This window comes from Vitiosangium sp. GDMCC 1.1324 (assembly GCF_003044305.1).
Taxonomy (GTDB): domain Bacteria; phylum Myxococcota; class Myxococcia; order Myxococcales; family Myxococcaceae; genus Archangium.
Genome location: NZ_PZOX01000008.1, coordinates 57672 through 173014, shown reverse-complemented (window position 1 = coordinate 173014; position 115343 = coordinate 57672). Strand labels below are relative to the sequence as shown.

Here is a 115343-nt window from a genome sequence, read left to right as displayed (position 1 = left end):
GACGCCCCTCCGCCGTGGCAAATCCGTTTCCAGACGGATGACACCATCCCGATGGATTTGCAGCCGCTGCCGGCGCTGGAGAAGATCGACGCCCGGCACTACACGTCCGCGATGGTGCAGTTCCAGAAGGGCTGCCCGTACCTTTGCGAATTCTGCGACATCATCGAGATATTTGGCCGGGTGCCGCAGTCGAAGTCGCCCGAGCGTTTCCTCCGTGAGCTCGACCTGCTCTACGACACCGGCTGGCGCGGGCGGGTGACGTGCGTGGCAGACAACTTCCACGCCAATCCCAAGACCGCCCGCGAGATGCTGCGAGCCATCGCTGGTTGGCAACAGCGCCGCGGCTACCCGTTCCAATTCGACACCGCAGCGACCCTGGACGTGGCCGACCGGGAGGAGCTCCTCTGCCTGTACCGCGACGCGGGCTTCAAGGTCCTCGGCATTGGTATCGAAAGCTCGGAAGTGGATACGCTGCTGCATATCTCCAAGAAGCAGAACACCCGTCATCCGGTGGCCGAGTCGATCCGCAAGATCAACTCCCACGGCATCGAGGTCGCGGGCTCCCTGATTCTCGGGTTCGACACCGACACCCGCACGTCTGGCGCTGCCCAGGTCGCGTTCGTGGAGCGAGCGAACATCGTCCTGATCGGCATTACCATGTTGACCGCACTGAAAGGCACGCAGCTCTATCGCCGCATGGAGAAGGAAGGGCGGCTGCGGCCGGAGTGGCCATACATGCATTACAAGCTCGGCCAGGACGCGGTGCAGCAGATGTTCCACGAGACGGTCGAGGGGCTCTACGAACCCAGGAGCATGCTGCGACGTTTGACCTACCAGGTCGAGCACGTGCGCCCCAAGCAGCGAGCCACGAACCGCACCGGGCTGGCATCCGCAAGGCAGTCCCTGGGGGCCGCGGTCTCACGTCGACTGGGCCGGCCCGCAAGGATGACGCTCGATAGCCGTGGGCGGCCCACACCGGTGCAGCAGCCCGCGCTCCGGCTCCCGGAGCACCTTACGGGCGGACTGCTCGCCATGTGGAAGCTGGGCGTCGTCTGGAAGGATCGCGCGCACTACTGGAAATACATACGTGCGTGCGCACGGCAACGCGACCTCCAGAGCGCCTTGCTGAGCCCCATGGCGGTCGCTCGATTGATCGACGCGGTGCGGGCGAACCGGAACGAGGCGTCCGAGCCACGGCACCGGGCCGCACGGGCCGCTGAGAATTCCCCCGGGGAGGCAAACCTGCCCGCGAGCCTGGAGCAGAGCTCGCTGGCGAGAACACCCTGACCCTGGGCCCTGGCTGTTCCTGCCGTTCATCACCACCACCCACGCAGTACCCCACGAGAGGAGCAACAGAATGGATTACTGGCAAAGTCTGGGCAAGGCATGGGCTGAGATCGTCGCCAAGACGTGGTCCGATGAAGCGTTCAAGAAGCGGGTCGAAGCCGATCCCGTCGCGGTGCTCAAGCAGTATGGCGTCGATCCCACCGGCAAGGTCGACATCAAGCTGTTGAAGAATACGTCCACCGGAATGATTGGCCTGCCGCTGCCCTCGAAGCCCGAGGGCCTGGGTGATCAGAGCTCGCGCCTGTGGGCGGAAGGGGGCACGCAGTTCTGCAGCACCTGTAGCACCTGCTCCAGCTGACCTCACCCGCCTTCCCGCGTGTCACGCGAGCCTGGGCAATGTGCTCCAGGCCTCGTGTGCACGCGCGGCGTCATCAGCGCACGAACTACACACCCGCGGAGCCATGGTCGATACCATTCTCATCTCCCCGCCGTTCTCGGTGCTCGATCGACCATCGCTCGCTCTCCACCTGCTCCAGGCGTGTGCGCGCAAGGCTGGCTTCGACGTCCGCATCCTGTACGCGAACATGCAGTTCGCCGCGAAGATCGGCGTCAAGCGCTACGACACCATCGGCTTCGCGGCGGCGACGTCGCTCGTGGGTGAGCGCATCTTCGCGGCCGCCGCCTACGGCCTGGAGCCGCTTGGACAGTGCCCGGCCGACATGTTTGATCCCAACCTCCTGGTCGGACAGAGCCGCTCGATCGCGTTCGAGCGCCACTCAGGCTTCCCCATCGGCCTCGAGGAGCTGTATTCCATCGAAGCGCTGGCTGCGCCATTCGCGGACGCCATCGCCCAGAAGGTGGTGGAGGCCCGTCCGCGGATCGTGGGATGCACGACCTGCTATGACGAGACCGCGGCCAGCGTCGCGATCCTCAAGCGCGTCAAGGCCCTGGCGCCCGAGATCATCACCATCATCGGAGGCTCGAACTGCGAAGGAGAGATGGCCGAGGGCATCGCCAGGCTGTCGCCGGCCATCGATTACGTGTTCTCAGGCGAGAGCGAAGAGTCCTTCGTGCGCTTCTTGCGTGCGGTCGCGGCGGGGCAGGCCCCCAGCGGCCGAGTGGTGCGCGGCTCGCCGGTGCGGCGCCTGGATGACCTGCCGACGCCGCGCTTCGACGACTACTACGAGCAGATGGCCGCTCACCTCGCGGACAGCGTGCACAGCCGTACCATGGTGCTGCCCTACGAGAGCAGCCGCGGGTGTTGGTGGGGGGCGGTTCATCACTGCACCTTCTGCGGCATCAGCGAGGAGGCCATGGGGTTTCGCGAGAAGTCCCCCGAGCGCGTTCTCGAGGAGCTCGACGAGTTGCTCCAGCACCACCCGGAGCCGAACGTGTTCATGGTCGACAACATCATGCCGCGCCGGTACTTCCAGACGCTGATTCCGAGGCTGGCGGCCACGTTCCCGGGCTTGCGGCTGTTTTACGAGCAGAAAGCCAACCTCCGCCTCGAGAACGTCGTCGCCCTCGAGCAGGCGGGTGTCCGAGAGATCCAGCCCGGTATCGAGAGTTTCTCCAGCCAGCTGTTGCGGCGCATGGACAAAGGGGTCACGGGGCGGCAGAACGTCGCGCTCCTCCGCTACGCGCGGGCCGTGGACATCTCGGTGCTGTGGAATCTCCTGTGGGGAATTCCTGGCGAGACCGCCGATGAGCACGCGGAGGTCGCGGCGCTCCTGCCGCTGATACGCCACCTGCCGCCGCCCAACGGCCTGGTGCACGTATCCATCGACCGGTTCAGCCCGTATTTCGAACAGCCTGACAAATACGGCATCCGCCGCCTCGAGCCACTTCCTTCGTACTCCTGGACCTTGCCATCGCATGCCGACGCGCGTCAGGTCGCGTTCCACTTCTGGGGCGACTATGACAGCGAGCTGTACACCCAGCTCACGCTGCTGCGTACCCTCTATGACGAGGTCGAGCAGTGGATCGAAGCCTGGCGCGGAGCGGCCAGACGGCCGGCCCTGACCATTCAGCCGGTGTTTGGTGACTGGTTCCTGCTGACCGATACACGGGGTCTCCCCGGTCTCGCGGAGACCGAGGTCATCGATCGCTCGAAGGCCCTGGCCGCGCTCGTGACCCAACCTCTGGACAGCGCGATCGAGGCCGAGTGGGCCATGGCCCGGAAGGTGGCTGTCCCGCTGGACGGCCACCTGGTCGCCCTTGCCGTCGCGCCCGCTGCGCTGTTGCAACAGCTCGAGTCTCAGAGCCGCCATGCTCACTCGCGACCCGAACAGGTGAACCTGCCTGCCGTGTCCGCCGAAGGATGAGGGAATGTCGAACCGACCAACACTCAAGAGTTGCTACGACGCACATGTCGTGGACGAGCACAATGTCCTCCTGCTCGCCAAGGATGGCGCGGATCTGCTCACGGGCCGGGCGTACGCCAATGTGATTCCGCTTCTCGATGGCACGCGGACCGTGGATGAGCTCCTGGGCTCGCTCGCGCATCGGCTGCCGGCTGCCGAGATTTTCTACGTGCTGGCTCGGCTCGAGGACATGGGCTTCATCCGAACGGCCCCACCAGCAACCCCGCCCGCGGTTGCCGCTTTCTGGGAGACGCTTGGCGTAGATGCCGACGTGGGCGCACGGCGCTTGCGTGGCGCGCGCGTGGCCATTCACTCGCTCGACCCGTCGGCACCACAAGAAATATTGATGTCGGCGTTGTCCGGCCTCGACATCCACGCCGAGCAAACCGCTGGCGAAGTCGCGATCGCCCCGGAGCGAGGGCTGTCGGTGCTCCTCGTCGACGATTATCTGAACCCCAAGCTGGAAGCCTACAATCGCAGTTTCCTCGCCAGTCAGGCACCGTTCGTGTTGGCCAAGCTGCACGGCCCGAGCGCGTGGCTCGGTCCGGTGTTCCGCCCCGGGCACACGGGCTGCTGGCAGTGCCTGGCCGCGCGTCTGCGGCAGAATCGCGTCATTGAGACCTACCTCGAGCGCCTCCATCAGCGGCCCATTCCCCGTCCGTATCCGCATGCCACCGTGCCCCCGGCCGCGGCCGCCGCTGCCCATCTGCTCTCCACCGAGATCGTCAAGTGGATCGCGCTCGACGGCAACTGCTCGCTCGATGGCAGCCTGATCTCGCTCGATTTCACCACCCTCGCCACCGAGCGCCACGCCCTCGTGCGTCGGCCCCAGTGCATCGCCTGTGGTGCTGGCGAATCCTGGCGCGCCCGTGCCCCCGAGCCCGTGCGGCTACGCAGCCAGCCCAAGACCTTCACCCAGGACGGCGGATACCGGGCCTGCGCTCCGGAGGTCACCCTGGCCAGGCACGCTCACCAGGTAAGCCCGATCACCGGTGTCATCGCCAAACTGCATGCCGCCTCCTTCGCCGAGCCATCGATCGCTCCGGTCTACATCTCGGGTCAGAACACGGCCATGATGAGCGACTCGCTGTCGCTCCTGCGCACCAACTTTCGCGGACAGTGCAGTGGCAAGGGCAAGACCGATGCACAGGCCAAGGCGAGCGCGCTGTGTGAGGCTATCGAGCGGCACTCGGGCGTATTCCAGGGAGACGAGATCCGCGTCCGCCACAGCTACCGCGAGCTAGGCGAGCGTGCCATCCACCCCAATACATGCATGTGTTTCAGCGACTCGCAATACGCCGCACGCGAGACCTGGAACGCGCAGCAGATCAAGATGAATCACGTCGTCCCGGTGCCGTTCGATGAGCACGCCGTCATGGAGTGGTGCCCGCTGTGGTCACTGACCGAGGAAACATTCAAATATCTACCAGCATCCTACTGCTACTACGGCTACCCCGAGCCCTCCCGCTCGTTGCCGTGCCTGGCGGACTCCAACGGCTGCGCGGCCGGCAACTGCGTCGAGGAAGCCATTCTCCAGGGGTTCATGGAGCTGATCGAGCGGGATAGCGTCTCTCTGTGGTGGTACAACCGTGTCCGGCGTCCGCGAGTGGATCTCGACTCCTTCGATGAGCCGTACTTCGCCGAGCTGAGGTCCTACTACCGCTCGCTCGGACGCGATCTGTGGGTTCTGGATCTCACCACGGATCTCGGCATCCCGGCGTTCGCCGCCATCTCCGCCAGCACTCGTGCACGTCCGCAAGCGATCACTCTCGGGTTCGGTGCGCACCTGTCGCCCAGGCTGGGCATCCTCCGAGCCATCACCGAGGCCAACCAGTTCCTGCCCCTGGTTCTCGAGCGTGACCGCGAGCCGTCCAGGGCCCGCCCGGCCGAGGACGTGGTCGACGCGTGGCTCCGTGACGCCACCCTCGAGGACCACGACTACCTCGTACCGGCCACGGAGCTCCCTCCTACCCGTGCAGCCGACTATTCGACTTGGCACCGCGGTGATCTGCGCGACGACGTCGATGCCTGTGTGCGCGTGGCAGCCGAACACGGGCTGGAGACGCTGGTCCTCGACCAGACGCGACCGGACATCGGCATGCACGTCGTCAAGGTCGTGGTGCCCGGGCTCCGGCATTTCTGGCGGCGGCTCGGCCCGGGCAGGCTGTACGATGTCCCCGTCAAGCTCGGCTGGTTGCAGCGCCCGCGTCGCGAGCATGAGTTCAACCCTGTCTCGATCTTCTTTTGATCGCTCTCATGACGTCATGACACCTGTCACCAGGAGACCGGAGGCATTGCTCAGGCTCTTCTTTGGCACTGGCGTGTCGGTCGTCGAGTTGGCCGAGCAGCAACTCGCGATTCGTGGAGCAGGCTGGCAGTTCGTGCTGCGCCAAGCGTCCCGCGGGCTGGGCCATGCAGTGCGCGCGTTGGCGGGCGCGGGCGCGACCAGAGCAGAGCTGGCTGACCAGCTCCTCGAGCATGACGGACCCGCGGCGCTCGCGCGGCTGTATTACCACCTCGATGAGTGGCGGTCCTCCGGCGTGCTCGGAGCCGTGGCTGTCGGCGCCTCGGGCGCGCTCGCCACCCTCGCTCCGCTCCCTGTTCCTGACGCATCGGGCCCACTCCAGACTGGAGAGCCCGCCCCGGACATCGCCTATGTCCTGTCTCCATTCGCATGCCTCAGGCGCGTGGATGACGAGCTGATGGTCGAAAGCTCGACGACCGGCGCACGCATCCTCGTCCACGATCCGCGCGCGCGACTCCTGTGCATGACGCTGATCTCTGCGCACACACGCGACGCACTGCCGCATGCGGCGTGTGGCCTGTCGAGCGAAGAGGCCGACGCTCTGTGCGCTCTCCTGCACCATGCGCGGATTCTGGTCCAGGCCCATCCAACAGCCCACTCCCAGGACGCGCATGACGAGCCGCTCGCGCGGTGGCAGTTCCACGATCTCTTGTTTCATACGCGGAGTCGCATGGGCCGGCACGTGGGCGGATATGGCGGCACATTCAGGGGCGCGGCTCCCGTTCAGCCGGCGCCTGCTCTCAAGGCGCCCATGTCCGCGACCGCGGTGGACCTTTACCGGCCGGCGATCGATCGCCTATGTGCTGACGACACCCCCTTCACGCGGGTACTCGAGGCCCGTCGCTCCCGCCGCGAGTATGGCGCGACTCCGATCACCGAGCAGGAACTCGGCGCATTTCTCTATCGTGTCGCGCGCGTGCGAACCACCGCCGCTGATCGCCCATATCCCAGCGGTGGCGCCAGCTACGAGCTCGAGCTCTATCTCAGCGTTGCCTCGTGCGGACGGCTCGCGGCCGGGCTGTATCATTATCATGCGGGCGAGCATCGACTGCATTTCCTCTCGCCCATGACTCCCGACGTGCGCGCGTTGCTCGAGGACGCCGCTCGCGCGCTAGGCCGCCAGGATCCGCCACACGTCCTGATAACCATTGCAGCGCGGTTCCCGCGCGTATTCTGGAAGTATGAGTCCATGGGTTACGCCCTCATCCTCCAGAATGTGGGCGCCCTGTACCAGACCATGTACCTGGTCGCGACCGCCATGGGCCTCGCGCCCTGCGCGCTCGGCGGTGGCAATCCCGACGTGTTTGCCCGGGCCTCGGGGTTGGGTCGTTTGACCGAGGCCTCGGTCGGAGAGTTCGCGCTGGGTTCGTCTCCTCGTCATGGGCCGGCGGGTGAGTGACGGCGGCCCGCGCGAGCGGGACTGCCTCGCGCGGGTGCCGCCACCGGAGCCGTCGCCGGTCAGCGCTTCTCGTCAGGAGTGCTGAGCGGACGCCGTTGGTGCTGGTCCTGGTGTCCGGGGAACATGGCCACGAAGAACTCCGACCAGCCGCCCATCCGCACGCGCAGCACGTCGTACTTCTCCGGGTTTCGCGAGCCCTCCGCGAAGGTCTCCGGGTTGGCGCAGGTTATCGTCAGGATGTTGGAGCCCTTGCCCTCGGCGAACGCGGTGAGTACCCGCTGGAGCGCGCTGACGGAGAATTCCTCGCGGATGTTGAAGTCCGTGGGAGCGCCGCTCGTGAAGGAGTCCGCGCCCGCCCCCGTGTAGCCGGAGAGCGCCTGGATGAAGCTCGCCTCCTGGTGTTTCACGGGTTGGTCCGCGAAGCTTGGCGACGGGCTCAGGTCCGAGGCGAGCGTCTCCCCGAGGCGCCGGCCATCCGCCGAGGCGCCGAACATGGCGCCGAACTCGAAGTAGTTCTCGAACGTCCCCACTCCCGGTTGGAGCTGGAAACCGCCGAAGGGCTTGTCCGGCGTTCCGAGCCGCCGCGCGAGCTCCACCATCTTCTGGGCGGTGGGTGCCGCCGGCTCGGTGAAGACGCGCATCGTCGTCTCCGCGACGCGCCGGAGCAGCTCGTTGCCCAGGCGGTCGAGCTCCGGGTCGCCTCGGCCGTACTTGGGCAGCGCCATGGCCACCTCCCGCAGCTTCTTGTACCGCTCGGCCTTGGACTCGATGCGAGCCGGGCCGGCGAGCGTGCTGATGAACGGCTCATCCATCTTGTAGCCCCAGTCGCAGATGAGCGCCTCCACGAGCTCCGGCAGCGAGGTCACCGCGGTGTTCGGGTCGAACACCATCTTCTGGATGGCGTACAGCGAGTTGATCACCGTGGAGGAGCCGGTGAAGCAGGGGGCCACCATGTTGTAGCGCGCCCCGCCCTCGTAGAAGTCCAGCCCCTTGTCCAGGCAGTCGTCGATGAACACGGACAGCAGCGGCGACGGGCAGACGGCGTTCATCGTGCCGAAGACGCCGAGCAGCCCGTCCGCCTGCTTGGCGTACATCCAGCTCAGGTGCTGGATGAAGAGCTCCAGGAGCTGCTCGAACGAGCGAATCTCCGTGGGGGGCGGTGAGGTGAACGACACGCGCTGGCCGCGGAAGTACATGGGTCCGGCGGAGGCCCAGTTCTTGCCCTGGTTGAGCGCGGCCTCGAGCGGCTGCAGGAGGCTCATCCCGCCCAGGGTGAACCAGTTCTTGCCGACGAGCTGCGGCTCGTAGCAGCCATCGCAGGCGTAGTTGCGTGCGTCCTGGAGCTCCACCTCGCTGCGCCACGTCCCTCCGGCCTTGTCCGCCACGGGCGTGAAGGCCGTCTCCCCGGTGCCCTTGCCCACGCCGTCTCCACTGTGCTTGAGGCCTGGGATGATCTTCTCATCGCTGAGCAGGATGGGGTGCGCGCCGCCGCTCAGCACCGCGAGCGAGGCCTCGTGCAGGTACTCCTGAGGGATGTCCTTGCGCACGCGCAGGGACAGGCAGGGGGCGTTGAGCGGCAGACGCCGGGCGGCGCGCAGGCATAGCATCGTCACCCGGTTGTACGCGGGCTTGCCCTCTCCTGGCGTTGCATCCGCCACGGTGCCGCCCACGGTCACCTGTTGGATCCACTGGTTGTTGGCGGCGCCCTGCGGGTAGTTACCGCTCATGCCGCCCATCGCGAGGTTACCGAAGGGCTGATGATCCTCGACGAACTGGCGGTTGAGCTGCACCTTCTCGCCGACCTTGATCCAGAAGCAGTCGATGATCTCCTGCGCCTGCTCGTCGTCGAGCTTCCCGTTCGCCACGTCCCGCTCGTAGAAGGGGAAGAGCATCTGATCGAGCCGGCCGATGGCCGTGGGCTCGCCGATGAGGTGCAGGCACGCGTGCACCGTGAAGATGAGCTGGGCGGCCTCGAGGAACGTCTTGGGAGGTGCGCTGGAGAGCCGCTTCATCCGCTCCTGGATGGCCAGCAGGTTGTCCCGTTCGGCTCTCTGGCTGCTCTCCAGGGAGGACGCCAGCTCGCCCGCCAGCCGCGCGTAGGCCAGACAATGCTCCTGGACGCCCTCGAGCGCCCGCAGGACGCCCCGGTAGAACTGGCGCTTCTTCTCGTCGGTCGTCGAGTCGTGCCGGGCATTCACCTCGGCCACGATGCCTCCGAGGCCCTTGTCCAATACCCGCTGGAAGCCGGGCACGACGTGGCCGACGCCGGACGCAAAGCTCAACCCCGCGAAGAAGTTGCCGATGCGCTCCTCCTCACGGGCGTAGTCGATGACGTGGCGGCCCTGTCCGAGTCCGATGTTGGGCAGGGCTCCCACGATGAGCTCCGCCGGGTGGATGCGGTAGGTGTCGGCACCGTTGTACCAGTTGCCGTTCTTGTCCTGCCGCCGTCCCCGGAATCCGTAGGCGGGATCCACGAAGACATCCCCGAGGCTCACCTTGATGGTCCAGCCCATGCGCTCGGCGACGGAGAGCCCCATCACCTCCCGGGCCTTGTCCGCGCCGTACTTGCGCGCGACATAGGCACACAGGTGTTGGAGCTCCTGCTGGGACCGATCGAAATACCAGTTGTCCTGCCAGCGGGAGAAGGCGTTGGCGAGGAGCTGCAGCACCCGGTTGGAGGGCGGCAGGTACTTCTTGCGATCCTCCGCGGACATCGTGGACATCTCGAACAGGTAGTTCTTGTGGTTGTACTGCATGTACCCGTTCGGCGAGGACATGTCGAAGTGCCGGTCCAGCCGGCTCCAGTCCACTCCGGGGAAGCGCGTCCAGTCCATCTCATCCGCTCCCTTGAGCGGCACCGGTTCCAGGCCGAGGTCCGCCTGGCTGGGGACGTAGTAGAAGCCTCCCAGGTTGGCGTTCAGCTCGGAGAGGAGCCGGTCCCGCATGAATCCGCTCACGTCACCGATCTGCTGGTTCATGATGGATTCGAGCACCTGGACACTCCGGGAGTAGCCCGCGAAGTAGAGCCCCTCCTCGTCCCGAAGGCTCGCCCCCCTGGCTAGCAGCTCGTCGTTCTCCAGGGCATGCGACCTCCCGAAGGGGAGGCTCAGCCGGAGCACCTGCATGGTGTTGCCCTGGGCGTCCTGAACGCGGGCGCTCTTGATATGGCTCCGGGTGTCGTGAGTGGGGATGAGGATGTCCTCGGTCGTGCGCCCCACGAGGTCCTCTATCTGCTGGGGGCTCATGGTGAGGAGGTGCTCCCAGTTGATGATGAAGCGCTGCGCGACCACGAAGGAGGCGCCAATGTGCGCCGGATCCTCGAATCCGACCAGGGTCTGGGCCTGGATGGAGACGGGGTCGGCGGGATTGTTCAGGTTCTCGGAGAACCGGCAGCCGAGCACCTTGCCGCCGCGTTTATCCGGGCGCGTGGACTTCGTGGCGGCCTTCTGGTTGGCGCCGGGCGGGGAGACCATACTGCGCTCCTCCTCCTCCAACCGCTTGCGGATGAACTCGAAGACCCCATCGCAGTGTTTCTCGTCATCGGACTTGATGTGGAACCAGAGATCGCCTTGCGAATCGACGAAGGTTCCCGCCGAGCGGGAGAACACGGACGAGCGGTAGGCGGGCGCATCCTTCTCCGGGAAGAGGAACTTCATCCCCTTGGGGAGCTCGGTGCCCGCCGCCGCACACCACTCCTGCCAGAGCCGGAAGCCGACGCCGACGATGGCGGTGGTATTGGCGCTTCCGTACTTCTCATGGATCTCCTCGCGGACGTCCTTCATCAGACGCCGGAGAACCTCCAGGGTCACCGGATTGCCGGTTCCATCGGGCTTGCGCCAGAAGGTCGCGAACAGCGCGAACGGCGCGGGATAGACCAGGCCACGCTGCACGAGCCCCCAGATGTCATGGCTGATCTGACGTCCGCGCCTCGTGGACAGGCGCTCCGCGGATTGCTGCTCTAATGCAACTGGAGACCGCGCGGTCACATCGTTCATGTAGAGATTCCCCCGAAATCAGTGCTGGAGCGCCCTTTCCTGGAAGCCCCGTTCAGACAGTAGCAGGGACGCGGCTTTCCTGTCGCTCCGGCACACCAGGGGGAATGAATTGACCAGACCGTGGCGCTTCAGCTCCTAAGGACGTGAGAGTGATACGAGTAGGAAATTCCGCTACGGATATTCATTGTGTGGCAGTCAACAATCCAGACAGGAACAGGGGAGTGTTCCAGGTGCGGACTCGGCCTGCGGCACCGGCGGTCATGCGGCGCCGCCTTCGCTCTCCTGGATCAACCGGGCAAAGAGCTGCAGGTCGACGTTGCCGCCAGACACGATGATGCCGACGCGCTTGCCTTTGACGTCCAGCTTTCCCTGCAATACGGCAGCCGCGGCCAGGCACCCGGTGGGCTCGGCGACCATCTTCATGCGGCTGGCGAAGAACTTCATGGTCTCGACCAGCTCGGCATCGCTGACGGTGACGATGTCGTCCACCCGTTCGCGAATCACCGCGAAGGTGTGCTGGCCCAGGTGTTGCGTTTGCGCGCCGTCGGCAATGGTGCGCGGCGTGTCGATGTGGACGATCTCTTCGGCGCGCAGGCTGCGCTGGCCGTCATTGCCGGCCTCCGGCTCCACGCCGATGACGCGGCATCCCGGTGACATGGCATGCGCCGTCACCGCGCAGCCCGACAACAGTCCGCCTCCGCCCAGGCACGCCACCAACAGGTCCAGCGGCCCCGTTTCCTCGAACAGCTCCTTGGCCGCCGTGCCCTGCCCGGCCATCACGTCGGGATGGTCAAAGGGAGGGATCAGCGTCATGCCGCGTTCCTGGGCGATGCGCTTGCTCAGCGCCTCGCGGTCGTCCCGGTAGCGGTCGAACAGCACCACCTCGGCGCCGTAGCCGCGCGTGGCCCGGAGCTTGATCGCAGAAGCATCCTGGGGCATCAGGATGACGGCCTGTACGCCGAGCAACCGCGCCGCCAGTGCGATGGCCTGCGCGTGGTTGCCCGACGAAAACGCGATCACTCCGCCGGCCTTCTGTTCAGGCGTGAATCGCGAGATGGCGTTGTAAGCGCCGCGGATCTTGAAAGCGCCGGCGCGCTGCAGGTTCTCGGCCTTGAAGAACAGTTCCGCACCCGTGGCGGCGTTGGCCGTGGCGGAAGTCAGCACGGGCGTGCGGTGCGCCACGGCGCGGATACGCTCATGGGCGGCGGCCACGTCTTCGAACGAAATGGGAAGCTTGGGGGAGGGGTTGGCGGGCCTGGCGTTTGTCATGGGGGTCCTGGCTTGGGTCAGACACCTTGGGTCGGTGCGTGCACGTAGAGCGGTGCCGCTCCGGTGGCCAGTACCACAAAGTCCTCGAGCTGCGGCTCATTGCTCATCGTCGTAGAAGCGGAACTGATCGCTGGGGAGGTCCCAATCCGTAGCGGTCACCTCGACGGCGGCGGCGCCCATTCAGGCGTTGGTCGCATGGTTCAAGGAGCCTTGGATTTCAAGCCGCTCTTTGGCATGGAGTCGATTCAGCCAACCCGGCACCGTCACTTCGAAGGAATCATCATGTCTCAAGCCTTGCTCGAAGCCATCGCTCGCGGAGATGCCGCGGCCGTTCGTACCCTGGCCCCCACCGCTGACACGAACACTCGAGACCCATTCGGCCGCGCCCCCCTGAGCGCCGCGGCCTCGCGCGCTGGCTCCATCCCCTCGGACATTCTCCTGGCGCTCATCGAGTCCGGCGCTCCCGTGAACGCGACCCAGGGCAAGGACAGCGACGAGGAGGCTGGCTGGACGGCGCTCCACCACGCCTGTCTGCGAGGCTCCTTCCAGGACGCCCTCGGCGCGGTGGAGGTGCTGCTGGCCCACGGTGCCCAGCCCAATGGCAGCGGCGAGGACAACGGCATCACCCCGCTCTACCTCGCGCTGACCGCCCACCATCTTGGCATCGTCGAGGCGCTGCTGAAGGCCGGCGCCAACGTCAACACGCCCATGGCATCCGGCAACACGCCGCTGCACCACCTCGTCGCCCTGTTCCGCCAGCGCAAGGACGGTGGCTACAAGAACGGTGAGCGCGAGGCCATGGCCACCGCCGCCGTCAAGCTGCTGCTCGCGCACGGCGCGGATGCGGGGGCTCGTGACAAGGACGGCGAGACGGCCCTGGCCAAGGCGCTCATCCTCCACATGCCGGCCGACTTCGTCCTCGCGCTGGTTGCCGCGGGTTCGCCGCTCGACGAGCGCGTCAAGCTGGGCAATCCCCCGGAGACGCTCTACTTCACGCCCGTCGCCATGGCGATTGGTCTGAACCAGCCGAACGAGGTGCTCACGGCCATGCTGGCGCGTGGCATCGACGCCTCGAAGCCCACCGAGCACGAGGGGCAGACGTTGCTGCACTACGCGGCCATGAAGCGCTACGCGTCGATGCAGATCATCCTCAAGCACCAGCCCGGCCTGGATCTCAACGCGCGGGACGAATCCGGCGCCACCCCGCTGTTCCTCGCCGCCTGGATGGGAAGTGACTCGGGCGTGAACCTGCTCCTCGAGATGGGCGCCGACCCGAACATCCCGGACGAGGGGGGCAATACCCCCCTGCACACCGCGGCTCGCAATGAGCACGGGGGCGTCATCGACAAGCTCCTGGCCAGGGGCGCGGACCGCACCCTGCGCAACCGGAACGGCGAGTCGGCCTCCGACCGCGCCCGTAAGGCGGGCCACGCGAGCCTCGCTGCGAAACTGGCCTGAAATGGCAGGTGCCGTGGGCATCCCCGGGTGCTCCACAATTGCTCGACTTCCATGCATGTGTGCCGGACACTGGCTGAGGCCCTGTTCCACGGAGGTACAGGCGCCTCGCTCGGAGAAACACATGGCGGGAAAGCGTGTCGCACGAGGGCTGTTGCTGGTCGCGGGAATGCTGTTGGCGGGTTGTGGTGGTGCTGAGGTCGAGGCAGAGCAATCGCCTTCTCTGGAGACCCGAGAGGATCAGATCATCTGCGACGACTACACGACCTACAACAAGTGGATCTACTACAGCGACGCGACCTTTACCGTGAGGGTGGGTGAGCGCTCGTGCGAATGCTACGGCCCCGTCACCTGGGGACGGTCCACTGAGTTCTACCGGAATCTTTCCGGTTCTTGCGAGTGACAGAGTAGGCCGCTGGCCTCGCGCGCGCCCACGACTCCTGGCGGGCGCGCGTACCCACGTGGCGTTCCGGCGACACGCCTCGGGTTCAGCCCGCCATGTGAAAGAGCAACAGCCAGAGAAACACTGGGCCCGTCACACAGCCGCTCATGAATCCCAGGAGCGCCATGGGCCACCCGTCACGATGCGCTTTCCCCTGGCGGATGCGGATGAGCTCCCACGCGCCGAGCACCGCGCCGACGGCTCCGAACGGTACGAACATGCAGCCCACCACCGACACCAGCAGTGAGATGAAGGAGAGCGGCGAGATCCACGTCACGGCAGCAGCGGCAGGCTGGTGGCGGTAGAGCGTGCTCGCGCACTCCGTGCAGTACACGCCGCTCTCTCTCTGTTGGGCGCATGCGGCACAGATGAAGCGGCCACACTTCCTGCAGCTGCCGACCGTGGGCGCTTCCGGATGCAGCTCACAGTGTTCCTCGACCCGATGATGTTGAGGTGTCATGGGCATGTGCGCGCCTCCCGAGGCGCACACATTGCAAACCCACGACCAGGGGCTTCACGAGACGGGACCTGGTCCGCGCGTGTACACGCTTCTGCGCGCCGATGTGCGCCGGGCTGCACGGCCGCATTCATGAGGTGGGGGCGCGTGCTCCCGAAGGAGCCGGGGAACTGATAGTTTGTGTGCCATGAACCGTCCGGCCCGTCTCTTCCTGCCCCTCTGCCTCGTGCTGCTCGCAGCGACCTCCCGATGCGCGTGTCTCACCGCCACGAGCTCCACCGGGACGTGCGAGGGACAGGTCGGAGGCGTGGATATTTCCGGAGAGGTCGATCCCGAAAGTGAGCACCACACGCTGTACCGCGCGCCGAACGGAGCCTCGGTGGACCACACCGTGCTCAACCTGAGCTGTGGGAAGGGCAAGCTCAAGGTGCGCGGCACGCTCCACCACATCTCTGTTTTTGGCGAAAGCTATTCGTTGCCCACGAATGGGGGGCCCTGTCCTCCCGTGCAGAGCGATGGTGGCGTCGAGGACGCGGGGACGGGGGACGCGGGGACGGGGGACGCGGGCACCGGGACGTGTGGTTCTTCTCAGAACCCCGAATACCCGCTGGCGCTCGAGTGGGAGGTGCTCACGCCGGATGTGACGCCGCTGCTCGTCGCGGGAGTGGTCAAGGCGGTCCTGAAGCTCGACGAGAGCATCGACGGCACGGTGACCATGGAGTTCGCCGACGGCACCAAGGTGGTCATCCGCTACGACGTGTACCACGAGGACAGCCTGGACGTGGGGGAACCTCCGTCGTCGAGCGGCAGTGGGGACTCGGACTCCGACTGAGCGCACATGGAGTCCTGGAGCCGACGCCTGGACGCGCCGGTGGATGCTGCGTTCCTGATCGCCCTGCGCGTCTTCCTGGGGGCGGTGCTCGTGGCGGCCATCGCTCGCTACTTCCTCCACGGGTGGATTGACGCCTATTACATCTCGCCGCGCGTGTACTTCCCGTACTACGGCTTCGGGTGGTTGAAGCCGCTGCCGCCCATGGGCATGTACGCGCTCTTTGGTGTGCTGGGCGTGCTCGCTTTCGGACTGATGGTGGGGGCCTGGCCCCGCCTGTGCGCGGCGCTCTTCGGGGGGCTCTTCGCCTACGTGCAGCTCCTGGATGTCACGCACTACCTCAACCACTACTACCTGGTGTGCCTGCTGTGCGGCCTGCTGGCGCTCATGCCGCTGTCCGTAGGGGCCTCGCTCGATGCTCGCAGGCGGCCGGAGCTCGCGCGCGGCACCGTTCCCGCCTGGACGCTGTACACGCTCCGGGCCCAGTTCCTCGGGGTGTATCTGTTCTCGGGGCTCGCCAAGCTCCAGCCGGACTGGCTCGTTCATCACCAGCCGATGCGGCTGTGGCTCGCGACGAGCGCGGGGGCCAGGGTGCTCGCACCGCTCGTCTCCGTGGAGGCGCAGGCGGCGCTGAGCAGTTGGGGAGGCGCGCTCGTGGTGCTGTGTGCTCCGCCGCTGCTGTTGTGGCGCCCGGTGCGACCCTATGCCTACGCGGCGCTCGTGGCCTTCCATGTGCTGTCCGGAGCCCTGCTGCCCCTGGGCATCTTTCCCTGGCTCATGGTGCTGGCGCTGCTCGTCTTCTTCGAGCCCTCCTGGCCCCGGCGCCTCGTGGGGAGGCGGGCTCCGGCCGTTCCCGTCTCGCCGCCGGGAGCCACCCCCCGCTGGGTGCTGCCCGTGCTTGCGGTGTACTTCCTCGTGCAGGGGTTTCTGCCGCTGAGACACTGGCTGTATCCGGGCAACGTCCTGTGGACGGGCGAGGGCTTCCGGTTCAGTTGGCACCTGCGGATCCGCGAGCGGCTCGGCCAGGGCCGCTTCTACGCCACGGACTCTCGCACGGGCGCGCGCTGGGAGCTCAATCCCGAGGGGCTGCTCACCGACAAGCAGGCGGGGCGGATGATAACCGAGCCGGAGCTCATCCTTGCCTTCGCGCACATGCTCGCCGAGCGCACGGGCATTCCCGGGGTCGAGGTCCGCGCGGACGTCCAGGTCTCTCTCAACGGGAGGCCCTTTTGCCCGCTCATTGATCCGCGGGTGGACCTCGCCGCCGAGGAGGAGGGTCTGGGGCCCAAGCCGTGGGTCCTCCCACTCGAGACCCGGTGCGAAGGAGACCCGCGCTAGCGCCGCGCGTCGAACGGCGCGTATTCCCTGCATGCCTGCACGCTGGGGGCCGGGTGTGCGACTGCCTCTCTCCCTCTACCCTTCCTCGTTCTCCCTTCCTCTCGCTCGTGGAGGTGCTCACCGTTGAGCCAGGAGGATGAATCTCATGCACAACGCGAAGGAAACTCAGGAAGTAAAGGGCAAGCTGGCGGGAGGGCGGGAGCTGTCGGGCAACGAGCGGCCGCTGGAAGCCTGGGACGAGCAACAAAGTACGAGCAATGAGCGGTTCCACGTCATCTTTGACGGGAAGGTCTACACCAACTCCGAGTGGGTGGACGCGGGGCAGTGTCCGGGGGACACCGTCAACCGCTCGATCAACCCGTGGCGGTTCGAGCGCAACGCCACAGATGAGGAGATGAAGACGCTGGGCAACCCGACGAGCTGCACGCACATTCACCACCCGCCGAGAAGCTGACGGCTGGCCCAGGAGCCCAGGCCTCAATCCTGGGCTCCCAACTCACTTTCGCGAGATGGTGCGCGACGGCTCAGGGGCTGGCCCTTACCGAGGGCTGAGCTTCCAAGGCAGAGACGCCGAGACCCTCTTGATGAAAATAGAATTGAAATGCCCGTCCGTCATCTCAGGCTCTTCAAGAAAATAACGTTCGAAAGGCACCGCAGTTCGGTAGACCGTATTGACCGGGCCGAAGGTCTTGCCTCCGCACACGATCTTTTCATTGCTGTCAGGCCAGCATTGCCACGCTGCGCCTTCGTCATAGCGGAACTGGAGGTTGCGCGAATTCTTGAGGGAGAGAGCTCCTTTTGAGAGTCTCAACACTTCGGAACCCATGTTTTTGGAGTCCGGATCCCACGGAGTGCCAACGGTCAAGCGAGAGTGGAGGTTGCCAGAGAAGGTGATGACCGTGCGGCTTGGATTCTTCTTGATGAAATCAAGAATGGTCATCGCCATCTTTGTGTCGCGGTCGTTGCTGACAGCCTGGCCTTTTTGAGGCTTTGGAATATCAAAGCAAAAGACCTTTGCCCTGGGCAAGGTGCGGATGTTCTTGAGAAGGCGCACCATGGCCTCGCTTCCCCGCCCTGAGTGGTAATTGGCGTCCTGGAAGAAGTCGAGCGCCGCCAGAACCTTCTCATCACCCGTTTTTAGAAATGAATCAATTTGGCCTTGGATATCCGTGGGGAATTCCAGGCCAATGGCGACATCGTGTTTCTGCGCCATCGCTTCAATGATCTTGAAGGCATAATCGGGCATCTCGTTGGTGCCATGAGATTCACCCAGGAGGATGAGCTTGTGGTTCTCGATAGAGCCTAGCAAGGCAGGGGAAACATCGAGATTTTTGAATTCGCGAGCATTGGATTTTATGTGTTCGGCGGGGGTCTCGGCCCGAGCAAACGTGGGGAAGATGAGCATCGCTAGAAGGGAAAACAGTATCTTCATTGATGATTCCGCTGTGCCTTTCAGGGCAGTCAGGCAACGTATGAGGGTTTCCATGTCCGGACCATGAGGGTCATCCGCCGCGACCTGAGCTCAGGACCCGTGGTATTCCGGAGGGTAGTGACACGACCGCCTCCGCGGTTTCACGCGAAAGTGGTGTTCCCGAGCACGGGCCTCACTGGCCCCACAGCACGTCGAGGATGACGGCGTAGTGCACGGCGGCCGCGGCGATGACCATGAGGTGGAACAGCTCGTGGTAGCCAAAGACGGTGGGGCGTGGGTCCGGCCATCTGCGCGCATAGACCCCGGCGCCCAGGGCATAGAGGACGGCCCCGAAGAGGAGCCACCCGACACGCGCCGGGCCAATGACGTCTGGCAGCCGCAGCAACACCGGGAGTGACACCGCCCCCAGCACGACATAGAGCACGGAGCGGAGCCCCCGCGGCCCGGAGAGGCCCAGCAGTGCGAGCCCGGCACCCAGGAGCGCCGCGGCCCACATCACCCAGAGCAGCCGCGGGCCCCAGCCTCCCGCCGCGTCCAGAGTGGCCATGGGCGTGAAGGTCCCCGCGATGAGGACATAGATGGCCGCATGGTCGAACCGCTGGATGCGCTGGGCGGTGGCGGAGCTCCAGTTGGGACAGTGGTACGTCGCGCTGATGCCGAACATCAGCACGAGGCTGACGCCGAACACCATGCCGGCCAGGTGCCGCACGCCCTCCGCTGGCGCCAGGGCCAGGAAGAAGAACCCGGCGAGTGCTGCAACGAAGGCGAACGCGTGCGACACGCCGCGCAGCCTGGGCTTCACTTCCATTTCAACCCGGAGGGTCTCGACGCGCTCTTGGGACGCCATGACCTGCTCGTACCTCCGGCATGTCACCGTCGCGTCAGCGAGCCGTGCCCTCCTGTCCAGGTGCGGACTTCGAGCGCCCGGGCCTGCCGCCCCGTTCACACTTGCGGGCGGGGCAGCCTGGAGTCAGGCCACCTGCTGGCGGACCCACGCGGAGATGTCCTCGTCGTGGACGCTGCGCAGCATCTCCCAGAAGGGGCGGTAGTAGCCTCCCCGAGGATCGTAAGGTCCGCTCATTTTCCCCAGGGTGAAATGACTGGCGTCTCCCCTGATGTTGGGGTGTCCTCTATTTGCATGCGTGGTGTTGGGTTTGAGCGGGCTGATGACAGGGCGTGTATGAAATGAAGAACCTTCCGCAGAGGCGTGAAGTCACGATAGAGGGCCGGAGGTTGACGTACTCGGTTGCCGGGCAAGGCAAGCCACCGATTGTTCTCATCAACGGGGCGGGCGGACCGCTTGAAGGTTGGTACAAGCTCTATCCGGCGATCGAGAAACTTGGCACTGTTGTCGCCTATGATCGGCCGGGGGTCGGCGGGAGCTCACGCCCTACTGAGCCACAGACTGGCGAGGTGGTCGTTCGAACGCTGCGGCGTCTTCTGCACGAGCTCGGCATCGAAGGGCCCTACGTGATGGTGGGCCACTCGTTCGGTGGTTTGTTCGCGAACCTCTTCGCGCGTTTGTATCCGAAAGATGTCATGGGCGTCGTGTTTCTCGAAGCGACCGCGCCCGACGACATCGGCATGATGAAGGCCCATCAGTCCAGGGCCCAGCGAGTGATGAACGGCGCGCTCAACTTCTTTTCGCGTCCGGAGCCGAACGACGAAATCAGCAATGAGGCGCGAACCGTTGCCCAGATCGCGGAAGCGCCGGCTTTTCCCGATGTGCCGCTGCGAGTGGTGTCCGGCGGGAAGACGCCGCCAGGCTGGCTGACGTCCGCGGAGGCCCTGCGCCTTCGTGCCCGGCATCAGGAAGCTCTTGCCAGCCTCTCCTCGCAAGGCGAACGCATCGTTGCGGATCGCAGCGGCCACTTCCCCCAGATGTCGCAACCTGAGCTCGTCCTTGATGCGATCGCGCAGGTTGTGGGTAAGCACGCTGCGAACCCGTGAGGAGCTCGAGGGCACCCGCCCTGCCGCGACGCTGGCTGGCGGCCCTTCAACGCGAGCAGGCGCCGAGCAACTGGCAGGTCTCGTCCGTTGACAGGTCCCTGGCAAACTCCGCGGGAGCGCGGCCCCTGCCCACTTCGTACTGGGCGACGTACCGGCGCACCTGCGACACACTGGAGCCCGTCAGCCTTGCCACCTCGTCCTCGGAGTGCCCCTGCGCGTGGAGCGCAACAGCGACATGCAGCCGTCCCTTCTTGATGCGTGCCGGCTCCGTCAGGAACCGGTAGGGCCGGGAGAGGTAACGGACCCGCTCCTCGGAGGTGCCTCGCTTGAGGGTGAGTCCTACTCGCGCCGAGGCGTAGACCCTCCTTGCGGGGGCCTGTGCGGCGTCCAGCACCACGTAGAGGGGCGAAGCGCCCGAAGGCTCCGGGTCCACACTGAGGCTGAAGGTCGAGACCAGTGAAGCGATGGAGGCATGGCCCGTGAGCGCGAGGATGTGGTCGACGCACAGGCATGGGCCATCGAGCAGCCTGCCGGCGTCTCCGAGCAGCTCCATTCCGCGAATCAGGATACCCCCGGGAGCCCCCGGTCCTCCGATAGCGATGTCCAGCCCCTTGTAGCTGCCTCCGCGGTACTGACTGCCCGCGCGGTGGAAGTACCAGCGTCCCCGCTCGCACTGCATCGGGTCGCCATGGGTGAACGGGTCTGGATGGTCTGGACTGGTGAAGTAGAACTCGAGCTCGGTGAAGCGGTGGGGCTGTCCGCCGACGTAGCAGATGGCGGTGTTGAGCAGCAGTTCGGCCATGCGCTGGAAGCTGGCTGCATACGTCGTCTCCGCACTTCCGGCGGGAGGCATCCACGCTTGAAGGGTCTCACTGAGTCGTGCCTGCATGTGCGTAGATTGCACGCGGGGGGCAGGGGCGTCCCACAAAAGCCGTCCGGTAGTCTCTGGCCCTGCTCGAATATCGGATATTCCCAAGAAAGCGAAAATTTGTTAGGGTTTGGGGAATAACCCGTAACGGAGGACGCATGCGCGCGAGTCTTGTCGGTGGTCTGTTGGCGACGGCGCTGATGGTGGTGGGCTGTGGCGGTCCCGTGGAGCAGGAAGAGAACGCGAATCTGTCCACGCAGGAGGCCCCGCTGCCCGATTGCGCCAACAGCCCGGACACCCTGTACACCTACTACAGCGACGCGACCTATACGACCGTGATTGGTGCCCGGGGTTGTTCGTGTGGCTGGTGGAGCAGTTGGGGCAAGATCTCGACCTACCGCCAGTTCACCCCGGAGTGCATCTAGGCCATTGGCGTCACGCAGCTGAAGCTCGCCGCCGAGGCGGGCTCTCCCGTGCCTCTGCGGTGAGGGGGCGCGGGTGCTTGTACAGGGGGGGTGACAGCACGCTGTCACCCTCTGTGTCGTGGCGGGCCGCCTCCTGGTGGGCCTCGGAGAGCGGCGCCGCCGCAGCTCGGCCTCTCGGTGGGCCAGCGCCCTGGGCGGAGGACCCTGTTCGAGGTTAGACTTCGCCAATGAATTCCAGCCCCTCCAGCCGGTCTTCCGTCGTCGTGGCGGAGCTGGGGCCTACGAATACGGGGAAGACGCACCGCGCCATCGAGCGCATGCTCGAGCACGACACGGGGATGATCGGTCTGCCGCTTCGCCTGCTCGCTCGCGAAGTCTACGACCGGGTGACCGCTCGAGTGGGCGAGGGACGGGTCGCATTGATGACGGGGGAGGAGAAGCGCCTGCCGCCCCGCCCCGATTATTGGATTTGTACGGTCGAGGCGATGCCGACCGATCGGCCGGTCGACTTCCTTGCCGTGGATGAAATCCAGCTCGCTGCCCACCGGGAACGCGGGCACGTCTTCACGGATCGACTGCTCCATGCCCGTGGGCTCAAGGAGACCTGGTTCCTCGGCGCGGACACGATGCGGCCGATGGTCCAGGCGCTCATCCCTCATGCTTCGGTGAAGCGCGCCACCCGCCTGTCCCAGCTCCGCTATTCTGGGCGCCGCTCCCTGAAGAGCCTTCCTCCGCGCTCGGCCGTGGTCGCGTTCTCCGCGGACCGCGTGTACGAGCTCGCCGAAGCGCTGCGCCGCCTTCGTGGCGGGGTTGCCGTGGTGCTGGGCGCGCTCTCCCCGAGGACGCGCAATGCACAGGTGGCGATGTACCAGGCAGGGGAGGTTCAGTACCTCGTGGCCACCGATGCCATTGGGATGGGTCTGAACCTCGACCTCAACCACGTTGCCTTCGCGGCGCTCTCCAAGTTCGACGGCGCCGAGCAGCGAGACCTCTTCCCGGACGAGCTGGCCCAGATCGCAGGCCGCGCAGGGCGTCACTTGAACGACGGGAGTTTCGGAACCCTGAACACCCTGCCCGAGCTGTCTCCGCGGGCGGCCGCGGCCATCGAGTCACACCGGTTCCCGTCGGTACGTAGTCTCATCTGGCGCAATGCGGCGCTCGATTTCTCGAGCCCGGAGTCCCTGCTTGATTCGTTGTCGCGGGCTCCGAGCCACAATGCCTTCATCCGGGTGGAGCGCGCGGACGACTTCGATGTGCTCAAGGAGCTCTCGAACGCCCCTGCCATTCGGGAGATCGCCACGGACCGGGCCATGGTCGAGCTGCTGTGGCAGGTCTGCCAGATTCCGGATTTTCGCAAGGGCCTGTTCGGTCAGCACGTCGCGCTGTTGCGTGAGACCTTCCTTCAGCTCTCCGCGGGTGACGGGAAGCTGGAACATGACTGGCTGGCCAGACAGGTGTCGCCGCTCGATGATGTATCCGGAGACATCCACACGCTGATGGACCGGCTGGCCGCCATCCGCATCTGGACGTACATCAGTCATCGTTCGAGCTGGCTGCACGACGCCGAGCAGTGGCAGGAGCGCACCCGCCGCATCGAGGACGCGTTGGGCGACGCCCTTCATGAGCGGCTCGTGGAGCGCTTCGTGCAACGGGCCGCACGGAGGAGTGCACGCCGATTCGTGAGGGCCGCCACACGCCTTCCGTCCGCGTCGGACAGCCCCTTCGCCAAATTGGGGCTCCTGCTGGGGGAGGTGCCGGGCGCTGACGGCGCCGCGATGACCGAGGAGCAGTTCGTCCAGCGGGTGGTCGACGCGACGCATGACGCCTTCCAGGTGGACGCATCCGGAAGCATCTCGTTCGAAGGGCAGCCGCTGGCCCGCCTGGTTCGCGGGAAGGACCGGCGCTCACCGCAGATCGCGCTCGCGGAGCCGGAGGTCTGGACCGGAGGTGCGCGGCGGCAGCTCGAGCGCCGGTTGGTGGCGTTGGCGAGGGACCTCGTCACTGAAGCCATGGGGGGCTTTCCCGCCGAGGCCCTCACCGGAGCGGGCCGCTCCGCGGCGACGCGTGGCCTCGCCTACCGCCTGGCCGAGGGGCTGGGCGTGATTTCTCTCGGTGAGGCGCACGAGCAGTGGCGGCTCCTGGATGACGAGTCACGAGAGCGCTTGAAGACGCTGGGCGTCCACGAGGGGCAGCGCTTCCTCTACGTCGCCGAGGCGCTCGCACCGCATGCGCTCGAACGGCGTTGCATGCTGACGGCGCTGTTCCATCAGAGTCCGTCACCCAAGGGCGTTCCACGAGAACCGGCTCTCGCCGTCGCGGACCTTGGCGGTTGGAGTGCGCGGGCCTTGGGTTATGAGGTGTTCGGTCCCGTGGCGTTGCGGCTCGATGTCGTCGAGCGGCTCAGCGAGGCGCTGCGCCACCCGCACGGTGCTCAGCAGGTGCACACGTTCCTTCAGGAGCTACGTCTGGAGGGCGGTGTTCGCTCGCGGGTGCTGCGAGAGCTCAGAGGACAGTCCGGGGGCGCTCCGTTGAAAAGGCGGCGGCGACGGCGGGGAGGGAAAGCTTCAGCGAGGGCTCCTGACAAGAGCGGAGCCAACGGGCAACCGGCTCATGATGGCGCCCACCCGAAACCCCGGAGGAGTTGGGCCGGGGAGGGGGGGCGATCAGGAGGCGGGCCGGCGCCCGATTGAAGGCGGGAGGAGAGCCCGCCCCCATTCCAAGAGGTAGAGCACTCCTCCCTGGCGACCTGCGACCGCGAGCACCGGGATTCTGCCAGCGCGCCTCAGGGGCAGACGCAGCTGCCGGTACATGCGTAGTCACGCTCGCAGGGCGTGCTGCCACATGCGGCTGTGCACTGCTCCTGTGTGCCGTAGTACCTCTGATAATTGCACGTCCACTTCATCGGGCAGATGGCCAGCGGAGTCATGCTCTGCTGAGAGGCCTGAGCCTCGACAGGAGCGGGCTCGGACGCCGGGACCTGCTCGGCCTCGGTGCCGCAACCCATCACAGCGAGAATGAGACCCGTGCTGAAAACAGCCAGAAGTGACTTGATGCGCATGGGGTGAATCTCCTCGTTTGGACGACGACAGTGAGTGCTGGCTCGGGCAACGCTACTTCCACACCTCGAACCCTCACAAGCTTGTACTTGGACGTGACGAATGACTCCGAGTTGGCTTGAGGCCCCGCCCCGCTCCCGCCGGACCTCACTTGCAGCTTTGCTTGGGCATGGAGTCGATCCAATCCGCGATGAGCTTCGAGCCCTCGACGTGGCGGAGGCTCCGGCCAATCTGCGGCATCATCTTCCCCGACTCCACGGTGTTCATCCGGTACCAGAGGATGGAGGTGGTGTGGTCCCCCGGGACGATGTCGAACTCGCCGCCGACGTCGTTGCCCGCCGAGCCCGGCCGCTTGCAGACGCCCAGGTGGAACGGGTCCGCGTTGTCGATGTCCAGGAAGAGGCGGCTGGTATCTCCGGCCGTGCCCTTCGGGTTGTGGCAGTGGGCGCAGTTGATGTCGAGGTACGTGCGCGCCCGCGTCTCCAGCGACGCCGCCTCCTCATCGAAGGCATCCGGAGCGTGGGGCCGTTCCTCGGTGGGGGGCAGCCCGTCCAGCTTGCCGAGCGTCGCCAGATGGTCGAGCTGGTTGTGCTCCACGCCCCCGTAGACGTTCGTCCGGTTGAGGTAGCGCGCCTTGACGCCGATGGGCACGAGGATCTGATCACCGGCCTCGTTCTTCAGGTGGTGGCAGGTGAGGCACTGGTTGCGGCTGGGGACCAGATAGGAGAGCGTTCGCGCCTCCCCGTCCAGGTCGATGTACTCGAGGGAGAGCACGCGGCCACCCGGGACCTGCGTGGCCTCCGTCTGGTCGGCGTTCCAGAGGTACGGATACGCTGCCCAGCCCGACGGTTGATGCACCAGCACCCGCGTCTCCACGGCTCGGAGGTTCTGGTCCGGCGCGCGCAGGTCCGCCGGCAGGGAGAACGTCTTGGTGATGAGCGTCCCCACCGGCAGGTCCAGCACGTCCTTCGCGTCGTAGTGGGCCACCTTGTCCGGAGGCACATAGAGCGTGCGCGACTTCACCATGTAGTCGGAGAAGAGCGGCGTCGTCAGCGTGTAGGGCACGTTGCCCTCCACTGGCAGCAGCCCGCCGTCACCCGGGCTTCCCGTGAAGAGGCCGAAGCCCGACAGCGTCTTGGGAATGACCAGTGGGTCTTCCGGCTCCCCGGCATCCGGCTCGCCCGCGTCCGGAGCTCCGGCGTCGGGTGTCCCGGAGTCAGGTATCCCAGCGTCGGGTGCACCCGCGTCCGGAGTCCCGGAATCGGGTGTGCCCGCGTCCGGCTCACCCGCATCCGGAGCTCCGGCGTCGGGCTCCGGGAGAGTCGTTCCTGAATCCGGAACACCCTGGGAATGCTTTTCGGGGCCACCGCAGGCCGCCAGCACGAGGGCCAGCAGCACCGCGGCGAGATGAGGGGTCGGACGGGAAGGTGTGCGCATGCTCATCGGGCTCCAGGAGGGCTGGCTACGGCAGCGGGTTGCCCACCGCCACCGGCGGGCTGAAGCCACTGCAGTTGTACGGTGCCGCGCCCTGCGCGTAGCGCTTCGTCTCGGCCCAGGCCGCTGCCACGTTGGGCGAGGCGCCCTTGAGGTTCGCCGCGACCGCCTGGAGGTCGAAGTCCACGAGCACGTTCGTGGTGCCAGCCGGGAACTCGTTGCCGGCGACGCAGATGTTGATGGCGTTGGGCTTCGTCTCGTCGCGAGGGGCCGGGTCGATGCCGTCCCACAGGATGTGCTCGACGTGCGTCACGCCCTTCTCGGCCGCGCCGTACTGGTAGACGGTGTAGACGAGCGCGCCCAGCGGACGCTTGGCCTGGTCCGGGGCTCCATTGTCCACCGAGTCCCCGCTGTCGCCCTGGAACTGGTTGTCGTGGATGTAGACGTCGGAGGTGCCGAAGTTGAAACCACCCGCGGCCCACTGGTCCGTGTTCGGCTCGATGGACAGACCGCTCAGGATGGTGAGGTCGACGGTGTTGTTGTTCGCCCACACGTTCCCGGTGAACTCCACGCGCCGGGAGGCGAGGATGAACGTGCCCGTGCCGGCGGGCACCTGCGACACGGTGCTGCTGCTGGCGCTCACCGAGGCGAAGTTCGGACGGTTGTTGCCGGTGACGATGTTGTTCTTGAAGCGGATGTCCGTGCCCTTGAGCGTGTTGCCGGGCAGGTCGAACACCACCAGGCCCGTGGTGTTGTCCTGGGCGGTGTTGCCGTAGACGTACGCGAAGGTCGTGTTCTCGATTTCGATGCCGGCCACGTTCTGGAGGGCCTTGCTGTTGCGCACGATGGCGTACTGGGTCTGCCCCACGTAGATGCCCGCATCCGCGGCGTTGTAGGCCTCGCAGTCATCGATGGTCACGTACTTCGACTTCACCGGGTAGATGCCGTACTTGCCATTGCTCTCCTTGTTCTGCTCGGCCCACTCGGTGCGTACGCGGCGGATCACCACGTCGGTGGAGGATTCGATGCGGAGCGCGTCCTTCTTCGCGTTCCAGATGGCCAGGTCCCGCACCTCGAACAGCTTGCCGACGACGTCCAGGCCGTTGGTGTTGGCCGCGGCGCCGGTGAAGACGAGCACCGTGCTGGAGCCCGTGCCCGTTCCCTCGCCCTTCGCGCCCTTGCCGGCGCCCGCGAAGATGATGCCGTTCTGGCGGATGGTGATGGCGTTGTCGAAGGTGTAGGTGCCCGCGGCGAGTTGCACGGTGGTGCACTCGGCCAGCCCGTTCACCGCGTCCTGGATGTCCTGCTCCTGGCCCGGCGCGAACGTCAGCGTCTCTCGCGTCTTTCCCTGACAGGAGAAGTCCCCCGCGACGCCGCCATCCCAGGGCACCCCAGCGTCCACCGTCGTGCCCGCATCGGTCCCCGCATCCCCCTGTGTGCCCGCGTCGGTTCCCGCATCCCCCTGTGTGCCCGCATCTGTACCCGCGTCCGCCCTCGTTCCCGCATCGCCAGGCGGCGTCGGGGTGTTGTCATCATCATCCGTGCACGCGGGCAGGGCGAGCAGCCCCAGGACCGCGAGCAGGGCAACACAAGAAGCGCGAGACAACGGCAGACAGTGCATGTCGTTCCTCCGGCACACCACCCCGCTCGAACCTCGGAAGGTCGAAGCGCGACACGGAGCGGTCAGAAAAGGGAGCCGGATAGTGGAAGCGAATACACGTGATTCACAAGCAGAAGGATGACATCTGCAATTTGACGCACTGCAACTTGTGACGAGAGGAGAAAACGACGTGCTCGCGGTAAGGCTCAGCCGAAGCCGCGGCGAGTCATTCCTCGACGTTGCCCTGTTCCAGGATGTTTCGTTCCCTCTGGTCTGGATTCGTCCCGATGCTGGCGAAGCAGTCCGCCTGGAGCTCCATGCGCAACGACAGCGCTTTCAAGCGGCCGTGGCCCAGGTACTCGCGCTGGGCGTATTGGGTATGAGAAGGAGCGGCCCAGCGGCGAGTCGCCCTTCAATAGCTGGCACGGCTCATGAATCGGCCGCGCCAGGCGCCTGGGACCGGCGCGTGGCGGACGACACGCGCCCGAGGGCGTTGGTGAGTGCGCGGAGCGGATCCGCTGGCAGGTCGATGGAGCGCCAGGCCACGTAACCATCGGGGCGGACCAGCGAGGCTCCTCCCATTCCCAGGCCGAATGCCCTCCGGAACGCTTCCGGATCAGAGGGCCGCACGTCGATGCCGATGCGCAGGCTCTCCACTTCGAGGCCCAGTTGCTCGGCGGCCTGCGTCACGGCGGGGAACCACCGCTCGTCTTCGGCGAGCAGCACCCATGCTCGCTGGAACAAATCGAGTGTGGACAGCCGCTCGTTGCCTTTGGACACCCACGCATGCGGCGCGCGTGTGCCGGGCTGACCTGCCCACTGCTCGGGCCGCAACGCGGGCGGGAGCCCATCCCCGGCGTCGAGCACCGCGGTCGATCGGTACAGCTGACCCAACTCCATGGCGGCGTCGTCGATGATCCGCACGCCCTCGGAGGTCCCGGCCGCGTCCGCCTTGTAATCCGCCCGGGCGAATATCTGCTGGTGTCGGAGCCACGCGATCGGGCGTCGTTCGGCGTCGTAGGTGTCGAGCAGTTGTGGCGTCGACGCACCGGAGAGGACTGCGGACAGCTTCCACGCGAGGTTGTGGGCATCCTCGATGCCGGTGTTCGCACCATAGCCACCGCGGCTGGGCGGCAGGGTGTGCGCGGCATCCCCGGCAAGGAACACCCTGCCGGACGCGAAACGGTCCGCGATCAGCGCGCTCAGCTCCCAACGGCCCGTGGTGATGAGTTCGACCTCCAGGTCCGATCTGCCGATCGCCTTGGACACCATCGCCCGCAGCGTGTCTTCGTCGCGCTCCTCGTCATCCGAGAAGATCAGCACCCAGCGGCCGTCGCCATAGGTGGTGAGGAACGCGCTGAGCCCCGGCTGCTCGATCTGGAACTGCGTGATTCCCTCTCGAAGGTACTCCTCGAGCGGAGCCCGGAACAGGACGCTGCGCACCGTCCGCATGTGGCCACGTCCAGTGCGGCCGATCCCCAATGACTCCCGGATCGGGCTGCGGTGGCCATCCGCCGCGACCAGATAGGCCGCGCGCATCACGTACTCTCTTCCGTTGCGCTCGCGCAGCCAGGCGGTCACGCCATCGACATCCTGTTCGAACCTGATCAGCTCGGTTTCGAGCCTGATGTCGGCACCCAGAGCGACAGCCTTCTCGCGAAGGATGGGTTCGAGACGATCCTGCGCGACCGCGGCACCTGTGCACGGCGAGTAGTCGATCGTGGGCGCGTGCTGATCCTCAGGTGTCCACGGGTACTCCTCGAACCATTTTCCGGCGAGGCTCTCGACCCGGGCCCGGCGCAGCCGGAAGCCGGGCGGACTCTGCGGGATGCGGGGACCCAGCCCGACCGCACGGTAGAGCTCCATCGTCCTCGGCGTGTAGCCGATCGCACGTGGATGCGGCGAGCTGCCGGGGTGCCTCTCGACGAGCACCGTCGGCACACCTCGCCAGGCCAGGAACACCGAGGCAGACAGGCCGACCAGGCCGCCCCCGATCACGAGCACCGAAGTTGATTCCACTTGGAAAACCGTCCCTTTCGATACGATGTATCGTTCGATACAGTGTATCGCGGACGGCTGGTTGTCAACCGCACCCCAATGAGGCAAGACGAATCGCGATGACCCAGAAGCCGCGCGAGCCGGACCCCACTCTCATCTGGGAGCGTCCGGAGCCCGCCAGCCGTCCCGCCCCCGGACCGCTGAGCAGGGACCGGATCGTGCGCGCCGCCATCGAGCTCGCCGACACGGAAGGCCTCGCCGCGGTGTCCTTGCGCAAGGTCGCGGCCGCGCTCGATGCCGGGCCGATGCGGCTGTACGGCTATATGTCCACCAAGGAGGAACTGCTCGAGCTCATGGTGGACGCGGTGTACGGGGAGATGGTGTCCGAGGGGCCGATCCGCGGCGAGTGGCGCGAGGCCCTCCGGTCGATCGCCCATCGCACCCGGCGGGCCGCTCGAGAGCACAAGTGGTTGATCGACCTGGTGGCCGGCCGGCTCCATCTGGGCCCCAATGCCCTGGCGCATCTCGAGGCTTCGCTCGCCGCGTTGAGTGACACCCCGGGCTTCGAGGACATCGACGCCGTCATGCAGGCCGTCGGAACCGTCAACGCCTACGTGATCGGTGCCATCCGGACTGAAGCCAGCGAGCTGCGCGCCGAGCTCGAGAGCGGCATGAACAAGACGGAATGGCAGAACGCCTCGTGGCCCTACATCCAGCGGATGGTCGCCACCGGCCGCTTCCCGATGCTCGCCAGGGTGGTTCGGGACGCCACCCACCCATCGTTCGACGTCGTGTTCGACAAGGGCCTGGAGTGCGTGCTCGACGGCATCGCGGCTCGGCTTTCACGCTGAACGAAGGCGCCAATCAGGGGTTGATGCTGGCGTCGGCAGGACCCATTCCCTCGCGCGCTTCCTCCACCCGCTCGCGTGCGCGGTGTCCGGAGGCCGTGTATACGAATGTCCTCGGCTTTCCCAACCTCAGAAGAGACCTGAAATGGTTTGGTATCACGGCGTGTCGTATTTTTTTGGCGGAGCATTCCTCGCGAACGCGATCCCACACCTGGTCAGCGGGATGATGGGTCGACCCTTTCAAACCCCATTCGCCAGGCCTCCGGGTGAGGGACTGTCGTCTTCGACGGTGAACGTCCTCTGGGGATCGTTCAATGTCGCAGTCGGCTACCTCCTCTTGTGCCACGTTGGAGTCTTCGAGCTGCGCAACATGGAACACGTCGCCGTAGCGGGACTCTCGGCGGTGGTCAGTGCAGTGTTTCTGGCCCGTAGGTTTGGGCGATTCCACGGAGGCAACGAGCCTCGATGACGAGGCAGACCGCCTACTTCCGGCCATCCGCCCACGGATATTCGAGCTGGAGTGCCACGAACGCGGCGGTCCGGCGGCCGTAGCGCTCGGTGATGCCGTCCAGGGCCGCGTCCAGTGCGCCGGCGGGCGCCTCCTGCGGGAGCGGCGGGAGCCTGTGCAGTCCGGCGGCCGATCCCTCCACCAGATCCGGGACGAGCTGGAGCCCCTGCGCCGTGGTCAGTTCGCCCTCCACCGCCGCCACCGTCTTCGCCTGGGAGCGGTACGTGCGCGAGTAGGCGTCCGCGGTGAAGGCGAGGGCGAGCTCATCCATGCCGGGCTCGACCGGCAGCGCCACGTCCTCGTGGTTCCAGATCGCCACCGTGTTTCCGATCGCCGTCCAGATGTGCCCCCAGCCCAGCTGGAAGGCGTCGCTGTCGTGCTCAGCGCTCCAGCTCGTCACGCCCAGCTCGCGGGCCAGTTCCTCGGCGCGGGCGCGCCCGGCGATCGCCTCCACTACGGCGAGTGACACCGGCAGGGAGGCGGTCACGCCAGTGGTGGTCACCACGCCGCGGTCGACGACGTAGCGCCGGTTGCGGACCCAGCGCATCGTGGGGTGCTCGCTGCGCAGCGCCTCCACCGAGTGCCAGTGGGTGGTGGCGGCGCGGCCGTCGAGCAGCCCGGCCTTTCCCAGCACCTTGGCCCCTTCGCAGATGCCGACCAGGGTCGCGCCCTTCTCCGCCTGCGTCTTCAACCAGGCCAGCACGGCCGGCTCGTCGTCCCGGTGCATGGCGGGGACAAACACGTAGTCCACGCCGTCCGGATACCGCGCGTCCAGCTCCGCCACGGTCGCCTGCGGCTGGAGGGTCAGCGCTGGCATCAGGGTGATGGGCCCGGCCTCGATGCCGACCGCGACGACGTCCGCCACCCCGGAGCGCCGGAGCACGCCGTACGGGACCAGGAAGTCGGTGGTTTCGCTTCCATCGTTCAGGCCCAGGACGGCGATGACCGGCCGCGCCCGCTTGGGCGGCCTCAGCCCGGCCAGGGTTTCCGCCTGCTCCTCCGACGTGAGCGTGAGCGGGCGGTTGTCGGGAGCAACGGGCGCTCCAGTGCAGGCGATCAGGCCGGCGACCAGGGTGACGAGGGCAGCGTTTGAGCGGGTCATGCCGCTCAAGGTACGGTCCGGGCCCCATGGCCGCAAAGACAGCCACACCGCGGATTCTGCCATCGGCCCGAGGGCGGCGGAACGCGCGCGCCGCGAGGACCGTTGCGCTGGTGGCCTTCGACGGCGTCCATCCCCTGGACATCACTGGTCCGGCGAGTGTCTTCGGCGCGGCGTCCTTCTTCCAGCCGGGCGCGTACCAGGTGCTGATCGCCTCGCCTCGCGGGGGCTCGCTGGCCACGGCCTCGGCGGTGGCGCTCGCGGACACGGTCGCGCTGGCCAGGCTCCCCCGGCGCCTGGACACGGTGCTGGTCGCGGGCGGTAGCGAGGACGCGCTCTACCAGGCGATCCTCGGAGATGGCGTGGGCGCCTGGCTCGCGAAGGTGGCGCCTTCGGTGCGGCGGATCGGCAGTGTCTGCACCGGCGCGTTCGCGCTCGCCGCGGCCGGGCTCCTGGACGGCCGGCGCGCCACCACCCATTGGAGGGCGTGCGGCCTGCTCCAGGAATTGGTCCCCTCCGCGCGGGTGGAGCCGGATGCGATCCACACGCTCGATGGACCCATCTGCACTTCCGCGGGAGTAACGGCGGGGATCGACCTCGCGCTCGCGCTGGTCGAACAGGACCTGGGTCGCGCGGTGGCGGCGGAGGTGGCGCGCGAGTTGGTGGTGTTCCTGCGCCGCCCCGGGGGCCAGTCGCAGTTCAGCGAGGGGCTGGCCGCGCAGGCGGGCACCTCCGACCGGATGGGCGAGCTGATCACCTGGATGGTAGAGCACCCCGACGCGGACCTGAGCGTCCCGGCGCTGGCCGCGCGCGCCGCGATGAGTGAGCGGAACTTCGCCCGGGTGTTCGCCCGCGAGACCGGGCAGACGCCGGCGCGTTTCGCCGAGCAGGCCCGCCTGGAGCGCGCGCGGTTCTTCCTGGAGACCTCCGACGGGTCACTCGAACAGATCGCGGCCCAGAGCGGGTTCGGATCGCTCGACGCCTTGCAGCGCGCCTTTCGCCGCCACCTCCGGGTGACGCCAGCCGCCTACCGTGCCCGGTTCTCCGCGCCGCGCAGGCGGAGTTAGCACGCGCCACACCCGCCGCGGGGGCTGGCGTCCTCCCGGCTCCTCGCTGGGAGGGCGGCCTGGGTTGTGTGGGTCCAAAGGGAGCATCGTTTCCCCTCTGTCACGGGAAGCTGGCCAAGACTTCCCATCGACAACGGCGGGACGACACCACCATACTCTCCAGCCTCAACATTACACTCGAGGTCCGAATGAGCGATGGAACTGACGTAGAGCAACTTGATGCTCCCCCGCCGGTCTCTGCGGAACTGCGCGCGAAGATCCTCGCAGACCCGAACGTGATGAAGATCGCCGCGGAGCTCGAGATGAGCCTCGACGAGTTCGTCAACACCGTCGGGTATTACATGAACAACCCGGGCGTGGAGCCCGCGTTCCTCGTCGTCAGCGACGAGAACCTGAGGAAGATGGGGGTCGAGCCGCCCACCGCCGAGGCCATCGAGGCCAACGTGCGCGCCAGCGTCGAGGCCTTCAAGGCCGGCCAGGCCCCGAGCGGTTTCGACCAGCCTCGCAAGAAGACCGTGGAGTTGGGTGCCCAGGGTGGCGAGGCCGTAAAATCCTCTGCAAATCCCGGCCTCGACGACGCGGTGAAGAAGGGGCGAACCTCGCTAAAGCCTTGATTTCACGAGGCTTTTCGAAAAAAATTCACCCGCTGACAACTTCCAACCTCACCCTGCGATAATCCCTTCAAAGCTACTTCTTTTCCACCAACGCAACTTCCTTTCCACACAAGAGAGCACGCCATGGGATTTATCAAGGGCATCGGTAAGGCGTTCAAGAAGATCGGTGACTTCGCGAAGAAGGCGGTCGGCTTCGCGAGCAAGATTCTCAACGGGCCCCTGGGGCAGATTGCCTCGTTCATCCCGGGCGTGGGTCCCTTCATCGCGGGCGCCTCGAAGATCGTCGGCATGGCGAACAGCGTCCTCAACGGTGGTGGCCTCAAGGGCATCATCGGTGGCCTCGTCGGCAACCTCGGCGGCGGCCTGCTGGGCAAGGCCGGCTCGCTCCTGAGCAAGACGGGTCTCGGCTCCGTCATCGGCCTGGGCTCGCAGCTCAACAGCACGGGCGGGGTCATGGACATGGTCAAGGGTCTGATGAGCTCGCGCAAGGGCGACCAGTCGACTGCCGCTCAGGGCGACAAGTACAACCTGACCCAGTTTGCGGCGTTCAAGGTCGCGGACCTGCTCCGCGCCGCCTGATCGGTCCGCTTTCGCTTCACTCCACGGGGTGCACGCTCATGGCGTGCACCCCGTTTTTTCTTCATCAGGTGCCTCATCGCCCCTTTGCGGCCGGTCGGCGTGAGGCATCGGTCATTCGGCCGACGGTCAACTGCCGGAGTGACGCCGCTTCACGGCGGGTCATAGTGCGCTCCATGAGAACGATGATCCTCATGGCGGTGCTGATCTCGGGCTGCGTAGACAAGGAGCCTGTTCCTTCTTCGGCACTCCCTGGCGGTGAGCGCCGCGCCCGAGCCGATTCGCTTCGGGCCGCGGGGGTTCCCCCCGGAGGGCTCACGGTGCACTTCACCGTCGTGGACGACACTGGTGCGCGTGTGCCAGGTGCACAGGTGAACCTGGTCGACCCGACCCGGACGGATCCCCGTTGTGGCTCCTCGGTGCTCGCGTACGGGCCCAAATACCAGACGAAGCAACTGATGGCCGATGACAAGGGTGAGCTGACCGCCACGCTCGACTTCACTCCGCTCGAAGTCTCCGCGAGCGCCGAGGACTTCTCGGGCGGGTCCGTGATCGCCTATTCCGGCGAGCCCATGACGCTGCAGCTCAATCGCATGCCGTTGGTCCACTGGCGCGGAAGGATCACCGCGCGCGACGGCACGCCGCTCGAGCACGTTCACGTTTACGAAGGTGACACGCCGTGGCCGGAAGCCGGCGTCGCTGGAACCTTTGACATCAAGCTGCGAACCGATCGGCCGATGCCCAGGCTGCGCTTCCGCAAGATGGGATTCTCACCGAGGGAAGTGGTGGCGCAGGAGACCGACACCCTCGTGCTGGACCCGCGGCCGACCATCACGATCTCGCTCGTGAACAAGGCGGGGGCACTGGTGAAACGAGAGGTGTACATCGAGGCGCAGCGAGATGGGCAGACCGTGTCGTACTGCACGACCAACCAGGACACCCCGGCCAGTTGTACGCTGGATGGAGAGCCAGGCCCCCTCACCCTGCTCTTCGGTCATGACGCCTCGCTGGGCAGCCAGAAGATCGAGCTCCGGGAGTCCACTCAGCTCCGCTGGACCGTCGAGCAGTGAGGTACGGAGGATGGGGCGTCTATTCCTTCCCCTGCGGTGTGGGAGCGGCCGCCTCATCCTTCAGTCCCATGGCCTTGCGCAGCAGCGCGGCGGCCGGGCGGGTGTCCCACTCTGACTGCGTCTCTGGCAGTTGCTTGCGATCCGCCCGGTAGACGATCTGCAGGTTGTCCTCCAGCCTGGCCTCGAGCTTCTTGCGCTGGAGCGTCACGCCCTCCGCGTCGCGAGTGGCATAGGAGGGCAGCATGGCGGCGGCCGTCTCTCCGTTGGACTTCGCGATCGCTCCCGTCATGTGCCCGTCGCGGATGCGGATGCTCTGGGGTTTCACTCCGCCTCGCGCCTTGACGCGGATGACGGCTTCTCCGATGGGCCCGGCCCAGCGCCCGCCGGTGGCGAGGATGTACCAGGCCTCCCGATCATCGAGCTTCTCGTCGGAGCTCCAGCTCCCCCCGGTGTACGGCTTCGTCACCACCCCGTAGCGCACGCGCAGCTTCGTGTCGCCCTGGGCGAAGGGGACGGTGAAGACGTGCCAGGACTCCCGTCGCGAGCGCTTGTAGCCGCTCCCCGGCGGTCCCCAGTCATAGGTGTAGACAAGTTCCTTGTCCTCGCTGGACACGGACTTGTCTCCCACCCAGGCGGAGAAACCCACCAGCGGCTCATGGACGGCGAATCCCCGCTCCAGCGGCACGCCCCTCCCAGGGAAGCCCACCTGCAGCTCCTTGGCCTTTCCCGGATTGGCCATGGTGAAGGTGGCGTCGATGATGGCATAGGCATCGTGGAGCTCGATGATGACCTCCTCGTACTTCATGGAGATGCCTCGAGCGGCCTTGGCATCCATGGGGTGAGGCTCGGAGATGCCGGCGAGCGGGTCTGGCGCGACGTCGGCGAAGGACGGGGCGGCGAGGACGAGCAGCAGGGGGAGGAGGGCCTGGGCAGGCGAGGAGCGCATCGGGCAGACTCCGGGAGCACCGTCCGGGACGTGCGGAGCGGCCCGTGCAGCGTACATCGGGGAGACGTGACATGGACTCCAGCTTCAGCCGACGCGCGCTCCTGCTCGTCTCGTCCGGACTGTCCACGCTGGCCGCGGCCGCCGCACGCGGGCGTCCTCGGGCACCGCGGAGCGCGCCGGTGGACCTGGCGGGCAACAAGCTGACCTGGCTCGGCTTCTCCACCTGGCGCGTGGAGACGGCGGGGGGCGAGGTCTTCCTCATCGACCCATGGCTGTCCTTCGAGGGCTGCCCGCTGAAGGCGGACGCGGTGGAGCGGCTGGATGGAATCCTCATCACGCACGGCCACTGGCAGCACATCGGCGAGGCGGTGGAGCTCTCCCTGCGTACGGGCGCGCCGGTGCTGGCGGTGGAAGAGGTGGCGCACTGGTTGAGGGATGCCGGGGTGGCGCGCACGCCGCAGGCCAACGTGGGGGGCACCGTGCGGTTGGGCGGGCTTGGGGTGAGCCTGACGCCCGCAGTGCACACCTCGGGAGTGCTGCACAAGGAGAGTGGCTTCATCAACTACGGGGGAGACCCGGTGGGCTTCGTGCTCCACTTGCCCGGCGGCCTGCGCGTGTACCACGCGGGGGACACGGATGTGTTCGGAGACATGGCGCTCATCCGCGAGCGCTGGTCTCCCCAGGTGGCGCTGCTGCCCATCGGCGACGTCACCACCATGGGCCCGGATGGCGCGGCACTGGCCTGCCAGTTCCTCGGGGTGCGAGCGGTCGTCCCCATGCACTACGACATGCCCCTCTTCACCGGGACTCCGGAGGCGCTGGAAGCGGAGCTGACCCGGCGCAACCTGCCCACTGTCGTCTGGCGGGCCAGGCCCGGAGTGCCGCTCGGGAGCGGCTAGCGCCCGGCGTTGAGTCACGGGGTGGCGCGTGCCACACTTCACGCATGGCTGACACGCTGAGACCGGAAACGGCCGTCCCGGTGGTTGTAGATCGTCGGCAATTCCTGACATGGGTGGTGGCCTCGCCGACGTTGATGGTCGCGGCGCGATTGGGCCTCGGTCTTCCGCCGGCCAGCCCGGTGGAAGCCGGCGTGCTGGGGGCGAATGAGGCGGTAACGCCGGACGCGACCGCGTTCGACATCTACATCACCCTCCGCTCCGACGGGCGAGTCGTCGCGACCTTGCCGCGTACCGAGACGGGGCAGGGCATCACCACGGGGGTGGCGATGCTCGTCGCCGAGGAGCTCGACGTCAGCCTGGGTTCGGTGGACGTGCGCACCGCCAACGCGGACCCCCGCTGGCTCATCCAGCTCACCGGGTTGTCCACGACGATGCGCTACCTCGCGGGCCCCCTGCGCGCCGCGGCCGCGAGTGCCCGGGCGCGGCTGGTCACCGCCGCCGCGCACCGCTGGTGGCTGCCGGCCTTCAGCCTCACCACCGCCAACGGCGAGGTGCTCGCTCCCGACGGTCGCCGGGCCGGGTACGGCGAGCTGGCCCAGGACGCGGCGAGCGTGTTGCTGCCCGAAGTCTCTCCGCAGCCCAAGAAAGCGAGCGCGTACACGGTGGTCGGGCAACCCACCGGTCGCATCGATGCCCGCGACATCGTCACGGGAGCGGCTCGCTACGCTCTCGACCTCGACATCCCCGGGGCACTGCCCACCGTGGTGGCGCGGCCACCCACCCTCCGGGGCTCGGTCCAGAGCTACGACGCTTCGGCGGCGTTGGCCATGCCGGGCGTGGTGGGCGTGGTGGCCCTGCCCACGGGGGTGGCGGTCACCGCCCAGAGCTTCGCTCATGCGCTCGCGGCTCGCGACGCCTTGCGGATCTCCTGGGCGCCGGGTCCGGCCAGCCAGCTCTCCGACGCGGACATCCGGGCACGCCTTCGCGATGAAGTGGGCACGCGGCCTCTTCCGCCCCTGTTCACGACGCAGACCCTCGAGGCCCGCTTCGACTTTCCCTATCTCGCCCACGCGCCCATGGAGACGCAGAGCTGCGTGGCCCACGTGAGCGGTGACCACGCCGAGGTCTGGCTGGGCGCCCAGGATCCGAAGTTCGCTCAACGCGAGGTCGCGACGGCGCTCGGCTGGGCGCTCACTCCGCAGCGGGTCACCGTGCACACCACGCGGGCAGGTGGCGGGTTCGGCCGACGGTTCTTCAACGAGCCCGCGGTGGAGGCCGCCCTCGTCTCACGTGCGCTCGGGCGGCCCGTGAAGTTGATGTGGACCCGCAACGACGACATGCGCCAGGGCCGTTACCGGCCAGCCAGCCACCACCGGATCCTCGCCTACCTCGGCGCTGGCGGTTCGATTCGCGGCTGGCACCACCGGGCCGTCATCCCCACCGTGGAGTTTCCTCATGGGTTCGGGGATCTCGTCACCTCCGTGTTCGGAACGCTCCTGCCCGACGTGACCAGCGCGGTGTTCTTCGAGCTGACGCAGCATCTGCCGTACAGCTTCGGCCTGGTGACGCAGCAGCTGCGCGAGGTCTCGATTCCCATCCCGACCGCCTCGTTCCGCTCCGTGTTCAGCAGTCAGGTGGTGGTGGCCAACGAGCTCTTCGTCGACCAGCTGGCCCGTGAGCTCGGGCGCGATCCGGTCGAGTTGAGGCAATCCCATCTCACGTCGAACCGGCTCAAGGCCGTCCTGAGCAAGGTCGCGCTGGAAGGGCAGTGGGGCAGAGCACTGCCGCCCGGTGTTGCTCAAGGTGTCGCGGTTCACGAGGAGTGGGATAGTTCCATTGCCCACCTCGTCGAGGTTGATGTCCGCGGAGCCGAGCCCAAGGTGATGCGTGTCGTCATCGCCGCGGATGTCGGTCTGCCCATCAACCCCAGGAGCATCGAGGCGCAGCTCCAGGGCGCCGCGATCGATGCCCTGTCGACGACGCTGAGCGCGGGAATCCACATCGACGCGGGAGCCGTGCGTGAGGGCAGCTTCGCCGACTACCGGTGGTTGCGGATGAAGCACACGCCCGCGGAGATCAAGGTCCACCTCGTCCGATCCGATGACCGTGTCGGCGGGGTGGGGGAACTTGGCTATCCCACCGCGGCCGCCGCCCTTTCCAATGCCATCGCCCGGGCGACAGGCACCATGCCCACCCGCTTTCCGATCCTCGACGCAGGAGCCTGAACATGCCGGTTCATCACTTCATCCTCAACGATGAGACGGTCTCGGTGGATGCACCGGCGGACCTGCCCCTGTTGTGGGTCTTGCGCGATCTGCTGGGGGTGACCGGTCCGAAATATGGCTGCGGGGTGGGCGTGTGCGGAGCGTGCACGAGCCATCTCGATGGCGGCGCCTTCCGCCCCTGCATCCAACCCGTCGGCGGCGTGGAGGGCTGTCAGGTGACCACCATCGAGGGACTGGGTGGCGAGGGGCTTCATCCCGTGCAGCAGGCGTGGATCGACGAGGACGTCGCGCAGTGCGGGTTCTGCCAACCCGGTCAGATCATGGCCGCGGTGGCGCTCCTGCGGCGCAACCCCCATCCGTCCGACGCGGACATCGACGCGGCCATGAGTGACAACGTGTGCCGGTGCGGCACCTACGTCCGTATTCGAGCGGCCATCAAGCGCGCCGCCCTGCTGCTCGGCGAGAAGTGAGAGGAGAGCCCCATCGAGCAGATGGGGCTCTCTCTCGAGTCACCTGGGGAGTGTGGCTCAGGGCTTCAGATAGGGACCGTCAACGCCCACCTTGCCCGGTGCCGGATTGCCCGGCAGGTCGAGCACGTAGACACGCAGGTTGCCCTTGCCGGAGACGCTGGCGGTCAGCGAGCCGCTGGTCACGACCTTCACGTCTCCCGTGACGGCGTCCTTGTAGGTGCCATTCGGGATGCCGCTGAAGGTGGCACCACTGGAGACCGTTACCAGCGCGAAGCTGTCCACGCCCTTGGCCGTATCCGTGAAGCGGCGCTTGTAGGCGATGGTTCCCGTGACTCCCTCGGTGGAGTACTGCCCCTTCTGGAGCGCGGGGATGCGGCGGCGGATCTGGTTCAGGCGCTGCAGGTGCTTCGCCAGTGGCTTGTTGAGCGTCTCGGAGACCTTGCCGGAAGCGCTGCCCACCACGCCGTAGTCGGAGGCCGTCACGTTCCCCTCGAGGTTGTCACCGTAGTAGGCGCGGCCGGTGGTGGCGAGCGCACAGGTCGGGCCGCAGTCGATCTGCTTGCCGGCCTGGAACTCGATCTCCGAGCCGTAATACAGCGTCGGGATGCCCCGGAAGGTCCACATCAGGCTCATGTTCTCGGCCCAGGCGTCGGTGCCTCCGGCATAACGGGTCGAGGACTTGTTCGGGCCGTAGTCATGGGAGTCGACGTACACGACATTGTAGGTGGCGTCGTTGTAGCTGTCGTCCGAGTCCTTGCCATTCCAGAAGGCGTTGCTGGCCTCGCCGAAGTTCATGTGCATGCGCATGTCGATCACGCTCATGCCGGAGAACTGGCTGTGGTCCGGCGTGTGGTAGTTGTTGCCCTGGAGGAAGGCATTGGTGGAGGTCGGCTGCTGGGCCGTGCCCATCCCCTGCTCGTAGTTGTACTGCTCGAGGGCGGCCGCGGCGTCGTCGGCGCTGTACTCGCGGCGCTCCTTCCAGGTGAAGAATTGCGCGGAGTGGTTGACCGAGCCCCGGTTCCACTTGTCATTCACGAACGAGCCGACCTCGCCGAACATGAAGAAGTCCTTGCCCTTGGTGCCAAACTTCTGCTCGGAGTGCTGGAGGGCCGCCGGCAGGAAGCGCCGGTTCCAGGTGTTGCGAGGAATATGGACCGCGGTGTCGATGCGGAAGCCATCCACTCCCATGTCGATGTACTTGTTGTAGACGCCGGTGAGGAAGTTCTGGACCGGAGTGCTCTCGGTGTTGAAGTCGGCCAGGTCCTCGTGAATCCAGCAGCTGCGCGAGTCCTCGCCCTCCCAGTTTCCAATCCAGCACTGGTGGAAGTACTGCGCCGGGAACATGCCGGAGGTCGGGTTCGGCCACTGGCAGTTGTAGATGCGATAGCCCTCCTGGCTGGTGTACTGCGTCGGCGTGCCCCAGCTGCGGCAGGTGTTGCCGGTGGGCTCGGGCGTCGACCACAGATCTCCGTTGTAATAGGACTTGCCGGTGGCCGGGTCGATGGTCAGTCCGTCGTACTCGAAGCCCGCGACAGGCTGGTCGTAGTACCAGCTCCACTGGCTGTCTCGCACACCGAAGACCTTGGCGGTCCATAGCCCCTTGGCGCCCCAGCGGCTCGAGTGGTTGTAGACCACGTCCTGGATGATCTTGATGCCCTTGGCGTGGGCCGCGTTGATCAGCTCCTGGTAGGTGGCGCCCGAGGACTCCAGGCGTGGATCGACCTTGTTGAAATCCCAGGCGTGATAGCCGTGGTAGTCGTAGTCCGACCGGTTCAGCACCACCGGGGTAATCCAGATGGCCGAGAAGCCCAGGGCCTTGATGTAGTCGAGCTTCTGGATGAGGCCCTTGAAGTCGCCGCGGAACATGGGGTCGTTGTTGGCCGCATTGCCAGACTTGACGTGCATGCTGCCGCCCCGGTTGTTTGACGGATCGCCGTCGTAGAAGCGCGCGGTCAGCACGAAGTAGATGGAGTCCTCGCGGATGTCTCCACCCAGGGGCTCGCCTGGAGGAGGCGGCGGGGGCGCATCACCGGTGGTGGCCGAGACCGACGCACTGGCGGCGGACTTGTTGCCAGCCGCGTCGAAGGCCTTCACGGTGTAGCTGTAGGTCGTCAGCGCCTCCAGGCCGGAGTCGCTGTAGCTGGTGACGGAGGAAGTGAAGGTCTTCGTGCCCTGAGAGCCGCCGGTGCGGGTGAGCTCGTAGCCCGTCACGCCGCGATCATCGGTCGAGGCATTCCAGGAGAGGGAGAGCCGCGTACCGGATGCTGCCGCGGAAACTCCCGAGGGGATGGCCGGTGGGCTGGTGTCGGGAGGCAGCACCACACACGGCGTGGTGGCATTGGCGGTGACGACACCATCCTTCACCGTGATCAGCCCCGTTCCGAGGGAGTAGTCCGAGCCGTTGTTGTTGTCCCAGGTCCCGCTGTTGTTGTTGAACGCCGCCTTCATTCCGGCCGCCGAGCCCAGATCGACGGTTTTCTTCACCCAGTCGGTACAGGCGGACTCGGACATGGCCACACCCGGCACAGCGGTCCAGGAGCCGCCGGTCGGCGCGTAGTGGATGTTGACGGTGCTCCAGCTGCGAGTCCGCGTGTAGTAGTACACCTCGGCCTTGTTGCCCGCGGCGGTGGTCACGGATAGCGCCGGGCTGGCGGCGGACGCATTGCCGGCCGCGTCCACGGCCTTCACGGTGTAGCTATAGGTCGTGGAGGAGGTGAGTCCGGAGTCGGCGTAGCTCGTGCCGGTCGCCGTTCCGATCTGGGTGCCATTGCGGAAGACCGTGTAGCCCGTCACGCCGACATCGTCCGTAGACGCGGTCCACGAGAGCGTGAGCGAGGTGGTCGTCACCGAGCCCGCCGTGAGGCCGCCAGGCGTGGTCGGCGCCTGGGTATCCGTCACGCAGGGGGCCCCCGCGTTGGCCAGGACCTGACCGTTCTTGATCTGGTGGGTGCCGCCCGTGGGCAGGTCGTAGTTGGCGCCGGACTGGTTGTTGAGGTTGTCCCAGTGGTTCTGACCATCGGTGAAGACAGCCTGGAAGGTGCTGGCAGACCCCGTGGTGATGACCTTCACGACCCAGTTCGTGCACGCGGAACCCATCTGGGTGCCCGGCACGGTGGTCCAACTCCCACTGGCATTGTGGTGGATGTAGACCGTGCTCCAGGCCTTGTAGGGCGTGTAGTAGTAGACCGTCGCCGTGCCGGCGAACGCGGGCTGGCTCACCACCGCCAGCATGAGCGCCAGCGGGACGCTCCATCTCCAGGGGCTTCTCATCTGCTTCCTCGTTTCACCAAAAGTGAAGTGAACGAGTGTGATGTAGCTCAGTCGAGAACAGGTTGAAAGTCGTCCAATTCAAGAAAAGTGTCTTTGCAAGGACTGGTGGGGTGAGAAGATGTATCAACTCGTCGCGCCCATCTGGACGGGGCGGGAATGAGCGCCGCGGTGCGTCGAAACAGCAGGCGGCAGCCGGAACTGGTTGGAAGGCCGCCCCCACCCGCCGTGGAACTGCCCGGACGCTTCATCTCCTTGATGCTCTCCGAGCGAACCCTCATGCAGCCGGTCCTCCGAAGGGCCTGAGCACCTGCACGACGTCACAGAGCTCGGCCTGAGCTGACCAGGCCACGATGAAGGGCTTGCTGCGCTGCTTGTCGTGGAAGCTCAGGCCATCTGTTCCGAGCCCTCGCACCTTGCCATCCAACGTCCGGGTCAAAGCTTCAAGGGGGAGGCAGATCATGTATGGACGACATTCGGTGGTGACCGTGCAGGACTACGAGCCCTTCATCGGTCGGCGCGCAGTCGACCGTATCCTGAACAAGGGACGGCGCCTTTCGGATCGCAGCGTCGCGCACATCAACTCGACCTACTACGGTGGTGGTGTTGCCGAGATGTTGTCTTCGCTGACGCTGCTCATGCGCTCGTTGGGCCTTGCCGCGGAGTGGAGAGCGATTCAGGGACCGCCAGACTTCTTCAACATCACGAAGAAGATGCACAACGCGCTTCAAGGGGAGTCCATCCAGCTCACCGACATCAAGAAGGAGATCTACGAGGAGGTCGCATTCCAGAACGCCCTTCGAAACCGCTTCGACCACGACTACGTCGTCGTTCATGATCCTCAGCCGCTCCCGCTGGTTCAGTATTCGCACAAACGCGGGCCGTGGGTGTGGCGGTGCCACATCGAGTTGGCGCAGCCCAGCCCGGACATCTGGGAGTACCTGACCGGGTACATCGAGCAGTACGACGCGGTGATTGAGAGCACCGAAGAGTTCCGCCAGCGGTGGCGCGTTCCGCAGCTCATCTTCCAGCCGGCGATCGATCCCTTCAGCATCACCAACCGCGAGCTTTCTGAAGCGGAGGTCGAGCAGCGCCTGCGCCACTACGGGATTCCTCTGGACCTTCCGCTGGTCGTGCAGATCTCGCGTTTCGATCGCTGGAAGGATCCGCAGGGAGTCATCCGTGCCTTCCAGATTGCCCGGCGCATTCGTGATTGTACGCTCGTCCTGCTGGGCAACATCGCCACCGATGACCCGGAAGGCCCCCAGGTCTACGAGTCGCTCTTGAGCGCTCGAGAGGATCGGGTCCTCGTCTTGAGCGTCGAGGACACATCCCTGGTCAATGCGCTCCAGCGGCGTGCCGCGGTGGTGCTCCAGAAATCCTTGCGCGAGGGGTTCGGGCTGACGGTCTCGGAGGCGATGTGGAAGGGAACGCCTGTGATTGGCGGCAATGTCGGGGGCATTCGCTACCAGATCGACGACGGGGTGAACGGCTTCCTGGTGTCCTCGGTCGAGGAAGCTGCCGAGAGGATGGTCCTTCTGCTCACGGATGAGAACCTGAGGCGTCGCATGGGGGAGGCCGCGCGTGAAAAGGTCCGGGAACGGTTTCTGATGACCCGGTACCTCGAGCAGTACCTGGACCTGTTCGACGCCTTCCAGACGTCCTACACGCTGCGGCCTGGCATGCCTCGCGCGGAGACAGGTGAAGCGGCCACTGATTCCCACACCGCAGCCGACTGACCCGGTTGCTGACCGCAGGAGTGCGCTCGGCCGATGGGGAGGCCGTGCAGCCCCCTTTGGGTACATGCCTGCTCAGGCCGCCCACCCCACCTCGAGCAGGCGAAACGGTATCCGATTGCGGCTTACACGGTAGGAGCAGGGCCGACGTGTCCGGCGCGCCGTGGGAATCGCTGTCACACGCAACTTTATGGCGACTGTGAACAGATTGCATTGACGGTCTTCCGGGGCTTAGGTACGTGGCGCCTGTGCTCGCGCCCCGGGCTCCACGGAGGGGCCGTGCGCGAGCCGAGAGGGGGCTGTTCATGTCAAGGCTTGTTGTTGCCCTGCTGTCGCTGGGGCTCGCCATCAGTTGCGGCGTGGTGGGAGAAGAGCGCGCCGCCGAGACCTCGGCCGAATCCCAACGCTCCGCCATCGTTACCATCCCGGGCCTGCCCGCGCCCGTGGCGGTGTGGAGCTTCGACGACTGCTCGTACACGTCCGACCTCATCGCCGATTCGATGGGCAAGACCGGAGTCTGGAGCGGGAAGGTGGGCTGTGCCTTTCGCTCGCCCTCGGGCGCCGCGGGGCGCTTCACGGGGCAGGGGCGGGTGGAGACGGCGGATCGGTCGGACCTGCACTTCACGACCGCGATGACCCTCTCCGCGCTGGTGAAGCCCGCGCGCGTGGATGGCTCTCAGTCCATCGTGAACAAGTGGTACTTCTACGACTCGTACGCGCTGGCCATCCGCAACGGGCGCTACCAGTTCGACATCGCGCTGCCCGGGGGCACGTGGGGCGTGACGTACAACCTGTCCGCGCCCGCCACGGCTGGTCAGTGGGCGCACCTGGCCGGCACCTTCGATGGCCAGACGATGAGGCTCTATGTCAACGGCCAGCGGGTGGCCCAGGCCAGCGTCACCGGCTCGCTGCAGGATTCCAACCGGCCCATCGTCATCGGTGACCACCCGAGCGGCAACGCCTACTCCGGCCTCATCGACGACGTGCGCCTCTTCAACGTCGCGCTGGATGGCACGCAGGTGAAGCGGCTGGCCTCGGCGCTCTATGGCATCCCCCAGGCCACCGCGCTGTGGGACTTCGACGACTGCTCGGACACGAGCACGCTGCTGCGGGACACCTCCGGCAACGCCAGCCCGGCGGATGGCCAGAAGAGCGGCGCGGCCACCTGCGCCACGGGCCTGTCCGGCTCGGCCGTCTCCTTCGCGGGCGGCGTGGTGGATGTGGCGGACAAGCCACAGCTCCACTTCACCACCAGCCTCACGCTGGCCGCCGTGGTGAAGCCCTCGCGCGTGGACGTGAGCCAGACCGTCGTCAACAAGTGGTACGGCTATGACTCGTATTCGCTGTCCGTCTCTGGCGGGCAGTACCACTTCACCATCGTCCTGCCCGGTGGCACCTGGGGCCAGCCCTATGACATCACGGCGCCCGCCACGGCCGGTCAGTGGGCCCATGTGGCCGGGACGTATGACGGCCAGACGATGCGGCTCTACGTCAACGGCCAGCGCGTGGCCCAGGCCAGCGTCAGTGGCACCCTGCAGAACTCCAACAAGGCCGTGGAGATTGGCAATTACCCCTCGGGCAATGCCTTCCAGGGGCTCATTGATGACGTGCGCCTCTTCAACATCGCACTCAGCGAGGCCCATGTCGTCAACCTCGCGTACTTCACCACCGGACTGCAGCCGTCATGTGTCACCCCGGTGGCGGGCCAGCAGCTCGTCGTGGGCGCATCCACCCGCGTGTGCGCCGGCACGTATGACCTGCCGTCCTCGTCCGGGACGCCCGCCGTGCGCATCACCGCGAGCGGTGTGACGCTGGAGTGCGCGCCCGGCACCGTGTTCCGGAGCAGCTCCGGGACGGGCACCACGGCGGCGCCCACCGTGGGCCTCTCCGTGAGCGGCGTCAACGATGTCACCGTGCGCGGCTGTGGCGCGAAGGGGTTCCGCTACGGCCTCACGGCCTCCTCGGCGGCGCGGCTGCTGGTGGAGGACGCGGCGTTCGATGACAACTTCACCGACCCCGCGGCGGGTTGGGTGCAGGACTCGGTGCAGGGCGGCGGCGTGCGCTTCGACGGCGTCACGGACAGCACCGTGAATGCCAGCGCCCTGTCACGCAACTGGAACGGCTTCGAGCTGCGCTCTAACAGCCGCAACAACCAGGTGGTGGGCAATGTGGCCAGCCACTGCTCCAACACCGGCGCCACGCTGGTGGACTCGCACAACAACGTGCTGGCGCGGAATGACTTCAGCTGGGGCATCCGCGGCGACAACCTCGTGTATCCGTCCAACTGGTACGGCGTGGACACCCGGGACTCGGCGGGCATCATCGTGGACGCAGGCAGCAGCCGGAATCTGCTCTACGGCAACGACACGCGCTACGGTGGCGATGGCATCTTCCTGCGCGCCGTCATCGGCGCCTGCGCCCCGAACAACACCCTCCAGAACAACGACACCTCGTTCAGCCCGCACAACGCCATCGAGTCCTGGTGCGACGGAAACAAGTTCATTGGCAACATCGCGTCGGACAGCAACTACGGCCTGTGGCTCGGCGGGAATGACAACGCGGTGGTGTCCGGCAACACGGTGGAGCGCAACCTCGTGGATGGCATCTCCATCCAGATTGGCGAGGACCGCCACACCGTCATCGAGGGCAACCGCATCGCCAACAGCGGGCGGGTGGGCATCCTCCTGACGGGCCGCGAAATCCAGGAGTGGGATGTGCTGGACGTCTGCAAGCCGCGCAGCAGCCTGGCCAACTCCAGCCATCTGCTCATCCAGCGCAACACCTTCGCCAGCAACGGCACGAACACCAGCCGCTGCACGGGCAACTGCGACGTGTACCTGGAGGCCACCCGCGGGGTGATGCTGGCCTCCAACTGCACGGGCGGCAACGTCATGCCCACGCCGCGCCTGGGCTGCCAGGTGGAGGGGGTCTTCACCGTGGGCGGCTGCGGCCTGAACCCCAACAACGGGGGCCCCGACGCGCAGCTCGCGCCGGTGAGCGCCGTGGCCGGGCAGCCCGTGACACTGGACGCCTCCGCTTCCTCCGACAAGAACGATCCGCTCGGCTTCCACTGGCTGGTGCAGCGCGCGGGCGCCAGCTTCGTGCCGGATGCGCTCCCTCCCTACCAGCTGCTGGGAGCTGGCACCGCCACGCCGTCCGTCACCTTCCCATCCGCGGGCCTGTATGACGCGGACGTGTTCGTCAACGACGACACGACCGGCGGCCTCGCCTCGCGGCTTGTCGCGGTGGCGCCGAACGGCACGGCGCTCGGGGACACGGCCTCGCAGTGGGGCTTCCGGTGCAACTCGACGTGCACCACCACGCTCACGGATGACACGGTGAACAAGCTGTTCGGGAGCGGCTCGGTGAAGGTGGCGAGCAACGAGGGCTTTGGGCTGGCCGTCTTCGCGCCCGTGGGCCGCAACCTCGCGCTCAACGCCTCCAGCCGGACGCGCCTGGGCGTCTTCCTCCGCGCGCGCAACCCGAACCAGTACGGCTGGCAGGGCACCTTTCCGGTCGTCGTGCTGGGCACCACCGGCGGCGGCGAGTACGTCTACACGCCGAGCGCCAATCTGCTGCCCACCTCGCCGGACGAGTGGGTCTACGTGGATATTCCGCTTGCTGGGGGCAGCGGCTGGACACGCACCGCCAGCGGCTCGCCCACGTTCTCGAAGGTGGACTACGTGGAGATCCGCACGGACACCTGGGGCGCGGACCCGTACGACATCTGGGTGGACGGGCTGACGCTGTTCTGAGGTCCTGAGTGGCTCCCGGCCGGAGACAGGGTGCTCTGGCCCGGAGCCGCGCGGCTCACAGGCCCTTGTGCACCGTGCCGATAGCGTGCGCGGCCCCCGTGCGCCCCAGCCGGTGGGCATCGTCGACGATGGCCTTCGCCTCCGCGTCCCACGGAAGGTGTCAAAGGAATCGTTCCAACAACTCCCGCCCTACGAGTTGTTTGACACCTTCGCCAGGGCCCCTACGAGTTGTTTGACACCTTCGCCGGGACTCAATCCTGGCGCTGTACCGGGTGGAACATGAGGCGCTCAAGGCCGGAGTGGTGCGCACGCTCGCCCATCGCGCCTTGCGCCAGCAGAAGAGCCGTCCCGTGCTGGAGGCGCTGCACGCCTACCTCACGGCGCAGAAACCGCTGCACCTGCCCAAGGGGCCCATGGGACAGGCCATTACCTACGCACTCAACCAGTGGGACGCTCGACGTGTTGCTGCTCGTGCAGACGCACCCCTACTCGCGCCTCGACGAGCTGCTGCCGCACGAGTGGAAGCGGCTGTTCGCCGCGGACTCCTCTTGAGCGCTCCCGCGCTCGTAGCCCGCCCTGCTCATCGCCTCCAGCCAGCGCGCGACCGCCGTCGAGCACGACCCTCGTCCGCCCTCAAGCACCCTCTGCACGTCCTCTGCCGGACGGGTACGGAGGCCCAGCTCGAGCGCCGAGCCACCGCCCTGCGTCAGCAATTCCAGCGTGTGAAGACTCGGCTGCGTGCCCTGGCTGCAGAGGAAGGCCTGCTCGAGGAGCATTACTGATCCGGTTTGTTGCAGCGTGTCGAATAAATTCGTGGCGGCTCGCCCATTGCGCACGAGGCCCAGTCACGAGTCTGAAAATACTCACCTGTTCATTTGTTGGGTAAACGACAAAGAAGAATAATCACCTGGCGATACAGATGTTTACTCGTCGATTGTTTCGGACATGACGGTCCGAAATAGCAGCCGTGGCTTTCTTCATGTGCCCCTCCGGATCCAGGCCATGTGCCTGGATCAACCCAAGGACATTGTCCGGGCCATGGCGGATTTTCGGCGGCTCCCCGCGGAAACGAGGAGCGCGGTTCGAAACGCGCGCACGCCCAATCTCGCGGAGAATGTCCTCACGCCGCCATTCTCCAAGGATCTCCAGATCCCAGCCGGTATTCATCTGCATTGGTTGCTCCCGGACGCCCTGACCCAGGGTGAGCAAATGGAGGCTCATACACGCTTTCCTCATGTCCCCAATCGGTGGCTCGTGCTCCGAAGTGGAGGCGGCAAGCCCGAGCGACAATGGGTGGTGGAGAGCGATTATCTATACCCGGAGGGATACGGCGAGGAAATCCCCAATGACGGCGACGCTCCGGTCAATATCCAGGTCCTCCCGGATCCTTCACCGAATAAGGGTTACCGCTATCGCTTCCTGGGACGAGCCCTCACGCTGGCGGATTGGCGGAGCGCTCAGGGAGCGCCAGGTGATGAATACCTCCCCGCATTGACGGCCGTGGGAGCCGAAACCGAAGTCCCCATTCTGGATACGGTGCGCGCCGCCTTCGCATCCTTTTATCCCAATTGCCGTGGCGTATTTGGCTTTCATGACGCGGAGCTGAAGACCGCCTCGCCGCCTTCCGGTCTTCGCTACGACGTGATGGGCTGGTACAGCCAGGTGGGCCACGATTGTCTCACCCCATTGCTGACCGAGGCGACCTCTCCGGAGGAGCTGAAGAGACTGCTCGAAGAACGGCTCGAATGGAGCTTGGACTCATCCGCCACGTCGCCGCATGCGTCTCTATTCCATGCTCGGCTAACTTTTACTCCGGGAGCTCGGGCCGCTCGGGATGTCGTGGGCGAATTGTCCACCCCCACGCTCGCCATGGGTCGGACTGAAACGGAGGCGCTGGCCGCACATTTGGCGCATCGCCACGCACCGCAAACCAATGACGAGGACAGGGCCAAGCGTGAGCTGATGGAGCAGCAATTGGAAGCCCTCCAGCTCACGGATCGTCTGGAGGGGCATACGCTGGATCTGGAGGCCATTCTCCAGGAGGCTCGCCACGAGAGGGGGTTCGCCGCTCATTCCGGAGGAATTCGGTGGACCATTCAACCCGAAACCGACACGTCCACGGAGCTCTTCTCCACGTTTCGCATGGGGCGAAAGCCACGGGCGACACGAACCCCTCCCACTTCATGGATGGGAATGCTGGATGCGCTCAACGTGCTCCAGGCTGAATATCAGCGCGCCACGGACGAGCTGAAGGATCTGCGCGAGCGCATGTTCATGCGCTGGTATTCGCTGCTGCCCAGCAAGGGCACCAATCTCAATTTCTTCAAGGATTATGTCGCCCCGGTGAGACGGCGCCTGACCTCCATGGGGCGCATGGTGTTGGAAGAGACGGCCCAGCGAAGCGCATTTCGCGCACGCCTGGAGCCTTCCGCTTTCGAGGTCGTCTCCAGCCTCAGCACTCACCATGCGACTTATGTCCGCGTCATCAACGAGGGAAAACCGTTCAATACCAACTCGGGATCGTCCTATGAGACGTGGGCCGTGGAGTTCGAGCACTGCTGTGGTTTCAAGCTCGACGCTACTCACACCGTCAAGGTCGTCGAGAGGGACAAGTCCTGGGAGGTGCATAATCTGGGCGTCGTCTATCCGGTGAGCGCCCGGGAGAGCGGTCTTTTTCTGGAGATTCCTCCCGCCGAGTCCTCCATAGCGGTGCGTTTTTCCAAGGCACTGGAGACCGTGCGGGACGCCATTCACGCCTACAATGCCACCGAGGAAGGACGGGATGCGCGCTATGTCCTGCGCGCCGCCCCGGAAACGCCTTACTGGGAGCCCGCGGATCCGGTCGTCCTTTTCACCGGCGAGGCCGCGGCCGCGGACCTCTGGAATGCTCAGTCCACGGAGGCTGAATTGCTCCCGTGCGCCTTCGCGGACCTTTCCCTGGATTTACAATCCTTGCCCCAGGCCACCCTCACCGCGATGCAAGGATATTTGAATGGATTGCTGGCGGACACGGGGCAAATGTGGAAAGAGGGTCCATGGACTCCCTTCTTGATGCACTGGAGCCTCCATGTCGCCCCGTGCGGCCGAGATGAAAATGGAGATTTCGATCCCGGGCTATTGCTTGAGCATTATGACCTGGGCATCCAGGGGATCGACCTGACGCTCAAGCCCGGTCACGAACAATATTTCTCCGAAACGGATGACGTCTATCAAGGCACGAGCCTGCTCTCCGCCTCCGCTTCGCTGGAGGTCAAGGACCGGATCCTGTATTGGCTCGAGGACGCGATATTAGAGCGATTTTACGAGGAGAACGACGTCCCGTCCGAAGATCGGGTGAAAGGTTATCTGGAAGAGCATTTTACTGAGATTCACGACTGGTATCTGAAGCAGAATCCCGGAGCGGGCGTGGAGGATCCCGTCTTCACCGCGCTGTGGTCCTACGACGAGCTTCTCAAGACCCCGTGTCTCGCGCAGTCCATCGGCAATTTTCATCAAGTGTTGCTGCTGCGCGAGCCCACCCTGCAGCTCAAGATCAGTGACCCCACGGCCCTTCGCAACAGCCTGCATTTCTTCATCACGGAGACCACCCGTGATGCCATGGGCGAGGAAATGCAGCGCAGGCCGCTCGCACTGGACCGGTTCAATCCATTTCGCGCGGGTGCCATGTCCCTCACCGGATTGTGGCTGGTGGACACCTTTGGACAGGTCCTGGAGGTCATGAAGCCCGGGGCGCCCCGGGAAGTGAAGGTCATTGCGCCCACGGACCAAACGCCCACGAATCCATTGCATCAGCTATTGCTCCCGCCTCGGTTCTCGCAGCCGGCGCGCGTTCGCTTTGATTGGATTCCGGCCGAGTCATCCGGAGGCCGCCGCTCCAACGAGCACCCAGGAACGAGCCCCGTGTGCGGATTCCTCCTGGTGAATAATCTGGATGGTGCCCTGGCGGTCTATGATGCGAAGGGACGGGCGCTGGGCACGGTGGACAGGGGTGGTACATGGCGCACGGCTCCAGAGACCGGGACGCGCACGAGAATGGATTCCCGAGGCCTGCCCCAATTCCATGACGCCGCGCTCCAGCAGGTGGTGCACCACGTCCTGGAACAAGGGCCGGATTTTCTGCGTGCATTCCTGTCCACGCAGAGAACGGCGCTGGATACCATTGATCCAGAGGCTTACGCGGAGAACCCCAGTCGAGCGCTGCTCGTCGATAGGCCCGTCGCGGTGGTGCGGGCCTCGCTGACATTGGAATTCAGGGGACCACCGGCCTTTGATCCCAGCGTATTGACCATGGGCGCGGCGGGCACCGTTACCAGCAGGGACGTGGAGAAGATCAAAGTCCCCGTTCGCTTGGGGGAATACAAACAATTGAACGACGGCTTGGTGGGGTTCTGGTGGGAGAATCCGGATGGGAGCTGGATGGACGGTGTTTTCCATTCGCCGCAAGAGCGCGCCGTCAGTCATCCCAAGATCCGCACCTATCACCATGGGCTGGAAGTCATGCTCCCGCTGCGCACACTGGCGGACCCAGCACAACATTTCACCTTCTTGTTGGATCCTCGAGCGCAGGTCCATGCCACCACCGGCGTCCTCCCCAGTCCACAGTTGAGAATTCATCCGGACCATTACAGCCGCGCATTGACGGACATGGAGGTGAGCTTCCTCACCGCGCCTTTCTTGTCGGATAAAGGCGCCCTGCGGCTGCCCGTGCCCGTCGAGCCCGGCCACGTCTGGTCATGGGTGACGCAAGAGCCCGGAGGCGCCTGGGCGCAAACGCATGAGCTGGAGCCGCCGAACCCTCGCGCCGCATTCTCCGCGCCACAGGAATTGCGCGAAGGCTGGTTGATACTTCGCCGCTCTGACCATTCGGAGTCCTGAGCGCAGGTCCATTCTCGTGGAGCAAAGGACTTCCCCATGACGACGCCACCCAAGCAACCTTATGCCTTTGAAGTCGTCTATGAATCCTCCGGCGAGGAGCCTCTTCGCGACGTGCTCCTTACGCAGAATTTGCCGCTGGAGCTCCGGATCACGAACCTGCTGCTCAAGGATGGCACAGCCATTCTTTTGAATACGCTGAGCGACGTCTCTCCAGAGAGCTTCCATTTCATGCTGGAGGCCAAGAAGGGCCTGATCGCCACCGCGACCACGACAACGGACGGGAATTGGAAGCTGCTTCGCGTGCAAGAATCCGCGCGAGGCACGACGCAGATATTTCTGGCCTGGAATCAGCCCACGAAGCGATTGGAGGCGGGCGAAACCATGAGCATTCCTTTCCGGGGTCTCTTCGCGAACCCCCAGGGCGATCGGCCCACCGTCCCCATGATGTTGTCTTGGCCTTCGCTCACCCCCGCGCGGTCCTCCGCTGGAGCCGTGAGCACGGAGCCTCGGCCGCTAGAGGATGAGGAATATGCGCTGGAGACATACCTGCTCCTGGAGCGAAAAACATGGGAGGGAAGGGCCCGCGTACCTTTGCGATTGGATGTGGTGGGGCCGCGCCACGTCCTGAACGTGGGGGACAAGCCCAATACCCTGGTGCTGCGCATCACCAACAGTGCTCCACCCGGTAGCCAGGGCGAGGATGTGACCTTCTCTTTTAATTCCAGCGAGATCACGAAGAGCTCCCATCTCTCCGTGGAACTGTTGGCGGGGACCGTGGAGGGGAGGCCCTTCGCCCTGGGGACCTCGGACCAGCTCAAGGTCATCAATCGCACAATGGGAGGTTTTGTCGAAGCCAGTTCGACCGTCTCCTCCTCATTGGTGCGCTTCAAGCTTCGCCCCACGGCCAGCAAGGTGCTCAAGCCTGGGGATTATTTGGAGCTCACCCTGGAGAATCTGGTCACCCATCACCCCAATGGTCTTACGAATATTGACGTCCACTTCGAGCGGATAGACGGCTTCCAGGATGGAAGTCTCTCGTGCCTTGTCGAAAAGGCTCCGCTCGTCTTCGGACGTGACTCGCTGTCAGGCAACGTGGGAATGGGGGACCAAGCGCAGGACGCCAGGCTCTCGGTTCGCGGCGGGCCGCTGCATCTGGAAGGAGCGGAGATTCAGAGCAAGGAATCGTTGACCTTCCGCGCGAATGTGGACAAGCAAGGTGAAGATTCCGCCGCGCGATTCTTCGTGAAGGACGAGCAACAACCCGTGATGGAATTGAATGCGAGCGGTCTGCTCAAGCTACGCACGAGCAGCACCAAGCATGGCTTTCGGCATACGGATGGAACCGTGGCCTTGACGACCTACGTCAAGAGCTCCACGCCCGTGGGGGGCTGGATAGGGACCCATTCGACCCATTCGCTCCATTTCTTCACCAAGGACTCCGCGCCACAGGTGACGCTGGACACGAATGGGCGGTTGGGAATTGGCACCCAGACGCCAGGCGCGCCGCTGGATGTTCGAGGGAATTTCCTCATCCAGAATAGTGGGAAGCTCGCCATTGGAAAGGCATCTCCGGGTGCTTTCTTGGATGTCAATGGGAACTTCTTCATCAAAGGCAAGAAGCCCATTGAGTTCATCAAACTGACCGCGAGCAATCCCAATAGCAGGACCGCGACGATCAATACCACCATCAAAGTATCGGAATGGTACCTGGCCGTGGCCGGATTCGAGGCCTCCTTTTACCCAGCCAATTTCAACGAAGTGAATTGCATCTCGGAGTTCTACGCCACGGGTAGTCCTGGTGGGAACTGGAGCGTGGTTTTCAGCGCCTTCAACAAGTTCATGTTGCTCACCTGCTATGCGGTGTGCTTCCGAAGAGAAATTTGTAAGGGAATTCACGGCTGAAAACTCGCGTCGCCTGAACGATCCATGAGCTTCGCGGAGCCATTCATGACGGCATCATCCCAGAATCCGTTCCATTTCAAGGTCGTTCACGAGCTGCCTGGCGGGGAAGCGACCCTGCGTGACTGCCTGCTCACCGAGAATTTGCCTTGGGAGCTGCGCGTCACCAATGTGCTCCTCCGGGATGACCAGGCCCTCCTCTTGACCCGGTTGACGGAGGCCAGTCCGGAGAAGTTCCATTTTCGACTGGAATTCAAGACGGGGCTGCTCGCCACCGCGCCCACCACGAGCCCGGACACCGGGTGGAAGGTGCATCGCGTGGAGGAATCCGAGCGAGGAACCACGCAGGTTTTCCTGTCGTGGACTCAAACCGCGAAGAGGGTGGAGGCGGGGGAAACATTGACCATTCCCATTCAAGGTCTCTTCGCCAGTTCGGGGGGGAATCAACCCACCATTCCCATGTTGGTCTCATGGTCCTACGTCACGCCCGCGACCGCTTCCGACGGCGCCAATCAATCGGATCTGGAGGCCCTGGAAGAGGAGACCGAGCAGACGACCTTCCTTGTTCTTGAAAAGAAGTCGTGGCCGGGGAGGACCCACATCCCCTTGAGGTTGGATGTGGTGGGTTCTCATTATGTCCTGAACGAGAAGAGTCATTCCAATGAGCTGGTCATTCGCGTCACGAATCCTCCGCCAAGCTCGGGTCAAGACCAGGATGTGATCTTCAAATACAGCGCGAATGTTGCGGAGAGAGCGTTCCTGAATCTGATGGTGGCGGCGGGTGATATCGCCCCGCGCCCGTTCGCGTTGGGGACCCAGGCTCAATTGAATCAGGTTACCGCGACGTTTCAGGGATTCAGCCTGGATTCGCGTGGAATGTCGCCGGACGCCATCCGATATTTCATCAAGTTCACCCCCACGGCGGATCTGACGCTCAAGCCCGGCGAATTCAAGGAGCTGGTGCTGAGTAATCTCGTCACAGAGCATCCCAGTGGCCCAGTGACGGTGGAGCTGGAATACGGCCGGGTGCCAGGTTTTCGCGATGGGAAGTTGACGTGTCTCATCGAGAAAGCGCCCCTGGTCTTCGGACGAGATACAAACAGTGGCAATGTGGGAATCGGGGAAGGTGCGCCGCGGGCCAAGCTCTCCGTGAAAGGAGGACCGCTGCGTCTGGAAGGGGCGGAGCTCCAGAGCAAGGAATCGCTGACTTTCCGAGCGAATACGGACAAGCAAGGCGAGGATTTCGCCGCGAAGTTCTTCGCGAAGGATGGCCAACAGCCACTGATGGAGCTGGATGCAAGTGGCCAGTTGTCACTGCGAACTGGCAGCGGCAAGCATGGCTTTCAGCACACGGATGGAACCGTGACCGTGAGCAGCTTCGTCAAGAGTGCATCTTCCCCTGTGGGGGGCTGGTGGGGGACCATGGGCGATCATTCCCTGCATTTCCTCGCGGGGAACCTCACTCCGAAGATGACACTGATGTCTACGGGACACTTGGGAATAGGAACCCAATCCCCGAAGGCACCCTTGAATGTCCACGGCAATGTCCTGATTCAAAACAATGGGAAACTGGGGATTGGGACGACGACTCCCGGCGCGCCATTGGATGTTCATGGTGAATTCTTCGTCAAGGGCAAGAAAGCTGTCGAGATCCTCCATCTGTCCGTGGCGGATCACAGCGGCAGCACTGTCACCCTCTCCACGACGTACAAGGCTTCGGAATGGTATCTGGCGATCTGCGGCATCACCGCTGGTTACATGCAGGCCTCCTGGGGATTCACGGAGTATCAAGCCCTTGCGAACCCCGGGGAGAACTGGCGCATCGTTATCAGCGCGGGCGGGCATATCAAAAGCCTGACCTGTCATGTGCTTTGCATCCCGAGAGAGCTTTGCAAGGGCTTCCTCGATTGAGCTGACACATGGATCGCCAATTCTCCGAGCCGCGCGCCTCCAAGGAACCACGAATGACGACGCCACAGAAAAGGCCATTTGATTTCCAGGTCGTCTACCAGATACCGGGCGAGGAACCCTTGCGCGACGTCCTCCTGACAGAGGATTTGCCGCTGGAGCTTCGGGTCACCAATGCTCTTCTTCAAGAGAATGAGGCCATTCTCCTCAATACGTTGACGGAGGTCTCTCCGGAACAGTTTCACTTCCTTCTGGAATGCAGGGCGGGATTATTGGCGCCCGCGAATACGACGACCCCGGATGGCAACTGGAAGCTGCTTCGCGTGGAGGAATCTGGACACGATACCACGCAGATTTTCCTGGCGTGGACCCAGGCGACGAAGCGCTTGGAGGCGGGCGAAATGTTGACCGTTCCTCTCAAGGGGCTGTTCATGGCGCCGGAGGTGGCAAGGCCCACTTTGCCCTTGTTGCTCTCATGGCCGGAGCTCACACCCGCCACGGCGTCCTCCACGGGCCCCTTGAGCGTTGAGCCCTTCATTCCTGGCGAGGGCAGCGACTACGAGTTGGAGGCCTATCTCATTCTTCAAAAGAAGATATGGGGCGGGAAGGCACGCATCCCGTTGCGCCTGGACTCGGTTGGAACGCATCGAGTGTTGAACGTGAACAATCAGCCCAACACGCTGGTGTTCCGCATCACCAACAATTCTCCGCCCGGAAGCGGCGGGGAGAATATCACGTTCCATTACAATGCCTCCAAGCCCACGGAGAATTCGTTTCTGCAATTGAGACTGCCGGTGGGAACGGTGGCGCAGCGCCCCTATGCCCTGGGAACATCCGATCAACTGAAGGACATCACTCGAGCACTCCCGGGCTTCAAAGCGGAAACGGGGAGCCTCAGTCCGGATGGGACGATGATGATATTTCAGCTGACTCCCACGGCGTCCCTGGTGCTCAAGCCCGGAGAGCACAGGGATTTGACCGTGAGTAACCTGGTCACGGGACATCCCAGCGGCCTTTCGGAATTGGAGCTCACCTATCACCAGGTGCCGGGTTTTCGCGACGGAAAGCTCACGTGCCCAGTGGAGAAGGCTCCCCTGGTCTTCGGGCGCGACGCGAAGGGAGGCAGCGTTGGAATCGGAGACAATTCCTCTGACGCCAGGTTGGCCATTCGAGGAGGTCCACTGCGGCTGGAGGGCGCGGAGGTTCAGAGCAAGGAGTCCATGGTCTTCCGATCGGATGAAGACAAGACCGGGGATTCCAATGTGGCTCGCTTCTTCGTGAAGGATGCGTCCACTCCGCTCTTGACGCTGGACGTGAACGCGAAGGTTTCTCTGCGCACGGGCACCGCCGCTCATGGTTATCAGCACACGGAGGGGACCGTGACGGTGGGCACCTATGTGAAGAATGGCTCGGCGCCCGTGGGAGGCAGCATCGGGACGTCCTCTGCGCACCCGTTGCATTTCTTCACCGACAATTCCAGTCCCAGGATGACGCTGACCACCGAGGGCAGACTGGGAATAGGAACCCAGTCGCCAGGCGCTCCCCTGGATGTTCAGGGAAATGTCTTCATCCAGAACAATGGCAGATTGGGCATTGGCACCGAGAATCCCGGTGCGGCGCTGGATGTGCATGGGACGGTCCAGGTCAAGGATCGCAAGCCATTTGAGCTCATCCGCCTGACCTCGACGGACTCACAGACCTGGATTGTCACCACCTATTCTGCGTCGGAGTGGCATCTGGCCGTATGTGGATTTCGTGCGGAATTCGCGCCTGGAAAGCAGGGGATATATAGACTCCAGACCGAGGTGAATACGGACGGGTTCTGGACTATCGCCTCTCGAGGGGTGTCCGGATACAGGTCTTTTACCTGCTATGTGCTGTGCATCCGACGAGAGCTCAGCGTCGGGTTCAGTGATTAAGCACCCTTTCGAAGCGCGCGAAGTGAATCCCTTTGTCCGCGGTGGCTTTCCTGGTGGCGAACCATGGCCAATTTCGACATTGAACTAGACCCTAATACGCTCACGAGCATCCGGGCGCTCATCGTCGCGATGGAAGGCACCTTCCAGGTGGACTTCGTGCCGGGGTTTCTCCGGACGTTGGATCAAACCCTCCCCATCGACAGTGCCACCTTCAAGGTGAATACGGAGAAACAGCATTATGAAGTGGGCGTCCAGTTCGGCGTGAAAGTGGGCGAGGACGACGAAGGGGACGCGAAATATCTGGGAATTGGCATCAATATCGCCATCAAGCCGGACAAGCTCACGGGAGGAAAGCGCCCCGCGGAATATGGCGGCCTGGTGGAGGTCCCCCTCTCCGGCGGTGGTATTACCAGCCTTGTTTTCGAGGGACAATTCACCGCGAAAGCGGGCGATATGTGGATCCTCCAGTGCACCATGGTGGAGGAACAATCCATTCCGCTTCACGCCATATTCGGCGGAGTCGCTCCTGGCGTGGGGGCCATCATTCCGGAGGACTTCGATATTCCTCTCCAGCAGAGCCTCACGTTGGTCATCACCGGGCGTGCGGGCTCCGCCAGACGGGCTCGAATCATTCTAGGCGTGGCCTTTCATACCAACATCGACATGGGGCAACTGCCGCTGGTGGGAATCAACTTCAAGTCGGACCAGACGAGCGCCGGCCTCACGCTCGCCTTCATGGCCGCGACCTACCCATTCACCCACAAGGAAATCAAAGCGCTGGATTCCGTGACCGAGGAGCTGGCCACGCCCTTCCGCTTTCGATCCTCCAGCTCCCTCAAGCAGGACCTGGAGCGCGGTGCGTACCTGGTGGGATACGTCAATATCGGCGAGTTGAAGCGAAGCTGGTACACGCCTATTCGGAGGCGACGGGGTGGGGTGCGGAGTATTGGCTCCTCGGAGATTCAACAAGTGCCGCGCGCGGGCGTGGACGACTCGCCCATTACGCTGGGGGACAATGGCGCGTGGATCTCCGTGGAGCGCTCCGTGGGTTCGGTCCACCTGAACAAGCTGGGCCTTATATACAAGGACGGCGCGGCCCATCTCGCCCCGGACCTTGTCGTCTCACTGGGCGAGCTGCGCTTGAGCTTGATTGGGGCCGCCATTCGTCTGCCCATTCCCAAGGGAGACCTGGGCTTCAATGTCGAGGGTTTCGGGCTTGAGTACGAGAATGATTCGCTGCACGTCCGGGGTGCATTCTTGCGCGCCCAGCGCGGTGAATATGAAGAATACGTGGGCCTTGCGTCCCTTCAATTGAGCCCCGGGAAGAAAGGGAAGGGCGTGGGGCTTTCCGCCATTGGCGCATATGCGCATGCGTCCGGGGATCAGCCCTCTCTGTTTCTTTATGCCGCGCTCAATGCGCCGCTCGGAGGTCCGCCATTCTTCTTCGTCATGGGGCTCGCGGGGGGATTTGGATATAACCGGAGCCTGCGTGCGCCGGCGTTGGAGGATGTCTCGAGCTTTCCTCTGGTGGGCCAGGCCGTGCAAGGGACGGGGGATTGGAGCTCTGACGAATCAAGCTCCGTCATCCAGGATCAATTGCGACAGCTCGCGCATTACATCCCGATTCAGCGGGACTCGGGCTTCCTGGCCCTGGGCGTCAAATTCACCACTTGTAAGCTCGTGGATGGTTTCGCCCTGGCGACGTTTGCCTTTGGGAGGACGTTCGAGCTGGGGCTGCTCGGGTTGGCTCGCTTCCAGGTCCCGCCCAAGGTTTCGCGCGCGGTGGTGGTGGTGGAAATAGCGCTGCAAGCGCGCTTCGCGCCCGCGGAGGGATTGGCGCTCATTCAAGGGCAGCTCACCTCGTCCTCGTACATTCTGGATCCATCCTGCGCGCTGACGGGTGGCTTCGCTTTCGCCACCTGGTTCGCGGGTCCGCATGCGGGCGATTTCGTATTTACCTTGGGCGGGTATCATCCCCGATTCTCTGCTCCGCAGCATTATCCCAGAGTGCCTCGCCTGGGATTTGATTGGCGTGTAGGAAGCGTGCTGTCGCTCCGGGGTGAATCCTATTTTGCCCTGTGTGGACACGCGGTCATGGCGGGCGGCTCACTGGAGGCCAAGTTCGAGTCGGGGGCTGCCTGGGCTTCCTTTCGAATGGGCGCAGATTTCCTCATCTGCTGGAAGCCGTATTGCTACGACATTCAAATTTATCTGCACTTCAAGTTCGGGCTGGGCAGTCTCAGCGCGAGCCTGGGCGCGAGCCTGCGCATCTGGGGCCCTGAATTCGGTGGCTACGCGAAGCTCAAGGTCTTCCTATTCTCCGTCAAGGTGAAGTTTGGCAATCAGGATTCCTTCGCGCCCAAGCCCATTTCGTGGGAAGACTTCAGGGATTCCTTCCTGCCCGCGGGTGACGAGGTGTGCAGCATCGCGGTCGCTGGGGGCCTGATGAAGGAAGTTCGCCCCGAGAACGGAGAAACGATCTGGGTGGTCAACCCCATTCAATGTGTGCTGACCACGGATTCGCTTATTCCCAATAAAGAGGTCCACACTCCTCACATGGATGCGCCGCTCCAGGGGAACCCATTTGGCGTGGCGCCCGTGGCGGTGGAACCCGACGATGTGAAAAGCACTCAAACGATTACCCTCACGCACAACGGCCAGCCCGTGAAGGAGGGAATGTTCCGATTCACGCCCATTTTGCGGAGCATGCCCGCCGCCATGTGGGCCAAGCCCCGGGTGGAGGGATCCGGAAATTCCCAGCGATTGAAATTCCCGGACGTGAATAACAAAGCCTTGGTGACGGATCTCCTGGTGGGGGCGCGAATCGAGCCCGCGCAACCGCCCAAGGGAGGGAATACGGATACCCTTCCGGTGTCCGCGCTGCGATTCGATCCGGATATCTCCAAGAGCGTTTATGACTTTCCACCGCTGCCGGAGTTCCGCGCGATACCCGGGGATGACGAGGCCCGACGCGACGCCATCGAGCAGACCCTGTTCTCCCATTCCGCGCGTGACGCGCTGCTCGAGGAACTGGGATTTGATTCCGCCCAGGACGTCGCGCTGAACGCGAATCTGGTGGAGACGTTTGTCATTGCCCCGCAGGTGAAGAACATCGCCGCTTGAATCAGGACCCCTCACCGAAACGGGAGAATCCCTTGGCCATTCGAATGATTCCCAGCCCGGACTCCAAGATTGAATTCCTGGAGTTTCATCAACCCTATCTGGAAGTGGGGAAGTACGAACTCCGGGTCGATCAGAAGGTCCAGAGCTCCAAGTTCCAGGAGCAGACCTTCGCTCAGAAGCTCACCTTCGTGGTGACGGGCGAGCGTTTCGGGCCATTGCCTCCCAATGACATCGTGTCGGTCTTCCCGCCCGAACAGAGCGTGGGCGACCATTCCAATGCGCTCCCGCATATCGTCCTGCATCGGAGCACCTTGCCGTGGGAGCGCTGGCCAGGGCAGACGGACGAAAACCGCTCCTGGATGGCGCTGGTGCTCTTTCGCGAGTCGGATTTCGATGACGCGGAACGGCCCAGGGTCCAGACCCTCACGCTGGAGCAATTGAAGAACACAGCTCCCGCCACGGCCCGTTTCCCGTCCTTCGAGCTGGAATTTGGGCAGCAATCCTCGGACGAGGTCACCGTCATTGACGTGCAAAAGAAAGTGCTGGAGCGGGTATTGCCCACGGCCGAGGAGCTGTCATTGACGGCGCATGTGCATCAGCGGAAGGCCGCGGACGGCACGTTGGAAGGCGATATTGATGCCACGGTGTTTTGTAACCGATTGCCAGAGCCGGGCGGAAACAGCACGGTGTATCTTGTCTCGCTGGAGAAGCGATTCAAGAGCGGCGCCTTTGATTATCAAGGAGCGGGGCCGGACGAGTGGATCCGCCTGGTGAGCCTGAAGAGCTGGTCCTTTTTTAGCGTGGATCCGCGGCGGAGCTTCTTTGGTCTCATGACCCAGTTGAATCGAAGCCCGGGCGAGCCTCGGCTCCCCGCTGAAGACACGACACACCGTCTCGCGGCGCCCTATCTGGAGCAGGGTTATGTCCCCGTGCCCCACCGGATGCGGCGCGGCAGCAAGACCGTGTCCTTTTATCGAGGGCCCTTATTACCGGGAGAAAATCGAGACTCGGTGTCATTGTCCGTGAAGTGCTCGGACGAATTGCTCCGTTATGATCCGGCGACGGGGATGCTGGATGTGTCCTACGCCTGTGCCTGGGAGTTGGGGCGGATGTTGACCTTGGCCAATAGCGGCGTGGCGCTGGAACTCTTTCAATGGAAGAAGCGCTCGGCGCAGCAAGAGCAGGGCCTGAGTCAAGGACGGGCTCGACGTTTGCCATTGCGACACTCGCGGCCGGACATGACGGGGATGCCGGAGAGGGTGGAGGCGTGGTTCAGGGGGCTCTCCCTGCTGGTGGGAGTGCCTTTCAATTACCTCATTCCGGACGAGCGCCTGCTCCCCGCGGAAGGGGTTCGCTTCTTCCGTCTGGATTCAGCTTGGGTGGATTGTCTCCTGGACGGCGCCTTCAGCATTGGAAGCGTGACGGACGCGGATTGGGAGAGGGATCGAAGTGTGCGGGCGCGGACTTCCCTGCGACAGGGCCCTCGGGAGGTGAGCGGATTCTTGCTGCGCTCCAGCGTGGTGCCCGGCTATCCCAAACTATTGGTGGAGGCTTACGCGGAGCGCGTGGAGGACCCGGCGGCCATTCCCAGTGACGGACATTCCCTGCCGGCGCTGCGGATAGAGACGCTTTCGGAAGATGTCTTGATGGGCCTATTCGATGGCGCGCTCCAGACCGTGGATTTTTTCCAGGAGCCGGAGAGCCTGGGCTTCGGCGTGGATCCCCCCGAGGATGACTCGTTGATCTTCACCAAGAATTTGCGCACTCGCTCCGGGGACAGCACGGACATCATCATTTCGCCGCTGCCCTGGCGAGATCAGGCGAGAGGCGTGCTCGACCTGAAGGCGCTGGCTGACGAAATGAGCTCCAAGCTGAAATGGACCCCCTTCACCGCCGCGCAATTCGCACTGCAAATGATTGAAGGAGGCCCGAGGATTCGCTTCGTCGCTGGCCCACGATGATTCGTGCGCACGGAGCGGTGCGTCAGGACCTCCACCCCGCATGCCTTGCGTAATGTTTACCACTGAATAGATGCCATGTGCCGTTAGAGGTTTGCAGGTTGACACATGACCTCCTGGAATTGACTTCGTCAAATCGATGAAGCCCTGATGTGATTGCCAGGAGACCCGTCGCCGCAGGAGGTCGCTGATGGAGCTGTCCACGGAAGAGTTCATGCGCGAGGCCATCGCCCTGGCCCGCGCCAACGTCGAGGCGGGTGGCCGTCCGTTCGGAGCCGTGCTCGTGCGAGATGGCCGGGTGCTCGCGCGCGCGGTCAACGAGGTCAATCAGACGAAGGATCCCACCGCCCATGCCGAGCTTCTGGCCATTCGCAATGCGAGCCAGAGCCTGGGGAGCGCCAGCCTGAGCGGCTGTGTCATCTACGCCAGCGGCCATCCCTGTCCGATGTGTCTGGCCGCGATGCACCTGTGCGGTATCCAGGGCGCCTTCTTCGCCTACTCCAACGAGGAGGGCGAAGCCTTCGGTCTCTCCACGGCGCCCATCTACGCGCAGCTGGCGCGCGGGCCTCAAGGTCAGTCCCTCCCCTTGAGGCCTCTGCGCCCGGCAGGCGAGCAGGGTCTGTACGACGAATGGAAGCGCCATCAGCCTGAACGGTGAGGTAGAGCCGTTCAGGAGTCAGGGGCTCGAACCGCTGGCCTGCGCTACCTGGCGGCTCCCTGCTGACAGTCAAGCGCCTGACTGATGCCAGGGCCCTAGGGTATGGGCCAGGCGGGCGCAGCCATTCCAAAACCCATCTCCAGGAAGAGGGGCATTATGCATAGCGCACCCAGCCCCTGCCTGTCGTTGGCATGGTTGGCATGGAGGTGCGTATTGGCATGCAGGGAGAAGCCTTCCAGGAAGGCGCACCGGGGCTGCTTTCGGGGAGGGAGCCGCACGTCCACCTCCGTCCAGCGCAGCCGCTGCTGCAGGGAGTGCGCCTGGTACGCCTGCCGCGCGTCCTCGGGCCCTTGCGCGGGCAGGGCCCCTCTTTTCTCCAGCAGGCGCAGCACCCGGTGACGCACCACCCTCAGCAACCGCTCCACCTCGCCTTGCGTGGGCGGTGGCAACGCCTCGAAGCGCACGCCTCCCTCCCCCGGCACGCAGACGCCGTCCGGTACCAGCGAGTGGAAGTGCGGCGTCACCTGCAAGGCCGAGCCGAACAACTGGATGAACGACACGGCCCCGGCCTGCCCATGACGGATGCCCTGCCTCCGCGCTCGCCGACGCTGTTGGGCGAACACCGCGCGCAGGAAGGCGGTGAGGACGTCCGAGAGCAGTCTTACGTCCTTGCGCAGCACCCACCGCACCCGATGCGGAAAGGACAGCGTCCACTGACGGTAGGGCACGCGCGGCAGCACCTGCTCCACCAGGTGCACCGCCGTCACCTGCGCCCGCTTCGCGTTACAGGAGGGGCACACCCCTCGCCCCTTGCACGAGAAGGCGACGAGCAGTTCGTCCTTGCAACTCTCGCAGCGCACCTGCGCGAAGCCGTGTGCCAGAACTCCGCATTCCAGGTACCTGGCGAAGTCCCGCTCCACGTACCGGGGCAGGCCGCGTCCCAACTCGCCTGCCTCCGCCAGCAGCGTGGCCAGGTTCTCCCTCACCGCCTCGTACAGCACCGTCCCCTCCGGCTGCCTCCGCCGGTACTCCCACCCGCGCTCCTCCACCTGCCCCTCCCCAGCCACACCTCGCCAGGGCTCACGCTACGGAGGGGCTCCCACGGGCTTCCGTGGAGCCCCTGGCTGCTCGGGTGGTTCGAGGCGCGACCAGGACAGCGCGTCAGGAGGGGCGAACCCGGTACCAAACGGGTACCCAATCCAGCGAACGCGCCTGAACGTCACTGAACGCCACCGGACAGAATAACGCCCTGCTTCTACGCATAGGGCGAATAGAAGGGCTGTGGAGGGTGAGGGCTGGTGCAGAGGGGCCGAGGAGGGCCGAGGGGCTGCTCTCGGGCGTCCTCACCCTTTTCCTGCGAGCGGTGTTTGCCCCGCAACGTCGCAGGGCACGGCGGCAGGGCGTGCGCGGTGGACAGACCGGGGCCGTCTCTTTTCTCCAATTTTTCGGCTCGGCCTTGCAAGTAACCCCTCACTACCATGCGCTGGTGCCGGAAGGCGTCTGCGTGCCGGGGGAGGGCTGCGTGCGCTTCGAGGCGTTGCCACCGCCCACGCAAGGTGAGGTGGAGCGGCTGCTGAGGGTGGTGCGTCACCGGGTGGGAGCGCGGCCTGGGCAGGCGTGTACCCCAAGGGGGCTGCGCGGCCTGTCCACCGGCCGGGAGCATCGCTCGGGCGGCCCCGTCAGCGCGCCTCGACGTCCCTGCGGTGCCGCCCCATGCGCGGCGAGGCTTCCCGAGAGCGTCCATCGTGGCTACGTTCGGGAGGTTACGCTACGGAAGGGAGCGCGGCGACCGCGATGTCGGAGGCACGGACCGACGCTTCTGCGTTGCACCCGCAGTGCCTCGCTCGAGACATGAGAGCTCCGCATGGTTCGCCTCGCCATCACGGTTGCAGTCGCGACCCTCGTCCTCGTGCCACGGAGTTGGGCCCAGGAATCCGTCGACCTGCAACAGATGACCCTCGAGGAGCTGATGGAGGTCCCGATCCAGACGGTCACGCGCCGCGAGGAGAGCCTGGCCCGCATTCCGGGCTCCGTTACCGTCATTTCGCGGGAACAAATCGACACCTGGGCGGCCGCCTCCCACTACAACCTGAGCGATCTGCTCGGCAAGCTGGTCCCGGGGCTCTCCCCGGGGAGTCAGAACAGCAGCACGGCGGCCCAGACCCTCCGCGGTCGCTTCATGCTGGTCATCATCGACCGCGTCCCGCAGTCCTCGTTGCGGAACATCCAGCACGATCTGGTCGGCATCGACCTCGCGGCCATCGAGCGGATCGAAGTGGTGCGAGGGACCTCCGCCATGTTTGGCGAAGGGGCTTCCGGAGGCATCGTCAACATCATCACCCGCGCTTCCACGGAAAAGCGCGAGCTCGGCACCTCGGTCGCAGGCGAACTCAGTCTGACCCACCCGTCCGGGAGCCTCGGAGGAAGGCTCGTCCAGTCGGCGCGCGGCACCCGGGGCCGCGCGGACTGCGCGGTGATCGGCGTCCTGCAGCGGACCGGCCATTTCTTCGACGCGCACGGGGACCAGATTCCCCCCGACCCGCAGGGACAGGGCGGCATCTCCGACCTCGATGTCCTCGATCTCTTCGTGAAGCTGGGCTTCCGCCCCACCGACGAGCAGCGCTGGGAGGGCACCCTCAACCATTTCTCGGGGGACCAGGACACGGACTTCACCACCGACCCCTCGGTCAACAACGTGCCGCAGCGGGTGAAGTCGCGGGCTCTCGAGGGCCTCGTGCTCGCGGAGCCCTCCGGCACGCACAACACGCTCCTGTCGCTGGTGTACGAGCACACGCATCTCTGGGGAGGAACGCTGCGGGCGCAGGCCTATTACCGCCAGCACGGGACGCTCTTCTTTCCCCGGGACCTGGGCACGCAGCCGAACGTGGGCCGGCAGATCATTCGCACGCAGCACGAGACCTGGAAGGCTGGCAGTCGGCTGGACATCGAGAGGCCGCTGCCCGCCCGGCTGCACCTGCACTGGGGCGCCGATGCGTCCGCCGAGCGCACCCGGCAGCCGGCGCCATTGTTCGCTCCGGAATTCTTCGACGCGAGCGGCGGCCTCGTCTTCCAGGAAATAGGCGAGCGAACGCTGGTGCCCCGGTTGTTCGTTGCCAATCTGGCGGGGTTCAGCCAGCTCGACTGGAACGCAGCCCCCTGGCTCTCCCTGCGCGGCGGGGCACGCTTCGAAGGGACCCGGGTCGGCGTGGACGATTTCACCTCCATCAACGGCGTCGACGTGAAGGGGGGCACCCTCTCCTTCACCCGTCTCCTGTTCAATGCGGGGCTGGTCGTGACCCCGACCGAGGCGCTGAGCCTGTTTGCCTCTTTCGCCCAGGGCTATTCGCTCCCGGACATCGGCCTCATCGTGCGCGAAGCTCCCGCCGGCAGCTCGGTGGCGACCCTCAACACCTCGCCCCAGTCCGTCAACATGTACGAAGCGGGGGTGCGGGGGGCATTCGGGCGGGTCAACGGCACCCTCTCCCTCTTTTACAATTCGTCGGGCCGGGGAGTGACCCAGCTCGCGGCCTTGCAGCCCGTGATCCGGGCGGCCGAAAGGATTTATGGCCTGGAAGCGACGGCGGAGGCCCGTCCAGTGGAGTCCCTCCGGCTGGGGACATCGGTCGCCTGGCTCGAGGGCAAGCGCAAGGAGGACGGTGGCGAGACGTTTCTCAACGGATTTCGGATCCCCCCTCTGAAATGGACCTCCTTCGCTGAATACGAGCCGCTGCCCGGATGGCGAAACTCCCTCCTCGTCATCTACTCCGGGTCCCGAAACAGGTTTCCCCCGGGCAGCACGGCCCTCGGAACCCTTCCGGTGACTGCATTCACGACCGTCGACCTGGTGAGCAGCGTCAAGGTGGGCTCCGGCACCCTGCGCGTCTCGGTGTCGAACCTGCTCAACAGCTTCTCCTTCCCGCTGCATTCGCAGCTTCTCGATGCGAACGCAACCAACTCCGCGGCGCGCGGAACCGTCGTGAATGCCGCGTATTCCATCGTGTACTGAAGAGATGGCGCGCACGCCGCAGGACCCCCTGCGCATCCTCGTGGGAGTGGACCTGGCGTTCTGAGCAACACTCAGAGAGACGGGGCCTGCTCTCGCGGACCCCGTGGGAGTTCGACCGTGAAGGTCGCCCCCGCTGCCGGCTGGCTCGACACGCGGATGGTGCCGCCGTGGGCTGCGATGATCTGGCGGGTGATGTAGAGGCCAAGCCCCAAGCCGCCGTAGTGTCTCACCGACACGGCTCTCTCGAAGCGGGCAAAGATCCGCTCCTTGTCCTCCTCCGTGATGCCGATTCCGTGGTCATGAACGATGAGCCGGGCAGCCCCGTTGAACGCCTCCACGGTGACATCGATTGGCTTGCCGGCTCCATACTTGAGGGCGTTCGACAACAGGTTCGTCACCACCTGTTCGAGGCGCGAGCTGTCCCACCAACCGATCAGGGGGTGTTCCGCCGCCAGCCGGACGGTGCAGCCAGCCTTGAGCAGCTCGTCACTGAACTGTTCGACCACCTTTCGCACGACCTCGACAAGGTCGACCTCCTCTGGCTCCAGCACGAGCTTTCCCGCGTCGATGCGCGCCACATCGAGGAGGCTGCCGACGAGGTTGGCGAGCCGCTTTCCCTGTTGCTCGACCGCATGGATGAGCGCGGGGAACCGGTTCGCGTCCCCGCCGCCTCCAGGGACTGGCGGGGCGAGCCGCCGGAGGCGCTGGGTGGTGAGATGAAGCGCTGTCAGAGGGGTCCTCAGCTCGTGGGCAGCGACGGACAGGAACTCCTCCCGGATGCGGATGCCCTCCTGGGCCTCACGGTAGAGCCGCGCGTTCTCCAGGGCAATCGCGCAGCGGCGGGCCAGCTCCAGCGCCATGTTGACGTCCTCAGGACCGTAACGCCGCGTCGGGTGTGCGCAGGCCAACGTCAAGGCCCCGAAGATCTTGCCGTGAGAGACGAGCGGCACGGCGATGACGGACCTCGTCCCCAGCCGCTGGATCAACCGCAGGTGCTCCGCGCCAAGGACATGGGCCTGCGCGACGGCATCGGTCAGCTCGGGCAGCAGCAGCGGCTCCCCGCTGCGCAGCACCTGGGCCGCCGGCAGGGGCGAGTCCCAGGTGGGCTTGAAGCTCTCGTACAGCTCGCGGAGGACTCCCTCCTTCTCCGGATCCGCGTGGGCGGCGGCCACCCGGTGGATTCGCCGCTCTTCATCCACGAGGTCAACGACGCAGAAGTCCGCGAAGGACTGCACCAGGATCCGCGCCACCCGCGAGAGCGTGAGCGGGTAGTCCAGCGACTCGGCGAGCGCCCCACTCACCGAGGCCAGGAGGTGTTGGATTTTCGCCGCCTCGCGGGCCTCGTGCTGACGCTTCTCGATCTCGCTCAGCATGGCATTGAAGGCCTCTGACAGCGTACCGATCTCGTCTCCTCTCGAGGCGGTGGCGCGGACGGAGTAGTCCTCTCGCTTGGTGATCCTTCGCGCGAGCTCAGCGAGGCTGAGGAGCGGCCGGGTGATCGTCAGCTCGAGCGCGAAGGCGAAGGCCACCACGAAGGCCATGAGGCCGAGCGCGGCCAGGAGCACGCTCCAGCGGTAGGCCTTGATGCGGTCCTGCAAGGAGCTCGTCGAGACTCGAAGCTGGATGGTCCCGTAGCGCACATCGTTGTAGACAACAGGCTGGTAGATGTCGATGTGGTCTGCGGTATCCTCGACGTTGGGCTCCAGGGGAGGCGCGATCTGGCCAGGGATGGTGTCACCTGGCGCGAGGCTGGGCTTGCGGTAGCTGGAGAACAGCTGGCCCTGGCTATCGTAGAGGGCCGCGAAGACGACCTGGTCCAGCGTGGTGAGCGCGCGGAGTGTCTCCTCGGACTCCTCTTTACTGTCGAAGGCGAGCTCGGCGGCGCTGTACTGCCCAGCGACGTAGGCCAGCAGAGAGTTGGTGGTGACAAGCTCCCGCCGGAGTGCGCGAACCTCCTGGAGTGTGATCCAGGCAAGCCCGGTGGACATCGGCATCAGCACGCCGACGAAAAGGATGGCCAGCAACTTCCCGCGGATGGAGAGCGCGCGGCGGACCGTCATGGCTCGCTTTCCGTCGTGACGATCCGGCCCAGCTTCAAGAGCTTCGAGCTGAACTTCAGGCCTGCTTCCCTCGCGGCGCTCATGTTGATCTCGAAGCGGACGAAGCCGCGCTCCACGAAGAAGTTGATCATCACCCCCGCGGAGGCAAATCCGCTCGTGTCTCCGACCGTGAGGATGGGCTTGCCAACGACGTGGGACAGGATCTCTTCCAGGCGCTTCTGCTCGCTCTGGGCAATGAACAGGAGATGGCACCCCTCCGGACTCGAGGGGAAGGCCATGCGCCGGACGACGATGGGCCTTCCCTTCGCCTTGCGCTCCGCTGCCATCCGCTCCAGGTAGTCTCCAAAAGAGGCCTCTCCCACGATGCAGAAGACAAAGGGAGCGTCGGGAGCGGGGAAGGACACCTCGGGCCAGTCGATGAAGCGGGTGAACCGCTCCATGAACTCGGCCTTGACCTGGTACTCGAGCTCGCTGGCGGGCGCACGTGACGGAGCGCCCACGGCGAGGAGCGTGGCCAGCAAGCCCCCTAAGCTCGGGATCCTTTTCGGCGCCCACCGAGACCCATGTATACGCCTTAGGATGGTCGTGCTCAGCATGTCCTCCCGTGGGATTCAACGCCGCGAGCAGGACGGCTGGATGCAGCGCCCCGCCGCCGCCAGCATGAGGTTCCCCTCCGTGGGGGTCAAGGAACGCAGCAGAGCGGGGCAGTCATCCGTTCTCCCCACCACGGCGGGCTACAGCCGCTCCTCCAGCCAGTCATGCGTTATGCGTTTCTGCAGCGTGTGTCCGCCTTGGAACCATCGGTCGCGTCCGTGGCGGATTGCAACGCATAGGGCGAATAGAAGGGCTGTGGAGGGTGAGGGCTGGTGCAGAGGGGCCGAGGAGGGCCGCTGAGGGGTGGCGCCGAGCAGTGCGCGAGGCCGGTGGACAGGCCGTGCAGCTCGCTTTGGGCACACGCCTGCTCGGGCTGCGCTCCCCGTGTAGAGCGACAGCAAAATTGACCCCCTCGCGACACTAAAACTGACCCCCATCCTGGGGCCTCCACACCAGGGAGGTAACCTCGATGGGAGAGACGGCAGCAGTTGTGGCACCCCGCGCGGCGGAGGTGCCGATGGTCGAGCAGGAAGTGGTGCGGCGGATACGGGTGCTGGCGGAGGCGGGCTGGGGCCACAAGCGGATTGCTCGCGAAGTGTGTTACCGCGCACGCTTGTTGATGGAGATTTGGACCGGCTGGTTGATGGGCATCAGCGAGGGCACACGGGCGCGCGTCACGCTCGTTGATGGAGCCCTCCCCGGCCACTCCCCGCCAGGGCACACGCTACCGCCAGGCTCCCACGAAACTCCGCCAAGCCCGCTCTGGGAGTGCCAAGCGGCAGGTTCGATTCCCGCCGCCTCTACTCATCAACGGCCCCAGGCTTTCCGGAAGCTGGGGCCTTCTGCCAACCGGTCCCTCAGTCCGCCTCGCCTCGCCGGTAGAAGATGTCGAACTGGCCCGGCGTGTCGTCCTGCCAGACGAAGTGGACCCGTTTGCCGTCCTGGCAGGTGGCGAGCTGGGGCGACTCGGAACTCCCCGGGTTGTCGCTCAGGTTGACGGTGGGCGCGAATGAATCGCCCTCGTCGTCGCTGGCCCGGTAGAGGACTTCCGTGGCGAACGGGAACGGGCTCGAGCCGGTCGCGTCCTGCCACACGACGCGGACGAAATCGTCCTGGGCGGAGATTCGCGGAGAGAACGAGGCCCCCGGGTTGTTGCTCAGGTTGAGCCCCGGCTCGAACGAGCGGCCCCGGTCATCACTCTTGCGGAAGAAGATGTCGAAGTCCCCCGGGGTCGAGTCCATCCAGGTGACGTACACGTGGTCGTGCTCCACGGCGATCTCCGGTTCGACCGAGGGGCCGGGATTCTCGCTCACGTTGACGGGGGGCTCGAAGGTGGCGCCCTCGTTCCTACTGTGCAGGAAGAGGATCTCGCACTGGATGGAGGGGGCCTCGCACTCGGACCAGGTGAGGTAGACGTCATCATTCCGGACGGCGAGCCGTGGATGGGTCGATTGCGAGCGTATCAAGGAGAGTCTCTGGATGGGCTCGAAGGTGTCCCCCTTGTCGGTGCTGCGCCGGAAGCGGACCGCGGGGAGGTCATCCGAGAACCCGTCATCCCAGACGAGGTAGACATTGTGGCCCCGGGCCTCGAGGTCCACTGAGCCGATCTCGTTGTCCTCGTTGAGGTCCAGCTGCGGCCCGAAGTTCTTCCCCTGGTCGTGGCTGGCGCGGAACAAGAGGTCCCCGGCCTCGTCGCCCGTGCCCCTGAACCAGGCGACGTAGACGTGGTTGCCGCTGGCCGCGAGCAAGGGGAACGCCTCGTTGCCTGGCTCACTCAGCTCCCGCACGGGGCCGAAGCTGGAGCCGTGGTCGAGGCTCGCTCGTAAGCGCATCCCGCCATCGTCCGCGTCATCGCCCCAAGCCACGTACACCCGGTTCTCGAGGGCCAGCAGGTTCACGCTGCGTGGATCTCCACCGCTCGGACTCAGCACCCGTGTCCCGCTGAAGCTCTTCCCTCCGTCGTGGCTGGCGCGGAAGAGGACCCTGGCGGCTGTGCGCTCGAGCCGCTCCAGCCAGACCACGTAGACGTGGTTCCCCGATACCGCCACTCGGGGCTCACTCGAATCGGTGGGGGTGTTGCTGAGGTTCTTGCGCGAGCCGAGCTCGTCTATGGCCCTGTGGGAGTTTCTCTCGGAGGCCCCCGCCCCACTCGCCGCGAGCGGACTCGCCGCCACCAGCAGGCTCGCAAGCATGCACACCCCTATCCGCTGAAATCGTATATGTCGTTGCATCTGTCCCCCCCTCGGTACTGACTGACGGACAAACTCCGCCATGCGGACGGGGAGAACAACGTTCCCCCGGGTGAGGTGCGAGCGCCGGTTGGAGGACGGTGCAAGCGTTCCGATGGGCCCGTCCCAACCGTCCCTGGCAGGCGATGCCTCATCCTCCTGCCACAGCAACTGCTTGCGCGGGAGCTGCGCCGCGCGGCCCTGGACGCCCCTACATCTGCTTCAGCGCGTCTGGCGATTCAGGGAGGACCTGACCGCCATCCACGATGAGCGTCTGGCCGGTGATGTAGCCGGCCTCGCGGCTGGCGAAGAACAGGGCGGCATGGCCGATATCCTCGACCTCGCCCAACGTGCCGAGCGGCACCGCCGCCGCCATTCCCTTCATGTATTCCGGGCCCAGCTTCTCGAGGCCCTCGGTCACGATGTTGCCGGGCAGCACCGCGTTGACCGTGATGCGGTATTTCGCGAGCTCCATGCATGCGGTCCGCATGAAGCCCAGTTGCCCGGCCTTGGTGGCGCCGTAATGGGTCCAGCCGGGAAAGCCGGTCGCCGGGCCCGTGATCGAGGAGGTGATGACGATGCGCCCCTGCTCGGATTTCTTCAGATAGGGGATGCAGGCCTTCACCGAGAGGAAGGTGCCCTTGAGGTTGGTCGCCATCACCTCGTCCCAGGTTTCCGGCGACATGTCCTCCATCTTCACCTGCGGAAAGATGCCCGCATTGGCGCACAGCACGTCGATTCCGCCATGACGCTCGGCCGCTGCCTGGGCCATCTTCTCCATGTCCTCCAACCGGGTCACGTCGGCGGAAAAGCCGCTGGCCGTGCCACCGGCCGCGACGAATTCCCGCGCCGTCGTCTCGGCCGCCTGGAGATCGCGCGCGACCACCAGCACCTTGGCGCCGTGCCGCACGAAGACCCGGGCGATCCCCTTGCCGATGCCCTTGCTGGCGCCTGTGACGATGACCGATTTTCCCTTGAGCGATTCCGCCAACATGATGCGCTTCCTCCGGTTCCTGTATTCCAGGTTCTCGTGTTCCGGGTGAGGGTACTTCAAGCATCTCCGGGGCATACTCTCCCTCCATGGTTTCGTTTCCGGCTGACCCCGCTTCGTGGCTGTCCACCCTGGTGTTGTTGCTGCCCCTGGCGCTCGCCGCGCGGGGAAGATCGCGGCCTGGAGGCAGGAAGCCGCCCCCTCCAGCCCCGAAGCAGCGCTCCTCCTGGCGTTTCCCGCTGCTCGTGGCGGGCGTGGTACTGGCCGCGGTGCTGGTCACGCTCGGCGTGCTGGCCGTTCGACGCACTCGGAGCCAGCCCCCGCAGCCGCCCTCAGAGGGGGTACAGGGCCGCTCCATCCTGGAGACTCCAGGGGCGTCGGAGGATCAGGTACGGGCTTCGGTGGAGCAGCTCTGCCCGCGCTTCGCCGCCATCAGTTGGGGCAAGGCCGAGCATCTCTCCCGGCTGGCGACGCAGCTCATCAGCCTGGATTGCATGAGCCGGATGTGCGAGCCGCCAGCCAGCGTCGACGCGGGCGACTCCTCGAGTCGCAGGCTCTCGCCCATGTGCGAGGAGCTCTTCTCGGTGATCAGGGGAGAGCCGGGGATGGCGTCGGTGACCCGCTCCTACCGTCTGGCATGTCCCGAGGTCGCGGTGCCATGGGCCGAGCGCCCCTGGCGCCCCAGCACCGAGCTGGGCTTCTACGCCGCCGTCCGGCCCTGCCTGGAGCGCATCTGCGAGCAGATGGTGTCGTCCCAGGGGATTCCCCCCTTGTACTGCACCCTCGCCGCGGACATCGCCGATGGGCTCGGGGACACGGGGGCCGCGGCCCGGCTGCGGCAGCGGGCCCTGTCCCTCCAGGCGCTCAACGAGACCCAATGGCAGGAGCTCTCGCCCGAGCAGCGCAAGGAGGCGGAGATGAACCAGGACATGAAGGTCCTCGCCAGGCGCTGGGGCGAGGCCTGTGCCCAGGGGATGGGCAAGTACTGTGAGTCCCTGGCCAAGTACTGCCGCAGCGAGGGCTCTCCGCCGGACGTGTGCCCTGCTGGGGCCGACGCAGGGCGGTGAGCCTCCCCGGTGGCGCGGTGGGGCTCGGGCAGGAGTTCATCCTCGACGCCAACGGCATCGAGGTGTCCCGCGGAACCGTCACCGGGCAAGGAGCCGGCTGCCTCAGGGCCCACGGAGGACGGTCAGTCCCTGGTCGGTGAGAACGAGCAGCATGCTCGGCGTCACGGTGGGTTCGTAGACGAGCTGCAAGACGCGTTGACCGGACACCAGCTGCACCTGGGTCAGCGTCGTGCCGTCCGGCTCCAGCCTCCACAGGCCCGCGCCATCCGTGCCGATGTAGAGCGCGCCATCGTCCGTCGCCTTGAGCGCGAGGATGTGACTGGTCGGCAGCCCCGAGAGCTTCGACCAGTTCCCCGTGGTGCGTGACTTCGGCGTCATCGCCCAGACTCCGAACTCCTCGCTCCCCAGGTAGTAGCGCCCGGAGGTGGTCTGCTCGAAGGCGCGCCAGTAATCATCGGACGCCTGCCCGTTGATTACTTCGTTGAAGCCCTTGAACCTCCAGGGCGTGGGACCTGCCCAGGTGTTCTCGCGGTCCCACTCCTCGAGCTTCGCACTCGGGACGAGTACTCCGAGCATCTGCTCGTTCGCCACGAGGACATCTCCGTTCCGCGCGATGCCGAGCCCATACATCGGCGGGCACTGGAGCGACTCGGCCAGCGTTCCGTCCGGATTCGTGGTGATGAGGTACCAGCCCGGATGACGGTGGCTGTTGTACGTGAGCCCCTGGATGCGGGTCACTCCGTGGTTCGTCGTGATGTAGAGGTCACCGCGATACGGGCCGCGCGTCACGCGAGCGCAGTTCAGGATGCTGCGATCCTCCTCGTAGTGGAAGTCGTTCGTGTTGTGGATGCCGATCCGCTTGCCCCCGTTCGACACGCCGGTGCTGCGCCAGATGTGCTCCTCGAGCACGACGCTTCCATCTGATTGCAGGCGGACCGCGTCGAGATCTCCCTTCTGGTACTCGGCGTAGCGCTCGGGCGTGTAGTTCGCCTCGCCCGGTCCGGGGATGTACGTGCGCTGCGAAATCCCTTCCGCCCGCTGCATCTCGGGAGCGAGATACCCCACGTACGCGCGTCCGGCCTCACCGCCGCAGATGACCGTCGAGTCGATCGCGAGCGAATCCCAACCGAACGGCAGGCGTGCCTGTCCGATGCCCCGGGTCCACGTCGGAGCCGTATCGCCCGGGCGCAGCACGCCGATGCGGTCGCCATCGAGGAGCCAGAAGTTCAGCCCTTCATCGAGTCCAACGCTCCGCGGTGTGCCAACGCCAAACGACTGTGTGTAATTGAGCACTGCGTCCACGGGCCATGGACCTGCATCTGGGGGCGTGCCGGCATCGGGCGCCGTCCCCGCGTCCTGGGGCTCGCCGGCATCGGGCGCTGTCCCCGCGTCCTGGGGCTCGCCGGCATCGGGCGCCGTTCCCGCATCCTCGTCTGGCGTGGAGGTTGGAGGAGTGCTGGCATCCGCTGAGGGAACTGGAGGGAGCTCCGAGGGAACTCCGTTTCCATCCGAGGGACCAGGGTTCTGATCCACCTCGGGGTCGGTTGTTTTGCTCCGGTCAGTGCAACCCACCGCGAGCAATGCAATGACCGCGAGTCCTGCTCCCACCGCACCTGTGCGAATACCCATCCGTTCCTCCGTCAACGGTGGTTTGTTCGCAAGTCCCGGGCCGAGGAGTCCGCGGCCCACCGAGGGGGGAGCCCAGATTTTCCAATGCCCTCTACGCCGGGGCAGGAGGAACCGGTTCTACCGGTGCTGCGTCGGCCGTCGACGCCGCATGCAGGAGCGGCCTTCGATTCGACAGGTGCGACGCAACGGCGATGAGCGGCACCACGGCGGCGCCCACGAAGGGAACCACCTGCAACAGCGAGAATGCCATCATCAAGCCGACGCGAACGGCACGTGCCACGAGCCGGTGCTTCCATCGCCCGTGCGCGGCCACCGCGCTGGCGCTGGAGAGCCGCAGCACGCACAGCCCCGCCACCAGCCCGATGACCGGCACCGCGCCGATGAGCGCAAGCAGGGGCAGAATCCGCATCAGCGCGCGATCCGCCGCCCGGAGGAACACCCGGATGTCGTCCGGAGTCGGGAAGGCCCTGGCGCCGCACCGCGCACAGCACGCCTCGGGTCCGCCTGCTTTGAGTGGCTCGGCGCATGCGCGGCAGCGGCAGCGGGCGAGCAGCGCGAAGACGTGGGCCTGCGTGTCCGCAGCCGGTGTTCGCGTGGTGCGGCCAATCACATCCAGCGCACTCGGCTCGCGCAGCGCACCACAGCCTGGACAGCGCAGCGCCGCGCGATGCGTCGACGTGGCACAGGCAGGGCACGCGATACGCTCCGACTCCTCTCGCGCGCGGAGGATGAACCAGGCCCAGGTGACCATCCCGATGATCGGCAGCACGGCGAGGGCCGCGATCGTCGGCGCGAAGGTGCACAGCGCAATCCCACCGATGACGAAGAGCAGCTCTCCCGCCTCCAACACCATGAGGACGCCCAGCTCATCCACGCCAGGGATGGCTTCCAGCCCCTGGCGAATCCGCGTGTGCGCCCGCGCGAACACGAGCGTCAGCGCGCCCATCGCGCCCACCACCACGCCCCCGAGGAGGAGCGCTGAGGCGGGACGCTCGGCCGAGGAGGCGAAAGCCCCCACCCGGTAGCCCGCGAAGACCATCCCGGACACCGTGGCTGTCGCGACGGCAGCGCGCCAGCGCCACGGGCTCAAGTGCGGCCACACCGCTTCGACGTGGCCCCACACGAAACGCTGCGCCGACCAGGCGACGAAGAGGGTTCCAATCACCCCCGTCGCCAGGAACTGGGGCGGAGCGCCCGCGTCCGTCTCGAATGCGCCAAAGGCCGCGAGCAGAAGGGCGGCGGTGGTGGCTATCAGGGGACGGCTTCCAAAGTACGGCACAGCGGCCAGGACCGCCAGGTAGCTTCCCACGCTCTCTCCTCTCGCTTGGCCACCAGTCGACAGCGCGGAGCCCACTTTGGAGCGCCGTGCCACCCGGGGTCAATGCGTGGAGCCGCAGTGCATGTGGACCGCACCTCCGTCCACCCCCGGACACGCGGCAGACAGAGGAGCAGCCGGGCGGACGTAGGCGCGCCGTATCGAATTGCGCGCTCCGGGGAGTTGGCGGAAGGATGGGCCTACCTCTGTGACGCCCTTTCTCTTCACCATCGTGGTGTTCGTCGTGTCCCTGGGCGCGGGGCTGCTGGGCTCGCTCCTGGGGTTGGGTGGGGGCCTCATCCTCGTGCCGGTGCTCACCCTGTTGCTCGGGGTGGACATCCGCTACGCGGTGGGTGCCTCCATCGTGTCCGTCATCGCCACCTCCAGTGGTGCGGCGGCGGCTTATGTCCGTGAGCGGCTCACCAACCTGCGCGTGGCCATGTTCCTCGAGCTGGCCACCACCGCCGGAGCGCTGACGGGAGCCGCCATCGCCGGCATCGTCAGTGGGCGCTGGCTGTACCGCGTCTTTGGCGCGGTGATGGCGTATTCGGCGCTCGCCATGTTGCGCAAGCTGGGGAGTGGTGCTCGCCCGGCGGCAGTGGCCGGGCCCGACGCGCTCGCGGACCGTCTGGGGCTGCACGGCAGCTACTGGGACGAGGAGGCTGGGCGCGAGGTGTCCTACCGCGTCACCCGCCCGCTGACGGGACTGGGCCTCATGTACGCGGCGGGCACCGTGAGCGGGCTGCTGGGCATCGGCTCGGGGGCGCTGAAGGTGCCGGCGATGGACCTCGCCATGGGGCTGCCCTTCAAGGTGTCCACCGCCACCAGCAACTTCATGATTGGTGTCACCGCCGCGGCCAGTGCCGGCGTCTACTTCGCGCGGGGGGACATTGATCCGTTCATCGCCGGCCCCGTGTGTGCCGGCGTGGTGCTGGGTGCCTTCGCCGGCTCGCACTACCTCACGAAGGTGAAGAGCCAATGGCTGCGGGGCCTCTTCGTGGCGGTGTTGCTGTGGGTGGCCTTCCAGATGCTCCGCAAGGGAGTGGGTCCGTGAGCGAGCAATCCCTGACTCCCTCTCCGCGAGCCGTCCCGGACGCGCTGGCCCGGGAGGATGGCCCCGAGCTGCTCATCAGCAACGTGCTGCGCCTGGGCGTGACGCTCTGCCTCGCCCTGGTGACGGTGGGCATCGCGCTGACCTTCCTCCACCACCCCGACTACTTCTTCTCGGGCCAGGCGCTCCAGGGCCTCACCGCCCCGGACCACGGGCCGCATGTGCTGTCAGACGTGTTCGGGGGGGCGGTGGACGCCCGCGGGCAGGCCTTCGTGATGGTGGGGCTGCTCGTGCTGATGGCCACCCCGGTGCTCCGCGTGGCGCTCTCGCTGCTCGTCTTCGGCCGCCAGCGCGATCTCACCTTCGTCACGGTGACGTTCGTGGTGCTCTCCCTGCTGCTGGTGTCCTTCGTGTGGGGCGGGGTGGAGTAGGGCGTCAGTATTCCTTGCTCCAGATGACGTCCGCGCCGCCCTGCTGCGCATCGCCGTACTCCCCCTGGACACTCCAGCGCGGGCTGAACTGGTACTCCAGCCGCACCGCGTTGGCGTTCTCCCGCCGGGTGGTGGACTGGTTCTGCGAAGTGCCCAGCCGGGCGCTGTAGCCCAGGTACAGCTGCTCCGTGAGGTACTTGCCCACCTCCAGCCGCGCTCCCGCCAGGCCCTGCTCACCGGCCTCGATGGTGAGCACGTCCAGCGGCAGTTTCGCGGCCAGGGCCTTGCGCGCCTGCGATGCCAGCACCGAGCCCAGCACCGACGCCACCTGTCCCTGGTTCATCGACGCACCCGAGCCCGCCTTGAGCGTGCGCCGGCCCGTGGCCAGCAGCGTGTAGATCTCCGTCTCCGGCAGCGGCGGATCGCTGGTGGGCTTGATGGTGAAGTCCTTTCCCTGCCCGCGCACGGTGACGAAGACCTTCACGCCCGCGCGCTCGTTGTTGTACTCGGCCGTGGCGTTGATGTAGGGCGTCAGCGCCGGGCCGGTGAAGCGCACCTGACTGGAGCTCTGGACGGTGAAGCGCCGGCCGAGCACCTCCACCTCGCCGCGCAGCGCGCGCACCTCGCCGTAGATGGTGGCGGTGGTGTCCGCGTATTCGATGTGGAAGTCCTCCGACAGGCCGAGCTCCGCATTGACGTCCGAGCCGTTCACCCAGAGGTTCTTGGGTGCGTTGATGTTCACCCAGTACTGGCGCGGCGCCTCCTCCTGTCCGGTCGGGCCCGCTCCTCCCGTGGCTGTACCCGGGCGGGCCCCGTCCGTTGGAGGGGCACTGCGCTTGCGCTTGGGCTCCTGCAGCGGCGCTCCGTTGCACACCAGGACGATTCCCTCGGGCCGGTCCAACGCCTGCAAGTCCTTGCGTCTGGCTTCCGGCAGGTGGATGTGGGCCTCGGGAATGGAGAGGTTGCGCAGGTTGAGGAGCTTCGGGGTCAGCTCGCCCTCGAAGCGGGTGCGCAGTTGGACGGAGGCCAGGAGCTGGTCGTCATAGACGAGCGGGAAGTCGTTCATCTCCCCCTCGCCGTTGAAGGTGTACTGTTTCGCCGACGTGCGGTCCGCCTCCGCCTTGAATTTCAAGGTGCCACTGCCGCTGGTCGCGGAGAAGTCGGCGAGGTTCAGGCGCTGCTCGGTGCCGTTGAGCGCCACGTGCACGTTCTGGTAGTCGCCCATGCCTTCCAGGGCGAGCCGGCCATTCTCCCACTCGAGCCCGCCCCGGTAGTTGGGCTCCTTGAGGGTGCCACCCAGGTGCACCTTCTCCATCCGCAGCACGCCGCCAATGGCGCGCACCATGGGCAGGCGCGAGCCGGAGAGGAAGGACAGGTCGAACTGGTGCGCGTCCATGTCCACTTCGAAAGGCACCTGTTTGTAGTCCAGGCCCCGCCGCAGCGTGGACAGGGACAGCTCCTGCGTGGCGCTGCCCCGGGCCACCAGCGTGCCGCCCTTGGGTGAGGAGAGGAGTGCCGAGAGGGTGGAGCGGGCGCTGTCGTAGGTGTAGTGGAGGCGCGCCTCGCCGAAACCAATCTGGCTCACGCCGATGTTCTGCACTCCGGCGGTGAGGTCCACCTGGGGCTCTTCCAGCGTGCCGCGCGCCCGCAGGTTCAGGGTGAGGACGTTCTGGTGGTCGGGGAGCTGGGGTTCCTCCTCCTCGGTGCTGGTCCTGCACCGCGCGCTCAGGCCGGCCACGGGCGCGGAGGTCTCGGCCAGGCCCATCGCCTCGCGCTGCGAGAGGGGGCCCGCGCGGGCCGTGAGCGTGAAGGGCACCCGGCCCACCACCTCCTGGTCCTGCAGCGCGGCGATGGGGGAGTCCACGGTGGCGTCCACCTGGGCCAGCAGCGTGTCCTCGCGCCGCGCGGTGAGCTGGAGCTTCACGGACGCAGCCTCCGTGCTCAGCGCGAACTCACCGTCGATGGGCTTCAGGCCGTTCATCGTCGCCCGCCGGGCCGCCAGCTTCAGCTCGCCCACGGGGGCCAGCATCGGGCCGGTGAAGTGGGCCGTCATCGACACCGTGCCGCCCGCGCGGTCCGCCAGGCCGAACCGCGACAGCAACCCCAGCGGTGCCTCGTTCACCTCGGCCCGCAGCTGCCGCATCGGCGTCTCCATCAGCTGGACCGCCGTGGGTGGGTTCGCCAACAGCTGGCCCAGGGTGAAGGGCATCTCGAGGGCGGCGGAGGCCTTCGCGCCAATGCCATGCAGGTCCAGCGTCGCGCTGAGCGTGCCGTCCTTGTCGTCGGAGTGGGCAGTGAGCTCGAAGCCCAGCGGCTCTCCTCTCAGCTCGGGAGGCAGTGCACCGGGGGCCAGCACCACGGGCGGTGGCTGCCGGGGAGGGACGCCCCAGTAGCGCAGGTTCTCGCCCTTCAGCGCGAGCGCCAGGAGTGGATCATTCGCCAGCCCCTTCATCGACAGGGTGCCGGAGAGGATGCCGGTGGCGGACTCGGGCTGTCCGGCCATGCGCAGCGCGGGGCCGATGTCCACCCGGTCCACGGTCAGCTCCAGGCCCACGGGCTCGCGGCGGCGGTGCATCAGTCCCTGGACTGGCACGTCGAAGTGGGCGGAGACGCGGCCGGCGGGGGCACTCGCGGCGAGGGTGCCGGTGGCGCGGTCTCGCACGTAGCGGCCCTGCAGATCGACATCCAGGTCCGAGTACTGCTGGTAGCGGCCGCCCTTCAATGTGAGGGCCACGTCGGCATCCGGCCGGGGCAGGCGTCCGCTCACCGCGACCTGGCCGGAGAGCTGGCCCTCCACGTCGAGCGCGGGAGGCAGGAAGGCCTTGGGCAGCCGCCCGAGGTCGAAGGCCCGCAGCTCGGTGCGCGCGTCGAGCCGCTCGCCCTCCTTCGTCAGGGCCAGTGAGAGGGCCTGTCCACCGGAGGTGAGCGTGAGGGGCGCCACCTCCACGCGGCCGTTGCCCCAGCCCAGGTGGGTGGGCCGCTCGAGTGTCCAGCCCGCCTCGGGGTAGCGCAGGGTGAGGGCTTCGAGCCCGAGGCCCTGGTTGTCCTTGTCCACGGTGCCGTGCAGCGAGACGAGGAGGTTCGTCGTGCCTCCCGTCGTCACGGAGGCCTCGAGGGCCCGGCCGTGGGTGGCGAGCGAGGCATTCAGGTCCTCGAAGGTGCGTCCCGCGGCGCTCAGCTTCGTGGCCTTCAGCGTGGCATCCGTGGTGAGGGGCTGGGTGACGTCCGGCACGCGTGCGTCGAGCGTGAGTCCCTGCACGGCGTTGTCCGCCCAGGCGAGCGCCTCGAAGCCGCCCGAGAGGGTGACGGCGGGATGGCGGGCGGGGCCGGACACGGTGAAGTCCAGGGCGCCATGGCCCGAGAGGGGCAGGGGCTCGCCGTTGCCCAGCCTGCCCACGGTGTTGGAAAAGGTCTCCAGGTTCGAGGCGACGAGCCGGCCCTCGAGCCGCACGTCTTCCTGGGTGCCCGCGCCGCTCGCGGTGAGGCTGACGCCCGGGGCCTGCGCCTGGAGCTGGGAGAGCTCGAAGCGGCCATTCTTCGCGCTCGCGTGCAGCTCCACGGGGCCGAGGGGCCGGCCGGCGATACTCGAGGGCGGAACAGTGAGGTCCACCGTGCCCTCCAGGGTCTCCAGGCTTTTGCCGCCGCCGCGCACGCTCAGGTCCGCCGCGAGCACGGTGCTCGGCCCTCCGCCCAGCAGCTTCGCCAGGTCCAGCTCGCGCACGCGGGCGGTGAGGCCGTCCGTGCGCAGCTGCACCACGTCCAGCGGGCCCTGCACCTTGGCGGTGCCGCCCGCGGCCTGTGCGTCCAGGTCCATCCGCACCGTGTCTCCCGCCTGGGCCACGGTGCCCGAGAGGGTGACGGGCGCGGCCACGGGGTAGGAGGGCAGGAAGGCACGTACCAACTCCGGACTGACGGTGAGCTGCTTCACCTCGGCGTGGGCCTGCCGCTCACCCTCCAGCCCGCCCTTGCCGCGCAGCTCGAGTCCCGGGGCGTTGAGGTCCACGTCGGCGTTCAGCTTGCCTTCCTCTCCTTGGGCCTTCAGCGACAGGCGCACCGGGCCCGCGATGGGACTGGGACGGGCGAGGTTGGCGGTGGCGTCGAGTGTCGCGTCGAGCGCCTCGGTGGCCGAGGCCCAGGAGGCCGTGCCCGTGGCATCGAGGCCATCCAGACGCAGCTCCTGGTTGCCGTTCGCCGCTTCCGCCACGAAGTCGACGGAGCCTTCCGTCAGGTGGAGCTCCTCGAGGGTGAAGCGCAGGGTGCCGCGCGGTGCGTTGGGCTCCTTCGGCTTGGGTTGTCGGAGCGCGATGGAGCGGGAGAGATTGAGGCCCCGCGCGTCCTGGTGGAGGTAGAGGTGGGGCTGCTCCACTCGCGCGGAGCGCAGCACCACGTGCTTGCCCAGCAGCGGGGTGAGTGCCAACTGCGCCTCCACCCGGTCCACCTCCGCCACCAACTCCCCCTCGGGGTCGTACAGCTTCACGCCCGTGAGCACGATGGTGCGCAGGCCGAGGTCGAGCCCCCCGATGTCCACGCGGCCGGAGAGCTGCTCGTTCGCCAGATGGATGGCCAGGGCTCGGATGCGCGCTTCCCCGGCCGGACCGGTCGCATAGAGGAGCGCGCCCGCCACGAGTACCAGCAGCAACCCGAGGAGCCCGAGCAGGCCCCACAGGAGCCAGCGGCCCCGGTGTCGTCGAGGTACGGTGCTCAAAACGCCTCTCCAATCGACAGGAAGAACGTGCAGAAACCCTCGGGGGCGCCCGCGTACTTCTTCCCCTCCGGAGCATCGGTGCCTCCGAGTCCGAAACAATCACCCGCCCCACCGACGACGTCGGCCTTGCCCGTGTTCGGGTCGAAGACGGGGAGGGGACTGCCGATGTTCAACCGCCGGGCGAGGTCCAGCCGCACGGGTCCCACGATGGTGGAGTAGCGCAGACCGATGCCCACCGCCTGGTAGTGGTTGTCCCCGAAGATGCGGCTGCTCTCCTGGCGGACGTCTTCCGAATGGGACCCGAAGTTCAGCGGGCCGGCACCGGCGAGGCCGGAGTCGTGGAAGACGGCGAGGGTCAAGTCCCCGAACAGCTTGTAGCGCAGCTCCACGGAGGTCTCCACGAGGCTGTTGCCGCCGATGGGGACGACCCGGTCCGAGGGGTTCGTCGCGCCCGGGCTACTGAAGTTCATGGGGGACAGCCGCTGCGTGTTGAAGCCACGCATGGAGCCGCCGCCGCCAGAGAAGAAGCGGTTGACGACGGCGCTCTCCTGCCGGATGCGCTCACCCGAGTCGTTGGTGTTGAAGGGGGTGAGGAGCGTCCCCATCCGCAGCCGCGCCGCGAGGGTGAAGCGATTCTTCGGGCCGAAGTTGATGTACCCGCGCATGTCGGGCATCACGCGCGCGAAGGTGAAGTCTCCCTGGAGGGGTCCGCCTCCCTCCTGCAGGGACAGCGAGGCATAGAAGCCACGGTTGGGCGCGATGGGGTTGTCGCGGCGGTCCCAGGTCGCCACCTGCTCGAGGTAGCTCACGGAGATGTTGCAGGTGTCCTGCTGGCTCGTACCCGCCGGGCAGCCCAGGACGAGGGGGGGCACGGTCGTCTGGTCCTGCAGGCCCCGCTGCCCCTGGAGCCGGTAGACCTCCAGGTTGTAGGTGGGGAAGAGGGAGAAGTTCGGGTGGGGTTGCCAGATGACGCCGCCGCGCGCCCGTCCGCCGATGAAGTTGTACGCCTGCTCCAGCCCGCGCTCCGCGGTGAGGGACGCCTGCAACCGCAAGTCCCGCGCGAGGAAGCGCGGCTGCTCGAACTCGGTGGAGAGCTGGAAGACGAGTCCATGCGGGGTGCTCAGGTTGGGCGCGTCCCCCTTGCCATCTCCATTCGTATCAATCTTGTCGAAGGCGGCGGTGATGTTGGGAATGAAGGCGTAGCCCACCCGGCCATTGATGGTGAGCCGGCGCAGACCGCCGAGGAAGTTGCGGTTCGTCCACTCGCCCACGGCGCGCACCTCCTGCCGGGCCGCGTCCAGGCCGATGCCTCCACCCAGGCGGATGGAGCGGAAGGGGGCCTCGCGCACGTCCACCACCACCGGCACCATGCCGGCCTCCCGGTCGGGCGCGCCGCGGTTGACCTTCACCGCGCCGAAGACTCCCATGCGGAAGACGCGCGCCTGGGCCTCGGCCAGCGCCGACTCGCTGTACCAGTTGCCTTTGTGCACCGCGCCCTGCGCCTGCTCGATGATGCGCTTGGGGTTCACCTGCGGGTTGGCGTCCGTGGCCACGAAGATGTTGCCGAAGCGGTAGCGCTGCCCCGGCCGCACCTGAAGGTCCACCTGCGCCCCATGCGTCGCCAGGTCCACCCTCGCCTCGCCGCTCACCTCCGCCTCGGCGTAGCCCAGTTCGCGCAGGCGCTGCTTCACCTGCTCCTTCGTCGCCTCGAAGTCCTCCTCGCGGAAGGCCTTGCCCTGCACCACGGGCAGATCTTCCAGTGCCTTCTGCTGGTGTCCCGAGGGCAGCTCCTCCAGGCCCGTCACGTTGAGCGTGGTGACCTGGGTGGAAGGGCCCTCGTGTACGGTCACCTCCAGCGCGATGGCGTCCTTCCCCCGGGGCTGCTGCTTCGCGGAGTCGATCCGCGCCTCGTAGAAGCCCTGGGCCTGGTAGTAGCGGACGATGCGCTTGAGGTCCGCCAGCCAGGTGTTGGGGTCGAAGTAGTTCGGCCCGACAAAGGGGTTGATGGGCTCCCACCAGGGGGTCTTGCTGGTGACGATCTTCTCCTTGATTTCGGAGACCTTGACCTGCTGGGTGCCCTTGATGTCGAGCGCCACGACCTTGGGTTGGTCGTCCTGTCGGGCACCCGACGTGGAGGCACATCCGGCCGCGAGGACGAGCAGGGTGAGGACGGGGAGGAGCTGGCGAAGGTGCAAGGCGGCGTCCACGGTGGCTTCATAACCTGGAAGTCGCCCGGTTGACGCGCAAGGGGGTGGGTTCTTGTTCAGCGGACACTCGACCCTGGCCGGAGCGCGCGCTCTGTCCGATGCCGCGCGCCCGATGGCCCTCGGGACGTGCATCTCGAGCCCATCTGCTCCAGAGTGGGGCCGTATGTCATGGCGAATCAGAGGACTCCTGGGTGCGGCGGCTCTGGTGGTGCTCACCTCCTGCGGTGTGTCCGAGGACGAGGCGGTCCGGCTCAAGGAGGGCCAGAGACTGTTCGAGGAGGATATAGACCCGAACTACTGGTACTGCTCCACCCTGGGCTGCGTCTATGAGGGACAGGCCTGCCTGGAGGTGTTCTTCGAGTACGGCCGTTCGCCCGCGCTGTGTCTCTTCGTGGCCGGCGACAACGGCGTGTGCAACAAGGTCGAGTGCGCGAAGGAAGGGCGCGAGTGCGCCATCTTCGACGGCTTCCCCGGCCAGGTGAAGTGCATCGACAAGAAGAAGTAGGTGGGGCTCAGGGCGAGCCCGCGTCGGGAGTGGACTTCTCGCACGCGTAGACGGCGTTCCAGGTATCCCGGCACGTGTCGAACTGGGTGAGCGTGTGGCCTCCGTCCTCGCTGGGGACGCAGAACCAGCTGTGGTCCGCGCCGCAGCCGTAGGCCTGCTCCAGCTGGGAGCGGCAGCTCTCGGTGATGGCGGCGATGTCCTGGGTGCAGGTGTGCACGCAGTGGTCCCAGTAGTAGTTGTCGGACGATCTGCAGGTCGTCGCGCCCTGGGTGGGGACCGCCTGGATCTGCCCATAGCAGTAGCGCTGGCAGAGCCGCTCCTCGGGAGTGGGAAGCTGCAGGCAGCCCGTCGCCAGGGCTCCGATGCCCACCATCAACACCTGCGTGAGGCGGCGATTCGTCATACGTCCCCCGGAGTCAGGCGCGGCGCCGGGCCCCCCGCGTGGAGGGACCCGGGCCGGTGAGAGGACCTCAGCGGCGGGCCGAGGCGGTGAGGAGGCCCAGCCGCTCGGCGGCCGTGCGCGTCTCCTCGAGGGCGAGGAGATCCTCGACGTTCTGGGTGATGCGATAGGACCAGTTGGCGTCGCTCATGGAGCCGGGCAGGTTGATGCGGTCGCGCGTGCCGAGCACATCCTGCCAGGGCAGCACGCACAGGTCGCTCCCCGCGTTGAGCGCGGCGGCCAGTGTGGCCCGGTGGACGGCCGGGGAGAACTCGCGCGTCGCGGTGATGCCCTGGAACTCGGGGTAGACGCGGGCGATGCCCTGACGCTCCTCCTCCGAGGCTGCCTCCCACCACTCGGCCACGGGCTCGGTGTCATGGGTGCCGGTGGTGACGAGCGACACGGCCGGGAACTGATGCGGGTTGCGGTAGACGTTGTCGTCACGCTCCCAGCGCAGCACCCGGTAGCCCGGCAGGCCCAGGTCCTTGAGGATGGTGCGCACGAAGGGCGGAATCACGCCCAGGTCCTCGGCGACGATGCCCGCGTCCTTCGACAGCAGGCGGAAGTGCAGCTCGCCGTAGCGCTTCCAGGCCTCCTCGTGGTCGGGGATGAAGCGGCCGGTGGGCGTCTTCTCGTCGCGGATCCACTGGCGGAAGTAGCCCACCGCGTGGTCCACCCGGCGCAGGTCGTAGTAGCTGGCCGCCTTGGTGGCGCGCGACTTGAGCCAGCGGTAGTCGTCCTTCTCCATCTGCGCGAAGTCGAAGTAGGGCAGGCCCCAGTCCTGGCCCGTGGCGGAGAAGGCGTCCGGAGGCACGCCCAGGCGCGCGTCGCGGCGCAGCACGTCCCGGTGCACCCACACGTCCGAGCTGTCCTGGCCGATGATGAAGGGCTCGTCGCCGCACAGGAGCACGCCGCGCGCCTTGGCCAGCCCCCGCACCGCGTTCCACTGCACCTCGGCCACCCACTGCAGCCAGGAGTGGTAGCGCACCTCTCGCTCCAGCCGCGCCGTCTCAGCCCCCAGGGCCTCCGGGTGCCGGTTCTTCAGCGGCTCCGGCCACTCCCACCAGGGCGAGTGGTTCCGCTCTTGGGAGATGGAGGTGTAGAGCGCGTAGCTCTCCAGCCACTCGCCCTGCTGCTGGCGCCAGTTGCGGAACTGCTGGGCGCGCGGGCCCTGGGGCCACTCGGTGCGCTCGAAGTGCTCGAAGGCCCGCCGGAAGGCCGCGCCCTTGAGACGGAAGACCAAGTCGTAGCGGATGCGGGTCGCCGAGCGCGCCTCGGCCAGCATGCGCTTCTCCTCGGGGGAGAGCGCCGCCTCGCCGCCGGTGGCGTGGAACTCCGGCAGCATCTCCAGGTTGATGAAGAGGGTGTTGAGGCCGAACGCGGAGCGCGTGGCGTAGGGGCTGGGGTCTCCCGGGGCCGTGGGCAGCAGCGGCAGCAACATCAGCAGGCGCTGACGCGCCGCCTCCATCCAGTGGAAGAGGCCATCGAGCCCGCCGAAGTCGCCAATACCGAAGTCGGTCTTCGAGCGGAGGGAGAAGAGAGGGAGCAGGAGACCGGAGATGCGGCCGGTGGAAGCCATGGTGGGCGCACAATGCACCACCCGCCACCGGCTGTGAACTGTCCTTGCACTCGGACGAGGCCGCGCCGCGGCTGCCTGCTTCCCCAGAGAGACCCCGGGCCCCCGGCGCTTTCCCGGCCGTTGACGGGACGGCTCGCCGGCGGCATCCGTTCACCACCGTGCGCCTCCCCGCCTCCTTCTACGCGCGCCCCGCGCTCACCGTTGCCCGCGAACTGTTGGGCACCCACCTCATCCTCGACGAGGGAGGCCGGCGGCGCGTGGGACGCATCGTGGAGACGGAGGCCTACGTGGGCGAGCACGACCTGGCCTGCCATGCCGCCAAGGGGCGCACGCCCCGCACCGAGGTGCTCTTCGGGCCGCCCGGGAAGGCCTACGTCTATCTCATCTACGGCATGTACCACTGCTTCAACGTGGTGACGGACGTGGAGGGGGTGGCCTCGGCGGTGCTGGTGCGAGCGGTGGAGCCGGTGGCGGGACTGCCCCCCGGGGCCCGGACGGACGGACCGGGGCGGCTGTGCCGCGCCCTGGAGTTGACGCTGGCCCACAACCGTTGGGACTTGCAGAGCGAGCAGCTTCACCTCGAGGCGGGGACACCCGTGCCCGAGGCCCGGGTGGCGCGGGGGCCGCGCATCGGGGTGGACTACGCGGGAGCGTGGGCCCTGGAGCCCTATCGGTTGTGGGTCCGGGACAGTCAACACGTGAGCCGTCCCCCAGCACGCAGGCGCGGTGAGCGCGCTTGACGCCGGACGGCGTGGCTGGGAGGGTGCGCCCCCAAATGTCCGACGAGGCCGTCAAGGAAGAGGACCGCCAGCTCGTAGCGCGGGCCCAGGCCGGCGACATCAGCGCCTTCGAGGCGCTGGTGGATGCCCACCGGGACAAGGTGTACGGCCTGGCCGTGCGGATGACCCGCTCCGAGGCGGATGCCGCTGAAATCACCCAGGACACCTTCCTGTCCGCCTACCAACATCTCAAGGAGTTCCGCGGGGATGCGGCCTTTGGTTCGTGGGTGCACCGCATCGCCGCCAACAATTCCCTGATGCGGCTGCGCCACCGCCGGGTGGTGCAGGCCGCCGAGGAAGAGATCCAGGGTCCGGAGTTCACCGAGCGGGGGAGCCTGTCCGAGTACCCCGCCCAGGACTGGAGCCGGAGCGCCGAGGGCCGCATCCTGGACGCCGAGCTGGGGCGGGCCATCCAGGAGGCAACCGACCGCCTGCCCGAGGGGTACCGGGAGGTCTTTCTCTTGAAGGACGTGGAAGGGCTCAGTTACGAACAGATTGCCGAGGCGACGGGGGACTCCATCCCCGCCATCAAGAGCCGGTTGCACCGGGCCCGACTAGCGCTTCGCGAAGCGATCGATCGATTCTACAATCAAGGCGAAGTGAACGGGTGAAACCCATCAGGCGGCTGGGCATCTTCGTGAATGACGAGGCAGGCCACGGCCGAGGTCCGGATGTACACGTGTAAAGACACCATCAACCTCCTGTTGGACTTCCTCGATGGCGAGCTGTCGCCCGAGGATACGCAGCACTTGCGAGAGCACCTGTCCGGGTGCGCGCCGTGCATTGATTTCCTGCGCACGTACAAGGCGACGCCAGGCCTGTGTAAACGTGCGTTGGCCCAGCAGATGCCGCAGGAGGTCTCGGCGAAGCTCTCCGAGTTCCTCCGCTCCCGCATCAAGTCCTCCCCGTGAAGCTCAACCTGAAGTCGTTGTCGCTGCCGGAGCTACAGCAGGCCCTGGCCCCCGCCGCGCCCTCGCCGGTCGCGGTGCGCAAGGTGTTCGCCTCCATTTTCGCCCATGGGGCCTCCTCGCTCGAGGAGGTGTGCCAGGCCCCCCAGGTGCCGCGGCGCGTCGCGGATTTTCTACGGGAAAACGCGGAGATGACCCACCTGGAGGTGGTGGAGCGGCGCAAGGCGGATGACGGCTTCGTGAAGTACCTCTTCGCCTCGCCCCTGGGGGGGCGGGTGGAGGCGGTGCGCATCCCCATCTTCGATGAGAAGTACGTGGTGTGCGTCTCCAGCCAGGTGGGCTGTGCGCTGGCGTGCGACTTCTGCATGACGGGCAAGCTGGGCTTCAAGCGCAACCTGCGCACCTGGGAGATATTGGACCAGGTGATGCAGATCCGCGCCGAGGCGGATCGGCCGGTGCGCGGCGTGGTGTTCATGGGGATGGGAGAGCCGCTGCTCAACTACGCGGAGACGCTGCGAGCGGCGCAGATCCTCTCCCACCCGGCGGGCTTCGCCATCTCCGGCCCCTCCATCACCTTCTCCACCGCGGGCATGGTGCCGGCCATCCGGCGCTATGTGAGCGAGGGGCACCCGTACCGGCTGGCCTTCTCGGTGACGAGCGCCATTGCGGAGAAGCGGCTGCAGGTGCTGCCCATCGAGAAGGCGCACCCGCTGCCGGAGTTGGTGGACGCCATCCGCGAGTACGCCACGGTGCGGCGCGAGCGGGCGATGATCGCCTACGTGGCCATCAGCGGCTTCAACCTCGGGCGCGAGGACGCGCTGGCGTTGAAGGAGACGTTCGAGGGCATCCCCATCAAGGTGGACCTCATCGACGTGACGGACCCGACGGGGAAGTACCTGCCGCCCTCGCCCGAGGAGCTGAAGGCGTTCCGGGACCATCTGCAGGTCCTGGGGGCGCCCATCGCCCGGCGCTACTCGGGAGGCAAGGACATCGGGGCGGCGTGCGGGACGCTGGAAGCTTCACAATATGGGGGCGTGGTGCTGCCGCCTCCGGAGTCCTCTGCTTAATTTGCAGGGGCATGGTCGAGCTCCTCGACAACCTCATTGCGCACATCGGATGGCTTGGGCTGTTGGTGCTCGGGCTGGCGGCGGCGCTGGAGTACGTGGTGCCGCCGTTCCCCGGGGACACCATCACCCTGCTGGGCGGGGTGTACGCGGTGCGGGGCGAGCACCCGTGGCCCCTGGTGTTCCTGGTGGTGGTGGCGGGGAGTGTGGTGGGGGCGCTCATCAACTACCAGGTGGGGCGGTGGTTGGTGGGGCGCTTCGAGCGGCGGCCGGGCGAGGCCTTCCTTGGAATCACTCATGAGCGGCTGGAGTCGATGCAGTCGCAGATGCGGCACAAGGGGCCGTGGTTGCTGCTGGCCAACCGCTTCATCCCCGGCGTGCGGGGGTTGATCTTCGTGGCGGCGGGGGCGGCGCACATGCCGCGCGCCAATGCGCTCATCCTCGGGGCGCTGTCGGCGATGGCTCACACGGGCCTGGTGCTGGCGTTGGGCGCGGCGGTGGGCGGCAACCTCGAGCAGCTCGAGGAGTTGATGTGGCGCTACCAGCGGGCGGTCCTCGGACTGGTGGTGGTGGGCGTGGTGGCGGTGGTGGTGCGCGCCCTCGCGAAGCGCAGGTCGCCCGCGATGTGAGCGCCGATATATCCGTCGGCTCCGTGACGTTGCTGGGGTGATTCGCTTCTCCTGCCCCGGAGCTTCCTCGTGAGCCGGTCTCTCCTGCTGTCGCTGGCACTGGTCTCGGTGCTTGGCTGTGCACGTGCGGTGAAGCCCGAGGACGCCACTCCTCGCTACGAGCACATCTATTACACGCCCGTCGAGGAGGCGCTGGCCGCCACCCGCACGCTGATGCAGGAGCGGGGCTTCGCCTTCGAGGAGACCGAGGACCCCAACCAGCTCCTCACCCAATGGAAGCAGCCCGTCTCGGGCACTCGGGGCAATGGCTTCTTCGAGCGCTACCTCGTGGTGGGCATCCGGGTGGCGCCGCGGCAGTCCGTGGTGCGCATCTTCCGCATGCGCCGCGCCGTGACAGGCAACGACGTGGAGGTGCGCAGCTACATGAAGAAGTCCGTCCTGGAGGAGAAGGAGTGGATGTCCAATCCTTCCACCCGGAATCCGCAGTTCTTCCAGACGGCAGGGGTCTCTTCTCTGGGTGGGGTGGCGCATGGGACGCGGGACCTGGAGCTGGAGAAGGTGCTGGCCCTGCGCCTGGAGTCGGGCGCTTCCGTCGAGACGCTCAGCGGCAACGTGCGGGAGGCTCCGCCCGCGCGGGCCCTGAGCAGGGAGCCGTCGTTCTATCTGCAGCGCTGGAAGACGGACGCGGCGGCAACGGCTTCCGCGGAGAGCCCGTGTCCGCGACAGGTGCAGGGGTTGCGCGAGCTGCTGCGGCCCGGGCTGACGCTGCTGGTGGGCGAGCAGCTCGGTACGCGGGAGACGCCGGAGGTGGTGGGCGACATGGTGTGCGAGGCCGCCGCGCTGGGCCTGCCCGTGGCGCTGGGGGTCTCCGTCTCCCAGGTGGAGCAGGCGCGGTTGGATGCGTACCTGGCCAGCCCTGGCGCCCCGGCGGATCAAGACGAGCTGCTGCGCGGCGACTTCTGGCGCAAGCCCCACCAGGACGGGCGGAGCAGCCGCGCGATGATGGAGCTGGTGGACCGAGTCCGCTCCCTGCGCGCCTCCGGTCTGCCCGTGTCGCTGGTGGCCTTCGGTGTCGAGACGTCCACCGGCAGTCAGCGGGACATGCAGATGGCGGATGCGTTGCTCGTGCGCCGCGAGAAGCAGCGGGAGGAGGTGCTCCTCGTGCTCGCGGGCAACGTCCACGTGCAGACCAGGGAGGGCGTGTCCTGGGACGAGCACTTCATCCCCATGGCCTGGCACCTGGCCAAGGCGGACAAGAATCTGGTGGCGCTCGACCTGAGCTATGCACCGGGCTCGCGCTGGGGCTGTGACCTGAAGCGTGAGGGGGACCTCGAGTGTGGCATCGTCGGCACCACGCCTCACCCGCGCGTGTCGGCGCCTCCGGGGTTGAACCCGAACATCCGCCTCTTCGAGAAGCCGACCGAGGAGGGATTCCACGGGTTGTTGTATGTGGGCGCCCTGTCCCCCTCGATGCCCGCGGTGTCGCAGACGGAGGTGGAGCCGCCGGTCCCCAGCTCCGTGCCCAGGAAATACATCCGGCAGACGCAGGGGTTGAGCCAGCCCCAATATCCGCCCATCTTCTGACGAGGCCCGCTGACGTCGCCCGAATGACAGGGCGAGGGTCTTTCATCCATCCCTCGCTCGAGGGGGCGTTGAGCGCTCGAGCGGGCCCGCGATTAAGTGGCGGCCATGCTTCGTTCCCGCCCCTGGTTCCTCCTCCTCGTGGCGTTCGTGCTCGCTGGCGGCTGCCGGTGTGACGCGCCTCCCGTGGGGGGGACACGGGGGGACTTCCGGGTGGAGTCGCAGGTGCTCGACTTCGGACGGGTACTCGAAGGAGAGACGGCACGCCGCTCGGTGACGGTGGTGGGGACGGGCCGCTCCAGTGTCTCGGTGTCCGCTTCCGTGGGGAGTGGACCGTTCACCCTGCCAGCGGCCGAGGTGTCCGTTCCGGGTGCTGGCTCGGTCTCGCTGGAGGTCCTGTTCCCGGCGGGCCAGGGTCCGGTGGAAGGCACGCTGCTTCTGTCCGCGGGAGGGCACTCGGAGGAGGTGGCCCTGAAGGGGGAGGGCGTGCGGCCCCTGGCGTGTGTGCCCTCGACGCCGTGCCGTCAGTCCCGCTTCGAGCTGGAGCCGGGCGCGTGTGTGGAGTCGGAGGCTCCGGACGGAACGACCTGCATCCCCGACAGCCGGTGTCAGGAGCACGGACGCTGCCAGGCCGGAGTGTGCGTGGGCTCGCCGCGTTCGTGCGACGACGGCAATCCGTGCACCCGGGATGCATGCGCGCCGGACATGGGCTGTGTGACTGCTCCCGTGGTCTGTCCTGCATCGGGCAATCCCTGCCGGGCGGGTATGTGTGACCGCGAGCGGGGTTGCACCGAGGTGGATGTCCAGGACCTCACCGTCTGCGGCACGGTGGACTGTGTCTCCGCCCGGTTGTGCTTCTCCGGCACCTGCAGGGAGGTGCCCACGCCCGAGGGGTTCCTCTGCGCGCCCGCCACTCCGTGCCAGGAGGAGGGGCACTGCAGCGCCAGCAGATGCATGCGTCCGGACCCGACGGAGCTCGCACCTGACTTCGTCCAGGAACTCGGGGGGGAGCCCGTCTTCGAGCCTGGCGGGCCGGTGTTGCTCTCGCACGGTGACGCCCTCTTCGCCTCGGTGTGTAGCGGCGATGCCGGATGCCGGCTGGTGTCATACACGAGCAATGGTTTCCTGCGTTTCGAGACGCCCTACCCGGATGGTGCGGCGCGTGCGCTGCTGGCCGTCTCGGACGCGGGCGTGGTGCTGCATGAGCCGGAGGGGCTCGAGTCCCATGCCATCGCGGGGACGGGGGTCCCCCTGTGGCGTGTTCCTCTCGAGGGTCTCGAGCCGCCTCCTGGAGTTGGGGACGTCGTCCCCGCTACGGGTGCCGGGCGTGTCGCGCTTGGCTCCGAAGGAGAGGTGGTGTCGCTCGTGTCATGGACACCGCGAGATGCAGGGGATGGCGGGGCGGAGCCGGACGAGGACGCGGGGAGCGGGCAGGGGGCGACGCTCGTGGTGCTCTCCCCGGATGGTGGGGTGCTGCGGTCGGGCGCCGTGGAGGGCTTCGCGGGAGATGTGCGGGTGGCACTGGACTCTCGCGGAGACGTGTTCCTCTTCGGCGCGGGCGGGCCGTTGGCTCGTGCCGAGCCGGAAGATGGAGGTGCGGGCTTCCGGCTCGTGCCATTGCTCGCGGAGGTGCCGGAGTCGGGGGCCTCGCTCGCCGTGGCGGGAGGCCGGCTCTTCGCGGGCGCGCGGGCCTTCGTGGACGCGGATGGGGGAGCGCCCGCCGTGGCGGACTGGGACGCGGGCGTGAGAATCGTACGACCGTTCGATGAACCCGTGCTGTTGCTCGACGGCACCGGCTATGCCTTCGCCCGGGTCTGTTCGCGTGCCACCGCCTGCACCCCGGAGGAGGAGGAGCTCATGCTGCGTGCGTTCGACGCTCGCGGAGGCTCGGTGCGCTGGGAGACGTCCGTGTTGCCGGAGGAGTCCCCGGGGGTGCTGCACGAGGCCGCGCTGCTCCAGGGACGCGCGGTGAGCACGGTGACGAGCATGCGGCTCGGCGGCGAGACGCGGGCCCACGTGCAGGTGTTCGCGGATGGCCAGCGGCTCATGATGTGCCCGTTGCAGGGCGCTCCCCGCGTGGCCGGTGCCGCCTACGTGGGGCACTTCGTCTACATCGTGCTCGAGCGCGACGGCATCTGGCGGCTGGAGGCGTTCAATCTCGGCGAACTCGTCACGGCGGAGACGCGAGGGTGGCCCCAGGGGGCCGGCGTCTCCGGCTCGCGGCACGCACGCCCCTGAGACTCAGCCCTCCGGGGCCTGCTCCTGCTTGTCCAGCCACAGGTCCTCGAAGCGCACCTGCGGGGGCGTCTGGTGCAGCCGCAGTGCCTGCACCCGGCCGCTCGCCGCCGCATGCACGCGGTGGTGGAAGAGCGGGATGATGGGGCAGTCCTCGTGGGCCACCCGCTCCGCGAGCTGGTAGAGCTGCTTGCGCCGCTCGGGGTCGACGGTGATGCGCGCCTCCGCCGTGAGCTTGTCCAGCTCCGCGTTGTGGTAGCCCATCGAGTAGACCGTCTGCGCCTTCGAGTTGAGGTGGAAGTAGAGGAAGTTGTCCGGGTCCGGGTAGTCGGCGATCCACCCGACCCGGAAGGCCGGGAGCCGCCCCTCGCGCCGCCGCTCGGCGAACTCCTCGGCGCGCAGCTCCACGTGCTTGAGCTCCACCAGCCCCGCGTCCACCAGTGGCCGGAAGAGGATGGCGTCTTCGGCCGACGTGTCGCGTCCCACCGCGTAGTAGATGGTCAGCTGCAGCACCCGCACCCCGGCCTCGCGCAGCAGGCGCTCCGACAGGCCGATATCCAGGCGCGGCTCGGGCAGCAGGTTCTCGTCATCCAGCAGCTCCGGCGGCGTCACGGTGCGAGCCAGGCGCGCGCCCTTGTGGAAGCGGTCCACCAGCCCCTGGATGTCCACGCCCGCCCGGATGGCCTTGCGGACCCGCGGGTCGTTGTAGGGAGCCTCCCGCAGGTTGAAGCCGATGAACGACGTGGAGGGCGTGGTGCTGGTGACGATCTGCTGCCCGTCCTGCTCGAGCGACCCCACGTGCGTGGCGAACAGGTACGAGACCAAGTCCACCCTTCCTTCCTGGAGTGCGTTCACGGTCTGCTCGCGCGACTCCAGCAGGTGGAACTCGAGCCTGTCCAACAGGGGCTGCCCCTTGCGCCAATAGGTGGGGTTGCGCTCGAGTGTGATGAGGTTCGAGTCGAAGCTCACCTGCCGGAAGGGGCCCGTGCCCATCGCCTGGCCGCTCGAGTTGAGCCGGGCCACCGCCGTGCGCGGCAGGGCCATCAGCTGCAGGAAGAAGGCCTTGGGCTCCTCCAGGCGGATTTCGAGCGTCAGGTCGTCCAGCACCTCAATGCCCGCCACCTCGCGCACCTCACCCGCCGCGAAGGCCTTGGCCCCCTCCACGTCCTCCAGCAGGCCGCGGTCCGGCGACTTCACCGCCGGGTCCAGCAGCCGCTCGAAGTGGCGCTTCACGTCGCGCGCATTCAGGGGCGTCCCGTCGTGGAAGCTGATGCCCGGGCGCAGGTAGAAGCGGTAGCGGCGTGCCGAGGGGTCCGCCTCCCAGCGCTCGGCCAGGTCCGGGACGAGCACGCCATCGTCCAGCCGCAGCAGGTTGGAGAAGACGCAGCAGCTCATCTCCAGCAACTGGTTGTCCACGGCGAAGAGCGGATCCAACCCGCCCAGGGCTCGGACGAAGGCCGTCTGGTGGATGCCCGCGCTCAGCGTGCCTCCCGCCTTCGGAGACGGGAGACGGAAGCGGAACACCTCGCCATCCAGGCTGGCCGCCTCGTGCGCCAGCTGGTCCACGGTGCGGCTCAACCCGTCGCCAATGCGGATGACCTGGAGCGCATCCTCGCGCACTCGCGCCACTTCCTCGCCAATGGCCGAGTCCCCGCGCATCAGCACGTCGTGCGCCGCGCGGATCTCCTCGATGGCCGCGCTCAGCCGCACCACCGCGCCGGACAGGTCCCTTCCCGTGCGTGCCTGGCCCTCCGCCTTCTGCGAGGCCTCCTGCGCCAGCCGGGCCATCTGCTGCGTCTGGTGCACCAGCTCGCGTCCCTGGCCCGCCTGCTCGATGGCCGCCCGCGTCACGTCGTCCACGCGCCGGGCCACCCGTCGGCTGGCCTCCACCACCGTGGCGCCCTGCGCCTCCAGCCGCTTCGTCTCCGCCAGCGTGGCCTCCACCGCCGAGAACGTGCGCTGGGTGATGGTGCGGATCTCCATCAGCGCCTCGGCGGCCCGGTCTCCCAGCAGCACGCCCGTGCCGGCCTGCTCGCGGCCCTCCTTCACCAGCGACACCGTCGTGTCCACCTCCCGCCGGACACCGCCCACCATGGTGGCGATCTCCCGCGTGGAGCGTGCGGTGCGCTCGGCCAGGCTGCGGATTTCGTCCGCCACCACGCCGAAGGGCCGGCCCTGCTCTCCGGCCTGCGCGGCGATGATGGCCGCGTTGAGCGCCAGCAGGTTCGTCTGGTCGGCGATCTCCTGGATGACGTCCACGATGCGGCCAATCTGCGTGGAGCGCACGCCGAGCGAGTCCACCAGCTCCGCGGCCTTGCGGACCGTCTCCTCCACCCGGTACATGCCCTGGACGCAGTCGTTGACGAGCACCTCGCCGCGCTCGGCGGTGGCCGTCACCGCGTGCGCCAGCTGGTTCGTCTCCGAGGCGCGGTGGCGCACCGCATCGATGCCCGTCTGCACCAGCTGGACGAAGGCCTCGGCCTCGCTCGCGAAGCGCGCCAGCTCGTCGCCCGAGGAGGCGATGTGGTGCAGCCGCTCGCTCATGGCCTGCACCTGCTGGGTGGTGCGGTGCGAGAAGTCGTCCAGCGCGAGCAGCGCCTCTGCCACCTGTCCGAGCCGCTCGGCCATCTCCACCAGCGAGCCGTTCGTCTCCTGGGCGAAGCTCTCCAGTTGCGTCACGCGCTTGCCCGCGGCCTGGAGGCTCTGGCCCATGCTGTTGACCGACTCTTGCGAGCGCTCCACCGCGCCGCCCTGACGGCGCGCGGCCTCGAGCAGCACGCGCACCTCCTCGGAGACACCCTGGCAGGTGCGGCGCACGTTGCCCGTCACCCGCTGCACCTGGCTGAGCGCGCGGCGCAGAGAGAAGAGCAGCCGGCGCACCTCGCGCTGCTCCCCCATGCCTCTGTAGCTATAGCTATAGGCGTTGTTGGTGAGGTCTCCCTCGGCCAGCCGGGAGAGCAGGCTGGTGCGCTCACTGGCGCGCTCCCCCGCCCACAGGTACCAGAAGCAGTAGGCCGTCATCAGCAGCATCAGGGGGGTGCCGATGAGCAGCACGGACCAGCCCCGCCAGTCATTGGGCTGGCCGGTGACGAGGTGGAGCAGCCCGCCGAGCACGAGGGCGATGACGGGCCCTCCGACGGCCATGAACGCGAGGAGGTACTTTTTGGCGGCCATGAGAGAACGGGTTCACACGGTATCCCGCATTCTCGCCCGGGTCCTCAAATCGTCACACACTGGAGGCGTGTCCGCTCTCGTTCCCGTACTCCTGCTCGCACTGACAGCGGGGGGAGTTCCGCCCTCTCCCTCCCCCGAGGAGGCAGCTCGCTTCGTCTTCGCCTGGCGGGGCGTGCCGGTGGGGACCGTCACCCTTTCCCTCGCAACTCGAGAGAAGCGCTTCACCTATATCTCACGCCACCTGCACACCCGCGGGGAGCATGTAGGGGCGCGCGTGCGGGAGGTGACCCTGGAGCTGGGGCCAGGGGAAACCGTGGAGGGGCGCCCGAGTGTTCCGCAGGCGCTCTGGTTGTGGCGGGGCCCTCCCGCGCTCGGGTGCGTGATGGGGCGTGAGGAGCTGTCCGGCCGCGAGGGCCCACACTGCGTCACCGCCATCCGGGGAGACACGGTGGAGGGCACGATGTTCGGCCAGCCCTTCACCGCGCGGTATGACGCGCGCGGGCGCATGGAGGCGTTGGTGGTGGGGGAGTCGCGCTTCACCGCGGTGCCGCCGGGAGCCCGGCTGAGGCCGCCGCCGGAGCTCTTCTCGGAGGGGCTGCCCGTGGAGGGCGAAGAGGGCCCTCTCGCCTTCTCTCCCTCCTGGCCGCTCGAGGCACGTCCTGCCTGGCTCACGGGCTGGAAGGCCGGGGAGGCGCGCACGCTCGCCGAGGCGATCCACGCGTCCTTTCCGGAGAAGGGCCCGGGCGCCGCGGACTGGAACGAGAACGGCGAGGGCGAGGCGGGTGGGTGCCTGGCCCATGCGCTGCGCTTCGCGGCACGGGCGTCGGCGCGGGGGCAGCGGGTGGCGCTGGTTCACGGCCTGCTCGTCGTGGATGGAGGCCCGGCCCGTCCCCATGCCTGGGTGCGCGTGGGGCTCGCGGGGGGCGGCACGCTGGACCTGGACCCTACCTCGTTGGATCCCGTCACTCCCGAGACCCATCTGCCGCTCGCCGTGGCCGAGCCCGGTGGCTCCTCGGTGGAGGCCGGGGAGCGGTGGTTGGCGCTGTTGCGCGGCGAGCACCGCGTGGTGCGCCGGCCTCGTGCGCGGTAGCGGCCCTGCTCAGTCGAAGGGGATGACGGACAGCTTCGCGCCCTCGGGGACGTCCAGCAGCTCCTTGGCCTTCGCCGGCAGGTAGGCGTGCTTGTCGTCCAGCCGGGCCATGGTGCGCACCGCTCGGAAGCGGTTGCGCCCCGTCTCGCGCTCGAAGGCCACGAGCACGTCGTCGCCCTCCATCTCGAAGTCCTCGTCGGCCAGCTTCACCGAGCGGAAGCGGCGCACCAGGGTGATGTCCGACAGGTTGGCCTCGAAGTGGGGGCCTCCGTCGAACGGGTCGATGCGCTCCACGTACCGGAAGCCGACGCGCTCCAGCATCCGCTGCACGCCCTGGGTGTTGGGCCCCACCTCGCCGAGCACCTTCTGCACGCGCTCGGGGAAGAGCGACGCGTAGACGTCCGAGTTGGGGAAGAGCTCCTTGATGAACTCCTTGTTCTGCCGGCTGAGGCGATCCGCCTCCTGGTAGGTGAGGCCGGTGAACTTCTTGCCGCACGCCTCCCACAGCAGGCTGCGCCCATCCGGCATCAGCGGTGGCAGCAGCTCGGCGAGCACCCGCGGACGGAAGATCCGCTTGTGCATGGCCATGAAGAGGAAGCGCACGTAGGACAGCTGCTTGCCCGGCTTGTCCGGCGTGGCGCGGTAGGGCGGATCCACCACCAGGCCGCCGATCTCCGTGGGGCCCTCGTAGTTGTAGCCGATGGAGAGCACCTTGTGCCGGAAGTGCCGGCCGATGGTGGCCGAGTAGTGCTCGCGCTCGGAGACGTCGTAGTAGATGTGCGGCGCCTCGAAGGTGCCGTGCTGCGCGATGATCATCGACGTGCCGATGATGAGCTCGTTGCGCACGTCCTCCAGGACGAAGAGGTACTCGCGCTCGAAGGGGTTCTTCACCTTGCCCGCGAAGCTCTTCACGGACTTGTCGATGATGGCCTCGAGCGTCTCCTCGTTGTTGGGCAGGTTGACGGTGTTGAGCACCGCGGCGAGCCGCTTCAGGCCGGGCAGGTCGGTCTTCTGGACATCGCGCAGGACGAGCATGGGAGTACCCGGATCCCCCCTCTCACGGGGGGACCGCAGAGGGGGGGCACCATACACCACCCGTCCACCCCGTCAGCCGCCTGCACGCTCTTCCGCCCGGCTTCGACGCGCCGCGTTGACCCTGAAAAGGCAATCTCGAAGGGTACGGCTTCTTGAAATACAGGAGGAACGTGGGTGCGTGGCCCTGTTCGTTGGGTGTCGAACATGAGCGAGGGCCCGTCTTGAACCGTCGTATGAGGAGCCGACCCCCTGAGGAGAACCGAGATGAGCGACACGCGTGAAGGGGCGGTGCCCCACCTGAGCCCCGAGGAGTTCCGGCGGCTGGGCCATCGGATGGTGGACTGGATCGCCGACTACTGGTCCCGGCTGGAGTCCTTCCCGGTGCGCTCGGCGGCGGCTCCGGGCGAGGTGATGGCGAAGCTCCCCGCGCACCCGCCCGAGGAGGGGCTGGGCGGTGACGCGGGCTGGGAGTCCCTCTTCCGCGACCTGGAGGACGTGGTGCTGCCCGGCATCACCCACTGGCAGTCGCCCTCCTTCTTCGCCTACTTCCCCGCGAACGCGTCGGGGCCCGCGGTGCTCGGCGAGCTGCTGTCCGCCGGCCTGGGCGTGCAGGGCATGCTCTGGTCCACCAGCCCCGCCGCCACCGAGATGGAGACGCGCGTGCTGGACTGGCTGGCCGAGCTGACGGGGTTGCCGGCCTCGTTCCGCTCGGATTCGGGCACGGGCGGCGGCGTCATCCAGGGCACCGCGAGCGAGGCCACCCTGGTGGCCCTGGTGGCGGCGCGCGAGCGGGTGCGGCGTGGGCTCGGGCGGGAGGCGGAGCTGGTGGCCTATACCTCCACGCAGGCGCACTCGTCCGTGCTGAAGGCGGCCATGTTGGCGGGCGTGGCACGCGGCGCGTCGGACGGCGTGCACCTGCGTCAGCTCGAGACGGATGACCGGTACGCCCTGCGCCCGGACGTGCTGGAGAAGGCCATTCGCGAGGACCTGGCCGCCGGCCGCCAGCCCTTCTTCGTGTGCGCGTCGCTGGGCACCACCTCCTCGGGCGCGATGGACCCGGTGCGCGCCATCGGCGAGGTGCTGGAGCGCACGGGCTTCACTCGCGCGGGCGGGTGGCTGCACGTGGACGCGGCCTGGGCGGGCTCCGCGCTCATCTGCCCCGAGCACCGCGCGATGCTGGACGGCCTGGAGGGCGTGGACTCCTTCTCCTTCAATCCGCACAAGTGGCTGCTCACCAACTTCGACTGCAACGCCTTCTACACGCGGGACCGCAAGGCCCTGCTGGACGCGCTGAGCGTCATGCCCGAGTACCTGCGCAACGCGGCCACCTCGAGCGGCGCGGTCATCGACTACCGGGACTGGCAGGTGCCGCTCGGCCGCCGCTTCCGCGCGCTGAAGCTGTGGTTCGTGCTGCGCCACTACGGCGCCAAGGGGCTGCGGGCCTACCTCCGCGAGCACGTGCGGCAGGCGGAGCAGTTCGCCTCGTGGGTGGAGGCCGACGAGCGCTTCGAGCTGGCTGTCCCGCGATCGCTGGCCCTGGTGTGCTTCCGGTTGCGGCCAAGGCCGGGCGAGGAGCCCGCGGCCACGGACGCGCGCAACCGCCAGCTCCTGGAGCGGCTGAACGCGAGCGGCAAGGCCTTCCTCACCCACACCGTGCTGCCCGTGGTGGACGGAGTGCCCGCGCGCTACGTGCTGCGCATGGCCATCGGCGCCCCGCGCACCGAGGAGCGGCACGTGCGCGCGGTGTGGGAGCGGCTCGTGGCGCTCGCCCGGGAGGTGTGAGCCCCGCTACTGCTCGATGGGCGGCTGCAGCACGCCGAGGCGCTCGATGTCGTGGCGGATGGCCGAGCGCACCGCGTCGAGGATGGCCTCGTCGGAGAAGTGCTTCACGACGAGCATCCCGGGCGTGACGAAGGAGAGCGCCTGGTCGAGCTGGCGCCGCACGTGGTCGAGCGTGAAGAGGGTGAGGCCGAAACGCCGGCCATCCCGGAGGCGGACCACGATGTCCAGGCTGCCATCCTGGGTGGAGGCGAGCTCATCGGCGACGAGGACGGAGGCGATCATCCCGTCCTTGATATCGAGGGTGCGCATGGTGGTTCGACTGTAGCCGTCCCGCCCGGCGGGGAAGGGGGCCGGGGAGGGGCTCCGTCCACCGCTGCACCATCCGGTGGAGGATGCAGACGCCAGCCAGACGGTATAGGTTCAGGGGTTGGGAGGAACGTTTGAAGTCACCTCGCAGACCCACGAAGGACGAGCTCCTCGCCGCGGTGGGCAGGAAGATGCCGGACCTCATTGCCCCCGGGCTGGAGGTCCTCTTCTGTGGCATCAACCCCAGCGTGTACTCGGCGGTCGTGGGCCACCACTTCGCGCGGCCGGGCAACCGGTTCTGGCCGGCGCTGTACGCCTCGGGCTTCACGCACCGCCTGCTGGCGCCCTCCGAGCAGCAGGAATTGCTCTCGCTCGGTTGTGGCATCACCAACGTGGTGGAGCGGGCCACGGTGTCGGCGGACGTGCTGACGGCGGAGGAACTCACCGAGGGCGGGCGGCGGCTGGAAACGAAGGTGCGGCGCTACCGTCCGAAGTATCTGGCGGTGCTGGGAATCGGCGCGTGGCGCACGGCCTTCGGGCACCCCGGGGCCTCCTTGGGGCCGCAGTCGGAGACGCTGGGCGGGGCGCGCGTCTGGGTACTCCCCAACCCGAGCGGGCTCAACGCGCACTACCGGCCCGAGGATCTGGCGCGCCTGTTCCGGACCCTGCGGCTGGCGGTGGCGTCGCGCTAACCTCGGCTCCCGAGCGCCTGATCCACGGCCTCGTGGAAGTAGCGCAGGCCGTGCTCGAAGCGGGCCAGGCGCAGCGAGGCATTGGCACCCGAGCGCAGCCCTCGCTGGATGGACTCGCCGAGGCGGCTGTCTTCCTGCATCACGTTCAGGACGAGGTCGACGTTCTTGTCCCAATGCCGGAGGGCCTTCTCGGAGGTGGGTGCCTCGGGGATGAGCGTGACGGAGTGGAAGTCCGTCCGGTCGATGTCCAGCGGGAACACGGTGATGATGTTGATGTGGTCCGACTGCACCAGCATCAGCGTGTTGGGAAAGACGAAGTAGAGGATGTTGGCGTGCTCGCGCAGCTGCCATGTCTCCTCGGGAGTGCCCGCCAGGTCGCGCAGGGTGCGCTTGGGATAGACGCACCGGATGTGCGGTGCCAGCCGGTCTATCAGCCCCACGTTGTCGATGAAGAGCGGGTAGATGGAGGTCCGGTGCGCGTGGCGGAAGTGGTAGGCCTCGAGGAAGATCTCGATGGCGATCTTCCAGTTGAGCCTCAGCTCGAGGCGTTGGGGCCGGTACACCACGTGCTTCTCCAGCCCGTAGCTGGCGAGCTCGGTGGCAATCGGGGCCAGGAAGGCATCGGCGGCGAAGCGCGAGTCCTTGCGGCCCTGGGCCCAGAGGAAACCGAACCGCTCCGCGACGGACACGCGCGCCAGTCCCACGGACTCGGAGGGGCGGCTGGGGAAGCCCTCCTCGTGAGGCACCGAGCGCAGGCGGCCCTCGGTGTCGTACGTCCAGGCATGGTACGGACAGACGAAGGCGTGCTTGCGCCGGCCGTGCTCCTCCTCCACCAGCCGGGTGCCTCGGTGACGACAGACATTGAGGAAGGCGGCCGGTTCGCCCGAGGCCGTGCGGCAGACGAGCAGCGGCAGGCCGCTCGCGTCGTGGGTGAGGTAGTCCCCGGGCTCCGCGAGTTGAGAGCTGTGCGCCACCAGCAGCGGGCGGCGCTGGAAGAGTAGCTCCCGCTCCGCCTCCAGCCGATCCGCGCGCAGGTAGCACTCCACGGGGATGCGCGACTCCTCGGCCTCCATGTGCGTGGTGCCCGTGCGCAGGTGTTCCTGGATGCGGTGGATGAGCTCGACCTGGGTGGCGTGGTCCATGGAGTCGCACGTCCTACCCGGCGTTGTTCAGCCGCTTCGCTCGCGGGTGGGTGACGGCGGTGCGTGCCTTTTCCTCGGCCTCTCGTACGCTAGGAGCGAGCCACACCCGGTGTCTGCCTAACGCCCACCCGTGATTCTGTTCCGCCATCTGTGCACCCCCCGGCGATGACACAGATTCTACTTCATCGCGGAAGTCAGGCGAACCGTGTGAAGCGCTGATGCCCGTGTGTCGGTCATTCGTCACTCGACAGTGGCGTGCCCGACCGGTAGATGCGCCGGCATTCAAATTCCATGGGCGGCTTTTCGGACGGGGGCGGGTCCGCATCTCGGGCGGGAGGCGTGTGCCCTGCCGAGACCGTGTCATGAGCTCGTCCACCCCCGTGTTGGAGCATCTGTTTTCCCTCGAGGCCTGTACCCCCGAGCAGCAGCGGTTGTTGCTGAGCCTGCTCGGGCGGCTCCTCGCGTCGGAGGGCCCGGCACGCGCGTCCTCCGTGCTTCCGGAGCAATGGGAGCGGGCGGGCCTGCTCGATGATGATGGGCGCCGCGTCGAGCCGCGTGAGCTGCCCGCGCGGGGTGAGAGCCTGGAAGCGGTGGTGGAGCAGTTGCTGTACCTGATGAAGGGGCCCCCCTCCGGTGTGAGCCTGCCCGGGGTGATTGGCGCCGTGACCACGCTGCTCGCGAGCGGCGGCGAGGCCCGGCGAGAGGAGGGCCTCCGGGTGGACGATGCGGAGTCGCGTGTCGCCGCCATGGTGTCGAGGGTGGTGGGCTACGACGAGGCACGGAGCGGGGGCCGCACCACCTGGAGCGCACGCGCCGCGGTGCTGGCGGGGCTGCGCGTGGCCATCGCGAAGCATGCGCCGGAGGCCCGGAGGAAGGGCGTGCCGCGCAACCTCTACTGCTTCGCGGTGGAAGGGGGAGACGACGCCCTGCTCGAGGCGGTGGAGACCACGGGCATCGGCGGCTACCACCTCATCCGCGTGAGGAAGCGCGAGGACGGCACGATGAACCCCGCGGATCTGCGCGCGAAGATGCTGGCCGTCGTCGCGGGCGGGGATGTGCCCATCTACGTGGTGGCGGCTGCGGGGGCCGAGGGCTCCTCCGCCATGGATGACGTGAGGGAGCTGCGCGAGGTGGTGGACTCCATCACCTCGCTGTACGGACTGCGGCCCGTGCACCTGCACGCGGACGCGGCGTGGGGTGGCCTCTACTGCGTCTTCAATGGCTATGACTTCCACGGCAACCCGCTCGGCTTCGAGCCCCGGGTGCTGGAGTCGCTCGCCCACCTCCGGGCGCGCCTGCGGCACCTGCACCTGGCGGACTCGGTGGGCCTCGATTTCCGGTGGCTGGGACGGGCCTCGTTCCCGGCGGGCCTCTTCCTGCTCGGCCATGGCGTGGAGCTGCGCTCGGTGAGCCTGCGCTCGCTGGAGGCCCCGAGCGCCCTGGCCCTGCACGCACAGTTGCGCGCCATCGGCCTGGAGGGCTACCGGCGCCTGCTGGCCGAAGTGCTCTTGGAGGAGGATGCCGCTCGGAGTGGGAGGGGCCTGGGCCTGGCCGGGGTCTCCACCGGGGCCGGGTCGTCCTCTCCTGACGGTTCGCGGGCCATCGCGGGCCTGTCCACCGGTCTCGCTCCAGGGATGGTGGCCTACTCCGGAGCGCGCCCGCCGCGTGCCCGGCCGAGGAACTGAGCGAGCCGACCTGGCCCGACTTCCCGTGTTGGTTTGCGTGGGAGATGTCGTCCAAGAACAAGGTCGCGCTCGTCCTGAGTGTGCCTCCCGGTGTGCAGTACCCATAGGTTCGAGGCCCGGAGAATCCATGGCGCGAGGTATGGATATAGAGCAGTGGCGGGACGAACTGGTGGCGGCCTGCAGGTTTGGGGACGAGTCCCGAGCCCAGGCCCTGGTACGGCAGCCCGGCTCTCGCAAGGCCCGAGCCTTGTTGGAAGCCATGCTGGAGGATCCGGCTCCCCTTGTCCGTCAAGCCGCGGTCTTCGGCCTGGGTGAGCTGGGCGGCAACGCCAGCGCCAGACGGCTGAAGCAGCAGCTCGCCCTCGAAGAGGCGCGGGGGAACTTTGACGGTGAGTCCGTCGTGGAAGCCATCACCCAAGCGCTCGGACACATCGAGGCGACGCGCGCTCGGGACGTCCTCGTCCGCCGGCTGGAGCACCTGACCGCTGGTGAAGCAGGGCGCTCGGACCTGAATACCGTGGCCTGTGCGCTCTGGCGCAGGCGCCACCCTGACTTGCTTCCGGCCGTCCGCGAGGCCGTCGCGCGGCTCGACTCTACCCGACCGACCCCTTTGCACGGATTGCTCGTGCTGCTGGAGAAGTCGCCAGGAGAGCTCGGCACGTGGGCCGGAGACCTGTCGGTGCCCGTGGAGCAGAAGGCAGAGGTACTCGCGGTCCTCACGGAAGAAGTACCCGAAACGCTGTGGGCCACCCTTCCCTCCTTCATTGCCACGGCCCATGCCCTGGCCGATACGGCCGCGCGCCAGAAAGGGGCCGCCACGTACTACTGTGAGGACCTCTTCGCTCTGTTGCTGTTGCACCCGGAGCAGCTCCTCCCCAGCCTCCCGGAAGAGGCCCGCTCCCGGTTGCGCGAGGTGGCCCGCAAGTGCGTGGCTGCCAGCTCCTCACCCAACTGTTCCCTCCGAGCCGCCGTCCTGCTCGAGCATGTGGGGCGTCCCGAGGACGCGCCACTCATCGAGGCCCACCGGCCGGCGGAGCCCGTGCTTGCCAAGGTCTTCGATGATGCCGCACGGGCACTGCATCGCCTCCAGGAGTCCTGAGAAGACGTCCTGATGACGGATTTTCGTTGGATGTTCCGACCGAGTAGGCCCGCCCGCCTGGGCCAGAATGCTCGCCGCGTGCCCGGCCGAGGAACTGAGCGAGCCGTCGTGGCCCGACTTCCCGTGTTAGTTTGCGTGGGAGATGTCGTCCAAGAACAAGGTCGCGCTCGTCCTGAGCTACCAGTACCCGGGAAAGTACGCGCTCACCGTCCTCGCGGGGGCGGTGGAGGCGGACGAGGTGGGGCAGGACGTGGCCCTGCGCTTCCCGAGGGACCGGGAGTCGCTACTGTCCACGGTGCGCCAGTGCCTCGACGAGGGGTACCGGGTGGTGGTGGCGTGGTCGTTCTACTCGGCGAGCTTCCCCGCGGCGGCCGAGGAGCTGGCGTGGCTGCGTGAGCGGCTGGAGGGCCGCGAGGTGCTGTGCATCGCGGGTGGGGTGCACGCCACGGCGGAGACGGAGCAGACGCTGCGTGCGGGCTTTGACCTGGTGGCGGTGGGCGAGGGCGAGCCCGTGTTGCTGGAGCTGCTCGGCCGGCTGGTGCGCGGCGAGGAGCCCCGGCAGACGCGGGGAATGTCCCGGCTGGTGGAAGGGCGGATGGTGTCGCAGGGGCGGGGCGAGGGTGTGGTGCTGGACACGTACCCGCCGTTCGCGGCGAGGCACTCGATGTTCGGGGCCATCGAGATTACACGCGGCTGCATCTACGCGTGCCGGTTCTGTCAGACGCCCTTCATGAACAAGGCGCGCTTCCGGCACCGGAGCGTGGAGAACATCGCGCGCTGGACGCGGGTGCTGCGCGAGGCGGGCAAGCGGGACGTGCGCTTCATCACGCCGACGTCCATGTCGTACGGCTCGCCGGACGAGTCGGTGAACCTGGAGGCGCTCGAGCGGTTGCTGGCGGCGGTGCGCGAGGCGATGGGCCCCGACGGGCGGGTGTTCTACGGGACGTTCCCGTCGGAGGTGCGACCCGAGCACGTGACGCCCGAGGCGCTGGCATTGCTCAAGCGCTACGTGGACAACGATAACCTCATCATCGGCGGCCAGTCCGGGAGCGAGCGCATCCTCCAGGCGAGCCACCGCGGGCACGACGTGGAGACGGTGGTGAGGGCGGCGAGCCTCGCGGTGGAGAGCGGGTTCGTGCCGAACGTGGACTTCATCCTCGGGCTGCCGGGAGAGGCGCCGGAGGACGTGCAGGCGACGCTGTCGTTGATGAGGCGGTTGTCGGACCTCGGGGCGAAGGTGCACGGGCACACGTTCATGCCCCTGCCGGGGACTCCCTACCGCGATGCCCCACCGGGCTCGGTGGACGACGAGACGCGGCGCGAGCTGGATCGCTTGGCGTCGCAGGGCCGGCTCTATGGCCACTGGAAGCAGCAGGTGGCGCTGGCGAACGGAATCGCCGCGAGGCGCCAGCCCAGACGCTGATATGAGGCCCTTGGCCCCTCCCTCACGATGAGCATGTCACCCGCCCCCTCCGTCCCCTCGGCTTCCAGTGTCTCCACGTCCATGGCCTCCTCGAGGCCCCGGGTGTGGCGCGAGCGGGTGTTGCTGTTCGCGGCCTTCTTCGCGCTGCTGGCGGCCTTCCCCGTGGGGACGCCCTTCGACTCGAAGCTCACCCTGCCCACCGCGGTGTCGCTGCTGCGCGAAGGGAACATCGATCTGGACGAGTACGCGCCCACCTTCGAGAAGTACCGGCACGGGCTGTACGAGGTGAATGGCCACGTCTACAACTTCTTCCCCCTGGGTCCCTCGCTGGCGGCCCTGCCCCTGGTGGTGCTGACGGACGTGTTCGTCCGGGTGTGCGAGCCGCTCGGCGGGATTCATCCGCGGTTCGCGCAGGCACTGGAGCGCTGGCGCAGCCTGTACGACGCCACGGGCGCCATCGACCTGGAGCGCTGGAACGAGCCGCAGCGCTACATGGCCTCGGTGATGGTCGCGCTGGCGGGAGTGGTGATGTACAGCCTGGGCACGCTGAAGCTGTCGAGGTGGCGCGCTCTGCTGCTGGCCACCGTCTTCGTCATGTGCACGCCCGCCCTGTCCACCGCGAGCCGCGCGTTGTGGCAGCACGGGCCCTCGCTGCTGTGCCTGAGTCTGGTGCTGCTGTGTCTGGTGAAGGCGCAGCAGGAGTCACGGTGGGCCGGGTGGGCGGGGCTGCCGCTCGCGGTGGCGTACACCATGCGGCCCACCAACAGCGTGTCGGTGCTGCTGCTCTCCGTGTACGTGCTGTGGACGTACCCTCGTCAGGTGCCGAAGTTCCTGGCGGGCGCGCTGGCGGTGGCCGTGCCGTGGGTGGTGGTGAACCTGACGCACTACGGCTCCGTGCTGGCGCCGTACTATCACGCGGATCGGCTGGAGCTGAGCTGGGTCCGCTTCGCCGAGGCGCTCGTCGGCAACCTCGTGTCCCCCGGGCGTGGGCTGCTCGTGTACACGCCGGTGGTGCTGCTGAGCTTCTGGGGCCTGGTGTTGGAGGCGCGCGCTCGCTCCTTCACGCGGCTGCATGGCTTCCTGCTGGCCGCCGTGGTGCTGCACTGGCTGGCCGTCTCGTCCTTCCCGCACTGGTGGGCAGGGCACTCGTACGGGCCGCGCTTCTTCACGGACATGGTGCCCTACCTCACCTTCTTCCTGGTGCCCGTGGTGCGCGAGCTTCGCTGGAGCGGCGAGGGCTCGCGCCGCCCGCTCACCGTCGCATTCGCGGCGTTGGCGCTGGTGAGCCTGGTCATCCACATCCATGGAGCCAGCTCGCGCAAGGTGTACGAGTGGAACAGCCTCCCGTTGGACGTGGACAGCCATCCCGAGCGGCTGTGGGACTGGAGGCACCCACAGTTCCTCGGGCATCGCGGTTGAGGGTGAACGCGGGTCAGGTGGCTGGGTCTCCCCGTCCGGCATTCGACGGGGGAAGAGGGGCTTGAAGACGGACGGGTGCCGTGCTCAGCGAGGATCGCGAGCGGAGCAGTCGTCGTGCTCGGAGCGAAAGTCAGCGCGGGGCGAGTTCAGGAGGTATCGGCCGCACGCAGGCGCTTCCAGGCAACCGGCAGCAACTCGTCCAGGCGGCTGTTGGGATGGGACTGCACCCGCGTGAGGACGTCCGCGAGGTACGCCTCGGGATTGACTTCAGCAGCGAGGCCAACCCCACGCGTATGACGGTGCGTGGCGATCCATCCGACTGTGCGATGTGTTTGACACCCTTTCCGATCGCGCCAGGAAGTTCTCGTCGGCAAGCCGTATGTTCCAGCCTATGCATGCACTGACTCGAATTGTTGCTTCGCTGCGAAGCCGCGGGATTGCACCGACTCTCAGGGTCATCCACGCATTTACGGAGGATGCTCTGTTTGACCTCCGGCACGGAGTACGCACCGGGGAGTGGATTGATCTGAAGGGCCTCGATGTCGTTGGCGATAACAAAGAACAAGGGACGTTCTACCAACCGGTCAAGTCCGCTATCTTCTTGTCGGCGATGCGCTCCTTCGCAATCCATCCTGACGGGGCCTTCGTGGACTTCGGTTCAGGGAAGGGGCGGGCCTTGATTCTGGCCATCCTGCATGGGTTTCGTCGCGCAGTCGGTGTCGAACGTGCTCATCCAGGTGCTCAACAACATTCGGGGTTCGCTCCAAGCCGAGCCGCGGCCAATTCATGTCATGTATGCAAACCCGGTGCATCGGCACGTGCTGGACGACGACCCGTTCTGGGTCAAAGCCGGCGAAATCCGCTTCGGTGACCTCGAGACGTTCGTCCATTACCGGCCACGCGAGGCGCAAAGAATGGCGTGAGCCTGGAGGTGGGCGAACTCGAAGCCCCGGATGGAGCATGCGCAAGAAGCCATGATTCTTGAGCGGCCCGGAGGGTAGGCAGGCGAGGGCCGACCGAGAGGAGCGGGGCCGTTCGCTCCGAGAGCTCACCCGCCGCATCGTGGTGAGCCTCCCGGCCTCCCGAAGGACCGCGGGCGAGGTGCTCGAGGTGCGGGGTTGGCGGCCTTTTGAGGGGCACGGCAGGGGCTTGGATGCCGCTGGAGTTCACGGCGCGCGCCACCTGGCCTGGCTCACGTGATGGGGTGCATCCCATGTGGCCAGCACACACATGACTTCTGCGAGCCTCACCATCGCCCGGTTCGTGAACACACCCGCGGCTCGCGAGATGCCCCGGCGCCTCCTGGTCATTGCACCTGGAATGCTGGACATTCTTCGTGAGCCAGCCTGCGCCATGATACTTCCATGACGAAGAAATCCTGAAAACATTGCCGAACATCCAATGGAACTGCTGATAGTTCCGTGCTTCGACCATGCGTCCTGGGCAAGGGATTCATGATCGTTGTCCTACGGAGAGGAACCTGGAATGAGCGCTCAAATGGAACGTGAAAACCAACTGGAACAAGAGCTCGCGTCACTCAAGAAGCAGGTCCAACGGCAGGGGAAATATCTGCGCTGGACTCTGGGTGGTTCGCTCCTTGGAGGGTCTCTGTTGCTGCTGGGCGCCGGGAAAGCGACGCCCGCCGCGGATGTCGCCCCTCAGTCCATGAAGCTGCACCGCCTGGCCATCGTGGATGACAAGGGCGTGGAGCGGCTCGTTCTGGAAGCCGACAGCACCGAGGTCCGCATCGACGGCAAGGTGCAAAAAGTCAAGAAGGCCAGACATGGGCTCATCCTCTTCAACGCCAATGGAGATGAAGTGGGCGGAATGAGCACGATTGATGGTGAGGGCAGCGCTATCATTCTGGATGGCTATATGGGGAATGACGTCTCCGAGCGCGTGGGCTTCGTCGTCAAGCCTGATGGTAGCGCCTACCTCTTCGTGAATGATGGTCAGCGTCAAGAGCGCGTGCACCTGGGCGTGGACGAGGCACGAAATACGAGCTTCAAGCTCCTGGATGGCCAGGAGCAGCCTCGTGTGGATGCGCGCGTTCAGCCGGACGGAAAGACGGAGTGGAGTGGGACGGGCGCGCCAGCAAACAAGGCCGAGCCCAAGGCTCGCTGATCGCGCGTCATCCATCAATCCATTCATGCACATGCGTGGATGGGTCGAGGGAGCCGTCGGGCTCCAGGCACATTCGTCCTCGACATAGACTCTCAGCATCTGGTGCCCACGTGAGTATCGTGGGCACCGCCCATGCGAGGCGTGCTTCTCTCGCAACCGGTAGAGCATCAACCCGATGGGGAAGTGTAATTGTCGCCAAGGGGAAAGAGCAATTGACTCCGGGTAGCCACGCCTTCAACAGGGCCCTCATCCCTCCTATACTTTTCTGGAACACATAACGGGGGGAGCAGCCGGGTATGACAATGAAGACGACGAAGCTGAGGGCCGTCCTGGTCCCCGACGAGGGGAAATCGGCGCTGTCGGAGGACTACTTTCGCTCGGCGCACCACCTGCGTGCCGAGGGCGTGACGCACACCCTCGTCGTCGACGGAGGCGCGGGAAGAACGCTCCGGCTCCCGCTCATCGTGCGGCCCATCGAGGGCACTCCCTACCGCGACGCCGTCTCCCCCTACGGCTTCCCGGGCGGGGTTCTGGATGGGCTGAGCGAGGTACCCAAGGAAGCAGTGGACTGGGCAGGCACCGAGCTCGTCAGCATCTTCGTGCGCGACAGGATCGGGGGGCCGTGCTGCTTCGCGGGCGGGACGGCCAGGACCGAGGTGAGCCTCATCGACTGCACCCGGCCCGTGAAGTTCCGCAAGGACCACGGCGCGGATATCCGCCGCAACGCCCGGCTTGGCTATGCGACCACCTGCTGCCCCGTGAGGGAGTCCTCGCAAGAGGAGCGGGAAGTCTTCAAGGCGGTCTACCGGCAGATCATGGTCCGCAACGGCGCGAGCTCCCGGTACTTCTTCTCGGACGCGTGGTTCGCGGAGGCATTCTCCTCGCCCGTCGCCTGGCTCGTCACGACCCGCGCTCCGGATGGCCACGTTGCCTCCACGGGGCTCGCCGTCCTCAGCGACGGGTACCTGCACGACTACATCGGGGGGGCGGCGGACACGTACGTCGCGCAGTCACCGGCCAAGAATGACATCACGGTGCTGGTCGAGC

At 66.6% G+C, this 115343-nt stretch carries 83 protein-coding genes and 2 pseudogenes (2 of these 85 cut by a window edge); 54 read left to right on the top strand and 31 right to left on the bottom strand.

The genetic code is table 11. The features are described 5' to 3' along the window. From DAT35_RS23965 to DAT35_RS23945, 5 genes are all read left to right on the top strand, one after another. Positions 1-1287, top strand: the 3' portion of a protein-coding gene (locus DAT35_RS23965) for a radical SAM protein (RefSeq protein WP_158501849.1). The gene continues 315 nt to the left of window position 1, outside the view; 1287 of the gene's 1602 nt are visible here — the last part of the coding sequence; its start codon lies off the left edge, out of view; the stop codon is at positions 1285-1287. A 70-nt stretch (positions 1288-1357) separates the two neighbouring features. Beyond that, on the top strand, positions 1358-1645 hold the full coding sequence (locus DAT35_RS23960) for an NHLP leader peptide family natural product precursor (RefSeq protein WP_108069458.1): 288 nt from the start codon (positions 1358-1360) through the stop codon (positions 1643-1645). Positions 1646-1685: 40 nt separating this feature from the next. Continuing rightward, positions 1686-3611: a RiPP maturation radical SAM C-methyltransferase gene (locus tag DAT35_RS23955; RefSeq protein WP_146209856.1), complete on the top strand. Its 1926-nt coding sequence runs from the start codon at positions 1686-1688 to the stop codon at positions 3609-3611. Positions 3612-3615: 4 nt separating this feature from the next. Beyond that, the gene (locus tag DAT35_RS23950; protein ID WP_108069456.1) at positions 3616-5898 is read left to right on the top strand and encodes a TOMM precursor leader peptide-binding protein; all 2283 of its coding nucleotides are present in this window, start codon (positions 3616-3618) and stop codon (positions 5896-5898) included. A 46-nt stretch (positions 5899-5944) separates the two neighbouring features. Next, the gene (locus DAT35_RS23945) at positions 5945-7354 is read left to right on the top strand and encodes a SagB family peptide dehydrogenase (protein WP_158501848.1); all 1410 of its coding nucleotides are present in this window, start codon (positions 5945-5947) and stop codon (positions 7352-7354) included. A 59-nt stretch (positions 7355-7413) separates the two neighbouring features. On the opposite strand, the gene DAT35_RS23940 is transcribed toward DAT35_RS23945, so the two are convergent. Both DAT35_RS23940 and DAT35_RS23935 read right to left on the bottom strand, forming a co-directional pair. Then, entirely contained in the window at positions 7414-11349 is a 3936-nt protein-coding gene (locus DAT35_RS23940; protein WP_108069454.1) for a Dyp-type peroxidase, read from the bottom strand. A gap of 258 nt (positions 11350-11607) precedes the next feature. Further along, positions 11608-12618: a threo-3-hydroxy-L-aspartate ammonia-lyase gene (locus DAT35_RS23935; RefSeq protein ID WP_108069453.1), complete on the bottom strand. Its 1011-nt coding sequence runs from the start codon at positions 12616-12618 to the stop codon at positions 11608-11610. Positions 12619-12900: 282 nt separating this feature from the next. Here DAT35_RS23935 and DAT35_RS23930 point away from each other — a divergent pair, with 282 nt between their 5' ends. Continuing rightward, on the top strand, positions 12901-14076 hold the full coding sequence (locus DAT35_RS23930; protein WP_158501847.1) for an ankyrin repeat domain-containing protein: 1176 nt from the start codon (positions 12901-12903) through the stop codon (positions 14074-14076). A 121-nt stretch (positions 14077-14197) separates the two neighbouring features. Continuing rightward, the gene (locus DAT35_RS23925; RefSeq protein ID WP_108069451.1) at positions 14198-14476 is read left to right on the top strand and encodes a hypothetical protein; all 279 of its coding nucleotides are present in this window, start codon (positions 14198-14200) and stop codon (positions 14474-14476) included. 85 nt (positions 14477-14561) lie between these two features. Here the strand turns inward: DAT35_RS23925 and DAT35_RS23920 are convergent, their stop codons facing one another. After that, positions 14562-14849, bottom strand: a complete 288-nt coding sequence (locus DAT35_RS23920; RefSeq protein WP_146209855.1) for a hypothetical protein — start codon at positions 14847-14849, stop codon at positions 14562-14564. A gap of 310 nt (positions 14850-15159) precedes the next feature. Here DAT35_RS23920 and DAT35_RS23915 point away from each other — a divergent pair, with 310 nt between their 5' ends. The 3 genes from DAT35_RS23915 (at position 15160) to DAT35_RS23905 (ending at position 17593) form a co-directional block, all read left to right on the top strand. Next, positions 15160-15804: a hypothetical protein gene (locus DAT35_RS23915; RefSeq protein WP_108069449.1), complete on the top strand. Its 645-nt coding sequence runs from the start codon at positions 15160-15162 to the stop codon at positions 15802-15804. A gap of 6 nt (positions 15805-15810) precedes the next feature. Continuing rightward, the gene (locus tag DAT35_RS23910; protein WP_108069448.1) at positions 15811-17139 is read left to right on the top strand and encodes an HTTM domain-containing protein; all 1329 of its coding nucleotides are present in this window, start codon (positions 15811-15813) and stop codon (positions 17137-17139) included. 145 nt (positions 17140-17284) lie between these two features. Then, positions 17285-17593, top strand: a complete 309-nt coding sequence (locus tag DAT35_RS23905; protein WP_108069447.1) for a hypothetical protein — start codon at positions 17285-17287, stop codon at positions 17591-17593. An 84-nt stretch (positions 17594-17677) separates the two neighbouring features. Here DAT35_RS23905 and DAT35_RS23900 read toward each other — a convergent pair whose 3' ends face one another. Together DAT35_RS23900 and DAT35_RS23895 are read right to left on the bottom strand one after the other, a co-directional pair. Further along, the gene (locus DAT35_RS23900; protein ID WP_108069446.1) at positions 17678-18571 is read right to left on the bottom strand and encodes a ChaN family lipoprotein; all 894 of its coding nucleotides are present in this window, start codon (positions 18569-18571) and stop codon (positions 17678-17680) included. 172 nt (positions 18572-18743) lie between these two features. Then, entirely contained in the window at positions 18744-19418 is a 675-nt protein-coding gene (locus DAT35_RS23895) for a hemolysin III family protein (RefSeq protein WP_108069445.1), read from the bottom strand. A 338-nt stretch (positions 19419-19756) separates the two neighbouring features. Between DAT35_RS23895 and DAT35_RS23890 the strand changes: the two genes are divergently transcribed. Then, entirely contained in the window at positions 19757-20521 is a 765-nt protein-coding gene (locus DAT35_RS23890; RefSeq protein WP_108069444.1) for an alpha/beta fold hydrolase, read from the top strand. Positions 20522-20567: 46 nt separating this feature from the next. On the opposite strand, the gene DAT35_RS23885 is transcribed toward DAT35_RS23890, so the two are convergent. Next, positions 20568-21374, bottom strand: coding sequence for a DNA-3-methyladenine glycosylase (locus tag DAT35_RS23885; RefSeq protein WP_158501846.1), 807 nt, complete (start codon positions 21372-21374; stop codon positions 20568-20570). Positions 21375-21547: 173 nt separating this feature from the next. Here DAT35_RS23885 and DAT35_RS23880 point away from each other — a divergent pair, with 173 nt between their 5' ends. Together DAT35_RS23880 and DAT35_RS23875 are read left to right on the top strand one after the other, a co-directional pair. Further along, entirely contained in the window at positions 21548-21814 is a 267-nt protein-coding gene (locus tag DAT35_RS23880; protein WP_108069442.1) for a hypothetical protein, read from the top strand. A 227-nt stretch (positions 21815-22041) separates the two neighbouring features. Next, entirely contained in the window at positions 22042-24504 is a 2463-nt protein-coding gene (locus tag DAT35_RS23875) for a helicase-related protein (RefSeq protein ID WP_108069441.1), read from the top strand. 92 nt (positions 24505-24596) lie between these two features. Here the strand turns inward: DAT35_RS23875 and DAT35_RS23870 are convergent, their stop codons facing one another. The 5 genes from DAT35_RS23870 to DAT35_RS23850 all read right to left on the bottom strand — a co-directional run bounded on the left by DAT35_RS23870 (position 24597) and on the right by DAT35_RS23850 (position 29908). After that, positions 24597-24872, bottom strand: a complete 276-nt coding sequence (locus DAT35_RS23870) for a hypothetical protein (RefSeq protein ID WP_108069440.1) — start codon at positions 24870-24872, stop codon at positions 24597-24599. A 145-nt stretch (positions 24873-25017) separates the two neighbouring features. Next, positions 25018-26307 (bottom strand): SO2930 family diheme c-type cytochrome, encoded by a 1290-nt coding sequence (locus tag DAT35_RS23865; RefSeq protein WP_108069733.1) that lies wholly within the window; start codon positions 26305-26307, stop codon positions 25018-25020. A 25-nt stretch (positions 26308-26332) separates the two neighbouring features. After that, the gene (locus DAT35_RS23860; protein WP_108069439.1) at positions 26333-27925 is read right to left on the bottom strand and encodes a parallel beta-helix domain-containing protein; all 1593 of its coding nucleotides are present in this window, start codon (positions 27923-27925) and stop codon (positions 26333-26335) included. A gap of 205 nt (positions 27926-28130) precedes the next feature. Beyond that, positions 28131-28244, bottom strand: coding sequence for a neutral zinc metallopeptidase (locus DAT35_RS23855; protein ID WP_255415200.1), 114 nt, complete (start codon positions 28242-28244; stop codon positions 28131-28133). Positions 28245-28333: 89 nt separating this feature from the next. Further along, positions 28334-29908, bottom strand: a complete 1575-nt coding sequence (locus DAT35_RS23850; protein ID WP_233261673.1) for an FAD-dependent oxidoreductase — start codon at positions 29906-29908, stop codon at positions 28334-28336. Positions 29909-30021: 113 nt separating this feature from the next. Between DAT35_RS23850 and DAT35_RS23845 the strand changes: the two genes are divergently transcribed. Next, positions 30022-30753: a TetR/AcrR family transcriptional regulator gene (locus tag DAT35_RS23845; protein ID WP_108069436.1), complete on the top strand. Its 732-nt coding sequence runs from the start codon at positions 30022-30024 to the stop codon at positions 30751-30753. 479 nt (positions 30754-31232) lie between these two features. On the opposite strand, the gene DAT35_RS23835 is transcribed toward DAT35_RS23845, so the two are convergent. After that, complete coding sequence (locus DAT35_RS23835; protein WP_108069434.1) at positions 31233-32360, bottom strand: DJ-1/PfpI family protein; 1128 nt, start codon at positions 32358-32360, stop codon at positions 31233-31235. A gap of 26 nt (positions 32361-32386) precedes the next feature. Between DAT35_RS23835 and DAT35_RS23830 the strand changes: the two genes are divergently transcribed. The 4 genes from DAT35_RS23830 to DAT35_RS23815 all read left to right on the top strand — a co-directional run bounded on the left by DAT35_RS23830 (position 32387) and on the right by DAT35_RS23815 (position 35684). Continuing rightward, positions 32387-33424, top strand: coding sequence for a GlxA family transcriptional regulator (locus DAT35_RS23830; RefSeq protein WP_108069433.1), 1038 nt, complete (start codon positions 32387-32389; stop codon positions 33422-33424). A gap of 188 nt (positions 33425-33612) precedes the next feature. Further along, positions 33613-34038, top strand: coding sequence for a hypothetical protein (locus DAT35_RS23825; protein ID WP_108069432.1), 426 nt, complete (start codon positions 33613-33615; stop codon positions 34036-34038). 123 nt (positions 34039-34161) lie between these two features. Beyond that, positions 34162-34617, top strand: coding sequence for a hypothetical protein (locus DAT35_RS23820; protein WP_108069431.1), 456 nt, complete (start codon positions 34162-34164; stop codon positions 34615-34617). A 173-nt stretch (positions 34618-34790) separates the two neighbouring features. Then, positions 34791-35684 carry a hypothetical protein gene (locus DAT35_RS23815; protein WP_146209854.1) on the top strand — a complete coding sequence of 298 codons (894 nt, stop codon included), beginning with the start codon at positions 34791-34793 and terminating at the stop codon, positions 35682-35684. 19 nt (positions 35685-35703) lie between these two features. Here DAT35_RS23815 and DAT35_RS23810 read toward each other — a convergent pair whose 3' ends face one another. Next, on the bottom strand, positions 35704-36630 hold the full coding sequence (locus DAT35_RS23810) for a hypothetical protein (RefSeq protein ID WP_108069429.1): 927 nt from the start codon (positions 36628-36630) through the stop codon (positions 35704-35706). 71 nt (positions 36631-36701) lie between these two features. Here DAT35_RS23810 and DAT35_RS23805 point away from each other — a divergent pair, with 71 nt between their 5' ends. The 3 genes from DAT35_RS23805 to DAT35_RS23795 are packed head-to-tail and all read left to right on the top strand — an operon-like array spanning position 36702 to position 40224. Further along, positions 36702-37529: a metal-dependent hydrolase gene (locus DAT35_RS23805; protein WP_108069428.1), complete on the top strand. Its 828-nt coding sequence runs from the start codon at positions 36702-36704 to the stop codon at positions 37527-37529. Positions 37530-37573: 44 nt separating this feature from the next. Beyond that, positions 37574-39754 carry a molybdopterin cofactor-binding domain-containing protein gene (locus DAT35_RS23800; protein ID WP_108069427.1) on the top strand — a complete coding sequence of 727 codons (2181 nt, stop codon included), beginning with the start codon at positions 37574-37576 and terminating at the stop codon, positions 39752-39754. Between the two features lie 2 nt (positions 39755-39756). Continuing rightward, entirely contained in the window at positions 39757-40224 is a 468-nt protein-coding gene (locus tag DAT35_RS23795) for a (2Fe-2S)-binding protein (RefSeq protein ID WP_108069426.1), read from the top strand. Positions 40225-40281: 57 nt separating this feature from the next. Here the strand turns inward: DAT35_RS23795 and DAT35_RS23790 are convergent, their stop codons facing one another. Further along, positions 40282-43494, bottom strand: a complete 3213-nt coding sequence (locus DAT35_RS23790; protein WP_108069425.1) for a carbohydrate binding domain-containing protein — start codon at positions 43492-43494, stop codon at positions 40282-40284. Positions 43495-43844: 350 nt separating this feature from the next. Between DAT35_RS23790 and DAT35_RS23785 the strand changes: the two genes are divergently transcribed. The 3 genes and pseudogenes from DAT35_RS23785 to DAT35_RS62425 all read left to right on the top strand — a co-directional run. Continuing rightward, positions 43845-45230 carry a glycosyltransferase gene (locus DAT35_RS23785; protein ID WP_233261671.1) on the top strand — a complete coding sequence of 462 codons (1386 nt, stop codon included), beginning with the start codon at positions 43845-43847 and terminating at the stop codon, positions 45228-45230. Positions 45231-45532: 302 nt separating this feature from the next. Then, complete coding sequence (locus tag DAT35_RS23780) at positions 45533-48982, top strand: LamG-like jellyroll fold domain-containing protein (RefSeq protein WP_108069423.1); 3450 nt, start codon at positions 45533-45535, stop codon at positions 48980-48982. 254 nt (positions 48983-49236) lie between these two features. Then, a pseudogene (locus tag DAT35_RS62425) lies at positions 49237-49425 on the top strand (transposase); the annotation flags it as partial. A gap of 42 nt (positions 49426-49467) precedes the next feature. On the opposite strand, the gene DAT35_RS60895 reads toward DAT35_RS62425, so the two are convergent. Next, the gene (locus DAT35_RS60895) at positions 49468-49758 is read right to left on the bottom strand and encodes a hypothetical protein (protein WP_146209852.1); all 291 of its coding nucleotides are present in this window, start codon (positions 49756-49758) and stop codon (positions 49468-49470) included. Between the two features lie 169 nt (positions 49759-49927). Between DAT35_RS60895 and DAT35_RS23770 the strand changes: the two genes are divergently transcribed. From DAT35_RS23770 to DAT35_RS23740, 7 genes are all read left to right on the top strand, one after another. Beyond that, entirely contained in the window at positions 49928-53857 is a 3930-nt protein-coding gene (locus DAT35_RS23770; RefSeq protein ID WP_108069421.1) for a hypothetical protein, read from the top strand. Between the two features lie 36 nt (positions 53858-53893). After that, positions 53894-55759: a hypothetical protein gene (locus DAT35_RS23765; protein ID WP_146209851.1), complete on the top strand. Its 1866-nt coding sequence runs from the start codon at positions 53894-53896 to the stop codon at positions 55757-55759. Between the two features lie 45 nt (positions 55760-55804). Next, positions 55805-57667 (top strand): hypothetical protein, encoded by a 1863-nt coding sequence (locus DAT35_RS23760; RefSeq protein WP_146209850.1) that lies wholly within the window; start codon positions 55805-55807, stop codon positions 57665-57667. Positions 57668-57675: 8 nt separating this feature from the next. After that, positions 57676-59583: a hypothetical protein gene (locus DAT35_RS23755; RefSeq protein WP_146209849.1), complete on the top strand. Its 1908-nt coding sequence runs from the start codon at positions 57676-57678 to the stop codon at positions 59581-59583. A 63-nt stretch (positions 59584-59646) separates the two neighbouring features. Beyond that, complete coding sequence (locus tag DAT35_RS23750) at positions 59647-62706, top strand: DUF6603 domain-containing protein (protein WP_108069417.1); 3060 nt, start codon at positions 59647-59649, stop codon at positions 62704-62706. 32 nt (positions 62707-62738) lie between these two features. Continuing rightward, a complete protein-coding gene (locus tag DAT35_RS23745; protein WP_233261670.1) occupies positions 62739-64667 on the top strand; it encodes a hypothetical protein in 1929 nt (642 codons plus the stop codon). A 187-nt stretch (positions 64668-64854) separates the two neighbouring features. Beyond that, positions 64855-65322, top strand: a complete 468-nt coding sequence (locus DAT35_RS23740) for a nucleoside deaminase (RefSeq protein ID WP_199242978.1) — start codon at positions 64855-64857, stop codon at positions 65320-65322. 95 nt (positions 65323-65417) lie between these two features. Here the strand turns inward: DAT35_RS23740 and DAT35_RS23735 are convergent, their stop codons facing one another. After that, positions 65418-66371 carry a transposase zinc-binding domain-containing protein gene (locus tag DAT35_RS23735; RefSeq protein WP_146209848.1) on the bottom strand — a complete coding sequence of 318 codons (954 nt, stop codon included), beginning with the start codon at positions 66369-66371 and terminating at the stop codon, positions 65418-65420. A gap of 239 nt (positions 66372-66610) precedes the next feature. On the opposite strand from DAT35_RS23735, the gene DAT35_RS62420 reads away from it, so the two are divergent. Then, entirely contained in the window at positions 66611-67177 is a 567-nt protein-coding gene (locus DAT35_RS62420) for a transposase (protein WP_369946016.1), read from the top strand. Positions 67178-67186: 9 nt separating this feature from the next. Next, positions 67187-69328, top strand: a complete 2142-nt coding sequence (locus DAT35_RS23725; RefSeq protein WP_108069414.1) for a TonB-dependent receptor — start codon at positions 67187-67189, stop codon at positions 69326-69328. 71 nt (positions 69329-69399) lie between these two features. Here the strand turns inward: DAT35_RS23725 and DAT35_RS23720 are convergent, their stop codons facing one another. From DAT35_RS23720 to fabG, 4 genes are all read right to left on the bottom strand, one after another. Further along, complete coding sequence (locus DAT35_RS23720; protein WP_108069413.1) at positions 69400-71388, bottom strand: ATP-binding protein; 1989 nt, start codon at positions 71386-71388, stop codon at positions 69400-69402. Continuing rightward, complete coding sequence (locus DAT35_RS23715; RefSeq protein ID WP_158501845.1) at positions 71385-71909, bottom strand: YfiR family protein; 525 nt, start codon at positions 71907-71909, stop codon at positions 71385-71387. Before DAT35_RS23715 ends, DAT35_RS23720 begins: the two co-directional genes overlap by 4 nt. A 930-nt stretch (positions 71910-72839) precedes the next feature. After that, on the bottom strand, positions 72840-74174 hold the full coding sequence (locus DAT35_RS59085; RefSeq protein WP_158501844.1) for a sialidase family protein: 1335 nt from the start codon (positions 74172-74174) through the stop codon (positions 72840-72842). Between the two features lie 247 nt (positions 74175-74421). Then, positions 74422-75204 carry a 3-oxoacyl-ACP reductase FabG gene (fabG, locus tag DAT35_RS23705; RefSeq protein WP_199242977.1) on the bottom strand — a complete coding sequence of 261 codons (783 nt, stop codon included), beginning with the start codon at positions 75202-75204 and terminating at the stop codon, positions 74422-74424. Positions 75205-75290: 86 nt separating this feature from the next. On the opposite strand from fabG, the gene DAT35_RS23700 reads away from it, so the two are divergent. Next, positions 75291-76268 (top strand): hypothetical protein, encoded by a 978-nt coding sequence (locus tag DAT35_RS23700; RefSeq protein WP_146209846.1) that lies wholly within the window; start codon positions 75291-75293, stop codon positions 76266-76268. 102 nt (positions 76269-76370) lie between these two features. On the opposite strand, the gene DAT35_RS23695 is transcribed toward DAT35_RS23700, so the two are convergent. Together DAT35_RS23695 and DAT35_RS23690 are read right to left on the bottom strand one after the other, a co-directional pair. Continuing rightward, positions 76371-77570 carry a hypothetical protein gene (locus tag DAT35_RS23695; RefSeq protein WP_304466066.1) on the bottom strand — a complete coding sequence of 400 codons (1200 nt, stop codon included), beginning with the start codon at positions 77568-77570 and terminating at the stop codon, positions 76371-76373. A 418-nt stretch (positions 77571-77988) separates the two neighbouring features. Then, positions 77989-79206: a hypothetical protein gene (locus tag DAT35_RS23690; protein WP_108069408.1), complete on the bottom strand. Its 1218-nt coding sequence runs from the start codon at positions 79204-79206 to the stop codon at positions 77989-77991. 214 nt (positions 79207-79420) lie between these two features. Between DAT35_RS23690 and DAT35_RS23685 the strand changes: the two genes are divergently transcribed. Together DAT35_RS23685 and DAT35_RS23680 are read left to right on the top strand one after the other, a co-directional pair. Beyond that, positions 79421-80266, top strand: a complete 846-nt coding sequence (locus DAT35_RS23685; protein WP_108069407.1) for a sulfite exporter TauE/SafE family protein — start codon at positions 79421-79423, stop codon at positions 80264-80266. Beyond that, a complete protein-coding gene (locus DAT35_RS23680) occupies positions 80263-80694 on the top strand; it encodes a DUF1634 domain-containing protein (protein ID WP_233261669.1) in 432 nt (143 codons plus the stop codon). Before DAT35_RS23685 ends, DAT35_RS23680 begins: the two co-directional genes overlap by 4 nt. 4 nt (positions 80695-80698) lie before the next feature. Here the strand turns inward: DAT35_RS23680 and DAT35_RS23675 are convergent, their stop codons facing one another. Beyond that, positions 80699-85399: a translocation/assembly module TamB domain-containing protein gene (locus DAT35_RS23675; protein WP_108069405.1), complete on the bottom strand. Its 4701-nt coding sequence runs from the start codon at positions 85397-85399 to the stop codon at positions 80699-80701. Further along, on the bottom strand, positions 85396-87606 hold the full coding sequence (locus tag DAT35_RS23670) for a BamA/TamA family outer membrane protein (RefSeq protein ID WP_233261668.1): 2211 nt from the start codon (positions 87604-87606) through the stop codon (positions 85396-85398). Before DAT35_RS23670 ends, DAT35_RS23675 begins: the two co-directional genes overlap by 4 nt. A gap of 163 nt (positions 87607-87769) precedes the next feature. Between DAT35_RS23670 and DAT35_RS23665 the strand changes: the two genes are divergently transcribed. Then, the gene (locus tag DAT35_RS23665; protein WP_108069403.1) at positions 87770-88111 is read left to right on the top strand and encodes a hypothetical protein; all 342 of its coding nucleotides are present in this window, start codon (positions 87770-87772) and stop codon (positions 88109-88111) included. Between the two features lie 7 nt (positions 88112-88118). On the opposite strand, the gene DAT35_RS23660 is transcribed toward DAT35_RS23665, so the two are convergent. Both DAT35_RS23660 and DAT35_RS23655 read right to left on the bottom strand, forming a co-directional pair. Next, on the bottom strand, positions 88119-88514 hold the full coding sequence (locus tag DAT35_RS23660; RefSeq protein ID WP_108069402.1) for a hypothetical protein: 396 nt from the start codon (positions 88512-88514) through the stop codon (positions 88119-88121). Positions 88515-88581: 67 nt separating this feature from the next. Beyond that, entirely contained in the window at positions 88582-90129 is a 1548-nt protein-coding gene (locus tag DAT35_RS23655; protein ID WP_108069730.1) for a 4-alpha-glucanotransferase, read from the bottom strand. A gap of 158 nt (positions 90130-90287) precedes the next feature. Between DAT35_RS23655 and DAT35_RS23650 the strand changes: the two genes are divergently transcribed. The 7 genes from DAT35_RS23650 to DAT35_RS23620 all read left to right on the top strand — a co-directional run bounded on the left by DAT35_RS23650 (position 90288) and on the right by DAT35_RS23620 (position 97328). Beyond that, a complete protein-coding gene (locus DAT35_RS23650; RefSeq protein ID WP_108069401.1) occupies positions 90288-90869 on the top strand; it encodes a DNA-3-methyladenine glycosylase in 582 nt (193 codons plus the stop codon). Positions 90870-90904: 35 nt separating this feature from the next. Next, a complete protein-coding gene (locus tag DAT35_RS23645; RefSeq protein ID WP_108069400.1) occupies positions 90905-91519 on the top strand; it encodes an RNA polymerase sigma factor in 615 nt (204 codons plus the stop codon). A gap of 60 nt (positions 91520-91579) precedes the next feature. Continuing rightward, positions 91580-91819, top strand: coding sequence for an anti-sigma factor (locus DAT35_RS23640; protein ID WP_108069729.1), 240 nt, complete (start codon positions 91580-91582; stop codon positions 91817-91819). Further along, complete coding sequence (locus DAT35_RS23635; RefSeq protein WP_108069399.1) at positions 91816-92883, top strand: radical SAM protein; 1068 nt, start codon at positions 91816-91818, stop codon at positions 92881-92883. Before DAT35_RS23640 ends, DAT35_RS23635 begins: the two co-directional genes overlap by 4 nt. An 11-nt stretch (positions 92884-92894) precedes the next feature. Then, positions 92895-93509: a DedA family protein gene (locus tag DAT35_RS23630; RefSeq protein WP_108069398.1), complete on the top strand. Its 615-nt coding sequence runs from the start codon at positions 92895-92897 to the stop codon at positions 93507-93509. A 69-nt stretch (positions 93510-93578) separates the two neighbouring features. Beyond that, positions 93579-95093, top strand: coding sequence for a hypothetical protein (locus tag DAT35_RS23625; protein WP_199242976.1), 1515 nt, complete (start codon positions 93579-93581; stop codon positions 95091-95093). A 105-nt stretch (positions 95094-95198) separates the two neighbouring features. Next, complete coding sequence (locus DAT35_RS23620; RefSeq protein ID WP_108069728.1) at positions 95199-97328, top strand: hypothetical protein; 2130 nt, start codon at positions 95199-95201, stop codon at positions 97326-97328. A gap of 3 nt (positions 97329-97331) precedes the next feature. On the opposite strand, the gene DAT35_RS23615 is transcribed toward DAT35_RS23620, so the two are convergent. Further along, entirely contained in the window at positions 97332-100499 is a 3168-nt protein-coding gene (locus DAT35_RS23615; RefSeq protein WP_108069397.1) for an ABC transporter substrate-binding protein, read from the bottom strand. 67 nt (positions 100500-100566) lie between these two features. Between DAT35_RS23615 and DAT35_RS23610 the strand changes: the two genes are divergently transcribed. Beyond that, positions 100567-101589 (top strand): lasso peptide biosynthesis protein, encoded by a 1023-nt coding sequence (locus DAT35_RS23610; protein ID WP_233261667.1) that lies wholly within the window; start codon positions 100567-100569, stop codon positions 101587-101589. Between the two features lie 9 nt (positions 101590-101598). On the opposite strand, the gene DAT35_RS23605 is transcribed toward DAT35_RS23610, so the two are convergent. Beyond that, positions 101599-102624 carry an arginine N-succinyltransferase gene (locus DAT35_RS23605; RefSeq protein ID WP_108069395.1) on the bottom strand — a complete coding sequence of 342 codons (1026 nt, stop codon included), beginning with the start codon at positions 102622-102624 and terminating at the stop codon, positions 101599-101601. Between the two features lie 264 nt (positions 102625-102888). Between DAT35_RS23605 and DAT35_RS23600 the strand changes: the two genes are divergently transcribed. Further along, positions 102889-104406, top strand: a complete 1518-nt coding sequence (locus tag DAT35_RS23600) for a pyridoxal-dependent decarboxylase (RefSeq protein WP_108069394.1) — start codon at positions 102889-102891, stop codon at positions 104404-104406. A 6-nt stretch (positions 104407-104412) separates the two neighbouring features. Here DAT35_RS23600 and DAT35_RS23595 read toward each other — a convergent pair whose 3' ends face one another. Then, on the bottom strand, positions 104413-104715 hold the full coding sequence (locus tag DAT35_RS23595; RefSeq protein ID WP_108069393.1) for a hypothetical protein: 303 nt from the start codon (positions 104713-104715) through the stop codon (positions 104413-104415). 188 nt (positions 104716-104903) lie between these two features. Here DAT35_RS23595 and mug point away from each other — a divergent pair, with 188 nt between their 5' ends. Then, complete coding sequence (gene mug, locus DAT35_RS23590; RefSeq protein WP_108069727.1) at positions 104904-105404, top strand: G/U mismatch-specific DNA glycosylase; 501 nt, start codon at positions 104904-104906, stop codon at positions 105402-105404. On the opposite strand, the gene DAT35_RS23585 is transcribed toward mug, so the two are convergent. Next, the gene (locus DAT35_RS23585) at positions 105401-106546 is read right to left on the bottom strand and encodes an aromatic ring-hydroxylating dioxygenase subunit alpha (protein ID WP_108069392.1); all 1146 of its coding nucleotides are present in this window, start codon (positions 106544-106546) and stop codon (positions 105401-105403) included. The two genes, mug and DAT35_RS23585, sit on opposite strands and share 4 nt — an antisense overlap. A gap of 362 nt (positions 106547-106908) precedes the next feature. Here DAT35_RS23585 and DAT35_RS23580 point away from each other — a divergent pair, with 362 nt between their 5' ends. The 4 genes from DAT35_RS23580 (at position 106909) to DAT35_RS23565 (ending at position 112172) form a co-directional block, all read left to right on the top strand. Beyond that, positions 106909-108231 (top strand): pyridoxal-dependent decarboxylase, encoded by a 1323-nt coding sequence (locus tag DAT35_RS23580; RefSeq protein ID WP_158501843.1) that lies wholly within the window; start codon positions 106909-106911, stop codon positions 108229-108231. A 127-nt stretch (positions 108232-108358) separates the two neighbouring features. Next, positions 108359-109330, top strand: a complete 972-nt coding sequence (locus DAT35_RS23575) for a HEAT repeat domain-containing protein (RefSeq protein WP_158501842.1) — start codon at positions 108359-108361, stop codon at positions 109328-109330. A gap of 142 nt (positions 109331-109472) precedes the next feature. Beyond that, complete coding sequence (locus DAT35_RS23570) at positions 109473-110753, top strand: TIGR04013 family B12-binding domain/radical SAM domain-containing protein (RefSeq protein ID WP_108069389.1); 1281 nt, start codon at positions 109473-109475, stop codon at positions 110751-110753. Positions 110754-110786: 33 nt separating this feature from the next. Further along, positions 110787-112172 (top strand): hypothetical protein, encoded by a 1386-nt coding sequence (locus DAT35_RS23565; protein WP_233261666.1) that lies wholly within the window; start codon positions 110787-110789, stop codon positions 112170-112172. 146 nt (positions 112173-112318) lie between these two features. On the opposite strand, the pseudogene DAT35_RS23560 reads toward DAT35_RS23565, so the two are convergent. Then, positions 112319-112438: pseudogene (locus DAT35_RS23560) on the bottom strand (transposase domain-containing protein); the annotation flags it as partial. A 429-nt stretch (positions 112439-112867) separates the two neighbouring features. Here DAT35_RS23560 and DAT35_RS23555 point away from each other — a divergent pair. The 3 genes from DAT35_RS23555 to DAT35_RS23540 all read left to right on the top strand — a co-directional run. Further along, entirely contained in the window at positions 112868-113095 is a 228-nt protein-coding gene (locus tag DAT35_RS23555; RefSeq protein WP_108069387.1) for a hypothetical protein, read from the top strand. Between the two features lie 574 nt (positions 113096-113669). Further along, on the top strand, positions 113670-114296 hold the full coding sequence (locus DAT35_RS23545; RefSeq protein WP_146209845.1) for a hypothetical protein: 627 nt from the start codon (positions 113670-113672) through the stop codon (positions 114294-114296). Between the two features lie 296 nt (positions 114297-114592). Then, positions 114593-115343 carry the 5' portion of a GNAT family N-acetyltransferase gene (locus DAT35_RS23540; RefSeq protein WP_233261665.1) on the top strand. It continues 206 nt past the right edge of the window, so the window shows 751 of its 957 coding nt (coding positions 1-751); its start codon is at positions 114593-114595; its stop codon lies off the right edge, out of view.

Bases quoted from the DNA above. Each gene is read 5' to 3' on its own strand.
- DAT35_RS23960 (WP_108069458.1), top strand. From the start codon at position 1,358: ATGGATTACTGGCAAAGTCTGGGCAAGGCATGGGCTGAGATCGTCGCC.
- DAT35_RS23950 (WP_108069456.1), top strand. From the start codon at position 3,616: ATGTCGAACCGACCAACACTCAAGAGTTGCTACGACGCACATGTCGTG.
- DAT35_RS23940 (WP_108069454.1), bottom strand. From the start codon at position 11,349: ATGAACGATGTGACCGCGCGGTCTCCAGTTGCATTAGAGCAGCAATCC.
- DAT35_RS23935 (WP_108069453.1), bottom strand. From the start codon at position 12,618: ATGACAAACGCCAGGCCCGCCAACCCCTCCCCCAAGCTTCCCATTTCG.
- DAT35_RS23930 (WP_158501847.1), top strand. From the start codon at position 12,901: ATGTCTCAAGCCTTGCTCGAAGCCATCGCTCGCGGAGATGCCGCGGCC.
- DAT35_RS23925 (WP_108069451.1), top strand. From the start codon at position 14,198: ATGGCGGGAAAGCGTGTCGCACGAGGGCTGTTGCTGGTCGCGGGAATG.
- DAT35_RS23915 (WP_108069449.1), top strand. From the start codon at position 15,160: ATGAACCGTCCGGCCCGTCTCTTCCTGCCCCTCTGCCTCGTGCTGCTC.
- DAT35_RS23910 (WP_108069448.1), top strand. From the start codon at position 15,811: ATGGAGTCCTGGAGCCGACGCCTGGACGCGCCGGTGGATGCTGCGTTC.
- DAT35_RS23905 (WP_108069447.1), top strand. From the start codon at position 17,285: ATGCACAACGCGAAGGAAACTCAGGAAGTAAAGGGCAAGCTGGCGGGA.
- DAT35_RS23900 (WP_108069446.1), bottom strand. From the start codon at position 18,571: ATGAAGATACTGTTTTCCCTTCTAGCGATGCTCATCTTCCCCACGTTT.
- DAT35_RS23895 (WP_108069445.1), bottom strand. From the start codon at position 19,418: ATGGCGTCCCAAGAGCGCGTCGAGACCCTCCGGGTTGAAATGGAAGTG.
- DAT35_RS23890 (WP_108069444.1), top strand. From the start codon at position 19,757: ATGAAGAACCTTCCGCAGAGGCGTGAAGTCACGATAGAGGGCCGGAGG.
- DAT35_RS23885 (WP_158501846.1), bottom strand. From the start codon at position 21,374: ATGCCTCCCGCCGGAAGTGCGGAGACGACGTATGCAGCCAGCTTCCAG.
- DAT35_RS23880 (WP_108069442.1), top strand. From the start codon at position 21,548: ATGCGCGCGAGTCTTGTCGGTGGTCTGTTGGCGACGGCGCTGATGGTG.
- DAT35_RS23875 (WP_108069441.1), top strand. From the start codon at position 22,042: ATGAATTCCAGCCCCTCCAGCCGGTCTTCCGTCGTCGTGGCGGAGCTG.
- DAT35_RS23870 (WP_108069440.1), bottom strand. From the start codon at position 24,872: ATGCGCATCAAGTCACTTCTGGCTGTTTTCAGCACGGGTCTCATTCTC.
- DAT35_RS23865 (WP_108069733.1), bottom strand. From the start codon at position 26,307: ATGCGCACACCTTCCCGTCCGACCCCTCATCTCGCCGCGGTGCTGCTG.
- DAT35_RS23860 (WP_108069439.1), bottom strand. From the start codon at position 27,925: ATGCACTGTCTGCCGTTGTCTCGCGCTTCTTGTGTTGCCCTGCTCGCG.
- DAT35_RS23845 (WP_108069436.1), top strand. From the start codon at position 30,022: ATGACCCAGAAGCCGCGCGAGCCGGACCCCACTCTCATCTGGGAGCGT.
- DAT35_RS23835 (WP_108069434.1), bottom strand. From the start codon at position 32,360: ATGACCCGCTCAAACGCTGCCCTCGTCACCCTGGTCGCCGGCCTGATC.
- DAT35_RS23830 (WP_108069433.1), top strand. From the start codon at position 32,387: ATGGCCGCAAAGACAGCCACACCGCGGATTCTGCCATCGGCCCGAGGG.
- DAT35_RS23825 (WP_108069432.1), top strand. From the start codon at position 33,613: ATGAGCGATGGAACTGACGTAGAGCAACTTGATGCTCCCCCGCCGGTC.
- DAT35_RS23820 (WP_108069431.1), top strand. From the start codon at position 34,162: ATGGGATTTATCAAGGGCATCGGTAAGGCGTTCAAGAAGATCGGTGAC.
- DAT35_RS23815 (WP_146209854.1), top strand. From the start codon at position 34,791: ATGAGAACGATGATCCTCATGGCGGTGCTGATCTCGGGCTGCGTAGAC.
- DAT35_RS23810 (WP_108069429.1), bottom strand. From the start codon at position 36,630: ATGCGCTCCTCGCCTGCCCAGGCCCTCCTCCCCCTGCTGCTCGTCCTC.
- DAT35_RS23805 (WP_108069428.1), top strand. From the start codon at position 36,702: ATGGACTCCAGCTTCAGCCGACGCGCGCTCCTGCTCGTCTCGTCCGGA.
- DAT35_RS23800 (WP_108069427.1), top strand. From the start codon at position 37,574: ATGGCTGACACGCTGAGACCGGAAACGGCCGTCCCGGTGGTTGTAGAT.
- DAT35_RS23795 (WP_108069426.1), top strand. From the start codon at position 39,757: ATGCCGGTTCATCACTTCATCCTCAACGATGAGACGGTCTCGGTGGAT.
- DAT35_RS23790 (WP_108069425.1), bottom strand. From the start codon at position 43,494: ATGAGAAGCCCCTGGAGATGGAGCGTCCCGCTGGCGCTCATGCTGGCG.
- DAT35_RS23785 (WP_233261671.1), top strand. From the start codon at position 43,845: ATGAAGGGCTTGCTGCGCTGCTTGTCGTGGAAGCTCAGGCCATCTGTT.
- DAT35_RS23780 (WP_108069423.1), top strand. From the start codon at position 45,533: ATGTCAAGGCTTGTTGTTGCCCTGCTGTCGCTGGGGCTCGCCATCAGT.
- DAT35_RS60895 (WP_146209852.1), bottom strand. From the start codon at position 49,758: ATGCTCCTCGAGCAGGCCTTCCTCTGCAGCCAGGGCACGCAGCCGAGT.
- DAT35_RS23770 (WP_108069421.1), top strand. From the start codon at position 49,928: ATGACGGTCCGAAATAGCAGCCGTGGCTTTCTTCATGTGCCCCTCCGG.
- DAT35_RS23765 (WP_146209851.1), top strand. From the start codon at position 53,894: ATGACGACGCCACCCAAGCAACCTTATGCCTTTGAAGTCGTCTATGAA.
- DAT35_RS23760 (WP_146209850.1), top strand. From the start codon at position 55,805: ATGACGGCATCATCCCAGAATCCGTTCCATTTCAAGGTCGTTCACGAG.
- DAT35_RS23755 (WP_146209849.1), top strand. From the start codon at position 57,676: ATGGATCGCCAATTCTCCGAGCCGCGCGCCTCCAAGGAACCACGAATG.
- DAT35_RS23750 (WP_108069417.1), top strand. From the start codon at position 59,647: ATGGCCAATTTCGACATTGAACTAGACCCTAATACGCTCACGAGCATC.
- DAT35_RS23740 (WP_199242978.1), top strand. From the start codon at position 64,855: ATGGAGCTGTCCACGGAAGAGTTCATGCGCGAGGCCATCGCCCTGGCC.
- DAT35_RS23725 (WP_108069414.1), top strand. From the start codon at position 67,187: ATGGTTCGCCTCGCCATCACGGTTGCAGTCGCGACCCTCGTCCTCGTG.
- DAT35_RS23720 (WP_108069413.1), bottom strand. From the start codon at position 71,388: ATGACGGTCCGCCGCGCGCTCTCCATCCGCGGGAAGTTGCTGGCCATC.
- DAT35_RS59085 (WP_158501844.1), bottom strand. From the start codon at position 74,174: ATGCTTGCGAGCCTGCTGGTGGCGGCGAGTCCGCTCGCGGCGAGTGGG.
- fabG (WP_199242977.1), bottom strand. From the start codon at position 75,204: ATGTTGGCGGAATCGCTCAAGGGAAAATCGGTCATCGTCACAGGCGCC.
- DAT35_RS23700 (WP_146209846.1), top strand. From the start codon at position 75,291: ATGGTTTCGTTTCCGGCTGACCCCGCTTCGTGGCTGTCCACCCTGGTG.
- DAT35_RS23665 (WP_108069403.1), top strand. From the start codon at position 87,770: ATGTCATGGCGAATCAGAGGACTCCTGGGTGCGGCGGCTCTGGTGGTG.
- DAT35_RS23660 (WP_108069402.1), bottom strand. From the start codon at position 88,514: ATGACGAATCGCCGCCTCACGCAGGTGTTGATGGTGGGCATCGGAGCC.
- DAT35_RS23655 (WP_108069730.1), bottom strand. From the start codon at position 90,129: ATGGCTTCCACCGGCCGCATCTCCGGTCTCCTGCTCCCTCTCTTCTCC.
- DAT35_RS23645 (WP_108069400.1), top strand. From the start codon at position 90,905: ATGTCCGACGAGGCCGTCAAGGAAGAGGACCGCCAGCTCGTAGCGCGG.
- DAT35_RS23640 (WP_108069729.1), top strand. From the start codon at position 91,580: ATGTACACGTGTAAAGACACCATCAACCTCCTGTTGGACTTCCTCGAT.
- DAT35_RS23630 (WP_108069398.1), top strand. From the start codon at position 92,895: ATGGTCGAGCTCCTCGACAACCTCATTGCGCACATCGGATGGCTTGGG.
- DAT35_RS23620 (WP_108069728.1), top strand. From the start codon at position 95,199: ATGCTTCGTTCCCGCCCCTGGTTCCTCCTCCTCGTGGCGTTCGTGCTC.
- DAT35_RS23615 (WP_108069397.1), bottom strand. From the start codon at position 100,499: ATGGCCGCCAAAAAGTACCTCCTCGCGTTCATGGCCGTCGGAGGGCCC.
- DAT35_RS23605 (WP_108069395.1), bottom strand. From the start codon at position 102,624: ATGCTCGTCCTGCGCGATGTCCAGAAGACCGACCTGCCCGGCCTGAAG.
- DAT35_RS23600 (WP_108069394.1), top strand. From the start codon at position 102,889: ATGAGCGACACGCGTGAAGGGGCGGTGCCCCACCTGAGCCCCGAGGAG.
- DAT35_RS23595 (WP_108069393.1), bottom strand. From the start codon at position 104,715: ATGCGCACCCTCGATATCAAGGACGGGATGATCGCCTCCGTCCTCGTC.
- mug (WP_108069727.1), top strand. From the start codon at position 104,904: ATGCCGGACCTCATTGCCCCCGGGCTGGAGGTCCTCTTCTGTGGCATC.
- DAT35_RS23585 (WP_108069392.1), bottom strand. From the start codon at position 106,546: ATGGACCACGCCACCCAGGTCGAGCTCATCCACCGCATCCAGGAACAC.
- DAT35_RS23580 (WP_158501843.1), top strand. From the start codon at position 106,909: ATGAGCTCGTCCACCCCCGTGTTGGAGCATCTGTTTTCCCTCGAGGCC.
- DAT35_RS23575 (WP_158501842.1), top strand. From the start codon at position 108,359: ATGGCGCGAGGTATGGATATAGAGCAGTGGCGGGACGAACTGGTGGCG.
- DAT35_RS23570 (WP_108069389.1), top strand. From the start codon at position 109,473: ATGTCGTCCAAGAACAAGGTCGCGCTCGTCCTGAGCTACCAGTACCCG.
- DAT35_RS23565 (WP_233261666.1), top strand. From the start codon at position 110,787: ATGTCACCCGCCCCCTCCGTCCCCTCGGCTTCCAGTGTCTCCACGTCC.
- DAT35_RS23555 (WP_108069387.1), top strand. From the start codon at position 112,868: ATGGGTTTCGTCGCGCAGTCGGTGTCGAACGTGCTCATCCAGGTGCTC.
- DAT35_RS23545 (WP_146209845.1), top strand. From the start codon at position 113,670: ATGGAACGTGAAAACCAACTGGAACAAGAGCTCGCGTCACTCAAGAAG.